At 66.2% G+C, this 111,916-nt stretch carries 115 protein-coding genes, 3 tRNA genes, 1 other RNA gene and 1 pseudogene (1 of these 120 cut by a window edge); 43 read left to right on the top strand and 77 right to left on the bottom strand.

Annotated features, from left to right (window positions below; translation table 11 throughout):
• The 7 genes from VHP37_20410 to ggt all read right to left on the bottom strand — a co-directional run.
• On the bottom strand, positions 1 to 560 hold a 560-nt coding region (locus VHP37_20410; protein ID HEX2828729.1), incomplete at its 3' end, for a helix-turn-helix domain-containing protein.
• Positions 557 to 1,345, bottom strand: a complete 789-nt coding sequence (pilW, locus tag VHP37_20415) for a type IV pilus biogenesis/stability protein PilW (GenBank protein ID HEX2828730.1) — start codon at positions 1,343 to 1,345, stop codon at positions 557 to 559. The genes pilW and VHP37_20410, both read right to left, overlap by 4 nt.
• Positions 1,342 to 2,502, bottom strand: coding sequence for a 23S rRNA (adenine(2503)-C(2))-methyltransferase RlmN (gene rlmN / locus VHP37_20420; protein ID HEX2828731.1), 1,161 nt, complete (start codon positions 2,500 to 2,502; stop codon positions 1,342 to 1,344). Before rlmN ends, pilW begins: the two co-directional genes overlap by 4 nt.
• 16 nt (positions 2,503 to 2,518) lie before the next feature.
• Complete coding sequence (ndk, locus tag VHP37_20425; GenBank protein HEX2828732.1) at positions 2,519 to 2,944, bottom strand: nucleoside-diphosphate kinase; 426 nt, start codon at positions 2,942 to 2,944, stop codon at positions 2,519 to 2,521.
• A gap of 110 nt (positions 2,945 to 3,054) precedes the next feature.
• Entirely contained in the window at positions 3,055 to 4,410 is a 1,356-nt protein-coding gene (tilS, locus tag VHP37_20430; GenBank protein HEX2828733.1) for a tRNA lysidine(34) synthetase TilS, read from the bottom strand.
• Positions 4,379 to 5,347 carry an acetyl-CoA carboxylase carboxyltransferase subunit alpha gene (locus VHP37_20435; protein HEX2828734.1) on the bottom strand — a complete coding sequence of 323 codons (969 nt, stop codon included), beginning with the start codon at positions 5,345 to 5,347 and terminating at the stop codon, positions 4,379 to 4,381. The genes tilS and VHP37_20435 overlap by 32 nt, the downstream gene beginning before the upstream one ends.
• 85 nt (positions 5,348 to 5,432) lie before the next feature.
• Complete coding sequence (gene ggt / locus VHP37_20440; protein HEX2828735.1) at positions 5,433 to 7,121, bottom strand: gamma-glutamyltransferase; 1,689 nt, start codon at positions 7,119 to 7,121, stop codon at positions 5,433 to 5,435.
• A 105-nt stretch (positions 7,122 to 7,226) separates the two neighbouring features.
• Here ggt and VHP37_20445 point away from each other — a divergent pair, with 105 nt between their 5' ends.
• Complete coding sequence (locus VHP37_20445) at positions 7,227 to 8,180, top strand: tripartite tricarboxylate transporter substrate binding protein (GenBank protein ID HEX2828736.1); 954 nt, start codon at positions 7,227 to 7,229, stop codon at positions 8,178 to 8,180.
• Positions 8,181 to 8,183: 3 nt separating this feature from the next.
• Here VHP37_20445 and VHP37_20450 read toward each other — a convergent pair whose 3' ends face one another.
• Entirely contained in the window at positions 8,184 to 9,347 is a 1,164-nt protein-coding gene (locus VHP37_20450) for an MFS transporter (GenBank protein HEX2828737.1), read from the bottom strand.
• Positions 9,348 to 9,456: 109 nt separating this feature from the next.
• On the opposite strand from VHP37_20450, the gene VHP37_20455 reads away from it, so the two are divergent.
• Positions 9,457 to 10,338: a DUF1932 domain-containing protein gene (locus VHP37_20455; protein ID HEX2828738.1), complete on the top strand. Its 882-nt coding sequence runs from the start codon at positions 9,457 to 9,459 to the stop codon at positions 10,336 to 10,338.
• Here the strand turns inward: VHP37_20455 and VHP37_20460 are convergent.
• Together VHP37_20460 and VHP37_20465 are read right to left on the bottom strand one after the other, a co-directional pair.
• Positions 10,335 to 11,249, bottom strand: a complete 915-nt coding sequence (locus VHP37_20460; protein HEX2828739.1) for an adenylate/guanylate cyclase domain-containing protein — start codon at positions 11,247 to 11,249, stop codon at positions 10,335 to 10,337. The two genes, VHP37_20455 and VHP37_20460, sit on opposite strands and share 4 nt — an antisense overlap.
• Before the next feature lie 41 nt (positions 11,250 to 11,290).
• Positions 11,291 to 11,977, bottom strand: a complete 687-nt coding sequence (locus VHP37_20465) for a protein-L-isoaspartate(D-aspartate) O-methyltransferase (protein ID HEX2828740.1) — start codon at positions 11,975 to 11,977, stop codon at positions 11,291 to 11,293.
• A 144-nt stretch (positions 11,978 to 12,121) separates the two neighbouring features.
• Here VHP37_20465 and VHP37_20470 point away from each other — a divergent pair.
• Both VHP37_20470 and VHP37_20475 read left to right on the top strand, forming a co-directional pair.
• A pseudogene (locus VHP37_20470) lies at positions 12,122 to 12,901 on the top strand (NYN domain-containing protein).
• Positions 12,902 to 12,936: 35 nt separating this feature from the next.
• Positions 12,937 to 13,185, top strand: coding sequence for a hypothetical protein (locus VHP37_20475; protein ID HEX2828741.1), 249 nt, complete (start codon positions 12,937 to 12,939; stop codon positions 13,183 to 13,185).
• Here VHP37_20475 and VHP37_20480 read toward each other — a convergent pair.
• Together VHP37_20480 and VHP37_20485 are read right to left on the bottom strand one after the other, a co-directional pair.
• Positions 13,182 to 13,505, bottom strand: coding sequence for a hypothetical protein (locus tag VHP37_20480; protein ID HEX2828742.1), 324 nt, complete (start codon positions 13,503 to 13,505; stop codon positions 13,182 to 13,184). The genes VHP37_20475 and VHP37_20480 overlap by 4 nt on opposite strands.
• Positions 13,505 to 13,915, bottom strand: coding sequence for a thioesterase family protein (locus tag VHP37_20485; protein ID HEX2828743.1), 411 nt, complete (start codon positions 13,913 to 13,915; stop codon positions 13,505 to 13,507). The genes VHP37_20480 and VHP37_20485 overlap by 1 nt, the downstream gene beginning before the upstream one ends.
• A gap of 421 nt (positions 13,916 to 14,336) precedes the next feature.
• Here VHP37_20485 and VHP37_20490 point away from each other — a divergent pair, with 421 nt between their 5' ends.
• The gene (locus tag VHP37_20490) at positions 14,337 to 14,546 is read left to right on the top strand and encodes a hypothetical protein (protein ID HEX2828744.1); all 210 of its coding nucleotides are present in this window, start codon (positions 14,337 to 14,339) and stop codon (positions 14,544 to 14,546) included.
• Between the two features lie 142 nt (positions 14,547 to 14,688).
• Here the strand turns inward: VHP37_20490 and VHP37_20495 are convergent, their stop codons facing one another.
• The 8 genes from VHP37_20495 to VHP37_20530 form a co-directional block, all read right to left on the bottom strand.
• Positions 14,689 to 15,435 (bottom strand): hypothetical protein, encoded by a 747-nt coding sequence (locus VHP37_20495; protein ID HEX2828745.1) that lies wholly within the window; start codon positions 15,433 to 15,435, stop codon positions 14,689 to 14,691.
• Between the two features lie 81 nt (positions 15,436 to 15,516).
• Positions 15,517 to 15,879, bottom strand: a complete 363-nt coding sequence (locus tag VHP37_20500; GenBank protein ID HEX2828746.1) for a hypothetical protein — start codon at positions 15,877 to 15,879, stop codon at positions 15,517 to 15,519.
• Positions 15,880 to 15,942: 63 nt separating this feature from the next.
• Positions 15,943 to 17,688: a tetratricopeptide repeat protein gene (locus tag VHP37_20505; GenBank protein ID HEX2828747.1), complete on the bottom strand. Its 1,746-nt coding sequence runs from the start codon at positions 17,686 to 17,688 to the stop codon at positions 15,943 to 15,945.
• A gap of 20 nt (positions 17,689 to 17,708) precedes the next feature.
• Positions 17,709 to 18,812 (bottom strand): Rieske 2Fe-2S domain-containing protein, encoded by a 1,104-nt coding sequence (locus VHP37_20510; protein ID HEX2828748.1) that lies wholly within the window; start codon positions 18,810 to 18,812, stop codon positions 17,709 to 17,711.
• Between the two features lie 9 nt (positions 18,813 to 18,821).
• Positions 18,822 to 19,847, bottom strand: coding sequence for a cytochrome c (locus VHP37_20515; protein ID HEX2828749.1), 1,026 nt, complete (start codon positions 19,845 to 19,847; stop codon positions 18,822 to 18,824).
• A 63-nt stretch (positions 19,848 to 19,910) separates the two neighbouring features.
• Positions 19,911 to 20,294 (bottom strand): hypothetical protein, encoded by a 384-nt coding sequence (locus tag VHP37_20520; GenBank protein HEX2828750.1) that lies wholly within the window; start codon positions 20,292 to 20,294, stop codon positions 19,911 to 19,913.
• Positions 20,295 to 20,421: 127 nt separating this feature from the next.
• Positions 20,422 to 21,138 (bottom strand): anti-sigma factor, encoded by a 717-nt coding sequence (locus tag VHP37_20525; GenBank protein HEX2828751.1) that lies wholly within the window; start codon positions 21,136 to 21,138, stop codon positions 20,422 to 20,424.
• Positions 21,135 to 21,692 (bottom strand): sigma-70 family RNA polymerase sigma factor, encoded by a 558-nt coding sequence (locus VHP37_20530; GenBank protein ID HEX2828752.1) that lies wholly within the window; start codon positions 21,690 to 21,692, stop codon positions 21,135 to 21,137. The genes VHP37_20525 and VHP37_20530 overlap by 4 nt, the downstream gene beginning before the upstream one ends.
• A gap of 404 nt (positions 21,693 to 22,096) precedes the next feature.
• On the opposite strand from VHP37_20530, the gene VHP37_20535 reads away from it, so the two are divergent.
• The gene (locus tag VHP37_20535; protein HEX2828753.1) at positions 22,097 to 22,738 is read left to right on the top strand and encodes a hypothetical protein; all 642 of its coding nucleotides are present in this window, start codon (positions 22,097 to 22,099) and stop codon (positions 22,736 to 22,738) included.
• A 28-nt stretch (positions 22,739 to 22,766) separates the two neighbouring features.
• On the top strand, positions 22,767 to 23,474 hold the full coding sequence (locus tag VHP37_20540) for a hypothetical protein (GenBank protein ID HEX2828754.1): 708 nt from the start codon (positions 22,767 to 22,769) through the stop codon (positions 23,472 to 23,474).
• Between the two features lie 61 nt (positions 23,475 to 23,535).
• Here the strand turns inward: VHP37_20540 and VHP37_20545 are convergent, their stop codons facing one another.
• The 5 genes from VHP37_20545 to VHP37_20565 all read right to left on the bottom strand — a co-directional run bounded on the left by VHP37_20545 (position 23,536) and on the right by VHP37_20565 (position 28,545).
• The gene (locus VHP37_20545) at positions 23,536 to 25,995 is read right to left on the bottom strand and encodes a S8 family peptidase (GenBank protein ID HEX2828755.1); all 2,460 of its coding nucleotides are present in this window, start codon (positions 25,993 to 25,995) and stop codon (positions 23,536 to 23,538) included.
• A gap of 66 nt (positions 25,996 to 26,061) precedes the next feature.
• Complete coding sequence (locus VHP37_20550; protein ID HEX2828756.1) at positions 26,062 to 27,054, bottom strand: ATP-binding protein; 993 nt, start codon at positions 27,052 to 27,054, stop codon at positions 26,062 to 26,064.
• A gap of 326 nt (positions 27,055 to 27,380) precedes the next feature.
• Entirely contained in the window at positions 27,381 to 27,998 is a 618-nt protein-coding gene (locus VHP37_20555; protein ID HEX2828757.1) for a DUF6088 family protein, read from the bottom strand.
• A gap of 89 nt (positions 27,999 to 28,087) precedes the next feature.
• Complete coding sequence (locus tag VHP37_20560) at positions 28,088 to 28,393, bottom strand: antitoxin Xre/MbcA/ParS toxin-binding domain-containing protein (protein HEX2828758.1); 306 nt, start codon at positions 28,391 to 28,393, stop codon at positions 28,088 to 28,090.
• On the bottom strand, positions 28,390 to 28,545 hold the full coding sequence (locus VHP37_20565; GenBank protein HEX2828759.1) for a hypothetical protein: 156 nt from the start codon (positions 28,543 to 28,545) through the stop codon (positions 28,390 to 28,392). The genes VHP37_20560 and VHP37_20565 overlap by 4 nt, the downstream gene beginning before the upstream one ends.
• Before the next feature lie 305 nt (positions 28,546 to 28,850).
• Between VHP37_20565 and VHP37_20570 the strand changes: the two genes are divergently transcribed.
• Both VHP37_20570 and VHP37_20575 read left to right on the top strand, forming a co-directional pair.
• Positions 28,851 to 29,225 carry a hypothetical protein gene (locus tag VHP37_20570; protein HEX2828760.1) on the top strand — a complete coding sequence of 125 codons (375 nt, stop codon included), beginning with the start codon at positions 28,851 to 28,853 and terminating at the stop codon, positions 29,223 to 29,225.
• Positions 29,226 to 29,970: 745 nt separating this feature from the next.
• The gene (locus VHP37_20575; GenBank protein ID HEX2828761.1) at positions 29,971 to 31,155 is read left to right on the top strand and encodes a tyrosine-type recombinase/integrase; all 1,185 of its coding nucleotides are present in this window, start codon (positions 29,971 to 29,973) and stop codon (positions 31,153 to 31,155) included.
• A 79-nt stretch (positions 31,156 to 31,234) separates the two neighbouring features.
• On the opposite strand, the gene VHP37_20580 is transcribed toward VHP37_20575, so the two are convergent.
• Positions 31,235 to 31,311 (bottom strand) — tRNA-Arg (locus tag VHP37_20580).
• Positions 31,312 to 31,345: 34 nt separating this feature from the next.
• On the bottom strand, positions 31,346 to 31,801 hold the full coding sequence (locus VHP37_20585) for a universal stress protein (protein ID HEX2828762.1): 456 nt from the start codon (positions 31,799 to 31,801) through the stop codon (positions 31,346 to 31,348).
• Between the two features lie 210 nt (positions 31,802 to 32,011).
• Here VHP37_20585 and VHP37_20590 point away from each other — a divergent pair, with 210 nt between their 5' ends.
• A complete protein-coding gene (locus VHP37_20590; GenBank protein HEX2828763.1) occupies positions 32,012 to 32,389 on the top strand; it encodes a VanZ family protein in 378 nt (125 codons plus the stop codon).
• A 154-nt stretch (positions 32,390 to 32,543) separates the two neighbouring features.
• Here the strand turns inward: VHP37_20590 and VHP37_20595 are convergent, their stop codons facing one another.
• The 3 genes from VHP37_20595 to VHP37_20605 are packed head-to-tail and all read right to left on the bottom strand — an operon-like array spanning position 32,544 to position 35,406.
• Positions 32,544 to 34,016, bottom strand: a complete 1,473-nt coding sequence (locus VHP37_20595) for an NAD-dependent succinate-semialdehyde dehydrogenase (GenBank protein HEX2828764.1) — start codon at positions 34,014 to 34,016, stop codon at positions 32,544 to 32,546.
• Between the two features lie 35 nt (positions 34,017 to 34,051).
• Positions 34,052 to 34,387: a cupin domain-containing protein gene (locus VHP37_20600; GenBank protein HEX2828765.1), complete on the bottom strand. Its 336-nt coding sequence runs from the start codon at positions 34,385 to 34,387 to the stop codon at positions 34,052 to 34,054.
• Positions 34,388 to 34,398: 11 nt separating this feature from the next.
• Entirely contained in the window at positions 34,399 to 35,406 is a 1,008-nt protein-coding gene (locus tag VHP37_20605) for a tripartite tricarboxylate transporter substrate binding protein (protein HEX2828766.1), read from the bottom strand.
• Between the two features lie 137 nt (positions 35,407 to 35,543).
• Here VHP37_20605 and VHP37_20610 point away from each other — a divergent pair, with 137 nt between their 5' ends.
• Positions 35,544 to 36,131 carry a helix-turn-helix domain-containing protein gene (locus VHP37_20610; protein HEX2828767.1) on the top strand — a complete coding sequence of 196 codons (588 nt, stop codon included), beginning with the start codon at positions 35,544 to 35,546 and terminating at the stop codon, positions 36,129 to 36,131.
• A gap of 120 nt (positions 36,132 to 36,251) precedes the next feature.
• On the opposite strand, the gene VHP37_20615 is transcribed toward VHP37_20610, so the two are convergent.
• On the bottom strand, positions 36,252 to 37,241 hold the full coding sequence (locus tag VHP37_20615) for a tripartite tricarboxylate transporter substrate binding protein (protein HEX2828768.1): 990 nt from the start codon (positions 37,239 to 37,241) through the stop codon (positions 36,252 to 36,254).
• A gap of 421 nt (positions 37,242 to 37,662) precedes the next feature.
• Between VHP37_20615 and VHP37_20620 the strand changes: the two genes are divergently transcribed.
• Positions 37,663 to 40,008, top strand: a complete 2,346-nt coding sequence (locus tag VHP37_20620) for a molybdopterin-dependent oxidoreductase (GenBank protein ID HEX2828769.1) — start codon at positions 37,663 to 37,665, stop codon at positions 40,006 to 40,008.
• 150 nt (positions 40,009 to 40,158) lie between these two features.
• Here the strand turns inward: VHP37_20620 and VHP37_20625 are convergent.
• Both VHP37_20625 and VHP37_20630 read right to left on the bottom strand, forming a co-directional pair.
• A tRNA-Ser gene (locus VHP37_20625) sits at positions 40,159 to 40,251 on the bottom strand.
• Between the two features lie 74 nt (positions 40,252 to 40,325).
• Entirely contained in the window at positions 40,326 to 41,552 is a 1,227-nt protein-coding gene (locus VHP37_20630) for an aspartate kinase (protein HEX2828770.1), read from the bottom strand.
• Between the two features lie 245 nt (positions 41,553 to 41,797).
• Between VHP37_20630 and VHP37_20635 the strand changes: the two genes are divergently transcribed.
• From VHP37_20635 to VHP37_20645, 3 genes are all read left to right on the top strand, one after another.
• Positions 41,798 to 42,151, top strand: a complete 354-nt coding sequence (locus VHP37_20635; GenBank protein ID HEX2828771.1) for a hypothetical protein — start codon at positions 41,798 to 41,800, stop codon at positions 42,149 to 42,151.
• A gap of 71 nt (positions 42,152 to 42,222) precedes the next feature.
• A complete protein-coding gene (locus VHP37_20640) occupies positions 42,223 to 42,672 on the top strand; it encodes a 6-carboxytetrahydropterin synthase (protein HEX2828772.1) in 450 nt (149 codons plus the stop codon).
• Positions 42,673 to 42,699: 27 nt separating this feature from the next.
• Positions 42,700 to 42,789: transfer RNA gene (locus tag VHP37_20645), tRNA-Ser, on the top strand.
• Positions 42,790 to 42,811: 22 nt separating this feature from the next.
• Here VHP37_20645 and VHP37_20650 read toward each other — a convergent pair.
• Positions 42,812 to 43,048, bottom strand: a complete 237-nt coding sequence (locus VHP37_20650; GenBank protein HEX2828773.1) for a hypothetical protein — start codon at positions 43,046 to 43,048, stop codon at positions 42,812 to 42,814.
• 178 nt (positions 43,049 to 43,226) lie between these two features.
• On the opposite strand from VHP37_20650, the gene VHP37_20655 reads away from it, so the two are divergent.
• Positions 43,227 to 43,460: a hypothetical protein gene (locus tag VHP37_20655; protein HEX2828774.1), complete on the top strand. Its 234-nt coding sequence runs from the start codon at positions 43,227 to 43,229 to the stop codon at positions 43,458 to 43,460.
• A 142-nt stretch (positions 43,461 to 43,602) separates the two neighbouring features.
• A complete protein-coding gene (locus VHP37_20660) occupies positions 43,603 to 44,298 on the top strand; it encodes a Bax inhibitor-1/YccA family protein (GenBank protein ID HEX2828775.1) in 696 nt (231 codons plus the stop codon).
• A gap of 92 nt (positions 44,299 to 44,390) precedes the next feature.
• Here VHP37_20660 and rlmD read toward each other — a convergent pair whose 3' ends face one another.
• From rlmD to gyrA, 21 genes are all read right to left on the bottom strand, one after another.
• Positions 44,391 to 45,716 (bottom strand): 23S rRNA (uracil(1939)-C(5))-methyltransferase RlmD, encoded by a 1,326-nt coding sequence (gene rlmD, locus VHP37_20665; protein ID HEX2828776.1) that lies wholly within the window; start codon positions 45,714 to 45,716, stop codon positions 44,391 to 44,393.
• Between the two features lie 39 nt (positions 45,717 to 45,755).
• Positions 45,756 to 46,526, bottom strand: a complete 771-nt coding sequence (locus VHP37_20670) for a 3'-5' exonuclease (GenBank protein HEX2828777.1) — start codon at positions 46,524 to 46,526, stop codon at positions 45,756 to 45,758.
• Positions 46,523 to 46,954 carry a YdbL family protein gene (locus VHP37_20675; GenBank protein HEX2828778.1) on the bottom strand — a complete coding sequence of 144 codons (432 nt, stop codon included), beginning with the start codon at positions 46,952 to 46,954 and terminating at the stop codon, positions 46,523 to 46,525. The genes VHP37_20670 and VHP37_20675 overlap by 4 nt, the downstream gene beginning before the upstream one ends.
• A gap of 13 nt (positions 46,955 to 46,967) precedes the next feature.
• Positions 46,968 to 47,162, bottom strand: coding sequence for a hypothetical protein (locus tag VHP37_20680; GenBank protein HEX2828779.1), 195 nt, complete (start codon positions 47,160 to 47,162; stop codon positions 46,968 to 46,970).
• A 17-nt stretch (positions 47,163 to 47,179) separates the two neighbouring features.
• Entirely contained in the window at positions 47,180 to 49,156 is a 1,977-nt protein-coding gene (locus VHP37_20685) for a hypothetical protein (protein ID HEX2828780.1), read from the bottom strand.
• Positions 49,157 to 49,162: 6 nt separating this feature from the next.
• Positions 49,163 to 50,047 (bottom strand): cysteine synthase CysM, encoded by an 885-nt coding sequence (cysM, locus tag VHP37_20690; protein HEX2828781.1) that lies wholly within the window; start codon positions 50,045 to 50,047, stop codon positions 49,163 to 49,165.
• Positions 50,044 to 51,048: an ADP-glyceromanno-heptose 6-epimerase gene (gene rfaD, locus VHP37_20695; GenBank protein HEX2828782.1), complete on the bottom strand. Its 1,005-nt coding sequence runs from the start codon at positions 51,046 to 51,048 to the stop codon at positions 50,044 to 50,046. The genes cysM and rfaD overlap by 4 nt, the downstream gene beginning before the upstream one ends.
• 5 nt (positions 51,049 to 51,053) lie before the next feature.
• On the bottom strand, positions 51,054 to 51,980 hold the full coding sequence (rfaE1, locus tag VHP37_20700) for a D-glycero-beta-D-manno-heptose-7-phosphate kinase (GenBank protein HEX2828783.1): 927 nt from the start codon (positions 51,978 to 51,980) through the stop codon (positions 51,054 to 51,056).
• Positions 51,977 to 52,678: an orotidine-5'-phosphate decarboxylase gene (gene pyrF / locus VHP37_20705; GenBank protein HEX2828784.1), complete on the bottom strand. Its 702-nt coding sequence runs from the start codon at positions 52,676 to 52,678 to the stop codon at positions 51,977 to 51,979. The genes rfaE1 and pyrF overlap by 4 nt, the downstream gene beginning before the upstream one ends.
• A 63-nt stretch (positions 52,679 to 52,741) precedes the next feature.
• Positions 52,742 to 53,917 carry a lipopolysaccharide assembly protein LapB gene (gene lapB / locus VHP37_20710; GenBank protein ID HEX2828785.1) on the bottom strand — a complete coding sequence of 392 codons (1,176 nt, stop codon included), beginning with the start codon at positions 53,915 to 53,917 and terminating at the stop codon, positions 52,742 to 52,744.
• Between the two features lie 23 nt (positions 53,918 to 53,940).
• Entirely contained in the window at positions 53,941 to 54,231 is a 291-nt protein-coding gene (locus VHP37_20715; protein HEX2828786.1) for a LapA family protein, read from the bottom strand.
• 206 nt (positions 54,232 to 54,437) lie between these two features.
• Positions 54,438 to 54,725 carry an integration host factor subunit beta gene (locus VHP37_20720; protein HEX2828787.1) on the bottom strand — a complete coding sequence of 96 codons (288 nt, stop codon included), beginning with the start codon at positions 54,723 to 54,725 and terminating at the stop codon, positions 54,438 to 54,440.
• Positions 54,726 to 54,743: 18 nt separating this feature from the next.
• Positions 54,744 to 56,483, bottom strand: a complete 1,740-nt coding sequence (gene rpsA, locus VHP37_20725) for a 30S ribosomal protein S1 (GenBank protein ID HEX2828788.1) — start codon at positions 56,481 to 56,483, stop codon at positions 54,744 to 54,746.
• 101 nt (positions 56,484 to 56,584) lie between these two features.
• Positions 56,585 to 57,247, bottom strand: a complete 663-nt coding sequence (gene cmk / locus VHP37_20730) for a (d)CMP kinase (protein ID HEX2828789.1) — start codon at positions 57,245 to 57,247, stop codon at positions 56,585 to 56,587.
• Positions 57,244 to 58,590 carry a 3-phosphoshikimate 1-carboxyvinyltransferase gene (gene aroA, locus VHP37_20735; GenBank protein ID HEX2828790.1) on the bottom strand — a complete coding sequence of 449 codons (1,347 nt, stop codon included), beginning with the start codon at positions 58,588 to 58,590 and terminating at the stop codon, positions 57,244 to 57,246. Before aroA ends, cmk begins: the two co-directional genes overlap by 4 nt.
• 2 nt (positions 58,591 to 58,592) lie before the next feature.
• Complete coding sequence (locus VHP37_20740; protein ID HEX2828791.1) at positions 58,593 to 59,501, bottom strand: prephenate dehydrogenase/arogenate dehydrogenase family protein; 909 nt, start codon at positions 59,499 to 59,501, stop codon at positions 58,593 to 58,595.
• On the bottom strand, positions 59,498 to 60,595 hold the full coding sequence (gene hisC, locus VHP37_20745) for a histidinol-phosphate transaminase (GenBank protein HEX2828792.1): 1,098 nt from the start codon (positions 60,593 to 60,595) through the stop codon (positions 59,498 to 59,500). The genes VHP37_20740 and hisC overlap by 4 nt, the downstream gene beginning before the upstream one ends.
• Positions 60,596 to 60,717: 122 nt before the next feature.
• On the bottom strand, positions 60,718 to 61,782 hold the full coding sequence (gene pheA / locus VHP37_20750; protein HEX2828793.1) for a prephenate dehydratase: 1,065 nt from the start codon (positions 61,780 to 61,782) through the stop codon (positions 60,718 to 60,720).
• The gene (locus VHP37_20755; protein HEX2828794.1) at positions 61,779 to 62,960 is read right to left on the bottom strand and encodes a phosphoglycerate dehydrogenase; all 1,182 of its coding nucleotides are present in this window, start codon (positions 62,958 to 62,960) and stop codon (positions 61,779 to 61,781) included. The genes pheA and VHP37_20755 overlap by 4 nt, the downstream gene beginning before the upstream one ends.
• A complete protein-coding gene (gene serC, locus VHP37_20760) occupies positions 62,953 to 64,035 on the bottom strand; it encodes a 3-phosphoserine/phosphohydroxythreonine transaminase (protein HEX2828795.1) in 1,083 nt (360 codons plus the stop codon). Before serC ends, VHP37_20755 begins: the two co-directional genes overlap by 8 nt.
• Positions 64,036 to 64,061: 26 nt before the next feature.
• Positions 64,062 to 66,749, bottom strand: a complete 2,688-nt coding sequence (gyrA, locus tag VHP37_20765; GenBank protein HEX2828796.1) for a DNA gyrase subunit A — start codon at positions 66,747 to 66,749, stop codon at positions 64,062 to 64,064.
• 560 nt (positions 66,750 to 67,309) lie between these two features.
• Between gyrA and VHP37_20770 the strand changes: the two genes are divergently transcribed.
• From VHP37_20770 to VHP37_20795, 6 genes are all read left to right on the top strand, one after another.
• A complete protein-coding gene (locus tag VHP37_20770) occupies positions 67,310 to 68,089 on the top strand; it encodes an OmpA family protein (protein ID HEX2828797.1) in 780 nt (259 codons plus the stop codon).
• A gap of 63 nt (positions 68,090 to 68,152) precedes the next feature.
• Complete coding sequence (locus VHP37_20775) at positions 68,153 to 69,466, top strand: TRZ/ATZ family hydrolase (GenBank protein ID HEX2828798.1); 1,314 nt, start codon at positions 68,153 to 68,155, stop codon at positions 69,464 to 69,466.
• A complete protein-coding gene (gene ubiG / locus VHP37_20780) occupies positions 69,442 to 70,164 on the top strand; it encodes a bifunctional 2-polyprenyl-6-hydroxyphenol methylase/3-demethylubiquinol 3-O-methyltransferase UbiG (protein ID HEX2828799.1) in 723 nt (240 codons plus the stop codon). Before VHP37_20775 ends, ubiG begins: the two co-directional genes overlap by 25 nt.
• Positions 70,161 to 70,814: an HAD-IA family hydrolase gene (locus VHP37_20785; GenBank protein HEX2828800.1), complete on the top strand. Its 654-nt coding sequence runs from the start codon at positions 70,161 to 70,163 to the stop codon at positions 70,812 to 70,814. Before ubiG ends, VHP37_20785 begins: the two co-directional genes overlap by 4 nt.
• A 122-nt stretch (positions 70,815 to 70,936) precedes the next feature.
• Positions 70,937 to 71,296, top strand: a transfer-messenger RNA (tmRNA) gene (gene ssrA / locus VHP37_20790).
• A 360-nt stretch (positions 71,297 to 71,656) separates the two neighbouring features.
• The gene (locus VHP37_20795; GenBank protein ID HEX2828801.1) at positions 71,657 to 72,100 is read left to right on the top strand and encodes an LAGLIDADG family homing endonuclease; all 444 of its coding nucleotides are present in this window, start codon (positions 71,657 to 71,659) and stop codon (positions 72,098 to 72,100) included.
• Positions 72,101 to 72,105: 5 nt separating this feature from the next.
• On the opposite strand, the gene VHP37_20800 is transcribed toward VHP37_20795, so the two are convergent.
• From VHP37_20800 to VHP37_20815, 4 genes are all read right to left on the bottom strand, one after another.
• The gene (locus VHP37_20800; protein HEX2828802.1) at positions 72,106 to 75,918 is read right to left on the bottom strand and encodes a DUF748 domain-containing protein; all 3,813 of its coding nucleotides are present in this window, start codon (positions 75,916 to 75,918) and stop codon (positions 72,106 to 72,108) included.
• A gap of 72 nt (positions 75,919 to 75,990) precedes the next feature.
• Positions 75,991 to 76,449 (bottom strand): acyl-CoA thioesterase, encoded by a 459-nt coding sequence (locus VHP37_20805; protein HEX2828803.1) that lies wholly within the window; start codon positions 76,447 to 76,449, stop codon positions 75,991 to 75,993.
• On the bottom strand, positions 76,449 to 78,119 hold the full coding sequence (locus tag VHP37_20810; GenBank protein ID HEX2828804.1) for an acyl-CoA dehydrogenase family protein: 1,671 nt from the start codon (positions 78,117 to 78,119) through the stop codon (positions 76,449 to 76,451). Before VHP37_20810 ends, VHP37_20805 begins: the two co-directional genes overlap by 1 nt.
• A 24-nt stretch (positions 78,120 to 78,143) precedes the next feature.
• A complete protein-coding gene (locus VHP37_20815) occupies positions 78,144 to 79,379 on the bottom strand; it encodes a CoA transferase (protein HEX2828805.1) in 1,236 nt (411 codons plus the stop codon).
• 125 nt (positions 79,380 to 79,504) lie between these two features.
• On the opposite strand from VHP37_20815, the gene VHP37_20820 reads away from it, so the two are divergent.
• Complete coding sequence (locus VHP37_20820) at positions 79,505 to 80,374, top strand: hypothetical protein (GenBank protein HEX2828806.1); 870 nt, start codon at positions 79,505 to 79,507, stop codon at positions 80,372 to 80,374.
• A gap of 72 nt (positions 80,375 to 80,446) precedes the next feature.
• Positions 80,447 to 80,929 carry a hypothetical protein gene (locus VHP37_20825; GenBank protein ID HEX2828807.1) on the top strand — a complete coding sequence of 161 codons (483 nt, stop codon included), beginning with the start codon at positions 80,447 to 80,449 and terminating at the stop codon, positions 80,927 to 80,929.
• A 64-nt stretch (positions 80,930 to 80,993) separates the two neighbouring features.
• Here VHP37_20825 and efp read toward each other — a convergent pair whose 3' ends face one another.
• Positions 80,994 to 81,554 (bottom strand): elongation factor P, encoded by a 561-nt coding sequence (efp, locus tag VHP37_20830; protein HEX2828808.1) that lies wholly within the window; start codon positions 81,552 to 81,554, stop codon positions 80,994 to 80,996.
• A 36-nt stretch (positions 81,555 to 81,590) separates the two neighbouring features.
• On the bottom strand, positions 81,591 to 82,724 hold the full coding sequence (earP, locus tag VHP37_20835; GenBank protein ID HEX2828809.1) for an elongation factor P maturation arginine rhamnosyltransferase EarP: 1,134 nt from the start codon (positions 82,722 to 82,724) through the stop codon (positions 81,591 to 81,593).
• Positions 82,725 to 82,763: 39 nt separating this feature from the next.
• Here earP and VHP37_20840 point away from each other — a divergent pair, with 39 nt between their 5' ends.
• The 3 genes from VHP37_20840 to VHP37_20850 are packed head-to-tail and all read left to right on the top strand — an operon-like array spanning position 82,764 to position 85,176.
• The gene (locus tag VHP37_20840; protein HEX2828810.1) at positions 82,764 to 83,534 is read left to right on the top strand and encodes a 5-oxoprolinase subunit PxpA; all 771 of its coding nucleotides are present in this window, start codon (positions 82,764 to 82,766) and stop codon (positions 83,532 to 83,534) included.
• Positions 83,534 to 84,220 (top strand): 5-oxoprolinase subunit PxpB, encoded by a 687-nt coding sequence (gene pxpB / locus VHP37_20845; protein HEX2828811.1) that lies wholly within the window; start codon positions 83,534 to 83,536, stop codon positions 84,218 to 84,220. The genes VHP37_20840 and pxpB overlap by 1 nt, the downstream gene beginning before the upstream one ends.
• The gene (locus tag VHP37_20850) at positions 84,217 to 85,176 is read left to right on the top strand and encodes a biotin-dependent carboxyltransferase family protein (protein HEX2828812.1); all 960 of its coding nucleotides are present in this window, start codon (positions 84,217 to 84,219) and stop codon (positions 85,174 to 85,176) included. The genes pxpB and VHP37_20850 overlap by 4 nt, the downstream gene beginning before the upstream one ends.
• Before the next feature lie 49 nt (positions 85,177 to 85,225).
• On the opposite strand, the gene VHP37_20855 is transcribed toward VHP37_20850, so the two are convergent.
• The 3 genes from VHP37_20855 to VHP37_20865 all read right to left on the bottom strand — a co-directional run bounded on the left by VHP37_20855 (position 85,226) and on the right by VHP37_20865 (position 87,529).
• A complete protein-coding gene (locus VHP37_20855) occupies positions 85,226 to 85,432 on the bottom strand; it encodes a cold-shock protein (protein ID HEX2828813.1) in 207 nt (68 codons plus the stop codon).
• Between the two features lie 240 nt (positions 85,433 to 85,672).
• Positions 85,673 to 86,281, bottom strand: a complete 609-nt coding sequence (locus VHP37_20860; GenBank protein HEX2828814.1) for a DUF2726 domain-containing protein — start codon at positions 86,279 to 86,281, stop codon at positions 85,673 to 85,675.
• Positions 86,282 to 86,287: 6 nt separating this feature from the next.
• Complete coding sequence (locus VHP37_20865; GenBank protein ID HEX2828815.1) at positions 86,288 to 87,529, bottom strand: alpha-hydroxy acid oxidase; 1,242 nt, start codon at positions 87,527 to 87,529, stop codon at positions 86,288 to 86,290.
• A 152-nt stretch (positions 87,530 to 87,681) separates the two neighbouring features.
• Here VHP37_20865 and VHP37_20870 point away from each other — a divergent pair, with 152 nt between their 5' ends.
• Positions 87,682 to 87,948: a hypothetical protein gene (locus VHP37_20870; protein ID HEX2828816.1), complete on the top strand. Its 267-nt coding sequence runs from the start codon at positions 87,682 to 87,684 to the stop codon at positions 87,946 to 87,948.
• Between the two features lies 1 nt (position 87,949).
• Here VHP37_20870 and VHP37_20875 read toward each other — a convergent pair whose 3' ends face one another.
• The 5 genes from VHP37_20875 to VHP37_20895 all read right to left on the bottom strand — a co-directional run bounded on the left by VHP37_20875 (position 87,950) and on the right by VHP37_20895 (position 93,566).
• Entirely contained in the window at positions 87,950 to 88,345 is a 396-nt protein-coding gene (locus tag VHP37_20875; GenBank protein HEX2828817.1) for a phage holin family protein, read from the bottom strand.
• Positions 88,346 to 88,355: 10 nt separating this feature from the next.
• Positions 88,356 to 88,673 (bottom strand): DUF883 family protein, encoded by a 318-nt coding sequence (locus VHP37_20880; GenBank protein HEX2828818.1) that lies wholly within the window; start codon positions 88,671 to 88,673, stop codon positions 88,356 to 88,358.
• Between the two features lie 90 nt (positions 88,674 to 88,763).
• Entirely contained in the window at positions 88,764 to 89,702 is a 939-nt protein-coding gene (locus VHP37_20885; protein HEX2828819.1) for a DmsC/YnfH family molybdoenzyme membrane anchor subunit, read from the bottom strand.
• A 9-nt stretch (positions 89,703 to 89,711) separates the two neighbouring features.
• Positions 89,712 to 90,443, bottom strand: coding sequence for a 4Fe-4S dicluster domain-containing protein (locus VHP37_20890; GenBank protein HEX2828820.1), 732 nt, complete (start codon positions 90,441 to 90,443; stop codon positions 89,712 to 89,714).
• A gap of 213 nt (positions 90,444 to 90,656) precedes the next feature.
• Positions 90,657 to 93,566, bottom strand: coding sequence for a molybdopterin oxidoreductase family protein (locus VHP37_20895; GenBank protein ID HEX2828821.1), 2,910 nt, complete (start codon positions 93,564 to 93,566; stop codon positions 90,657 to 90,659).
• A 132-nt stretch (positions 93,567 to 93,698) separates the two neighbouring features.
• Here VHP37_20895 and sat point away from each other — a divergent pair, with 132 nt between their 5' ends.
• Genes sat through VHP37_20940 form a run of 9 tightly spaced genes read left to right on the top strand, consistent with a single transcriptional unit; the run spans position 93,699 to position 100,974 of the window.
• Positions 93,699 to 94,934 (top strand): sulfate adenylyltransferase, encoded by a 1,236-nt coding sequence (gene sat, locus VHP37_20900; GenBank protein ID HEX2828822.1) that lies wholly within the window; start codon positions 93,699 to 93,701, stop codon positions 94,932 to 94,934.
• Positions 94,931 to 95,314, top strand: a complete 384-nt coding sequence (locus tag VHP37_20905; GenBank protein ID HEX2828823.1) for an HIT family protein — start codon at positions 94,931 to 94,933, stop codon at positions 95,312 to 95,314. The genes sat and VHP37_20905 overlap by 4 nt, the downstream gene beginning before the upstream one ends.
• Positions 95,315 to 95,372: 58 nt before the next feature.
• On the top strand, positions 95,373 to 96,191 hold the full coding sequence (locus VHP37_20910; protein ID HEX2828824.1) for a hypothetical protein: 819 nt from the start codon (positions 95,373 to 95,375) through the stop codon (positions 96,189 to 96,191).
• Positions 96,192 to 96,202: 11 nt separating this feature from the next.
• The gene (gene aprB / locus VHP37_20915) at positions 96,203 to 96,682 is read left to right on the top strand and encodes an adenylyl-sulfate reductase subunit beta (GenBank protein ID HEX2828825.1); all 480 of its coding nucleotides are present in this window, start codon (positions 96,203 to 96,205) and stop codon (positions 96,680 to 96,682) included.
• Positions 96,682 to 98,589 carry an adenylyl-sulfate reductase subunit alpha gene (gene aprA, locus VHP37_20920; protein ID HEX2828826.1) on the top strand — a complete coding sequence of 636 codons (1,908 nt, stop codon included), beginning with the start codon at positions 96,682 to 96,684 and terminating at the stop codon, positions 98,587 to 98,589. Before aprB ends, aprA begins: the two co-directional genes overlap by 1 nt.
• Complete coding sequence (locus VHP37_20925) at positions 98,576 to 98,926, top strand: hypothetical protein (GenBank protein HEX2828827.1); 351 nt, start codon at positions 98,576 to 98,578, stop codon at positions 98,924 to 98,926. Before aprA ends, VHP37_20925 begins: the two co-directional genes overlap by 14 nt.
• 5 nt (positions 98,927 to 98,931) lie before the next feature.
• Positions 98,932 to 99,441, top strand: coding sequence for a hypothetical protein (locus VHP37_20930; GenBank protein HEX2828828.1), 510 nt, complete (start codon positions 98,932 to 98,934; stop codon positions 99,439 to 99,441).
• A gap of 13 nt (positions 99,442 to 99,454) precedes the next feature.
• Positions 99,455 to 99,613, top strand: coding sequence for a hypothetical protein (locus VHP37_20935; protein HEX2828829.1), 159 nt, complete (start codon positions 99,455 to 99,457; stop codon positions 99,611 to 99,613).
• A gap of 2 nt (positions 99,614 to 99,615) precedes the next feature.
• Positions 99,616 to 100,974 carry a serine hydrolase gene (locus tag VHP37_20940; GenBank protein ID HEX2828830.1) on the top strand — a complete coding sequence of 453 codons (1,359 nt, stop codon included), beginning with the start codon at positions 99,616 to 99,618 and terminating at the stop codon, positions 100,972 to 100,974.
• Between the two features lie 169 nt (positions 100,975 to 101,143).
• On the opposite strand, the gene VHP37_20945 is transcribed toward VHP37_20940, so the two are convergent.
• From VHP37_20945 to VHP37_20965, 5 genes are read right to left on the bottom strand one after another with little or no spacing between them, the layout of a single operon-like run.
• On the bottom strand, positions 101,144 to 102,127 hold the full coding sequence (locus VHP37_20945) for a tripartite tricarboxylate transporter substrate binding protein (protein ID HEX2828831.1): 984 nt from the start codon (positions 102,125 to 102,127) through the stop codon (positions 101,144 to 101,146).
• Between the two features lie 2 nt (positions 102,128 to 102,129).
• Positions 102,130 to 103,089 carry a tripartite tricarboxylate transporter substrate binding protein gene (locus tag VHP37_20950; protein ID HEX2828832.1) on the bottom strand — a complete coding sequence of 320 codons (960 nt, stop codon included), beginning with the start codon at positions 103,087 to 103,089 and terminating at the stop codon, positions 102,130 to 102,132.
• Between the two features lie 8 nt (positions 103,090 to 103,097).
• Positions 103,098 to 103,706 carry a DUF1080 domain-containing protein gene (locus VHP37_20955; protein HEX2828833.1) on the bottom strand — a complete coding sequence of 203 codons (609 nt, stop codon included), beginning with the start codon at positions 103,704 to 103,706 and terminating at the stop codon, positions 103,098 to 103,100.
• A 22-nt stretch (positions 103,707 to 103,728) separates the two neighbouring features.
• Complete coding sequence (locus VHP37_20960; protein ID HEX2828834.1) at positions 103,729 to 104,697, bottom strand: tripartite tricarboxylate transporter substrate-binding protein; 969 nt, start codon at positions 104,695 to 104,697, stop codon at positions 103,729 to 103,731.
• Entirely contained in the window at positions 104,690 to 105,484 is a 795-nt protein-coding gene (locus VHP37_20965) for an endo alpha-1,4 polygalactosaminidase (GenBank protein HEX2828835.1), read from the bottom strand. The genes VHP37_20960 and VHP37_20965 overlap by 8 nt, the downstream gene beginning before the upstream one ends.
• Positions 105,485 to 105,574: 90 nt before the next feature.
• On the opposite strand from VHP37_20965, the gene VHP37_20970 reads away from it, so the two are divergent.
• From VHP37_20970 to VHP37_20990, 5 genes are read left to right on the top strand one after another with little or no spacing between them, the layout of a single operon-like run.
• Entirely contained in the window at positions 105,575 to 107,083 is a 1,509-nt protein-coding gene (locus VHP37_20970; GenBank protein ID HEX2828836.1) for a hypothetical protein, read from the top strand.
• A gap of 38 nt (positions 107,084 to 107,121) precedes the next feature.
• Entirely contained in the window at positions 107,122 to 107,697 is a 576-nt protein-coding gene (locus VHP37_20975) for a LemA family protein (protein ID HEX2828837.1), read from the top strand.
• A gap of 19 nt (positions 107,698 to 107,716) precedes the next feature.
• Positions 107,717 to 108,622 carry a hypothetical protein gene (locus VHP37_20980; protein ID HEX2828838.1) on the top strand — a complete coding sequence of 302 codons (906 nt, stop codon included), beginning with the start codon at positions 107,717 to 107,719 and terminating at the stop codon, positions 108,620 to 108,622.
• The gene (locus VHP37_20985; GenBank protein HEX2828839.1) at positions 108,619 to 109,479 is read left to right on the top strand and encodes an alpha/beta hydrolase; all 861 of its coding nucleotides are present in this window, start codon (positions 108,619 to 108,621) and stop codon (positions 109,477 to 109,479) included. Before VHP37_20980 ends, VHP37_20985 begins: the two co-directional genes overlap by 4 nt.
• Positions 109,476 to 110,051 carry a hypothetical protein gene (locus VHP37_20990; protein HEX2828840.1) on the top strand — a complete coding sequence of 192 codons (576 nt, stop codon included), beginning with the start codon at positions 109,476 to 109,478 and terminating at the stop codon, positions 110,049 to 110,051. The genes VHP37_20985 and VHP37_20990 overlap by 4 nt, the downstream gene beginning before the upstream one ends.
• Positions 110,052 to 110,057: 6 nt before the next feature.
• Here VHP37_20990 and VHP37_20995 read toward each other — a convergent pair whose 3' ends face one another.
• The 3 genes from VHP37_20995 to VHP37_21005 form a co-directional block, all read right to left on the bottom strand.
• Positions 110,058 to 110,333: a hypothetical protein gene (locus tag VHP37_20995; GenBank protein HEX2828841.1), complete on the bottom strand. Its 276-nt coding sequence runs from the start codon at positions 110,331 to 110,333 to the stop codon at positions 110,058 to 110,060.
• Positions 110,334 to 110,452: 119 nt separating this feature from the next.
• A complete protein-coding gene (locus VHP37_21000) occupies positions 110,453 to 111,046 on the bottom strand; it encodes a DsbA family oxidoreductase (GenBank protein ID HEX2828842.1) in 594 nt (197 codons plus the stop codon).
• Positions 111,047 to 111,099: 53 nt separating this feature from the next.
• On the bottom strand, positions 111,100 to 111,916 hold the 3' portion of the coding sequence (locus tag VHP37_21005) for a long-chain fatty acid--CoA ligase (GenBank protein HEX2828843.1). It continues 788 nt past the right edge of the window; only the last 817 of its 1,605 coding nucleotides appear in the window; its start codon lies off the right edge, out of view — the gene reads right to left on this strand; its stop codon occupies positions 111,100 to 111,102.

The following is a 111,916-nucleotide window of genomic DNA, read 5'->3' on the forward strand; positions in this document are numbered from 1 at the left end:
CGCGGCGGTATCGCCGGCGCGGGACCGGCGGACGAAGGCGCGGCGGTCTGCGTCCCCGGCTGCATGGGCGCGGCTTGCTGCGCGGCCGTGGCGTCGCCCTGAGGCGCGGGCGCGGCCGTCCCGGCGTCGGCGCTGGTGTCCTGCGGTGCGCGCACCGGCTCGTTGAACCCGAATTCGTACACCGCCAGCAGGCCCACGATGATGAGCGCGCCGAAGCCGACGTAGACCGGCCAGCGCGCGGACTCGCCGCGCGGAATGACGACCTCGGTCGACGGCGGCGCTTCCTCGACCGGCACCGGTTGCGGCATCTCGTGCTCGATCGTGCGCAGCAGCGGCTGGGGATCGATGCCGAGGAGCTTCGCGTAGTTGCGCAGGAAACCGCGCACGAACACGCGGCCGGGCAGCCGGTCGTACGCGCCCTCCTCGAGCGCTTCGACCTGCGCGGGGGAGAGCTTAAGGTGCCGCGCGACGTCGCTCACCGACAGGTTGAGCTCCTCGCGCGCGGCGGCGAGCATCGCGCCGGGCGAGCTCTCGTGCCTGCCGTAATAACTCTGGCTCATTCTTCGATTCCGGCTTGCAACGCCGCCGCCTCTTTCGATTGCGGGAAGTTGCGGGTGAGCTGGGTGCCGTAGCTGGCGGCGGCGAGCTGGTCTCCGAGCTTGCGCTCGATGCGCACCGCGAGCCACAGGAACTCCGGATTGACGGGCGAGACTCTTTCCAGCCTCAGCAGATACTGTTTCGCCTGCGGATAGGCACGGCGCGAGTACGCCATGTCGGCGAGCTGATACAGCGCCTGCGGCTGCGCCGCCTGAAGCTTCAGCGCGCGGTTGAAATAATCCTCGGCCCGCGCGATATCGCCGCGGCGGCGCAGGCACAGCCCCGCGTTCACGTAGGAACGCTCGGGTGTCTTGTACAGCGGGTTGCGCAAAGCGGCGGTGAAATAGCGGATCGCCTCGTCGACGCGCTGCCTGTCGCACAGGAAACGGCCGTAGTTGTTGTTGGTGTCCGAATCGAGCGGATCGATGCGCAGCGCCTGCTGGAAGTTTTCGACGGCGAGCTTGTCTTCCTTGAGCTCGGCGTACACGAGGCCCGCGACATTGTAGGCCGGGCCGTAATCGGTGTCGGCCTTGAGCGCCTCGCGCACTTCCTCCAGCGCCACCGCCATGTTGCCGAACTCGTAATAGCTCGCGGCGAGCTCGGTGTGTATGCGTGCGCGCTCGCGGGCCTTGTTGTCGATGTTGGTCGTCGTGACCTGAGGCTTGAACTCCGAATCGGTGGTGCTGCGCGTCGTCGACACGCACGCGGCGAGCGCGAGCAACGCCGCCGCCGCGGCAGCGCCCCTCATCGTGCGAGCTCCTCCGACCGCGTGGGCGCGCTGCCCTGCAAGGCCGCACGCTTCTCGCGGCGCGCCTGGCGGCGCGTGCGGTCCTGCACCTCGCCCGCGAGCTGTCCGCACGCCGCGTCGATGTCGTCGCCGCGGGTCTTGCGCACCGTGGTGGTGAGACCGGCGCCGATCAGCACGTCGCGAAAACGCGCGACCGCTTCGGGTTTCGAGCGTTCGTAGCCCGAATCGGGGAACGGATTGAACGGGATCAGGTTGAGCTTGCACGGGACGTCGGCCACGACCGCCGCGAGCTCGCGCGCGTGCGCGAGCGTGTCGTTGACGCCGTCGAGCATGACGTATTCGAAGGTGACGAAATCGCGCGGCGCTTTCTCGATGTAGCGCACGCACGCTGCGAGCAGCTCGCGAATCGGGTACTTGCGATTGATCGGCACGAGCACGTCGCGAAGCTCGTCGTTCGGCGCGTGCAGCGACACCGCGAGCGCGACCGGGCACGCGTCGCGCAGCCGGTCCATGAACGGGACCAGTCCCGAGGTGGAGAGCGTGACGCGGCGGCGCGACAGGCCGTACGCCGAGTCGTCGAGCATGAGCTGCATCGCCGCCACCACGTTGTCGAAGTTCGCGAGCGGCTCGCCCATGCCCATCATCACCACGTTGGTGACGGGACGCTCTTGCTCTTTGGCGCGCGACGCTTCATCGCGTTCGTGCTCTACACCTGTAGCGGCCTTGAGCTCGCGATTCGCGTGCCACAGCTGGCCGATGATCTCGCCCACCGAGAGATTGCGGTTGAAGCCCTGCCGTCCGGTGGAGCAGAACGAGCACTCGAGCGCGCAGCCCGCCTGCGACGAGACGCACAGGGTGCCGCGCGCGGTCTCGGGGATGAAGACGGTCTCGATCGCGTTGCTGGTGCCGACGTCGAGCAGCCATTTGCGCGTGCCGTCGGCGGCCGTCGTGTCGCGGCGTACGCGCGGCGCTTCGACGACGGCGGTCTTCGCGAGCGCTTCGCGGAACGCCTTCGAGATGTCGCTCATCGCGCCGAAGTCGGCAACAAAGGCCTGGTGGATCCAGCGCATCAACTGCTTCGCGCGAAACGGCTTCTCGCCGAGCGCGGCGCAAAACGCCTGCAGCTCGGTTATGGATAAGCCGAGTAGATTCACCATGACCGTGAAAGGCGGGTTACCGCGAGCAGATGTCGAGCGCGGGGAAGAAGTAGGCGATCTCCACGGCCGCATTCTCCGCCGAATCGGAGCCGTGCACCGCGTTCGCGTCGATGCTTTGAGCGAAGTCCGCGCGAATGGTGCCTTTCTCGGCTTTCTTGGGATCGGTCGCGCCCATCAGGTCGCGGTTCTTCTGCATCGCGTTCTCGCCTTCGAGCACCTGGATCATCACGGGACCCGACGTCATGAAATCGACGAGGTCCTTGAAGAAGGGACGCTCCTTGTGCACTGCGTAAAAGCCTTCGGCCTCGCTGCGCGAAAGCTGTTTCATGCGCGCTGCGATGATGCGCAAGCCCGCTTTTTCGAAGCGGGTGTAGATCTCGCCGATGACGTTTTTAGCCACGGCGTCGGGTTTGATGATGGACAGAGTCCGTTCGGCAGCCATTCAGGTTTTCCTTGGAGGTTCCGGGAGTGTTCAGACTAACCTGTAAGAATAACACGATAAGGCTTTGAATAAAAGCAGGATCGGGCTCAAAAGCGCGCGTTTTCAGAGGCTTAAGCGCGGACCGGAGACACCCGTCCGGCACGTCCCGGCCGCCACAGCGCATCGATCGATTCCTCGCCGGGCGCGGCGTGGAAGCGGTGATCGACCGCGATGCCCGGGATGCAGACCAGCGCGTCGCCGCTGTAGATGAACGGCAGGCGGTCGCGGTCCCACGCCGCGATCCGCGCTTCCTGCAGGAGGTTCTTCACCGTGCGCGTCGGGCGATCGGGCTCGGGCTGGAGCTTTTCCCCGCCGCGCCGGGCGCGGATGGTGACCGGCTGCGATTGCAGCCGGGCGAGACTCATCCCCTCGCCGCGGGTGCGGCGCATCGCGAGGACGCCGTCGAGCACCGCGATCTCGCCTTCGCCCTTCCACTCGACCGCCACATCCGGCGACCGCCGCCGGCGAGGCGGCGTGAGATGCAGCGCATCGCCGCGGCGCCGCAGCGTGCAGTCGCCCAGATCGACTTCGACCCGAGCATCGGCGCGCGCGGTGAGCGCCTGCCGCAGCGCTTCGTCGAGCCGCCCGGCTTCGGGCATCCGATGACCCTGCGTGGCGAGCGCGTGGCGCAGCACGTTGCGCGCGCGCGCCGGCGACAGCGTCTCTAGGCGTGCGACCGACAATGCCTCGCCCGCGGCGTCGATGCGTGCAAGCTCGTCGAGCAGCTCGCTGGTCTCGGCGAAGCGGCGCGCGGCCCGCGCGAGGATGGTGCGGTACGCCGGAACGCGCTCCGCGATGCGCGGCGAGATCTCGTGGCGCAGCCAGTTGCGCAGGTAAGCGCCCGAGAGATTGCTCTCGTCCTCGATCCATTCGAGCTTGCGGCGGCGCGCGTAGGCTTCGATGTCGGCCCGTGCAACATCCAGTAACGGCCGCACGATCGACGGCTGCCCGCGTCTCACCGAAGGCATCGCAGACAATCCTTTGACGCCCGCCCCACGCAGAAGCTGCAGCAGCACGGTCTCCGCCTGATCGTCGGCGTTGTGCGCCAGCGCGATGACGTCGGCGCGCGCGCTCGCCAGCGCCGCGTAGCGCGCTTCGCGCGCGGCGCGCTCGGTGCTGTTGCCGCGCTCGACTTCGACCCGCTTGACGGTACAGGCGATGCCCCGCTCGCGGCACAGCGCGCGGCAGTGGCGCGCCCACATCGCAGCGTTCGGTGAAAGCCGGTGATCGACGTGCAGCGCGCGCAGCTCGAAACGCAGGCGCGGCGCGAGCCGCGCGAGCAGGTCGAGGAGCACGACCGAGTCGACGCCGCCGCTGAGCGCCAGCACGACACGTGTCCCCCACCCGACGACGCCTTTGAGGTGCGCCGCTGTGTGCCCCGCGAGATCGAGCGGCTTACTTCGCTTCGGCTTCCCTGAACTTGCCATACGCCATCAGCTTCTCGTAGCGCGCGGACGTGAGCTCGGCGACGGGCTTCTCCCTGAGCTTGAGCCAGGTCTCCTGGAGGGCTTTTTTCAAGGCCTGCATCATCGCGTCGTGATCGCGGTGCGCGCCGCCGAGCGGCTCGTGCACGATGCGGTCGACCAGGCCGAGCGCTTTGAGACGCGTGGCGGTGATGCCGAGCGTCTCCGCGGCTTCGGGCGCGTGCTCGGCGCTCTTCCAGAGGATGGACGCGCAGCCTTCGGGCGAGATCACGGAGTACGTCGAGTACTGGAGCATGAGCGTCGCATCGCCGATGGCGATGGCGAGCGCGCCGCCGGAGCCGCCTTCGCCGATCACCGTGCAGACGACCGGGACTTCGAGCGCGGCCATCTCGTAGAGGTTGCGGCCGATCGCCTCCGACTGCCCGCGCTCTTCGGCGCCGACGCCCGGATACGCGCCCGGCGTGTCGATGAACGTGAAGACCGGCACGCCGAATTTCTCCGCGAGCTTCATCAGCCGCAGCGCCTTGCGATAGCCCTCGGGCTTGGGCATGCCGAAGTTGCGGTGGATCTTCTCCTTGGTGTCGCGGCCTTTCTGATGGCCGATCACCATGCACGTCTCGCCGTTGAAACGCGCGAGGCCGCCGACGATCGCAGGGTCGTCCGCGAACGCGCGGTCGCCGTGCAGCTCTTCGAAGCCTTCGAAGATGCCGTTCGCGTAGTCGAGGGTGTACGGACGTTGCGGGTGGCGCGCGACCTGCGCGATCTGCCACGCGCTCAGCTTGCCGTAGATGTCGCGCGTGAGCGTCTGGCTTTTCTTCTGGAGACGGCCGATTTCCTCGGAGATGTCGACGGCGGAATCGTCCTGGACGAAACGCAGCTCTTCGATCTTGGCTTCGAGCTCGGCGACCGGCTGCTCGAAATCGAGAAAGGTCGTTTTCATCGACCCGATTATAGCGATTAGGATTCAGGATTCGGAGAGCAGCGTTTTTGCTTTTGACCGAATCCTGAATCCTGTTAACCGAATCCTAGTACCACGCCACGCCTTCGCCGCGCGGATCGCTGGCGGCCTGGACCGCGCCGTTCTTCGCCCTGAACACCGCCTGCATGTTGCCCCAGCGCCGGCTCGAGATCGCGATCTCGTGGCCTTTCGCGCGCATCGCCGCGCGCCACTCGTTCGAGAAGCCCTGCGGCTCGACCTCCACGCGGTCCGGCCAGAACTGGTGGTGATAGCGCGGCAGCGCGACGATCCTCGCGAGGTCGACTTCGGGCGTGTCGAGATACGCGAGCGTGGCGAGCAGCACCTGGCTCACGATGCGCGAGCCGCCGGGCGCGCCCAGCACCAGCACGCCTTTCTCGTCCTCGACGAACGTCGGCGTCATGCTCGACAGCGGGCGCTTGCGCGGCTCGATCCGGTTGGCCGCGCCCCCGCGCAGCAGAAACGCGTTCGGCGCGTCGCCGAGCGTGAAATCGTCCATCTCGTTGTTGAGCAGCACGCCCGTACCCGGCGCGACGATGCCCGACCCGAACAGGAGGTTGATCGTCACCGTCGCCGCGACGCGATTGCCCTCGCCGTCGACGATCGAGAAATGGGTGGTGTTGGTGCTGTGCGCGCGCGCCGCCGGCTCGCGCCCGCCGAGCGCTGCGCTCGCCGTCGCGCGGTTCGGGTCGATGCCCGCCGCACGTTGCTGCGCGTAGGCGCCCGATACGAGGCGATCGAGCGGCGGGTGCGCGAACTCGGGATCGCCGAGATAGCGCTCGCGGTCCTGGAAAGCGCGGCGCAGCGCTTCGACGACGAGATGGTCCTCCGCCGGTTCACCGATAGGGCCCGGCTTGAAGTTCTCCAGTATCGCCAGCGACTGGGCGAGCGCGACACCGCCCGCCGAAGGCAGCGCCGCCGCGGTGATCCTGGCGCCGCGGTAGGTGAAGCGCACCGGCTGGCGTTCCTGGATGGCGTACTGCTCGAGGTCAGCCGCGCGCCAAGCGCCGCCGGCACGGTTTACCGCGTCCAGCATCGCGCGCGCCACCGGCCCCTGATAGAAACCTCGGGCACCCTCGCGCGCGAGCCGCGTCAGCGTCGCCGCGAGATCCGGCTGTTTCAGCAGGAAACCCGCCTCGGGCGCTTTGCCGCGATCGAGGAAGACGTCGGTGCCCGCGCCCGATTGCAGGAATTTCTCGCGCATTTTCGCGATCTGCACAAAACGCGGATCGACGTCGAAGCCGTCCGCGGCGAGGCGTATCGCCGGGGCGAGCGTGGCGGCCAGGGGAAGCCGCCCGTAGCGCAACGCCAGGTGCGCCAGCGCCGCCGGCGTGCCGGGAATCGCCGCGGCGGTGCCTCCGCGCGTGGTGGCGTTCGGCCTGGGGCGGCCCTGCTCGTCGAAATACTGCGAGCGCGTGACGCCGCTTGGCGCGGTCTCGCGGGCGTCGACCATCGTCTGATAACCGTCGGACGCGCGATGCAGCAAAAAGAATCCGCCGCCGCCCAGTCCCGAGGAATACGGCTCGACCACCGCGAGCGCCGCGGCGACCGCCACCGCGGCATCGAAGGCATTGCCGCCCTGCCCGAGGATCGTGCGGCCCGCGGCGGTCGCGAGCGGATGCGCCGATGCGATCGCCGCGTTCTGCGGGGCGGGCGCGGCAATCGCAGACGCGCAGCAGACGACGACGAGGACGAGCGCGGCGGCGTGGCGCCGGAGCTGGCAGTAGAGATCGAGCATCGAGCGTCGCAATATAGCGCACGTTCGCGGCCCGCATGTTGCACGCACATCCCGCACGATCGTGATCAGGTAATATCCGGCCCTTTTTTCGTGAGGAACGCAGGCATGAAACGGTATCTGCTCGCGCTCGCGGCGCTCGCCGCAGCGGGCGCCCACGCCCAGAACTACCCCACCAAACCGGTGCGCATCGTCGTCGGCTTCACGCCCGGCGGCGGCGTCGACATCAACGCGCGCCTGCTCGCGCCGGAGCTCACCAAGATCTACGGCCAGCAGTTCATCGTGGACAACCGTCCAGGCGCGGGCACCAACATCGCCAACGAGCTCGTCGCCCGATCGCCGGCCGACGGGTATACGCTGCTCATGAATACCGCGGCGATCGCGATCAACATGACCCTCTACCGCAAGGTCAACTTCGACGCGGTCAAGGATTTCGCGCCGATCTCGATCTTCTCGCAAAGCCCGAACATCCTCACCGTGCATCCGTCGCTGCCGGTGAAGAACGTCAAGGATCTCGTCGCGCTCGCCAGGGCGAAGCCGGGCTCGCTGAACTATTCGTCGGCGGGCAGCGGCACGACCCAGCACCTGACGGCCGAGCTCTTCAAGCTGCGCACCGGCACCGACATCGTGCACATCCCGTACAAAGGCAGCGCGCCTTCGCTCACCGCCCTGCTCTCCGGCGAAGTCTCGCTCACCTTCGCCAACATCCCTGCGATCTCGTCGCACGTCAAGGCGAAGCGCCTGCGCGCGCTCGCCAACGCCGGATTCAAGCGCGCGGACCAACTGCCGGACGTGCCGACGCTGAAAGAATCGGGCATCAAGGGCGTCGAGGTGGTCGTGTGGTACGGCGTCCTCGCGCCGGACGGCACGCCCAAGGAGATCGTCAACGGCCTTGGCGGCGCGATTGCCAAAGTCGCCAAGAGCGCCGACATGCGCCGTATCCTGCACCAGCAGGGCGCGGAGCCGGTCGGCAACTCGCCCGAAGAGTTCTCGAAGCTCTTGCGCGAGGAAGTCGCCCGCTGGGGCGAGGTCGTCAAGGTGTCGGGCGCGAAAGCCGATTGACGCCTATCCGGCGTCAGTCGGGCGCGAAAGCCGACTGGCCGCGTCGCGCGCCATCAGCCACGCGCCGACGGCGAGCATCGCGGCGTCTATCCAGAAGACCGGGCCCATCCCCAGCACGGTGCCGAGCGAGCCGAACACGATCGGCATCGTGACTTCGGTGATCTTGGCCACCGTTTGACGCACGCCGATCGCCTCGCCCGAGCGCCCGGGCGGCGAGCGGTTGTACGCGAGCACCAGCGAGAGCGGGCTGCAGCAGCCCAGGCCGAGGCCGAGCACGAAGGACGCGGCGAGCAACGAGGCGAACCCCGATGCAAATGGAAACACGAGGCACGTCGCGACCGCGAGCCAGAGCGAGCCGGAAAGCACGCGCTCCTCGCTCGAGTGCCGGACGAGCCGCGGCATCACGGTCCGCACTGCGAGCAGCGCCACGGCGAATCCGGCCATGACGAGCCCGATCAGCGAAGCGGACATGCCGAGCGATTTTGCGTAGATCGGCAGGAAGAAGTTGTAGAGCTCGAACCCCGTCTCGATGATGCCCGTGGTGATCAAGAGACGCCGCAGCGGCACGTCGCGCAACATGTCCATGAAATGCTGTTCGCCCCTGGCCTTGTGCTTCGCAGGCGGGGCGCGGACGAGACTCGGGAAGAAGACCAGCGCGGCGATCGTCGGCATCACGATGGCGCCGAGGAGGAGATAGGTCGCGCGGTGCCCGAGCGCATCGATGGCGAAGCCGGCGGTGGTCGGCCCCATCAGCGCGGTGAACCCCACGCCCAGGCTGAAAATGCTGTAATTCTTCGTCCGCGCAGCGCCCTCGCCCATCGAACCGATGAGGTGCTGCACCGAAACGGTGTAGAAGATGTAGCACGAACCGGCGAGCACCGCGGACGCGAAGAGCGTCGGCAGCGCGGGCAGCGCGAACGGCAGCAGCAGCCCGACCGCGAGCCCGCAGGCGCCGAAAAGCATGGGCGCGCGATAACCGTAGCGATCGGAGAGCTTGCCCGCCCAGACCGACAGCACCACCGGGAAGACCGAGTACATCGAGAACAGCACGCCGATCGTCAGCGGACTCGCGCCCAGGTCGATGGCGAAGAGCGCGATGAGCACCTTGCTGCCTTTGAAGCTGGTGTGCGTGAGCACGGTCACCAGCACGATCAGATAGATCGGCATCGGGCAGCGGCGGGAAAGAAAGCTTGTTGGGCGGAGGGTATGCCGTTATTTTAACGTTCGTCGGCGCCGCGTCCCCGCGCGCGTCTCTATCCAAAGGAAGGAGCATCGTATGCAGCTCAGCAAAGTCGGCGTATTGAGCCCCGGAGACATGGGTCAGGCGGTCGCGGGACGGATCAAGGCGACAGGACGCGAGGTTTACACCTCGCTCGCAGGTCGCAGCGAGCGCACCGCGGCGCTGGCGAAGGAAGCGGGGCTCACCGATGCGGGCTCGGTGCGCAAGGTGGTGGAGACGTGCGACGCGGTGCTGTCGGTGATGAACCCCGGCTCGGCGGTCGACGCCGCCCGCGAAGTCGCCCAGGCGATGCGCAAGACGAAGAAGAAGCTCGTCTACGTCGACTGCAACGCGATCGCGCCTCAGACGGTGAAGGAGATCGAGACGCTGATCTCCGAGGCAGGCGGCACCTTCATCGACGGCGGCATCATCGGCCCGCCCCCGCGCGGCAAGGCGAAGACCAAGCTCTACATCTCGGGTCCGAACGCTACGCTCCTCACCGAGATCGAGGACGAGCAGCTGCGCATCCGCGTGGTCGGGGAGCGCAACGGCGACGCCTCGGCGGTGAAGATGTGCTACGCATCGATGACCAAGGGCACGATGGCGCTCGGGATGGAGCTCCTCATCGCCGCGCGCAAGCTCGGGGTCGAAGAACAGGTCGTGGCGGAGATGCAGGACAGTCAGGGCGACATGCTCGAATGGGTGCTGTCGCGCTCGGTGTCGATGCCGCCGAAAGCGTATCGCTGGGTGCCCGAGATGAACGAGATCGCCAAGACCTTCGAAGGCGCCGGCCTCACTCCGCGCATCCTGCTGGGTGCCGCCGACATGTACGAGTTCATCGCCGCGACGCCGCTGGGCAAGGAATCGCCCGAAGACGCGCGCAAGGCGGGCCGCAGCGGCACCGACATCGTGCACGGCCTGGCGGACGGTACGTCCTAGATCCGGAACATCGAGCGCCGGTCGTAGTTGAAGGTGATGAGGCCTTCGCCGCGCCCGGCGACGGTGCGCCCGAGCGAGATCTCGCCCGACCCGTCGAGCACGAGATCTTCGCGCAGCACGTGCACCTCGTGGCCGTCGGCAAACCTCACGAACGTCCCGTTGATGCTGTGGTCGATGAGGTAGAAGCGCGTGCGCACCAGCTTGATCGTCAGGTGGCGGCGTGAGGCGTAGCGGTCGGGCACCACGAGGTCGCATTCCTGCGCGCGCCCGACCGAGATCGTCGGACGCCACTGGTCGATGCGCACGCGCTCCTCGTCGTGGGTGACGATGAGGCTGCCGGTGTCGCGCGGGATGACCTTCTGCGACTGCAGGTTGATCTCGGTAACCTCGCGCGCGTCGACCTTCCACAGCGCCTGGTAGACGACCGACTCGCTGGTCGCCCCTTTCAGCACCGCGCGGAACACTGCGCGGATGTTGTCCTTCTGCTCGGCCGACAGCGCTTTTTCGGTCGCCTCGGACGCGAGGATCTGCTCGGGTCCAGCGACCGCGGTGAGGTACGCCGACACGTTGACGGTGTCGCCGAAGACGTCGCCATTCTCGAGCAGGACCGAGCCGTGGGCGATGCCGACGTGGATCGCGACCGGATAGTTGCCGGGCCGGTCGTTGGCGACGCAGGCCTGCATCTGCATCGCGCACTGCAGCCCGGCGTCCGCGGTCGGGAACATGCACATGACCGCGTCGCCGATCGTCTTCACCAGCACGCCGCCGTACCTGGGCAGGAGGGCGGTGATCGCGGTCAGCGTCGATCCGATGATGTTGCGGGCCGCGGTGTCGCCGAGCTTCTGATAGAGGGCGCTGCTCTCGCTCACGTCGGCGAAGACCATGCAGCGCACTGCGGTTTCTCTTGGCATGGCGCGAAATCTACCGGTTACTCGCCATGTCGTGCAACCGGTTACGCAGCGCCCCCGATGGCGCCGGGCTCTTCGAGCTCCGAAAAACGCACCGGCAAGATGTCGCGTGTGGAGAGCTGTCCGCCGCGGCTGCGCTCGACGAGGGTCAGCGTCTGCTTCGACGGTATGCCGGTCGGTATCACCATGCGCCCGCCGGCCTTCAACTGCGCGAGCAGCGGCGGCGGGATGAGCTCGCATGCGGCGGTCACGACGATCGCGTCGTACGGCCCGTGCTCGGGCCAGCCGTAGTAACCGTTGCCGATGTGCACGTCGATGTTGACGTAGCCCAGGCGCTCGAGGCGCCGCTCGGCGCCGGCGGCGAGCTCCTCGATGATCTCCACGGTATAGACGCGCTTGGCGAGCTCGGCCGCGATCGCCGCCTGGTAACCCGCGCCGGCGCCGATCTCGAGCACGACGTGCTGCGGACCGAGATCGAGCAGATCGGTCATCAGCGCAACGATGTACGGCTGGGAGATCGTCTTCTCGAAGCCGATCGGCAGCGGGCGGTTGAGATAGGCGTAGGGCTGGAGCTCGACCGGCACGAACTCGTGGCGCGGCACGCGCCCGACGACTCTCATCACGTCGGGCCCGAAGACGGACCGGCCGGTGTGGGCCGCGGTCGCCGCGGCTTCCTCGGCGATCTCCTCCATCATCTGCTCGCGCAGGGTTTCGAATACGTCGCGTTCCATTCGGGTCTCTCGCCCTGAACCCAGGCGTGCGTGCAAACAGCAGGCCGCGCACCGGTCGCCATCGACAAGCCGCTTTCGAGCGGTCACAATCGCGCGCTGTCGACTCAAGACCGGACGGCCCTCCTGCCGCCGCCCCGCCCTCCAATGACCCAAGACACGCGCAACATGGCCGTATTCTGCGACTTCGAAAACGTCGCGCTCGGCGTCCGAGACGCCAAATACGCCGATTTCGACATCGACAAAGTCCTCGAGCGCCTGCTCCTCAAGGGCAGCATCGTCGTCAAGAAAGCATACTGCGACTGGGAGCGCTACCGCGACTTCAAAAAAGCGATGCACGAGGCCTCGTTCGAGCTGATCGAGATCCCCCACGTGCGCATGTCGGGCAAGAATTCCGCGGACATCCGCATGGTCGTCGACGCGCTCGACCTCTGCTACACCAAATCGCACGTCGACACCTTCGTGATCGTGAGCGGCGATTCCGATTTCTCCCCGCTGGTGTCCAAGCTGCGCGAGAACAACAAGGTGGTGATCGGCGTCGGCGTGAAGAAGTCCACCTCGGACCTGCTGATGGCGAACTGCGACGAGTTCATCCTCTACGACGACCTCGTCCGCGAGAAAGCGAAAAAGCAGAGCCGCGCGAAGAAGAAAGCGCCGGCCAAGGCCGCGGGAGCGGACCCGTCGACGCCGGCGCCTGAGACCGACAAGCGGCAGGAAGCGCTCGACCTCGCGATGGAAACGATCGAGGCGCTGTTCGCCGAACGCTCGTCCGAGGAAAAGATCTGGGGGTCGATGGTCAAGCAGGCACTCAAGCGCCGGAACCCCGGTTTCAACGAGTCGTACTACGGCTACCGCTCGTTCGGCAAGCTCCTCGACGAGGCGGAAGCGCGCGGGCTCATCACGCTGGAACCGGACGAGAAGTCGGGCGGCGTCATCATCAAGACCTACCACGCCGACTACTGATGATCGTTCGCTCGGGCGGCGGCTGGCTCGCGCGCGCCGCGTTCGCACTGCTCGGCCTCGCGATCGCCGCAGTCGCTTTCTTCGCCGTCACGATCGCGCTCGTGATCGGCGTCCTCGTCGCGCTCGTGATCGGCGCGCGCTGGTGGTGGCTCATGCGCCGCGTACGCAAGGCCGCCGCGGCGCAAGGCCCGATCGAAGGCGAGTACACCGTCGTCGAGCGCGAGCCGCTCGACGGTCCCAAACGCTAGCGCTGCGCGTCTTCGCGCCGGCGTAGCGCGCGCGTCGCGTCCCCGGGCGGTATCGCGACGTCTCGCGCGGCTCTCTCGCGGGCTTCGTGTTCGAGCTCTTCGCGAAGACGCTGCTGCCGGTCGCGGTCCTGCAGGCGCGACTGGAAATCGGCTGAATGATTCGACGGCGGAGCGATCGCCCGGCTCTGCTGTTGTTGCATGCGCAGGCCGAGCTCGAGCTGTTGCCGATCGCGCTGGAGCAACTGGCGCTGGACTTCGCTGTCCGCGGCGTAGACGGCCGGGGCGCACAGCAGTGCAGCGAAGAGCGCGCGCGTGCGCATCACGTTCGCCGCGGCGCTTTCTCCTGCGCCCGCGCATCGAAGCGCGCGACCTCCACGATGATGCGCTCGTGCGTGCCCTCCCCGATGCGGTCGCGCTCGTCGTCGGCCCAGATGCGAAAGGTGAGACGCCGTCCGTCGATCTTGATCAGCTCCGCGCGCGCGGTGACGTGCAGACCCACCGGCGTCGCCGCGACGTGGGTGATGTCGAGACGCGTGCCCACCGTCTGGTAGCCCGGCGGGAGCAGACCTTCGACCGCGTTCAGCGACGCTTCCTCCATGAGGCCGACCATCACCGGTGTCGCGAGCACCTTGATCTTGCCGCTGCCCACGTGCGGAGCAGTGTCGCGTGTGCCGACGACGATCTCGGTGGAGCCGACGAGGCCGGGCTTGAGCGTTTCGGGGAGGTTCATTGCGCAGTCTTCGTGTTGCGATCGGCCGAGTCTAACCCTGTAGAGCGGCTGGCTTCTGACCGCGGATACGCGGCCAAACCGGCGCCATGCGTCCACGATGTGGACATCGGCGCCCCGGGCTCCGGGGACCATGTTATAGTCGTGCCATCAATCCTCTAATCAATCCGCACTCCCCATGGACCGTCGGATTTCATCCGGTCCCGTTCACAATCTGATCGCAACCGCGCGTGCCCGTGCTGCCGGCAGTCCGCGCGTCTGCGTCGCAACATCGCCGGGCGGCCGCATCCGTCCCGGTGTGCCTATGCTAGGCGGGATTCGCCGGCTCGTGCCGGAAAGGAGTCTCGCGTAGCGATGTTCGGGCAGGGTCTCGCGCTCTGCCGATAACCAGCTCGTCCGGGGGACGAACGTTAGGAGGGTAGTGATGAGAGTGATCTGGCGCTTTTTCGTGGGCGAGGATGCACGCTGGCGGTGGCAGCAACTATCCGTCGATCGGAATGTTGTCGCCGAGTCGCGCACGTCCTACGAGAAATACGAGCGATGCCTCGCCGCGGCGCAAAGCAAAGGCTACGTGTTCGAAGCCGCGCAGCCCCGGCTGCCCCGCCCGGGCAACCGCATCTACTCCAGACAATAACTCGAACTGCCGGATTGGTAACGGGCCCGCATTTGCGGGCCCGTTTTGTTTTGAGCCGCCTGCAGCCGCTCAAAACAAACGGTGAACGCCTCGGAGGGAAATCAAGGTTTCGCTCCGAGACCTCCCTCCCTGTTTCAGTCACTCAGACGGTCGCGAGGACTTTTCCCCAGCGCGGGTCGGGTCGGTGGAGCATGCGATCGCCCGCGGCGACGAGGGCCGCCGCGGTGGTCGAGGTGATGTTGAGCAGCACCGGCTTGCCGAACTGCGCTTCGAGCAGCGGCACCGCGTGAATCGCAAACCACAGGCCGCCCGGCAGGAGCAACGCCTGCGCGTCGGGGGCGTCGCGCAGCGCTTCGGCGCCGAGCTCGACGGCGAGCTCGTGGTCCGCCGCGGCGCTGGAATACTTGTTCTCCTGCAGCGACCGCGCGCGCGAACGGCACACCCGCACTTCGATGCCGGCTTCGGCGAGATAGCGCGTGAGCGCGTCGGTCACCGCGGCCGGCCAGCGCGTCGCGAGCGCGATGCGCGTAGCGCCCAGGCGGTGCAGCGTCGCGATGTGCGCCTCGAGGTCGGTGTCGCACGGAATGCCGGTGCGCTGCTCGGCTTCGGCGAGGATCTCGCGCATGCGCTTGCGGCCGAGCGCCGAGGCGACGGGCACGCCGGAGAGCGAAAGACGGTCGACTTTTTTCGATGCGAGCAGGTCGAAGGCGCGCCACAGGCTGGGGAGCTCCTCCTCCACGGCCTTGATGCTGTATTCCTTGAGGTTGAGCCCGGTCGTGAGCAGCATCATCCCTTCGGGCGCGACGCGGTAGAACTGGTACGCGTCGAGATCGGTGTAGAGGTGCGGAATGACGTAACCGAGCTGGTACCACGGGGTGATGATGCTCATCGCGAACGTTTCCTCGACGTGTTGGCCGCGCCGATGGTACCACCGCTCGCGAGCGCCGCCCGACGGCGGCGCGGACGGAACCTAGCCGCCGTGGACGTGCTGCGGTTCCTCGTCGTACACCACGCCCTTGTGGGGCAGGTCGTCGATCTCCTCGACGCCTACCCTGCCCGCCTCGACCAGGGCCGCGACCTTCGCGCCTGCGCGCACCGACTGGTCGGCCGAGCGGTAGTGGCGCGCCGATTCGGGCGCGTCGGTCCACGAGGTGCCGTCGCCCGCTGCCCCGCCTCTGTAATAGAGGCGGCCGTCGTTGAACTCACGGATGATGCGGTAGAACATCGCGTTCTCTCCCATGACCGCGGCCCACGCCCCGCCGCGGGCGCGCGACCGCAATGCCGCGCCTATCCAAGTGTGACCGATGGTGCTGTTGCGCGTCTGCCGGGACATCGTGACGATCGGCAACCGTTACCCACCCCCTCGGCTAGCAATTTTGTGCCCCGGCCGCGCGAATCAGGCGCCGGGGAACGCGTCCTCGACGCTGAAGGGCTCCGGCGCACGCCCGGCGCGGCGGCGCTCGTCCATGCGCCCGTAGGCCGTTTCGAGGTTGCGGACGAAGCGGGGGGTGTCGAACAAGGCGGAAGCCGGGGCGACTGCACGCAGCTTCTGCGTGACGGCCGCGAGAGCCTGCCGGTCGGTTGCGTAGCGGATGGCCGTTTCGCGATAGGCGTGTAGATCGTGCACCGCGAGCTCGGGCAACCCGCACGCGTGGACCAGGCTCGCGGCCACCCGTGTGGCGAAGGTGCGTCCGGGCGCGGTCAGGACCGGCAGGCCCGCCCACAGCGCGTCGCTCGTGCCGGTGTGGGCGTTGTACGCGGGGGTGTCGAGGAAGAGATCGGCCAGACGATGCCGCGCGAGGTGCTCGGGTTTGGCGAGGTTGCCCGCGAACACGAGGCGCGTCCCGTCGACGCCGGCCGCGCCGGCCGCGCGGGCGAGATTGCGCTCGGCCTGCGCATCGCCGTGCAGCAGCCACAGCACGCTGCCGGGCACGGCGCGCAGGATATCCATCCACACCGAGAACACCCTGCGGTCGATCTTGCTCAGGCGGTTGAAGCTGCAATAGACGAAAGCATTTTCGGCCAGGCCTTCGTCCGCGCGCGTGCGCGCGGTCTTCGCGACCGGCTGCCGCGAGTCGTTCACCTGATAGCTGCCGGGCAGGCGCACGACGCGCTCGGTGAACTCGTGCTCGTGTCCCGGCGGAGTCGCCACCGCGTCGGAGATGAAATAGTCGATGAAGTCCGCGCCCATGGTGCCCGGATAGCCGAGCCAGCTCACCTGCAGCGCGGCCGGGCGCAGCGCGAAGATGTCCGGCCGCGAATGGGCCGTATAGCCTTTCATGTCGACCAGGATGTCGACGCGGTCCGCGGCGATGCGCCGCGCGGTCGCCTCCGCGTTTTCGTTGCGGATGTCGACGAAGCGGTCGCTCGTCTGCTCGATGTGCCGCCGATAGTGGCTGCCGTCGTCGGGACCGCTCGAGTACACGTACACCTCGAAGCGCTCGCGGTCGTGCGCCGCGTACAGACCGTACGTGAGGTGCGCCGTCGCGTGATCGTAGAGATCGGCGGAAACGTAGCCGACGCGTATGCGCGCGGTGTCGCGCGCATCCCGACGCGCGCCCGGCGCCCGATCCGCGACATTACCCGCCAGATCGAGCGCGCGCTGCTCGGCGACGTCCTTGGCGATCTCGCCCGGGAACAACGTCAGCGCGGTGAACGGCTCCACGCGCTGCGCCCACAGGGCGCGGGGCTGACGTGCGCGATATTCGAAGAACGCTTCGCGCCAGCGCTCGACCGCGTCCCAGTCGCAGCAGTCGAGATAGGCGTCGACGAGGCTCGCGTGCGCCTTGTGCATGCCGGGCTCGAGCGCGATCGCACGCTCGAAGCACGGTATCGCTTCGGCGTTTCGCCGCAGGCGGTTGTAGCAGACGCCTAGATCGTAGTGCGCGCCCGCCAGCCGCGGCTGCATCTCGATCACGCGCGCGAGGATCGGAACCGCGTCGGCGTAGCGCTGGAGGCGCAGCAGCGCGACCGCGAGATTCACCCACGCGGTCGGCTCGTCGGGCATGAGGCGCGCGACGTCGCGAAAGCAGCGCTCGGCGTTCTCGAAATCGCCGCGGCCGTAATGCGCGAGCCCTTGCGCGTGCACCGCGTCCACGTCGATGCGCGGTTTGAAGAATCCTGAAAGCAGTCTCAGAAGCACGGCGTCGAAATTACCACGCGTCAGCCGATCTCGACGTCCAGCCGGTGCGCCTTGCGCCCGCCGCGCGGCACGTCGGCGGGCAGGGTGACGTCGGCGAGCAGCGTGCGCGAGAACTCGACCGCGCGCTGCACGAGCGCCTGTGACGCCTCGCGCAGCTCGGCGCTCTGCTGCACCTGGGTCACGTTGCGCTCCATGTCCTCCGCCGACCAGCCGCGCGTGTGCGCGATGAACGGAAACGGCGGGAACGAGAAACCGAGCTCCGAGAAGAACGCCAGCATGCCGCCCGCGACGCCCTGCACGTTGTCCTGTCCGCCGGTGATGATGAACCCCGCGACCTTGTCGCGGATGAGCACCCGGTCGTGCGTCGTGATCTCGTTCTGCACGCAGTTCAGACGCTCGGCCATCTTGAAGTACAGCGCGCTCGCCACACCCCAGCGGATCGGCGTGGAGACGAGCACGACGTCGGCCCAGTGCACGACCGCCTCGTACACCTGCGCCATCTCGTCCTTGTCGTCCATCTGCGTGATCGAGCACGGCCACGTGCATGCCCGCGCGCTCTTCGAGTAATAGCCTTCGCAGTTGCGGAAGTCGAGCGAGCGCAGGCGGATGTGTTCGGTCTCGCACGCGAGGCCCTGCCGGGCATATTCGAGCGCGGCGTCGAGCAGCGCTTCGGAGGTCGAGTAGCGCGGGTTCGCCGCATCCATCACCGTCGTCGAGATGCCGACCACGCGCGTCGATCCGGGGACCCTTTCGACCGGACGCGCCAGCGGGTGCGGCGCGTGCGGCTTGCGGTTGCGGCGGGTCGCGTTGTCGGTGCGCACGTACAGCCGGCCGTCGCGCACCCGCACTTCGTAGGCGGGCACGCAGTCCTCCTCGAAACCCGGCTCGCCCTTGCCGGTGCTGCGATGGAATTTCCAGTTGTGCCACGGGCAGACGACGTAATCGCCGTCGAGCCGTCCCTGCCCCAACGGCCCGCCGACGTGATTGCAGCTGCCGCCGATCGCCCCGAGCTCGCCGTCGCGGCACGTGATCGCGATGCGCGTGCGACCGCACATCGCCTCGGACACCGGCGCCGCCAGGAACCGCGCGACGTCGCCCACGTCTTCCCACTTTTCTTCGGTCATGGCGTCTCCCTATTTGATGCTCTGACGCGCGCTTAGGAAGTAGACGATGCGCGCGAGCTCGTCCGGCGTGGCGACCAGACCGTTGCCGGCCATGCGCGAGACGATCGCTGTCATCTCGTCGCGCGTGCCGCTCACCTGCGGCAGCGGGTGGCATTGCACGCACTTCGCCTCGAACGTCTTCCTGGAGGCGTCGATGTCGAATTGCGCGTCGGCCGGGAGATTGCGCACCGCGTCTACGGACGCCTGATTCTCCATCTCCTGCCCGCGTTTGGCGACCAGCGCCTGCTGGAGATCGGGCGACATCGCGACGAGGTAGGCGGCAACGTGCCAGCGCTCCTCGGTGCCGATCGGCTTGCCGATGACCGCGCGGTCGGCCATGCGGTTGACCGTCTGGAACCACACGTCCGGCGGCTTGGGTTTGACGAGCACGGTGCGCAGATCGTGGCACTGCACGCACTTGCTCAGCAGCACGCGGCGTCCCATCTCCAGCCCCTGCGTCGAGGCGAGCGTCTCGACGTTGGCTTCCTTCGGAAAACCGGCGCGCGGCAGCAATGTCTTAAGGCGCTCGAGGTTCTCTTTCGACAGCACCGAGCCGAAGGCCTGCTGCGAGAGGTACTGCTCCTTGAAGACGAACGGCACCGACAGCCCGACGAGCAGCACGGTGCAGATCACCATCACGACGCCGAGAAACGGCACGAGCGCGCTTTCGAGGTGCTTGAAGAAGCGCACGATGCTGATCTTCACGATCAGGATGACGCCGATCGCCAGCCCGAGCGTGAGGTGCATCACGGTGCGCGGCGGCAGCTCGATCTGGTAATGCCAGATGCGCGGCAGCATCTGCGCCATGAGGAAGACATAGATCGCGAGGAACGCATAGCCGGTGTAGCGATGGATGCGCATGAGCCTCGGCGGCGCGGAGCTCTTGCCCGAGGCCTCGTCGAACGGATAGCCCCACAGATGGAACATGAGGAGCATGTTGACGATGCCCAGCGCGAGGAACGTCAGTCCGAGCAATACGTTGAGCCATGTATCCATCCGGTCCCCCGGCGAATGTGGGTCGGACCCCGGCTTTTTCGGGGTCAGGCCCCGGTTTGCTCGTCAGTAACTCCCGCCCGCGCTCGGCGCCTGCGCCGCCGCTTTCGCCCCGCCGCGCAGCGCGACGAACCACACGTTCTGCAGCTTGTCGCCTTTGGTGTCGCCGGGCTTGGCGTCGTTCACGTAGTAGTAGAGCGGCTTGCCCCCGTAGGTGAGCTGCTTGCTGCCGTCGTCGCGCGTGATCTCGCCGAACCCGTTGCCGCTCGCCTCACCCGGCCGCGCCGCGGGCCACACCGCGAGACAGCCGCCGGCGCACGCGCTCCTGCCGTTGGCATCGGGCGTGAAGGTGTAGAGCGTCATGCCGTTCTTGCCGGTGATGACGTCGGCGGCGCCGGCGCCGAGCGACAGGAGACCGAAGGCCAGGGCGAGCGGGAGATTGCGGTTCATGTGCATGGCGATCCTCTTTGAATGTCGTTGGCGAAAGGCGGGGCTCATCGCCCGCACCGACACGACATACGCGCGAAGGCGCGCGAAGGATTCACCGGCACGCCGCGCGTGCCGTACGTCGTAAGGCTTAGCCGCCCTTGAGATTGATGCAGAGGCCGGAGTAGATGAGCGGGGTCGTCGGCGCGCTCGGCGTCGCACCCGACGGTTCCACGCTGACCGCGAGCGACTGCGCGCCTCTCACGAGCTTCCAGGCCTCGTCCGAGAGCGCGACCTGGGCGGGCGCGTCGGCGCGCGCGACCGCGAGCGGACGTATCGCGCCGGTGTCTTTTTCGATCGCCCAGATCTGCAGCACCCGGCCCTCGGCCGGACGCGGCAGCACGATCGGCTCGGTCTTCAGATGAAAAGGCGCGCGGTAGCCGGTGACGACGAGCGCCGGCTGACCCGCCGGGTTCTGCAGGATCGCGACGTAGCTCGGTGCGACGCTCGGCGGCGCGCGCAATGCGAGCAGGCTCGTGAACACCGCGAGCACCGCGGCGATCGTCGCGGCTCCGAACGAGAACGTGCGCCAGAAGCCGAGACGGTTCCACAGCGACGGTCGGGCTTGCGGCGATCCGCCGCCTTCGATACGGCGCTCGATCGCGGCGAGGACGTGCGGCGCGGGCTCTACGGCGCGCGCCTCCTGCGCGAGCGGCGCGAGGTCTTCCTGCCATTCGCCGACGAGGCGCGACAGATCGGCGTCGGTACGCAGCATGCGCTCGAAGCGCGCGCGGGCGCGGCCATGCAGCGCGCCGAGGGCGTATTCGCCGGCGAGCATCTCACGCAGCTTCGGGTCCGCGAGCTTCATGGCCGCATGCACTCGCGCAAGGCGAGGAGACCGCGCCTCACCCACGACTTGACGGTGCCGAGCGGCAGTCCGCGCTCCTGCGCGACCTCGACCGGCGTATAGCCTTCGTGATGAACGAGCAGCACGGTCGAGCGTTGTTCGTCGGAGAGCCTCGCGAGGCAGCGGCGCAGCCGCGCGAGCTCGTCACTCACCAGCGCCGCGTCGTCCGGACGCAGCGCGTGATCGGGCGTTTCCTCGTCGACGGGCTCCGGATCGAGGTGCGCGCGATAGTCGGCACGCCGGACGACGTCCAGCGCGCCGTTACGCACGATATTGATCAGCCACGTCATCGCCGCCCCGCGCGACGCCTCGTAATCGCCCGCGTGCTGCCAGACTTTCACGTAGGCATCCTGCAGCACCTCCTCGGCCCACTGCCGGTTCTTCAATATACGCAGCGCGACGCCGTTCAGATTCGCGGAAGTGGCGTGGTAGAGCTCGACGAAAGCGGCGCGGTCGCGCAGGGCACAGCGCGCGAGCAGGTGCTGAAGCCTCGAGGCGGAGCGTTCTTCGGCCATCGTTCCCCTAACGTGCGCCGAAAAAACCAAAGCCGCCCGTAGGCGGCTTTGAGTCTGGAATGTGGCGCGCCCGGCAGGATTTGAACCCACGACCCCCTGGTTCGTAGTCCGAAATACAGGCGCAAGTCATTGATTGGTAAGTAATGTCGTTTAGGGATCCGTCCGTTGCTTTCCCTCTACGTGCTTCAACTTGGTGCGACGAAGTTTGGCAGAAGTCTAGCAGCGTTTCTCTGGGGGTCGATGATCTGGTGAGTCGCTCGGGTACTCAGCAACGCGTTGGGTCCGCTTCGCGCGACCATAGCCCCGCGGGACAAGCTGACGTGCGGAAGCTCGTCGACCGGACGATGCTAAGCTTCACGACAGCAGTAGGTTTCGCATAACAATGCGTACGGAGGAGCCCCTACGTGCCAAGTCTGATTGGTCGCGCCGCCGCGTTAGCGTTGCTTGCATGCGCTGTGTTCTCGGGGATCACCGCAGCGCAGGAGCCCGCGTTCCGACGGGTCCAGCTATCGCACGGAATCTCCCTAGAAATACCGAGCCACTGGACGGTTCTGTCATCGGAAACCCGGAAGAACTTGTCAGCGGTGGGGCAAGCTATCGCAGAAAATTCCGGCACCGAGCTACCAGCGGGCCGCAAGGAACCGCTGCTCGCGGTCAATGCAGTTCCAAGTCCCACCGGAGCCACGATTCGAGTCAGCGTTACATCGCCTCCGGATTACACTCAAGCGGACTTGGCTGCCACTAAGACCGCAGAACTCAAAGATCTCGAGAGTGAGATGCTTCGGACCTTCCGCAAGATGGAGGCGGCCGGCGGCCCCAAGATAATTCAGGCGCAGCCGTTTCGGATCGAGCGATTCAACAATCAGCTTACGCTTGTGATGCCATACGTACGCGCTGGCATCAACGGTCCATCGCCTTGGCAAGTGGTCCAGTACAAGATCCCACGACCGACTTACCTCCTCGAGCTTACGTTGTCGCATAGACAGTCGGATGCGGCGCTTTGGGCACCGATCCTTGAGCGAGTGAAACGCTCGATTCAGTTCTGAGTCTCCTGCCGAGCCCAGCCACATTCAAATGAGCGCGAGAGTCGAAAAAGGCAAGCGGTGGTTCAAATTCGTGTTGATGTTGTTGGCGGTGACCGCTGTTGTAAAGATCTTCTTTGCGCTCGGCTCACCGAACTCGGCTAACAAATTTGCTATTGCATTGGTTCAGTTCATCGGCGGTGTCATCGTTCTTGGGCTGCCGGCATTTCTACTCGGATGGGTAACGGGACCCAAGGATGAAAGGTCGCCGAACGAACCAGGCGGCCATGAATTAGCGCCCCTAGACACATCGTTTTCGGCGCCCGCTGCCGATGACAGGCCGCGCGATACATCAGCCCGCAGCACCTCCTCTGTGACGGATGCGTCGCCACCGGACGAAAAATTCTGGGCTGCCGCGCTCGCGGAGTTTGATAGCCCGCTCCGTCGGCCCGGCCTGTGGGCAAGCGCATTCGCCGAGACTGACGGCAACGAGTCGCGCGCAAAGGCAATCTACTTACGGCACCGAGCTCGCGAACTGCATCACGAACATCAGCGGCAACAGGCGGAGCTTAAACATCAAGCAGAACTGGCGCGGATGACTGAGGAGCAGCGCGCGTATGCCTCACTTCCGAAGGGCACCTGCGCCAATTGCGAAGCAGTTATTCCTATAGCGTCCGAACAATGCAGCAAGTGCGGAGCCGCCTTCGGTCCGGGCAGCACATGGCGCATTACGCCTCTCGCCGGCTCTAGTACACCGTAACGGAGAAGCTATGTTGCGGCGAATCGGACCGCGCGCAACGTCAGGTCTCGGGCAGAAAGTACTAGTGCTGGATGTCAATCGCGACGCCAACGCGGTTTGCAACTGCCGTATAGAGGTCAACGTCCACTCCCGGCGCGCGTATCGACACCAGAAGAGAATACGGTGCGGATTGGTTAAATCGCTCCAGCGCAGTACGGGTCTTCCACCATCCCAGTGCCGGGTAGATGGCGATTGCGCCCCGGCTTGCCAAGTCCGCGGCGCGGCCGCGCCACGTGTCGGAATGAATCGACCCTCTGTGGCGGCCGCTCTTGCCGATGTCCCACTGCGGATCATCGCCAGCGACGCGGGTGCCTTCTTCTTCATCGCGCGCTGCGGCATTGACGCGCTGCTGAAACTCCTCCACGGACTCAAGCGGGCGCTTCACGTCGAAGCGTAAACCGTGGGACTCATACCTGTACCGCGAACGCGGCCCGCGCTCTGAGGGATTTGGCTCGATGAAATACGACAACGTAACGCGCATCTCGACCTGCGTCTCACCGAGGGCTTCAAGCTCTCCAAGGGGCCACGGCAGCTCGTAGAAGTGCATATCCCTCATCTTCGGTTGGGCCGAGCCTTCGCGTTCGAATGGCTGCAAGCTTTCCTCGACGATTAAGGTGAGGGCGTTCGAAGCGCTCCATCGTGCTCGATCCAAATCCGGTACACCAAAACCACAATGCCGTACGAGGTTGACATAGTCTGCCTTCGACGGTGCCCGTCCTGCAGGGAAAAACATGCGGCGCATCTCATGCGTCCATTCTGCAGAGTGCACGACCATTCCGCGAATCGTCTCCGGCCGCAGGTCCGGATACTCCGCCATCAATTGTGCCGCCATTCGCGCAGCCAACGCCGTAGCCGCGCTCGTAGCATTCGCCGTGGTAAACAAGCGCTGCGCGGGCACATGATGCGTCGTCAGCAGGCTGAGACTTGCCGTCCAGACCGCACTGATATCGTCCTCTGCAGCGTTGCCCCCCTCGAACATCACGTCGGGTTTAAGGGGCCAGTATGTCTGCCACGTCGCCGACGTGGTGCTGAATGGACTCAGGCCTCCCCCTGCTGCAATCGGTTGATATCCGCCCATGTCAGGCTCGGTGATGTTGACGTAATTTGTGAACGCCCCAATGGTTAGTGCGTTCCAAGCCTGTGCGGGATCGTGGATCCCGTCAGTTGTATTGCTATCTGGATACAATGCCCACGCGTTAGAATCCGTAACGTTGCCTGCTGACACGACGATTAGTCGAGGCGTTGCACCTGCGCTCTCTGCATCTACGGCGAGCCGATCTATTGCGGCCGACCAGGCCGAAGGTCTACCGCGGTCGCGGTTGTCTCGCGCCGTTACCGCCATCTCGAACACGCGTGCCCGATCGGGTGCGGTGACTTCCGGTCTCGAGACCGCCTCGATGGTGATGTATCCATGATGTTTCGCATCACCGCCGTTGTAGCCATCGTGAGGTAGGAGCTTTACCGCCTCAAGTCGATGACGAACGATGACTGGGTCACGCGTCGCAAGTGCAGCGGTCAAGTCGCCGAGGAGCGCGAGTCCGGCCATGTTCGTGCCGTGACCGTCGTTATCATCTGTGCCCCACCCGGGCTCGACAGTGTGTTGATCGGCAGCAGCAAGTGCGTCAGTAAGCAAAGGATGCCCACTGTTAACCCCAGTATCGAGCACGCACACGTGCGGCACATCTTCTTCGGGATTAGGGATTCGTATTCTTGCCAGGAGGTCTTCTGCCCATTCCGGTTGCTCTTCGAGCGGCATCGAATCGAAAAACTCTGCCGTGTCCTTCGCCCGCCGCAACTCGCCGATGCTGTTGAGCGTCATCGCCGACAGCGTCATCTGCGCGGCAGAGGTATAAGCAAGTACGACCGTGCGCTCAGGGAACTCGAGTTCGCCAGCAGCCACAGGCACGTCCTGAAGCTGCATCAGTCGCCTGAAATCAGTGACTGAACGGCTGCGATCCCCGCGCACAGGCAACCACACCTCCCACCAGAATGTTTCATCCGGGTCTGCCGGGAAGACTGCCGGATCGTCGGTCCAAAGGTCCCTCAACCGTGCAGCGCGAATGGCGCGAATCGTGTTGATGAGCGACTTGTGGTCGCGAGCGCGCCCGGCGCTGTCACGCCTCTCTGAAAGGTACTCTTCGATCAGGCGTTCGAAATGTTCGAGCCGGCCTTCTGGAACGAAGACGTTGGCGTACGTCACCGTGTCTTCGTGCCGGACATTCATCAGCTCGATGCCAGAACGCACTCTGGCAAGACTTTCAAAAGCCAGTTCTATATCGGGAAAGCTTTCGAACGCCACCTGCAAGCCATAGCCCGCTTCGACTCCGACATCTCGCTGAGCCTCTACTGCAGCTGCGGCGGCAGGCCTTAACTCGTCAACTTGACGACGGAGTGTGTTGCCATGCTCCTGCCGATCCCGTTCCGGAATGGTTCGCCGCGGAATAATCTGCCGCGGCGACCGAAACGGTTGCGTCTGGGCCAAGTCCCTAAGGACCAGGTGTCGATATCTGCGCTCGTGCTGCTCCGCCATTTCGTATGGCGCGCCTTATTAAGTTTTTTTTAGTCTTCCCGCCACGTCCTGCCGTTCGAGGAGTTGCTGCTCAATGTCCGCTTCCCGTATGGACTCCTGCTGATGGATCAGCACTTCCTTGAGTACTTCCTCCGCGGCCCGAGTAATCTCCGCGTAGCTCAAGCCATGCGCAAACTCCGCGAGCCGCTTCCAAGACACCCCCTTCGCCACAAGCCGTCCAAGTCGGACGCGTAGCAAAGCTGCTATCTGCTGAACGTTGGGGAGCGAGTAGTGCAGGACATCATCAAAGCGTCGGAAAAGCGCGTGGTCGAGAATCTCTGGATGATTGGTCGCCGCGACGATAAGGCTGTGGGATCCGTCCTGCTCAATCATCTGCAGGAAACTGTTAAGAACGCGGCGAATCTCGCCGACATCGTTCGCCAGCCCCCGCTGGGAGCCAATCGCATCGAACTCATCGAAGAAGTACACGCCGCGCGTGTGATCGGTTGCATCGAAGATCAGTCGTAACTTCGCCGCCGTTTCCCCCATGAACTTGGTAATGAGCGCGTCGAGGCGTACTTGGAACAGTGGTATGCCAAGCTCGCCCGCGAGTACAGACGCTGAAAGGGTTTTCCCAGTTCCGGGCGGTCCAACCAGCAAGAGCTTGCGGCGGGGGGCCAAGCCGTGTTGGAGAATTCGCGCTGCATGTCGCTGTTCCCGAATGACCCGCTGCAGTTGCTTCGCGAGCGTGTCATCGAGAACGATGTCGGAAAACCGAGCCTTCGGGAAGGAAACGGCGAGAAGATTTGCCAGGTCGCCCTTCGGACGCCGAATCGGGATGGCCCCGTCTTGTGATCGATTGCCGTGACGCGTCTTCGCCTCATCAATGAGCGTGCGCAAGTCCTCAGCCACCTGCCCATGCCCAAGCTTCGCCTCCTGAGCGGCCACCTGCATCGCGACAGAAAAAAAGCGCTGATCGTCGCCCTCGATGTGCGACTTCAACAACGCTTTGATCTGTTCAGCGCTCGCCACGTTCTAGCTCTCTCGGAAGAGTCGTTTCGAAGCCGCTCGCGTAAGGTTCCAACAAGCCATGTGTGGCTCCACGCCAGGCGGGTACCACATCGTAGCGACGCTTCGGCTGTTTAGTCTCGGTGAAACATAGCACGCCGCTCGTCGGCATTGCGTCAGCCGAGATGAATTGGCACGACGCCACCAGTCGGCGGTTTTGAAACGAAAACATAGCCGGCCTTGTTTCAGAAGCGAGTGCGGCAGGCACTGGCAATAGGCTGCTTGTCGGCGCGCCTTGAACATGCTCGCGGCAGGCTGCTACCGCTCGTGGAGCCTTGAATTCGTACATGTCAGGCCGCGAGCTTTCGCATGATTTCTGCGACCCATGCCGGTGCGTAGCGCAAATCGCGCAGCAACTGCTTCTGGTCGTCGTCCGTCAGTTGTCGTTTGAGTATCGCCAGCGTCCTGTCGTTGACGTTGCGCTGTCCAATGTGTCGCAGCGCTTGTATGACGGTGCCGCTCTTGCGGCCAGCGGTGGCGACGTTTCGCGGGGTAGTGTGCTTCAGCACGATTTCCTGCTGGCCGTAATTCACTTTGCGGGACGGACCATTCGTGAGGAATACGATACGCGTTGGCACCTGCTCGGACAGGCCCAGGATGTTCGCTACATACGCGCCAGTCGGCTGAACCTTGCTGCCCTCGCGCGTCGCGAGGGCTTTGGCGACTGCGTCGGCCGACGGCGGGCCGTGACCGAACGTGGGATGGTCGATCGGATAGTCATATAGTCCGCGGGCGAGCTGGCGGATAAGGCCTTTACGTGAAAGGCGGGTCAACGCCATGCCGACGGCACGGGGGTCGCCTAAGGTAGCAAGGTCTTTCGGCGTGAATACCCAACCCCCCCGGTGCCCGAATATGATAGAACGGGCTTTCGGCTCAATAACTTGCGTATGTCTCTTGGCGGCTGTCATGTTGAAAAAAGCATATACTTTTTGCAACAAAAAGCAACCCAGGAGCTACAACGCAGCACGGACGCCCGAGGACTGTCAGCACTCGACAATTACGAAAAGACCCCGTGTTCGATGCAGCCCAGCGTGTCCAGAACGCTCTCGGCTCCGACGTCAACGTCCAGCAGGCTGAGAGGCGTTCGCCCACCAAGCGATGCATTCGGCGCTTTCAACCAGTCGATGCCAACTTCGGTGTTTTCGAAGACTTCATTCGCTCGGACCACGACCCGCGCCAAGCGCAGCAGCTTTGCCGATTCTTCGCTGTTCAGAACGCCCCCTCGCTTCCGCCGCGCCAGAGTGCGTTCCGGGATGCCAAGCGCGCGCACGAGATCCGTCTGCGAAAGCTGAGTCGCTTTCACGAGCGCGTGACCACGGCGGCCGGCAGACCAGCACGGATCGCCTCGACCCAATCGAACGCTGAGGTCGGCTGCGTCTTCAGAACCGATTTGCCGCCCAGCAGCGCCGCGAGAATGGAATCGGTGCTACTCGGGTTTCTGAGCGTCCTGAGCATGTGCGTGCGTCCAAGTGCTGCTTGCAGCGATTTTGCGCAAGTACCTTGAGGCACCGGCGCGGCGCGCCCTCGCGCCACTGGCACCCTCTGCCCCGATGACTAACAGACAGGGGCGGCAGTTTCAATAGCCGAAAAACAAGAAAACGACCATCGATTCGAACCCTGCGAATCTCTATTCTCCGACGGTCGTCTAGCGTACCTCGCAAATTTTTTCAACACCTGAAAACGCCGTTTTTAGGTATCGATCCGAACGCGGGACCTCCCTATGCTCGGCAAACACTGACCAGCTTAGGAGCGCGTTACAGGTGCGCAAGAACGTAACCATCGGTCTTTCCCCGGCCGAATTCATCCGGGTCCAGGGCGCCGCGGCAGTTGCGGGCATGCCGATCGCGACCTACCTCAAATGGCTGCTGCGCGGCGGCGCGCCACACGACGACACCGCGAAGGGCATTGGCTCGGTCCTCCAACGCCTCGACCAGATTGCAGTCTTGATAGCGCGGCTTCCACGCTGCTATCACGCGTCCGCGCGCCCGCTGGAGACAGTCACGCCGCCGGCGGCTATCGAAACGCCGCCCGTGTCACGGGAAGCAATCGAACGAAGCCTTCGCGAGCGCGGCATGCCGAGCTCCACGATTCGCCAATTGTTCGTAGTTCTCGACGAACACGGCGTGCTTCGCTGATCAGGGCTGCGCCAGCACGATGCAAGCAACAGACGTCTTCGGCTTCAGCACGTTAGGCCGCGCCTTGCAGTATGTGTGTAATCCGACTGCTTTCATCAATTCCCAATCGCAGCGCGGACTTAGCTGCACCCCGCAGGGTGCGTATGGTGTGATGCATTTTTCGCGAGTTAAAGACGAGCGAAGAGCGTCACAACTTGCCGACGCTTCAGCGTCGGCGGGCGGCACACCCGAAGACGCCGGGCAATGCGACCGGATCACTGGACAAAGGCTGGACATTTACTCGACAAACAGTGGACAGCTACTGGACACACCGTGTGTCGTAACCCGAGGCCGCGGAGAGCAAACAGGAAGCACTTCGATAGCACTTCGGGAGCAATCGGATAGCAACCCGGAAGCAGTCGGAGAGCAGTCCGATAGCAGTCGGGATGCAGTCGCGCTGCAGTCCAATTGCAGCCGAAACGCAGTCGCGCTGCAGTCCGATTGCAGTCTGCGCAGCGGAACCGGAAATGCCCCGCCGCGCTGACTTCCCCTGGGGCCGCTGGGTCCGCGTCTCGGAAGCGCACTACTACGCCTGCGGCGGCGATCGCCGCTACTTCGACGCGCACTTCAAGCCGCACCTCACCTCGATGCAGCTTTCCAAGCAGGGCCGCGCGTACGTGCGCGCGGAGATTGACGCGATTGCCGAGACCATCGAAACTCGTACGCGCAACGGGCGGGCCTGCGACGAGAAAGGAGTTACACACGCATGGCACGAACGAGAACGAGCGGCATCACGACCGATGCCGCAGGCAACAAAATCGTCTGCAAGCAAGTCGGCGGAGAAACGATCTTCGCGCGGCTCGGAAACGTCAGTCAGGAAACCGCGGAATCGTGGCTCGCGGACCGGATCCAGCGCATCACCCTCGCAAAAGCGCGTGGATCGCGTCCTCGAGTTACTTTCCGGGAAGCCGCTGCCAAGTACCTCCGAGACAACCGAGACCGTCTAGCCTCCATCAACGACGCAGCGTGGCACGTCGAGCTGCTGACTCCGTGGATCGGCGAAAGACCTCTGGACGAGGTGCATGACGGGACGCTGGAGCCGTTCGTGAAGCAGCGCCTGGAAGTCGAAAAGGTGAGCCTCACGACGGTAAACAGGAGCAAGGAAGTGGTGCGCCGGATCCTGAACCTCGCGGCGCGTAGCTGGCGGCACGAGAACGGTATGACGTGGCTGGAAACGTCGCCGCTCATCACCGTCGACGCGAAGCAGGCGAGGAAGAAAGCGCGCAAGCCCTACCCGCTCACGTGGGACGAGGAAGACCTGCTCTTCGCGGAGCTGCCGGAAGACCCGACGCGCCAGATGGCGCGGTTCAAGGTGAACACCGGGACCCGCGAACAGGAAGTCTGCCTTCTCCGGTGGGAGTGGGAGATCGCGGTGCCGGAGCTCAACACGTCGGTTTTCGTGGTGCCCGGGGCCTTCGTGAAGAACGGTGAGGACAGGCTGATCGTGCTCAACCAGGTGGCGCAGGAGGTGGTCGAGGAGCGCCGGGGCATCCACCCCGAGTTCGTCTTCACCTACCGAGGCCAGCGCGCCAGGAAATACGGCGGCGGCTACAAACCCGGATATGCCGGGAAGCCGGTCGAGTGCCTCAACAACAACGCGTGGCAGCACGCCCGGGAGCGGGCCGCAAAGCGCTACCTGGAGAAGTTCGGCCGGGAAGCGCCTTGGGGTTTTGCGCACGTCCGCGTGCACGATCTGAAGCATACGTTCGGCCGCAGGCTGCGCGCGGCGGGCGTGGGCGAAGAGACGCGGAAGGTCCTCCTCGGACACACGAACGGCGACATCACGACGCATTACAGCGCGGTAGAGATTGCCGAGCTGATTCGTGCGGTGAACCGGATCGACCGGAGCCTTGCAACGCCGGCGATCACGCTTCTGAGGGCTGCTGCATGAGCGCGCAAGCTGTAGGTCTTGCAAACTCTGGCAGAAAAAACTTAGGGCCGCTCGAAAGCAGCCCTAAGTCATTGATAGTTGGCGCGCCCGGCAGGATTTGAACCCACGACCCCCTGGTTCGTAGCCAGGTACTCTATCCAACTGAGCTACGGGCGCGTTGAGCCGGGAATTATATCAAAGATTTCGAGGCTTACGAAGACTTCTCGCGCACCGGCACGAGCAGCACCGGCACTTCCGCCCCGTGCAGCACCGCTTCGGCGTCGCTGCCGAGCACCGCGTGGCGCAGGCCGCCGGTGGCGTGGGTGCCCATCACGATGAGGTCCGCCGACCATTTGCGCGATTCGTCGACGATGAGGTCGGCGACCCTGCCCGTGAAATTCTCGTGCAGCACCGTCTCGGCATCCACGCCCTGACTCACCGCGAGGGTGCGCGCCTCCGTCAGGATCTCCTTGCCGCCTTCCGCGAAGTCCGCGACCAGCGGCGCGGCGGCGATGCCGGTCTCCGGATTGAGCGCCAGGGCGGAATCGTCGACGATGTGCACGAGCCGGAGTTGCGCGCCGACTTCCTTCGAAAGCTTCACCGCTTCCTCGAGGCCGCGCTTCGAGATGTCGCTGCCGTCGACCGGCACGAGAATTCGCTGATACATGATCCCTCCGCTTCTTTCCGAGCGTTGATGATGAGCGCATCGTAACGTCGCGTGCGCGGCGGCGCTACAGGAGAATGCGTGGAAACGTTGTCGAGCGGTGACATTTCGATGCAATGAATCGGGGCAGCGCGCACTCGACGAGTGCGACGGGAACTATCTGCGTTGCGAGCAACCAAAACCGCGGCTTCAAAATATCAAATGGATGATGAATTGAAATTCCGCCCTCTTTGGCTGGTCCTCGGCTGGTGCCTCGTCGCTGCTGTCGTCTATCTCTCCGTCAGTCACACCTCGGTCGCGCCGAACGTCGAGAACGGCGACAAGATCGGCCACTTCGTCGCCTACGGCACGCTGTCCCTCTGGTTCGTACAGCTCTTCCGGCGGCCGCCGCAGCGCTTCGGCGCATGCCTGGCGCTCGTCGCGCTCGGTGTCGCGCTCGAATGTGTGCAGGCGGTGTTGCCTTACCGATCGTTCGACCGGATGGACATGCTCGCGAACGCGTGCGGCGTGGTTTTAGGGTGGATCGCGGCCCCGCCGCGCCTGCCGAACCTGCTGGCGATGGTCGAGCGCGCGGTGCGCGCGCCCGCGTGAAGTCGCCGCCCAAACGAAAGGGCCTCGTAGCATCGGCCGCGACGCGTCCGAAAAGCCTCAGGGGGCCGCTTACCGCTTGACCCGGACGAACAGCCTCAGGTGGTCGGCGGGACAGTGTGAACCTCCGTACTCGCTTGCGCCGCGTGCGCCAGCGCTACAACCCGCCAAACGCCACGTATTTCACCTCCAGGAATCCGTCAATGCCGTACTTGGACCCCTCGCGGCCGATACCGGACTCCTTGAACCCGCCGAAGGGCGCCACCTCGTTGGAGAACAGTCCGGTGTTGACGCCGACAATGCCGTATTCGAGCGCTTCCGCCACGCGCCAGACGCGCCCGATGTCGCGGCTGTAGAAGTACGCCGCCAAGCCGTAAGGGGTGTCGTTCGCGAGCGCAACGACTTCTTCATCCGAGGAGAAGCGCATGAGCGCAGCGACCGGGCCAAAGGTCTCTTCCTGCACACAGACCATATGAGGCTTCACATCTCCTATCACCGTAGGGGAAAAATACGTTCCGCCGCGTTGATGAGGCTTGCCACCGGTCAGAATCCTCCCGCCTTTCGCTAGCGCGTCAGCGACGTGCGCCTGCACCTTCGCGAGCGCGGCCTGATCGATCAGCGGCCCTTGCATCGCGCCCGCCTCTCGACCATCGGCAACCTTGAGCGCAGCCACCTTCTCGGAAAACAGCCGCGCGAAGCGCTCATAGACGTGGTCATGGATGAGGAAGCGGTTTGTGCACACGCACGTTTGGCCGGTATTCCGATATTTCGAGATCAGTGCGCCCTCCACTGCCGCCTCGACGTCGGCATCGCTGAATACGATGAACGGAGCGTTGCCGCCCAGCTCGAGAGAAAGCTTCTTGATCGTCGGAGCGCATTGCTCCATGAGGAGGCGCCCCACTTCGGTCGAGCCCGTGAATGAGACCTTCCTGACCGTTTTGCTACGGGTGAGCGCGCGTCCGATCGCGACAGGATCGCCGGTGACGACGTTCAGCACCCCAGGAGGCACGCCGGCCTGCGCCGCCAGATGGGTCAGCGCCAGAGCCGTCAATGGCGTCTGTTCTGCAGGCTTCAAAACCACGGTACATCCGGCGGCGAGGGCGGGAGCCGCCTTTCGCGTGACCATCGCAGCCGGGAAATTCCATGGCGTGATACATGCGACCACGCCGATCGGCTGTTTCAGCACCACCAGCCGCTTGTCGTTCTGAGGGGTCGGGATGACGTCTCCGTATACCCGCTTGCCTTCTTCTGCAAACCATTCGACGAACGACGCCGCGTAGGCGATCTCCGCCTTCGCCTCGGTTAATGGCTTGCCCTGCTCCGCCGTTATGAGCTGCGCGAGATCGTCCGCCCGTTCGTTGATCAAGGCGAACCAGCGGCGAAGCACCGCCGATCGTTCCTTCGCCGTCGTTGCGGCCCATGTCTTGAACGCCCGAGCTGCAGCGTCGATGGCCTGGTCCGTTTCAGCTGCGCCCATGTCGGGCACGCTGGAGATGCGCGAACCGGTCGAAGGGTCCGACACATCGAAGGTGCTTCCGTCGTTCGCCCCGAGCCAACGCCCGTCGACATAAGCGAGGTTACGTACTAGTTCAGCGTTCTTGAGCAATTGAGAAACCGTGATTGAAGTCAGTCGATCCGAAAGTTACGCGTGCCGGAACGACGGGGTTAGACGAGAGGAACGAAATCGTATGTCCCGATGCCCTGCAACACCAGGAACGTCAGGACGGTATCTCCGCAGTTCGTGACGAGATGCGGCCGGCCCGGTTTGACCGAATACATCTCGCCGGGCTCCAGCACGATCTTCTCCTTCGGGTCGCGCATAAAGAGCTGAAGCCGTCCTTCGAGCACGAAGAACGCGTCCTGAACGTGATTGTGGTAGTGCCACGGGATCTTCTGGTCCGGAGCGATTTGAACCTCGTTGATCCGAAATCCCGGACGCTCTGCGTGCGTCGTGCGGCGCTGGACAGAGTAAAGATCGCTCCGCGTTTCCGTCGTTTCCAATGTCGTTCCTCTTAATCCAGACGAATGTTGGCCTTCGCCGCTACGCTCGTGTAAAGAGCCACGTCTCGTCGATAGAATTCCGCGAATTGATCCGACGAGCTGGCAACAACCTCCGCACCATTCTCCGCGATTCGCTTGACGAACTCGGGCCGCTGACATATCGCGGCGACCTGCTGATTAATCACCCGCACAACGTTCGCCGGCGTTGCGGCGGGAGCAAACAGGCCATACCACCCTTCGATCTCCAGGCCTTTGATGCCGAGCTCGAGCGTCGTGGGTATTTCCGGGGCAATCGCAGATCGACGCGATCCCAGCACCGCAAGCACTCGAACGCCACCCGTTTTTACATGCGGCAACAGCGAGGGCAGATCGAGAAAGGTGACCGGGACGCGGCCGCCCACGAGATCGACGACCGCAGGCCCACCTCCCTTGTATGGGACATGGATCAGAGCGGCGCCGGTGATGATCTGAAACAGGGCGCCCGAAAAATGAGTTTGCCCGCCATAGCCGGTAGACGCGAACGGAATGGTGCCTGGCGCCGCCTTGGCTTTCGCGATGAGTTGCTCCAACGACTGGATGCCCGATTGGACGCTCACCGCGATGGCTTGGGGAAAGCGGCAGAACTGCGTCACGGCCCTGAATGCCGTCTCCGGCTTGAACGACAGCGCCTTGTTCAAGACGACACTGGTCGAATAGCTGCCGGTCGCCATGAATAACGTGTAACCATCAGCCGGAGACGCCGCGACAGCGGCCGCCCCGATCGTGCTTCCACCGCCGGGCCGGTTCTCGACGATCACCGCTTGTCCGATGCTTTCGCTGAGGGATTGCGCCAGCAAACGCGTGTTGGTGTCGGTGCTCCCGCCGGGAGCCAGGCCGATGATGATTCGGATCGGCTTTGTCGGAAACGACTGCGCTGCGAAGGCTCGCGCAGGCAGCGCCAAACCGGCGATGCCTGCCGCCGCAAACTTGAGTATCGACCGTCGGTTGTGCATTGGCGCCTCTTCGATGTGAACGCGCATCCCTATCGGCTCGGGCGGAGTCGCGTGCGCGGCCTTTTGTTATGATTTTCGCAAACGGCAGAGATGCGATGTCATCCTATATGACATCGTGACACACTGTCTGCCACCGATAGGACTATCGCCCGAGGCCACGCCACATGTCAAGCAAAACTACAACGAGTGCGCACAAGCTCGCGCAGCTACATGCCGACCGGACGCAGCGCCTCATCCTCGAGGCCGCAGTGAGCATGCTCGAGGAAGCGCCTACAGCGCCGCTCACCATGCGGGAGGTGGCACGGCGCGCGCAAATATCGGAACGTACGATTTTTCGTTACTTCGCGACGCGCGAAGCATTGCTCGACGCCGTCGCGGTCGAGGTCGTCCGAGGCATGGCCCAGCCCCCCCATCCCCGATCGCTCGAAGAACTCCTCGCGGCGCCAAGAGCACTCTATTCGGCACTCGACGCAAATCCGACGCTGGTGAAGGTTGCGCTCGACTCTGAGGTCTACGATCGCATCCGCACGAGCCAGGCGAATCAGCGATGGATTGCGATTCGGAAAGTCATCGATCACGCGGCTCCTCGAGTCTCGGAGCGTCGCCGCCGATTCGCGGCAGCGAACATTCGTCTCTTTTTGAGCGCGACCGGCTGGCGCTATTACCGGTTCTATTTTCAGTTCAGTCTCGAGGACACCATCGAATGCGCCGAGATGGCAATCCGGCAATCGCTGAAGGCGATCGGAAAATGATGCGCAGGCAAGCGCCTGGCCTGCCTGCGGAGCGCCGGCCACACCCGCTGGCACGGGCCACGTGCGACGGCGGCGCTTGTTGTCACGCGGCTGCCCGGAGCAGCGGCGAGCGCGTGACCTTCAGTTCTCCAGCCGTCTCAGCTTTGCGTCTGCGACGACCCGGCCCCAGCGCGCAACGTCGCGCCGAAAGAACGCGTCGAATTCCTGGGGCGAGCTTCCGACCGGATCGTAGCCGAGCTGCAGAAAGCGTTCTTGCACCGCCTTGTCTTTCATCACGGCGCCGACGTCGCCCGCGACTTTCTTCGCAGCGGCGTCGGGAATCTTGCGCGGACCGAGAATGCCGAACCAGTCCACCGCTTCGAAGTCGCTCAGTCCCTGCTCTATCGCAGTGGGCACTTGCGGGAGCGCGGCGTTGCGCTTGGCGCTCGTTACGGCCAGCGCCTTCAGGCGTTTCGCGCGCACGTGCTCCGCAGAAGAGCCCGTCGTCGATATGGCAAGCGCGATGTTGCCGGCCATGGCGTCCACCATCGCCGGCGCTGCGCCCTTGTAGGGAACGTGATTGAGCTTGACGCCCATTTTCAGCGCGAGCAACTCCATCGTCAGGTGCTGAGTGGCGCCGTACCCGCCGCTGCCGTAAGTGAGCGCGCCCGGCTGCGCCTTCGCCAACGCCGACAGCTCCTTCAAACCGTTGGCCGGCAAGGAAGCGTTCGCGACGATCAGGTTGGCGGCGGTGTTCACGAGAGAGATCGGCGCGAAATCCGCGATCGCGTCGTACGGCAGGCGCGTATACATGCTCGAGTTCGCGGCCATCGCACCGTAGGTGCCGAGCAGCGTGTACCCGTCCGAGGGCGCCTTGGCCACCATGTCGGTGCCGAGCGTCGTGCCGGCGCCGGGGCGGTTGTCCACGACGACCTGCACTGTCCAGCGCTCGCCCAGTCGTTGTCCCACCAGTCTCATGACGGTGTCCAGGCCGGAGCCCGGCGCCGACGGAACGATGATGCGCACCGGTTTGCCCGGATAGTCCTGCGCCTGCGCGATCGCGCCCGACGTCAGCGTCAGGCACGCGACCGTCCCGATGACGCTCGCTCGTACGAAATGACTCTTGCTCATGATCCTCCTCGTTGGATAGGCCAGCGCGCGCGTTTGCGTGCTCCTCGACGCGCAAGGTGCGCGTCTGTTCCTGCTGCGGCTGGATGTGCGCGCCGCGCGGCGCTTGTTGTTTTGCTCGACCTTGTGCCGAGTGACCGCGGCGAGCCGCTCACGCGAGTCGTTGCGATTTCAGGCGGTGCTCATTGTATGCCCCGTCGCAACGGCGGCAAGCCATTCGCTTCTTTGGATGGTGGTATATTCATGAGCCGCGATCCGCGCGAAGAAGAATTCCAGTGCAGCGGCCGCGCTCTGTCGACATTCCGCCGATAACAAATAATCATCCCGCGGCGACCGCCGAGAGGTACTCGAGATTCCGATCCCGGAACTCGGCGCTGCGCTCGTGCGACTCTCGTTACGTCGAGACAGGAAGCAAGGGAAAGCCATGAAACTGTTGCGTCATCCGGCCGATGCCTCGGAGTGCATCCACGCCTCGCATTGGGGTTCCTTCTTCGTATCGCGACAGGGGGATCGGCTCAAGGTTCGTCCCACACCAACGGATCCGGATCCATCGCCGCTTCTCCGCAATATTCCTGATGCCGCGCGGCACGCCGCACGCATCGCGCAGCCCGTGGTTCGCCGCGGGTGGCTGGAACGCGGCCCCGGTCCGGACGAGCGTCGAGGTCGTGACGACTATGTGCCGGTGAGCTGGGCGAAAGCGCTGGACCTCGCGGCGACGGAGCTCGAGCGCGTCCGGGAGAAGCACGGCTGCGCCTCGATCTACGGCGGGTCGTATGGCTGGTCCAGCGCAGGCCGCTTCCATCATGCGCTGAGCCAGGTGCATCGGTTCCTCAACTCCATCGGCGGCTATACAGCCCACATCGGTTCCTACAGCTCCGGCGCCGCCGACATCATCCTTCCGCGTCTTTTTGCACCGGTGCTGACGCAACGCACGGCGGTGACGTGGCCCGACGTCGCGGCGCACACCGAGCTCCTGGTCGCCTTCGGCGGCCTGGCGGTCAAGAACGCAGAGGTGGGCGCAGGCGGCGTGGGCCGGCACGCGGTCAAGGATGCGCTGCATGCAGCCAAGGCCCGCGGAGCGCGATTCGTGCTGATGGGCCCGCTGCGAAACGATCTGCAGACCACGCTCGACGCCGAATGGGTCCCGCTGCGCCCCGCCACCGACGTGGCGTTCATGCTCGCCCTGGCGCATACGCTCGCGGTCGAGCGCCTGCACGACGTCGCGTTCCTCGAGCGCTGCTGTGTCGGCTATGACGCGTTCGAGAATTACCTGCTGGGCAAAGACGACGGCTGTCCCAAGAGCGCGTCCTGGGCGGAGCCGATCACCGGCATTCCCGCCGCGCAGATTCGCGAGCTCGCGCGGGCGATGGCGGCCAAGCACACGCTCATCACGATCAGCCACTCGCTGCAACGCGCCGAGCACGGCGAGCAACCGGTGTGGATGGGTCTCGCGCTGGCGGCGATGCTGGGCCGGATCGGCATGCCCGGCGCGGGTTACGGCTATTCGATGGGGACCACCGGAAACGTCGGGAAGCGGCCTCCGATCGTGCCCATGCCGTCGCTGCCGCAGGGACGCAACGGCGCGAACTCGGTCATTCCCGTCGCGCGTATCGCCGACATGCTGCTCAACCCGGGGGCGCCGTTCGACTTCAACGGCCAGCGCCGCAACTATCCCGACATCCGTCTCGTGTACTGGGCGGGCGGCAACCCGTTCCACCACCATCAGGACCTCAACCGCCTGCGCAAGGCCTTCAGCCGCCCGGAAACGATCATCGTCAACGAGCCGTTCTGGACTTCCACGGTCCTGCACGCGGACATCGTTTTCCCCAGCACCGTCACGCTCGAGCGCGACGACATCAGCGGCTCTTCCGAAGACAATTTCCTCACGCCGATGCGGCGCGTGATCGAGCCTTACGCGCAGTCGAGAGACGATTACGAGATCTTCTCGGAGCTCGCGGCGCGTCTCGGGACGTACGAGACGTTCACCGAAGGCCTGACAAGCGCCGAGTGGATCCGCCGCCTGTACGAGGATCTGCGCACGCAGCTCGCAACGAAGGGGCACGAAGCGCCGCCGTTCGACGAGTTCTGGAATTCGACCGAGCTGGAGCTTCCGACGCACGACGGTTTCGCGGGCCATTTGCGGCGCTTCCGGGAAGATCCGTCCGCAGCGCCCCTGCAGACGCCCAGCGGGAAGATCGAGATCTTCTCGGAGACCATCGCACGCTTCGGCTACGCCGACTGCGCAGGACACCCCCGGTGGTTCGAGCCGCACGAGTGGCTGGGATCACCGCGAGTCAGGGACTTCCCGCTCCAGCTCGTCTCGAATCAGCCGTCGTCGCGCCTTCACAGCCAGCTCGACTTCGCCACGTACAGCCAGGAGACGAAGGTCGACGGCCGCGAGATCATGCGGATCCATCCGGACGAAGCCGCCAGCCGCGGCATCGCCGACGGCGACGTCGTGAAAGTCTTCAACGATCGAGGCGCTTTCGTCGCGGTGGCCCGGCTGAGCAGCGACCTTCATCCCGGCATCGTTCAGGTTCCCACCGGCGCGTGGTGGGACCCGGTGGAGCTGCCGGGCGAGGCCGAAGGGCTCTGCGCCCACGGCAACGTGAACACCGTGACGCGGGACGTCGGAACCTCGCGGCTCGCGCAAGCGTGCACGGGACAGTTGTGCCTGGTGCAAGTCGAACGCTACCGCGGCGTGCCGCCGACCGGACGAGGCTACGGCCCGCCCGCGTTGGCGCAGTCGAGAACGTCGAGCGGCGAGTGAACGGTCGTTGGGATCGGGCCGAGCGGCGCGGTGATCGCCGATACGGCGCGATGCGTTCGCACTGAGGCGAAGGAGCGCGCCCGCGCTGCCGTTCGGGGAACGCGCGCCGAGCTTTCTACAACGCCGGCCGAAAGGCCAGTGCTCGATATTTGGCGGAGAGAGAGGGATTCGAACCCTCGATACGGGTTTTGCCCATATACGCCCTTAGCAGGGGCGCGCCTTCGACCACTCGGCCATCTCTCCGGATTCTGATTCGGTCGCGACCGTGCGTGCGCGACGAGCGCCGTAGTGTACCACAGCGCCCTCTTCGATCGCCGTTAAGCCGGCTGATCGAGATTGAAAACCTTGTGCAGCACGCGCACCGCGAGCTCGCTGTACTTCTCGTCGATCACGACCGACACCTTGATCTCGGAGGTCGAGATCATCTGGATGTTGATGCCCTCTTCGGCGAGCGCGCGGAAAGCGGTGCTCGCGATGCCGGCGTGCGAGCGCATGCCGACGCCGACCAGCGAGACCTTCGCGATGTTCGAGCCGCTGACGATCTCGCGCGCCTTGATGTGCTCGCGGATGGGCTCGAGGATCTTCAGCGTCTTCTGGTAATCGTTGCGGTGGACCGTGAAGGAGAAGTCGGTGAGGCCGTCGTAGCCGACGTTCTGCACGATCATGTCGACGTCGATATTGGCATCGCCGACCGGCCCGAGTATCTGGTAGGCGATGCCCGGGCGGTCGGGCACGCCGAGTATCGTGATCTTGGCCTCGTCCCGGTTCGACGCGATGCCCGAGATGATTGGCTGTTCCATGTTCTCGTCTTCCTCGAAAGTGATCAGCGTGCCCTCGCATTCTTCCTCGAACGAGGAGAGCACGCGCAGGCGCACCTTGTACTTGCCCGCGAATTCCACCGAACGGATCTGCAGGACCTTCGACCCGAGGCTGGCGAGCTCGAGCATCTCTTCGAAGGTGATCGTCTTCAGGCGGCGGGCCTCGGGGACCACGCGCGGGTCGGCGGTGTAAACGCCGTCGACATCGGTGTAAATCTGACACTCGTCGGCGCGCAGCGCCGCGGCGAGCGCGACGCCGGTGGTGTCCGAGCCGCCGCGGCCCAAAGTGGTGATATTTCCTGCTTCGTCGACACCCTGGAATCCGGCCACGACGACCACCCGGCCGGCGTCGAGGTCGCCGCGTATATTTTGCTCGTCGATGGCGAGTATGCGCGCCTTGGTGTGGGCGCTGTCGGTCAGGATTTTCACCTGCGCGCCGGTGTAGCTGCGCGCCTTCACGCCAAGCTCCATCAGCGCCATCGACAGCAGCGCGATCGTGACCTGCTCGCCGGTCGAGACCATCACGTCGAGTTCGCGCGGGTCGGGGTTGGCCTGCACCTCTTTTGCAAGCGCGATGAGGCGATTGGTTTCGCCCGACATGGCGGACACGACGACGATGACCTGATGGCCGCGCGCCCGCCAGTGGGCGACGCGCCGGGCGACGTTCTTGATGCGCTCGGCGCTGCCGACGGACGTGCCGCCGTATTTCTGGACGATGAGAGCCATGCGGGGGGTTTGCTGCGGGGAGTTGCGCGAAAAGGGCTAAATTTTAATCGATTTCGGCCGCCAGCACGAGCCGGCCATTTGTCGGCTCGAAAATTGCCATCGTTTTTTGTTCCGATATGCCAGCCGCATTGAGGAGCCGGGCCGCGACGCCGGGCGCCCCGGAAACGCCGCATGCTGCGCGTGAACCTATCGGATAGGGGCATGTCAATCGGGTAACGGTAACGCGAAAGGTCAGCGAGAGAGCAATGAAACCATTCGAGCGCATAAGCAACCCCCGGGAGATCCGTCGCAAGCTGCGCATGAACCAGCAGGAATTCTGGTCGCGCATAGGTGTTACCCAGAGCGGCGGTTCTCGTTATGAAAGCGGTCGCACCATGCCCAAGCCGGTGCGCGAATTGCTGAGGCTGGTACACATCGAAGGCATTCCGCTCGAGCGCGCGCGAGGCGAGGACTTCGAGGTCGTGTCGTACCTGAAGAAAGCGAATCCCAAGCTCTACACCAGCCTGCGCAAGGCCGCGACGGGCCGTACCGCGACCAGCGGCAGCGGCAGCGGCCGCTCGAGCGCGAACGCGTCAGGGCGCGCGAGCAGAAAGCGGTAGCCCGGCCGGGACCGCGAGAGGCGCTTTTATACCCTTGGTATAATTTCGCGCCTTCCGCGACCTGTCCCGCCATGCGCATCACCCGCCGGCTCGAGTTCGACTCGGGCCACCGCATCCCGAACCACCGCAGCCGCTGCCGTCATCTGCACGGCCATCGCTATGCGCTCGAAGTGACGCTGACCGGCCCGGTCGTCGCCACGCCCGGCGATCCGCGCGAAGGCATGGTGCTCGACTTCTCGGAGGTGAAGGCGATCGCCCGGCGCGTGGTGGTCGACGTGTGGGACCACGCGTTTCTCGCATGGCGGGAAGACCAGGCCGTGCTCGATTTCCTGGCGACGATCCCGGACCACCGCACGGTCGTCTTCGCCGCGCCGCCGACGGCGGAGCATCTCGCCGAAGCCGCGTTCCGCCTGCTCGAGCCGGCCTACCGCGCCGAATTCGGCAATGCGCTCACGCTGGAATGCGTGCGCCTCTACGAGACGCCCAACTGCTGGGCGGACGCGCTTCGGTCGGAGCTGTAAGAACTTATCGTAGAATCGCGGCGGACCGGAGGCGTGGCAGAGTGGTTGAATGCACTGGTCTTGAAAACCAGCAGAGCCGCAAGGTTCTCGTGGGTTCGAATCCTACCGCCTCCGCCAGAGTGACGCGGCGAACCCGCGGTCAGCGCGTAACCAGCCGATCGCCGCGACGATCGACGATCCACGCCAGCGCGTACGTGATCGCGAGCACGATGACCGATGCCGCGCCGAGCACGCCGAACACGGCGAGCGCGTTCTCGGCCTCGCTCAAAAAAGTGGCTACCGCGGCATAAGTAAAGATGAGACCCGCAACCGTCCAGCCTATCGACCTGATGATCGTCGCGACGCGGCGCAGCCGCATGCAGTCGACCCATGCCATTGCTCCCCCCTCGTGTCTCTGCTTATCGGCGAGTGCGACGCAACATGATCGCATAAAACCCCGCTTGCGAGAGGGGAAGAGATCACGGATTGCAAGCCCTGCCGCCGCCCGCCGCCTGCTCTGGCTGGCCGCCGCGGCGGCGGCCCTCGCAGGGTGCGCCAGTGTCCCCGGCGAGACGGTGGCCCCGATGAGTGTGCGCCGCGACGTGAGCGCGCGGGTGCTCGACCAGGCGGGCCGCGAGAAGCCCGAGTGCAAGCGACTCAAGCTCGTCGACACCGAAGTGCTGGAGGTCCACCCCGACGGCAAGGTCGCGGAGGAACGCTGGACGGTCGACCGCTGCGACGAGCGCGTCGGTTTCCGCGTGGGCTATCCGGCCAGGGCCGGAGCGGCCTCGGTCAAGCGCGAGCCCTGACCATTGCCATTCATAATGCCGTCGCGCCAGGGACTTACCGGCTGAACTTCGCACGGCGCCGCAACGCTTTCGTTGCAACTTTAGGCCGCTGCCGATAGTCTTACCGGCACTGCGACACACCACACGGAAGGGAGATCCTCGAATGCAACCCGAACTTCAGCCCCGCGGCGCATACTCCGGCGCGGTAGCGGTCGGCACCGAACAGCAGCGCGTCCTGCGCAACACCTACCTGATGCTTGCCGTCACGATGATCCCGACGGTCATCGGCGCGATGGTGGGCATGAGCACCGCCGGCCTCATTCTGCAGCACCCGATCGTCACCTCGCTCGTGATGCTCGCGGTCGTGATCGGGCTTCAGTTCGCGATCGCGGCCAACCGCAACAGCGGGATCGGCGTTGCGCTGCTCCTGCTGATGACTTTCATCCTGGGCTGGTGGCTGGGCCCCCTGCTCACCGTGGCCCTGTCGCTGCGTAACGGTCCTCAGCTCGTCGGCCTTGCCGCCGGCGGCACCGGCGTCATCATGTTCGCGATGGCGACCATCGCGACGACGACCAAGCGCGACTTCTCCTTCATGGGCAAGTTCCTGTTCATCGGCATGATCGTGCTGCTGGTCGCAATGCTCGCCAACATGTTCCTGCAGATCCCGGCGCTCGCGCTGACGATCTCGGCGCTGGTGATCGTGGTGTTCTCGCTGTTCCTGCTCCACGACGTGAGCCGCATCGTGAACGGCGGCGAGACCAACTACATCATGGCGACGACCGGCGTCTACATGAGCCTCTTCAACATCTTCGCCAACCTGCTGCAGCTCCTCATGGCGCTGATGGGCGAAAGAGACTGACCGTGTCTGCGTAACAAAAAGGGCGCTTCGGCGCCCTTTTTGTTTCCCTTCACGTTTCACGTTTCACCCTTCACCCTTCCCCGTTCACCCGTTCACGCTTTTTCAAAAAGCGCCATCGATTCGACGTGCGCCGTCTGCGGAAACATGTTCACCGCGCCGGCAGCCTTGAACTCGTAGCCTTTCACGCCGACCAGCACCGCCGCGTCGCGCGCCAGGGTCGCCGGGTTGCAGGAGACGTAGACGATGCGCTGCGGCGCGTCGTCGCCCAGCGCCTTGACGAGCTCCATCGCGCCGTCGCGCGGCGGGTCGATCAGCATGCGGTCGAAGCGTCCGAGCGCGGCCAGCCCCGCTTCGTCGATCTCGAAGAGATTCATCGCCGCGAAGTGCGTGCGCTCGGCGAGCCCGTTGCGCGCGGCGTTCGCGGCCGCTCGCGCGACCAGCGTCTCGCTGCCTTCGACGCCGACCACTTCGGCGCCCGAGCGCGCGATGGGCAGCGAGAAGTTGCCGAGGCCGCAGAACATGTCCGCGACGCGCTCACCCGGTCGGGGCGCGAGCAGCGACAGGGCACGGCGCACGAGCACGCGGTTGACCGCGTGATTCACCTGCGTGAAATCGGTCGGCTCGAAGTAGATGCGCACGTCGAACTCGGGCAGCGCGTAATGCAGGTCCGGGCCTTCAATCGGGTGGAAAGGCTTCGCGGTATGCGGCCCTCCGGGCTGGAGGTAGATGCAGACGCTGTGCTCGTCGGCGAAGGCGCGCAGCACCGCTTCGTCCGCGGGCGTCAGCGGCTCGAGCACGCGCAACACCAGCACGTCCGCGCCCTCGCCGATCGACAGCTCGATCTGCGGCAGGCGCTGGCGTATCGAGAGCTTGCCGACGAGCTCGCGCAAACGGGGCAACAGCGCCGAGATGCGCGCCGGCACCACCTCGCAGGAGAGCATGTCCGCGACGTAGCTGCTGCGCTTCTCGTGGAAGCCGACCAGCACGCCGCCTTTCTTGGGCACGTCACGCACGGTAAAGCGCGCGCGATGGCGGTATTGCCATGGATCGCCGCGTATGGGCGACAGGATCTGCTGCGGCCTCACCTTGCCGATGTGCCACAGCGCGTCCTCGAGCACGCGCTGCTTGACCGCGACCTGGGTCGCGAAATCCACGTGCTGCTGCGCGCAGCCGCCGCAGCGGCCGAAGTACGCGCAGCGCGGCGTCGTCCGCGCCGCAGACGGCTCGAGCACGTCCTGCACGTGTCCGATCTCGAACGACGGCTTCTTGCGGAAGATCGACGCGGTGACGAGCTCGCCCGGCAGCCCGCCTTCGACGAAGATGGTCTTGCCTTCACGGCGCGCGATGCCGCGCCCTTCCTGATCGAGCGATTCGATGCGCAGCGGCTGCGCGGCTTGCGGGGCTGGTGACTTGGGCACGGGAAGGGACGATCGAAGGCGCGGTGAAACGCGCGGCGGCTAGCTCTGCCAGTGAGACAGGAACTCCTGCCAATGGCGTTCCGGGCTGCGCGCCAGCGTCGCGCGCACCGCGTCCACCTGCGCGCTGTGCTGCTCCGCGGTCAGCGTGCCGCGCATCGCCTGGAAGCGCAGGAAGACGAGGTAGGTGTTGACGACGTCGGTCTCGCAGTAGTTGCGGACATCCTGGATGCGCCCCTGCTCGAACGCTTCCCACACCTGCGAGCCGTCCATCCCGAGCTTGCCGGGCAGCCCGAGAAGCTGCGCGATCTCGTCGAGCGGCGCCACCGCCCTCCCCTGGTACAGCGAGAGCAGGTCCATCACGTCGCAGTGGCGCATGTGATAGCGGCTGATGTAGTTGTTGTACCGGAACTCGCGGTCGTCGTCGCCGGTGTCCCAGTAGCGCGGCGCGCGCACCGAATGGATGAGGCCGCGGTAGTGCAGCACCGGCAGGTCGAAGCCCGCGCCGTTCCACGACACGAGCTGCGGGGTGTATTTCTCGATGCCGTCGAAAAAGCGCTGGATGATCTCGCCTTCGCTCTCCCCGCCCAGCGACCACACGCGAAAAGCGTCGCGATCGGACAGCGCGCACGAGATGGCGACCACGCGATGCAGGTGCAGCGGCAGGAAGTCGTGGCCGACCGCCTGCCGGCGAAGCTGGAACGCCATCGCCGCCACCTGCGCGTCGGGCACGTCCGGCGCGACGCCGTGCAGCTTGCGCACGCCCGCGACGTCCGGGACGGTCTCGATGTCGAAGACGAGGACCGGGCTCACTGCTTCCTGACCCACTCTCCGTTCGCGCCCTGGTACCACCAGCCGGGCTTCGCGCGATCGATCCAGCGCTGCGCGAACGTCGCGCGGATCTCGTTCTCCCATTCGGGGTGGCCGTTGGCGCGCGCGATCTCGCGATAGAGCGCCGACAGGTCCTGGTTGCTTTCGGCAACGAGCGCATTGACTTGCGCGCGTTGCGCGAGCGGGACGAGAGCGGCGTCGCGCAGGGCGACGTTGCCGTCGCGCGTGAGGCCGATCGCGCCGTTCGCGTACAGCGGCGCGAGCTGCTGCTGGTAGCGTTCGCGCATGCTCTTGCGCAGGCTGGCGATCGCCGGCGTGTCGATCTGCAGGTTGGCCTGCGCATAAACCGCGCCGGACAGCGCGAGCAGGACCGCGAGCAGCACGGCGTTGCGTCGGTTGAACGGGATCATCGGTCGTCGTCCTCTACTGCGCGGCGGGCTTGGCGGGCGCGGGCTTCACGTTCGGCTTCGAGCCGTCGGGCTGCAGCTGCCACACTTCGTCGATGATGCGGTCGGCCGCGCGCTCCGCGGCCGCTGCGGGGAAATAGATGTTGATGGTGACGCACGCGGCGAGCGCCGTTGCGGCTACGATGGCTGCGGATGTCGCGACGCGGCGCATGCGAACGGTTCTCAGAGTTAACGAACGATGGGTTTGACGTTGTCCTGCGTGATGCGCTTCAGGCGATCGACGAGCTCACGCCAATTGACGGCGCGATTGTAGCCGATGACCGAAATCGCCGGAATGCCGCCGCCCTTGACGATCACGTAGCCCTGCGGCGCGCGCTCGATGCCGTCCATCTCGCAGACCCCGTTGCGCAACCGGCACGACAGTCCCAGCCGCTCGTAGCCGAACTGGTCGAAGAAGCGCAGGAGGCTCCGCTGTATCGCGGCGGCGGCGCCCGCGCCGCCGAGGGCGGAGATATTCTGCACGGCGCGCTGGCTGATCTTCCGCGGGTAATCGCCGGGGCTGCTCGACAGCGTCGCGTCGAACCGCACCGGCTGCCAGCTCGAAAGCTCCAGTCCCGCGACCCGCGCGTCGATGCGGCCGGTGATGGTGCCGAAGTCGAACGTGCGCGTGAGCAGCTCGAGGTCGAGCGCTTTCATCTCGATGTCGGCGCCGAGCCGCGGCGCGCGGCCGAAAGGCTCGACCAGCTCGAGCCTGGAGACCGCGATGTCGCCGTCGAACGCCTCGATCTTCAGCGTGCCGTCCATCGACAGCGCGTGGCGCCGATAGCGCACCTCGGGGATCGAGCCCGCGAGCGTGCCGTACATCGTCGGCAGCTGAAGCGCCTGCGACAGCCGATCCATGGAGATCGGCTGCAGCTCTCCCGCGAAGCGCCAGCGCCATCCCTCGGGCGTGGTGCCGGCGACGAAATCGCGAAGCTCCAGCGCGCCGTCGAGCAGCGGCACGCGCACCGCGGCGATGACGATGCTGTTGGTGCGCACCCGCAGCGGGATGCGCATCGCGCCGATGGGCAGCTTGAACACCTCGGCGCCTTTCACGGTCACCTCGACAGTGCTCTGCTCGCCGCGGCGCCAGGGGACGCGGCCACTGACCCCGAAGACGCCGAAGCGCCGCTCGCGCTTGTCCTCGAACGAGACGCCGAAGAGCTCGGCATCGACCGCCCGCACCTCGCCGCCGGAGATCGCCACGCTCGCCGTGATCTCCCCTTCGGCGCGCAGGTCCGACAGCGCCGTGCCTTCGAGCAGCGGTTTGAGGATGCGATCGTAGATCGCGCCGGCCTTGAGCCTCGCACCGCTCGCGTGCGCTTCGACGAGCGCGCCCCTGGTGTGATCCCAGCGGGCGTCGAGCTTCACCTGTCCGATTCCCGGAAGGTCGAGCGTGCCCGAGCGCACCTCGGTGCGGCCGGCGGCCGTGGCGCCGGCGAGCGCGAGGCGCTGGCCGCTGCCGCTGACAAAAAACGGCGTCCAGAACACGTCCCCGGCGCGCCACTCAACGGTGGCCGTCCACGTCCACGCATCGTTCCTGCGCGACGCATCGAGATCGAGGGCGGCGGCGATCTTCTCGCCTGCATGCAGCCCGCTGGCGTCGGCGAAACCGACGCCGTCGAGGGTCACGCGCCCCTTCGCGCGAGAGCCGCGAAGCTGCAGCGTGCCGGTCGCACGGCCGGCGGTCAGCTTCGGCGCATCCTTCGGCAGGAACGCGGCGAAGCGCCCGAGGCTCGCGTTTTCGACCTTCGCGTCGATGGTCGTATCGGCGCCCTTCAGCGTGCCTGCGGCGTGCCAGGTCTCGCCGCGCTCGAATTTCGCTTCGAGGGTGAAATCGCGCGTCGCGGTGACGTAGGAAAAGCTGATCGGTATCCTGCCGCCCGCGTCGAGCACGCCCTTCGTGCACGCGAGGCGGCCGCGCGCGGCGGCGAAATCGGCGCAGGTGAGCTTCACGTTGCGCCATTCGCGTCCCGCTGCCGTGAGGCGGTCGACGGACAGCGCGAGCTCGCGCCAGCCTTTGCCTGCAAGGCGAGCGCGCACGCCGCGCGCGCTCAAGCCGGGAGATTCGAGATCGGCGATGGACAGCGTGAGCTCAGCCGAATGCGCGATCCACGCGGCGGTGAGCGCCGCGGCCGCGGACGCAAGGACGATGACCCTGCGCACGCGGCGTCACGCCGGGAACACGCCCGTCGAGAGATAGCGGTCGCCGCGATCGCACACGATGAACACGATCACCGCGTTCTCGACTTCCTTCGACACCTGGAGCGCGGTCCACAACGCGCCGCCCGACGAGATGCCGGCGAAGATGCCTTCCTCGCGCGCGAGCCGCCGCGCCATCTCCTCCGCGTCGTACTGCGAGACTTCGACCATGCGGTCGATGCGCTTCCAGTCGCAGATCGACGGCACGTAGGCTTCGGGCCACTTGCGGATGCCGGGGATGTTGGAGCCTTCGGACGGCTCGCAGCCGACGACCTGGATCTCCGGGTTCTGTTCCTTCAGGTAGTGCGACACCCCCATGATCGTGCCGGTCGTGCCCATGCTGCTCACGAAATGGGTGATCTTGCCCTCGGTGTCGCGCCAGATCTCGGGTCCCGTGCCTTCGTAGTGCGACAGCGGGTTGTCGGCGTTGGCGAACTGGTCGAGGATCACGCCCTTGCCTTCGTCGCGCATCTTCTCGGCGATGTCGCGCGCCATCTCCATGCCGCCTTCCTTGGGTGTCAGCACGAACTGCGCGCCGAACGCGCCCATGGTCTGGCGGCGCTCGATGGAGAGGTGCTCGGGCATGACGAGGATCATCCTGTAGCCCATCATCGCAGCGCACATCGCCAGCGCGATGCCGGTATTGCCGCTCGTCGGCTCGATCAGCGTGTCGCCGGGCTTGATGTCGCCGCGCTCCTGCGCGCGCTTGATCATCGACAGCGCCGGGCGGTCCTTCACCGATCCCGCGGGGTTGTTGCCTTCGAGCTTGGCGAGGACGACGTTGCTCGTCTCTCCGGGCATGCGTTTGAGGCGCACGAGCGGCGTGTTGCCGACGAAATCTTCGAGGGTGTTCATTGAGCCGCACGCTCCAGAAGTTGGTCGCAGTAGCGTTGTACGCCCTGCTCTACCGTGAGAAAGGAATTGGCATACCCGGCGGCTCTCAGGCCTCCTATATCGGCCTGGGTGAAGCTCTGGTAGCGGCCCTTCAGGTCTTCGGGGAACGGGATGTAGTGGATGATGCCCTGCAACTGCATCTCGCGTAAGGCGAGCGGCGCATCGCCGGCGGCCGCGCGGCACGCGTTCACGGTGGCCACCGCCACGTCGTTGAAGCTTTGCGCCGCGCCGGTCCCGGCGTTGTAGATGCCGGCGACGTCGGGGTGGTCGAGGAAGAAGAGATTGATCTTCACGATGTCCTCGACCGACACGAAGTCGCGCCGCTGCTCGCCCTCGCCGTAGCCGCCGCTGCCTTCGAAGAGCTGAACAAAGCCGTTGGCGCGGTACTGGTTGAAGAAGTGACAGGCGACCGAAGACATGCGGCCCTTGTGCTGCTCGCGGTCGCCGTAGACGTTGAAGTAGCGCAGTCCCACGACCTGCGCGCTGTGCTCGCCGGCGCTGCGGCGCACGTACTGGTCGAACAGCAGCTTCGAATAGCCGTAGACGTTGAGCGGCACTTCGGCCTCGGGCGTTTCGCGGAAGATGGTGCGCGCGCCGTAGACCGCCGCCGACGACGCGTAGATGAACGGCGCCGATTCCTCGATACAGTAGTGCAGCAGCGCCTTGGAGTACTCGTAGTTGGTGCGCATCATCAGGCGCCCGTCGCGCTCGGTGGTGTCCGAGATCGCGCCTTCGTGCAGCACCGCATCGACCGCGTCCTGGAACTTGCCCTGCTGCACCGCCTCGATGAACTCGTCCTTGTCGACGTAATCGGCGATCTCGAGGTCCGCGAGATTGACGAACTTGTCGCCGTGCGTGAGATCGTCGACCGCGATGATGTCCGAGATGCCGCGCTCGTTGAGACCCTTGACGATGTTGGAGCCGATGAAACCGGCGGCGCCGGTGACCACGTAATACGCCACTTCTCTTACCTCTGCTCGAATAGCTCGTGCGGATGGACCACCGCGGTGCCGAACTTGCCGACGACGATGCCCGCGGCGCGGTTCGCGAGTTCGACCGCCGCTTCCATGCTTTCGCCGCGCCCCAATGCGAATGCGACCGTGGCGATGACGGTATCGCCGGCGCCGCTCACGTCGAAGACTTCCCGCGCCTGCGCTGCGACGTGCAGCCGTGCGCGGCCGTTGTAGAGCGTCATGCCTTCCTCGCTGCGGGTGACGAGCAGCGCGCCGAGCCTGAGCTTCTTGATGAGGCCGCGCGCCTTGCGCGTGAGGTCGGCCTCGGTCTTCCAGCTTCCGGCGACCTCGCGGAGCTCGGCGCGATTCGGCGTGACGATGGAAGCAAAGCGATAGCGCGTGTAATCGTCGCCCTTGGGATCGACGAGCACCGGCTTCCGCGCCTCGCGCGCGAGCCGGATCATGCTCGTGATGTGCGCGAGGCCGCCTTTGCCGTAATCCGAGAGTATCACCGCGTCGGCCGAAGGCAGGAGGCGCTGGAAGTCGCGCATCTTGGAGGCGAGCGCCTCGTGTCCGGGCGTGGTCTCGAAATCGATGCGCACGAGCTGCTGGCGGCGGCCGATGACGCGCAGCTTGATCGTGGTCTGCACCCCGCGATCGGTCTGGAGCTGCGCCGACACGCCGTCGGTCTTCAGGAGCTTGCGCAAGGTCGCGCCCGCCTCGTCGGGCCCCACGACCGAGAGCAGGATCGCCTCGGCGCCGAGCGCCGCGACGTTGCGCGCGACGTTCGCGGCGCCGCCCGGACGCTCTTCGGTGCGGTCGACCTTGACCACCGGCACCGGCGCTTCGGGCGAGATGCGCCCTACTTCCCCGAACCAGTAGCGGTCGAGCATGACGTCGCCGACGATGAGCACGCGCGGCTTGCGGGCGGCGCGCTTCATCGGGCGCTCTCGATCTCCGCGTTGATCGCAGCGAGCGCGGCGAGCGGATCGGCCGCGCGCGTGATCGGTCGGCCGATGACCAGATACGACGAGCCCGCGTGTATCGCGTCGGCCGGGGTCATCACGCGCTGCTGATCGTCGGCGGCGGCGCTCGCGGGACGGATGCCGGGTGTGACGAGGACGAAGCCGGGGCGGCAGCTCTCGCGCAGCACCACCGTCTCGCGCGCGGAGCACACCACGCCGTCGAGACCACAGGCGTCGGTCAGCGAGGCGAGCCGCAGCACCGCGTCCTCGGCGGTGCCGCTCATACCGATCTCGGCGAGGTCGGCGTCGCTCATGCTGGTCAGCACGGTCACCGCGATGAGCTTCGGAGCGTCCGCCTCCATGGGTATCGCCGCGCGCGCGGCTTCGAGCATCGCGCGACCGCCGGAGGCGTGGACGTTCACCATCCACACCCCGAGGCTCGCAGCGGCGCGGCACGCGGCGCCGACGGTGTTCGGGATGTCGTGGAACTTCAGATCGAGGAACACGCCGAAACCGCGCTTCACGAGCGCTTCGACGAAAGCCGGCCCCGCGGCCGTGAAGAGCTCCTTGCCGACCTTGACGCGGCATTGCGCGGGGTCCAGCCGCGCGACCAGCTCGAGCGCAGGCTCCGCATCGGCGTAGTCCAGCGCAACAATGATTCTGGGATCCGTCACTCCGTCACCGCCTTACCCGTCACCGCTTCATCCGTCACCGCTACACCCGTCACTTTTTCTCTCTCACGCCGGCACGCCTTTCTCTTCAGTGCGTCGCGGCGAGTACGTCTCCCACGCCGCGCACGCCGGACAATGCCAGTAATACTGCCGCGCGCGGAAACCGCAGTTGTCGCACTTGTACATCGCTAGGTTGCGCGTGTGCTCGTTGAGCAGCCCTCTGACCAGCTCGAGGTCGCGGCGGCGCTCGAGCGACGCGTCGACGAGCTGGGCTTCGATCAGCTTGTCGAGTCCGAGCAGCATCGGGGTACGCCGCAGCTCGTCGCGAACGAGCTTGTATGCGGGCTCCGGCCCCTGGCGCTCGAGGCTCGCCTGGAACACCACGTTGAGCGCGTCGAGCGACGGGTATTTCTCGAGATAACCCTTCAAAAGGTTGAGCCCTTCCTCGGCCCGGCCAAGCGCTTTGTAGGCTTCGTAAATGCGCTCGGCGACCAGCGCGAGGTACGCCGGGTTCTGGCTCTCGATGCGCTTCCACGCGTCGATCGCCGCCTCGGTGTTGCCGAGCTGGAGCTCTAGATCGCCGCGCAGCACGTTGGCGCGCACGCACAGCCGATGATGCGCGAGCGCCTCGTCGAGGTGCGGCCGCGCGGCGTCGTGGCGCGTATGCATGATCTCGCGGCTCGCGAGCTCGCAGTGGAAGTTCGCGATCTCCTTCTGGTGCGAGCGGCCGGTGACCGACGTCAGCTTCTGGGCGACGTCGATCGCTTTCTGCCAGTCCTTCTCCTGCTGGTAGATCTCCAGCAGGAACTTCAGCGCGGGCTCGGCGTGGGCGGTGCCGTCGAGCCTGAGGAAGAGCTCCTCGGCGCGGTCGAGGAGGCCCGCCTTGAGATAGTCCTGCGCGAGCTCGAACAGCGCGGCGCGCTTCTGGTCGTCGCGGATGTCCGGGCGCTCGACGAGGTTCTGGTGCATGCGGATCGCGCGCTCGATCTCGCCGCGCCGCCTGAAGAGGCTGCCGAGCGCGAAGTGCAGCTCGATCGTCTGCGGGTCGACCTTGACCGCTTCGATGAACGCCTCGATCGCCTTGTCAGGCTGCTCGTTGAGCAGGAAGTTCAGCCCGCGGAAGTACGAAGCCGGCAGGGTGCGCGACTCCGACACCACGTGGCGTATGTCGATGCGCGCGGCCATCCAGCCGAGCGCGAAGAAGAGCGGCAGCGCGAGCAGCCACCAGTACTCGAGATCCATTCGACCTCAGCCGTTGCGCGGCTTCACACGCCCGCCACGTCGGGCGGCGGCGCAGGCGGCGTGGCGACGCCGCGTCCCTGGATCTCGCGCGTAAGCCGGGAGATCTCGCGCCGCTGCCGCATGATCTGCACCAGCGCGGCGGACAGACCCAGCGCGGCCCCGAGGCAGAAGAAGACGAGCAACACGAAGATGAGCGGCGCGCGCCATTCCTGCCCGAGGAAATAGCGCACCGAGACCGGGTCGGTGTTCTTGATCGCGAACGTCAGCGCCACCACGAAAAGCAGCAGCTTGACGACCCAGAGGACGTAACGCATGGGGCCGCAGGATAACGCGAGTAAGGCGGCTATGCCACAGGTGCTGATAACGCATAAAGAAAATGTAGCGCCGCCAGGCGCTCTAAGCGCGCAGTTCGCGCGGCGAGGCGCAGCGCAGCTGCGCCGAAGCAGCGGTGTAGACCTTTCCGCGAAAAAAAGCGGCAGGATCGTTGACCCTGCCGCTTCAGCGCTTCAGTGGTAAGCACCTATTCTTTTTTCAGATCGACCCGTTCCCGCAGCTCCTTGCCCGCCTTGAAGTGCGGGACGTATTTCGCGGGAACCTGCACCTTCTCTCCCGACTTGGGATTGCGTCCGGTGCGGGGTGGCCGATAGTTCAAGCCGAAGCTGCCGAATCCTCTGATCTCGATGCGTTGTCCGTCCGCGAGGCTCTTGGCCATCGCGTCCAGGATCATCTTGACCGCGAGCTCGGCGTCCTTGGCGACGAGCTGCGGATAGCGGGCCGCGAGCTTCGCGATCAGCTCCGACTTGGTCATGGTCCTCCCTCGACTCTCTTATTGTTGGCTGTTGGCCGTGTCCAGCTTCGCCTTGAGCAGCGCTCCCAGGTTGGTCGTGCCCGCGCTGCTCTTGTCCGCGGCGTGCTTCTGGATCGCCTCGGCCTCCTCCGCCAGGTCTTTCGCCTTGATCGAGAGATTGATCGTACGGTTCTTGCGGTCGACGTTGATGATCATCGCGGTGACCGAATCGCCTTCCTTCAGCTTGGTGCGGATGTCTTCCACGCGGTCGCGCGAGACTTCCGACGCCCGCAGGTAGCCTTCCATGTCGCCGTCGAGGGCGATGACCGCGCCCTTGGCGTCGATCGCCTTCACGGTGCCGGTGACGATCGAGTTCTTCTCGTGCGAGGACACGTAGTTGTTGTACGGGTCGCCTTCGAGCTGCTTGATGCCGAGCGAGATGCGCTCGCGCTCGACGTCGATCGACAGGACCGTCGCGTCGACTTCCTCGCTCTTCTTGTAGTTGCGCACGGCTTCCTCGCCGGGCGTCGACCACGAGAGGTCGGAGAGGTGAACCAGGCCGTCGATGCCGCCGGGCAGGCCGATGAAGATGCCGAAGTCGGTGATCGACTTGATCTGGCCGCGGACGCGATCGCCTTTCTTGTGGTTCATGGCGAACTCTTCCCACGGGTTCGGCATGCACTGCTTCATGCCGAGCGAGATGCGGCGGCGGTCTTCGTCGATCTCGAGGACCATGACTTCCACTTCGTCGCCGAGCTGGACCACTTTGGACGGATGCACGTTCTTGTTGGTCCAGTCCATCTCGGACACGTGCACCAGGCCTTCGATGCCCGACTCGATCTCGACGAACGCACCGTAGTCGGTGAGGTTCGAGACCTTGCCGAACAGGCGCGTGCCGGGCGGGTAACGGCGCGAGAGGCCGACCCACGGGTCCTCGCCGAGCTGCTTCATGCCGAGCGAGACGCGGTTCTTCTCCTGGTCGAACTTCAGGACCTTGGCCTGCACTTCGTCGCCGACCGACAGGATCTCGGACGGGTGCTTGACGCGGCGCCACGCGAGGTCGGTGATGTGCAGCAGGCCGTCGATGCCGCCGAGGTCGACGAACGCACCGTAGTCGGTGATGTTCTTGACGATGCCCTTGACGACGGCGCCTTCCTGCAGCGTCTCGAGGAGCTTCTGGCGCTCTTCACCCTGGTTGGCTTCGAGCACCGCGCGGCGCGACACGACCACGTTGTTGCGCTTGCGGTCGAGCTTGATGACCTTGAAGTCCATCTGCTTGTTTTCGTACGGCGTGGTGTCCTTGACCGGGCGGATGTCCACGAGGGAGCCCGGGAGGAAGGCGCGGATGCCGTTCACCATGACGGTGAGGCCGCCTTTGACCTTGCCGTTGATCGTGCCCTGCACGACGTTGCCCTTCTCGAGGGCTTCCTCGAGCTCGTGCCAGGCGGCAAGGCGCTTCGCCTTGTCGCGCGAGAGCCGCGTCTCGCCGTGGCCGTCTTCGAGGGATTCGATCGCGACGCTGATGAAGTCGCCGGGCTGGACTTCGATCTCGCCGCGGTCGTTACGGAATTCGTCGACCGGAATGTAGCTTTCGGACTTGAGCCCGGCGTTGACCACGACGAAGTTGTCGTCCGCGCGGATCACCTCCGCGGTGATGACTTCGCCTATGCGCATTTCCTTGCGCGCGAGACTTTCTTCGAAAAGGGCCGCGAAGCTTTCGGGATCCAGCGCGGGAGCAGGAGCGGACGTGGTCGGAGAGGCCGGGGTAGAGGTTTTCATCATTAGGGGTTTGGGAGTTTGGTCGCCGCCGGTGGTCGGCGGGTCAGTTGAAAAAACCACGAACCGAGGGGGTCCATGGCGCCTGTTGTTGCCCTCCTGCGCTACCTGGTCTTACCGCGATGCAGCTCCAGCACTTTCGCCACCGAGGCCTCGATCGAGAGGGCTGTCGTATCGAGCTCGACGGCGTCCGGGGCCTTCAAAAGCGGGGCCGCGGCGCGTTGAGTATCGCGCGCGTCCCGCGCCCGGATATCCTGCAAAAGGGCGTCCATGTTAGCACTCATTCCTTTGTCGATCAACTGCTTATAGCGCCTTCTGGCCCTTTCCACGGCGTCCGCGGTCAGGAAGATTTTGAGGCCCGCGTCGGGGAAAACGACCGTGCCCATGTCGCGGCCGTCGGCGACCAGCCCGGGCGGCTGCCGGAACGCGCGCTGGCGCTCCAGCAGGGCGTCGCGCACCGGCTGCAGGGCCGCCACGCGCGAGGCGGCGGCACCCACGTCCTCGGCCCGGATGGCGTCGGTGACGTCGCCGCCCTCCAGCGCGATGCGGGCTCCGGTGAAACGGCAGTCGAGGTCGACGGCGATCTGCGCGAGCGCGGGCACGTCGTCCAGGCCGATGCCGCGCCGTAGCGCCGCGAGTCCCACGAGCCGGTAAAGGGCGCCGCTGTCGAGAAAATGGAAGCCCAGCGCGTCGGCGACCTTGGCGGCGACGGTCCCCTTGCCCGAAGCGGACGGTCCGTCGATGGCGATCACGGGGGCAAGGCTCAAGGCTGACTCTCGGAAATGGAAGCGAGCACGTCGAAATATTCGGGAAAGGTCTTGCCGACGCAGCCGGGGTCGTTGATGCGCACCGGCACACCGCCCAGCGCGACGAGCGAAAAGCACATCGCCATGCGGTGGTCGTCGTAGGTGGCTATGGAAGCGCCGGGCCTGAGTCCGAAGGCGTGAGGCGTGAGGGGTGAGGCGGGAGGCGTGATTTTCAGGTAATCGGCGCCCTCTTCCACGTCCGCGCCGACCTTGCGCAGCTCCGTCGCCATCGCCGAAATCCGGTCGGTCTCTTTCACGCGCCAGCTTCCGATGTTGCGCAAGGTGCTGGGGCCGTCGGCGAAGAGCGCGAGCACTGCCGCGGTCATGGCGGCGTCGGGGATGTGGTTCAGGTCCGCGTCGAGCGCGCGGAGCTTGCCTGTGCGCTTTACGTCGTCGGCCGCGGTCGCCTCGATCCAGTTATCGCCCATCGTGATGTGCGCGCCCATGCGCTCGAGCACTTCGGTGAAACGCACGTCACCCTGGATACTCGATCGCCCGACCCCTTCGACGCGCACCGCTGCGCCGCCCGTCAGCCCGCTGATCAGGCCCGCCGCGAGGAAGTAGGACGCCGACGACGCATCGCCTTCGACGTAGATCTCGCCGGGGCTCGCGTACCCGTTCGTCGCGGGAATGTCGAAGCGAGACCACTCCGTGCGTTTCACCTCGACGCCGAAGCGCTTCAGCGTGTTGACCGTGATCTCGACGTACGGCTTGGAGATGAGCTCCCCGACGATCTCGATGCCGCACGCGCGTCGGGTGAGCGGCAACGCCATCAGCAGTCCGGTGAGGAACTGGCTCGACACGTTGCCGCGAATCTTCAGCGGCCGCGACACGTCGAGCGCCGCGGCACGGATCTGCAGCGGCGGATAGCCCTGCTGCCCGAGGTAATCGATCGCAGCACCGGCCGCGGCGAGCGCTTCGACGAGGTCGCCGATCGGCCGCTCGTGCATGCGCGGCACGCCGGAGAGCCGGTACTCGCCGCCGAGCACGCCGAGCACGGCCGTCAGCGGACGGAACGCGGTGCCCGCATTGCCGAGGAAGAGATCGGCCTGCTTCACCGGAAACGCGCCGCCGGCGCCGTGCACGCGCACCGTGCGGTTCGCCACGGCGTCGCAGCGCACGCCGAGCGCGCGCAGCGCATCCAGCATGTAGCGTGTGTCGTCGGACTCGAGCACGTCGCGTACGAGCGTCTCGCCGTGCGCGAGCGCGGCGAGGAGCAGCGTGCGGTTCGAGATGCTCTTCGATCCCGGCAGCCGCACGCTGCCGCTCACGCGGCGTATGGGAGCGAGGTCGAGATGTTCCACGGTCAGGCGGGTTTCCTGATGAGCCAGCGGCTGCGCGCGTCGCGCGCGCGCTCGAACATGCGGGTGAGCGCGGCCGCGTCGCAATTCTCGATCGCGCCGCGCGCGATCTCGAGCTCTTCGACGTAATTATCGAGCAGCGCCACCAGCGCTTCCCTGTTCGCCACGCAAATGTCGCGCCACATCTCCGGCGAGCTGCCGGCGATGCGCACGGTGTCGCGCAGGCCGCCGCCGGAGTAGCCGAGCAGCGTGGGCGCGTCCTTGCGCTTGGCGAGCATGCTGACGAGCGCGAACGCGACGACATGCGGCAGGTGGCTCACCGCCGCGAAGATCTCGTCGTGGCGCCTCGGATCGAGCCGCACGATCTTCGCGCCGGTCGCGAGCCACGCGTCGCGCACGAGCTTCGAGGCGGAGGTTTTCGTTTCCGGCTGCGGTGCGAGGATCACGTTGCGGTCGCGAAAGAGCTCGGGAAATGCAGCAGTCGCGCCGCTCTTTTCGGTGCCCGCGATCGGATGCGAAGGCACGAAGCGCTCGAAGTGGTCACCCAGGAAGCGCTTCGCGTACGCGATCACGTCCTGCTTGGTGCTGCCGCCGTCGGTGATCACGGTCTTGTCGCCGAGCGCCGGGGCGATCTGCGCCATGACTTCGGGCATCTGCCCGACCGGCGTTCCCAGGAACACCAGATCGGCGTCGCGCACCGCTTTGGCGGCGTCTCGGCTCGCTTCGTCGATGACGCCGAGCTTCAGCGCGGCGTCGAGGTTCTTCTTCGTGCGGCCGACGCCGACGACGTGCCTGACGAGCTTCGCCCTCTTCAGCGCGAGCGCGAACGAGCCGCCGATCAGGCCGACGCCGATGACGACGAGCTTGCCGATCTTCGGTTTGCCGGCGGCCGTTTTCTTACGCGCCGCGCTCACTGAATCGCCGCCTTCAGGCTTTCCAGGAAGCGCGCGTTCTCGCTTTCCAGTCCGATCGAGACGCGCAGGTGGTTCGGCATGCCGTAGCTCGCGATCGGCCGCACGATCACGCCCGCGCGCAGCAGGCGCTGGAACACGCCGGCGGCGTCCTTCACTTCGAAGGTCACGAAGTTGCCGTACGAGGGGATGTAGGCGAGCCCCATCGCCGTGAGCCCCGCGGCGATCTGCTTCATGCCCGCAAGGTTCAGGTCGTGGCTCTGCTTCACGAACGCCTCGTCCGCCAGCGCGGCAGCCGCCGCGGCGAGCGCGACGCTGTTCACGTTGAACGGCTCGCGCACGCGGTTCATGAGATCGGCTACGGCTGCGTTGGCGAGCGAGTAACCCACGCGCAGTCCCGCGAGACCGTAGACCTTGGAAAACGTGCGGCTGATGACGAGGTTCGGGTGCTTCGCCAGCCACGCGACGGTCTCGACGCGCACCTCGCGCGGCAGGTATTCGTTGTACGCCTCGTCGAGCACGACGAGCACGTGATCGGGGAGCTTGCCGATGAAGCGCTCCAGCGCGTCGGCGGCGATGTAGGTGCCGGTGGGATTGTTCGGGTTCGCGATGAAGACGATGCGCGTCTTGCGCGTGACCGCTTTCGCCATCGCGTCGAGGTCGTGGCCGTAATCGCGCGCCGGCACTTCGATGCCTTTCGCACCGATCGCCTGGATCGCGAGCGGATACACCGCAAACGCATGCTGAGAGTAGATTGCCTCGTCTTCCGGCGTGAGGAACGCGCGCGCAGCGAGATCGAGCACGTCGTTGGAGCCGTTGCCGAGCACGATCTGATCGGCGGCGACGCCGTAGCGCTTGCACAGCGCCTGCTTCAGCTCGAAGCCGTTGCCGTCGGGATAGCGGCCGAGGTCCGCCAGGACTTTGGCGATCGCTTCCTGCGCGCGCGGGCTCACGCCGAGCGGATTCTCGTTCGACGCGAGCTTGATGATGCTCGCCTCCTCGAGGTTCAGCTCGCGCGCGAGTTCGGAGATCGGCTTGCCGGGCTGATACGGCGCGATGGCGCGGATGTACGAAGGGGCGAAATCGGAAACGCTCATAAGATCAGTGTTGAGTGTTGAGTGTTGAGTGTTGAGTGTTGAGTTGGGCGTTGGTCGGTCTTGAGCCTCGGGTGCTTAGCGAACACGGTTTTCACTAAACACTCAACACTCAACACTTGACACTAGATTGCGGCAGGATACGAGCCGAGGTTTTTGTACATCGACGCCGTGCGCTCGAGCTCACCCAGCGCCGCGGCGACGTTGCGGTCGTGCGCGTGGCCTTCGATGTCGACGTAGAACACGTACTCCCAGCGGCCGGTGCGCGCCGGGCGCGACTCGAGCTTGCTCATGCTCACGCGGTTCGCGGCCAGAGGCGTCAGCAATTCGTGGATCGCGCCGGGCACGTTGCGCGTCGCGAGGATCAGCGAGGTCTTGTCCTTGCCCGAAGGCGGCGCGTCGCTCTCGGCGATCACGAGAAAGCGCGTGGTGTTGGTCGCTTCGTCCTCGATGTTGCGCGCGAGGAGGTTCAGGCCGTAGAGCTCCGCCGCGGTCTTGCTCGCGATCGCGCCGGTCCCGCGCTCGGCCGCGGCCATGCGCGCGGCTTCGGCATTACTCACGACGGCGACTGTCTCAGCCTGAGGCAGGTTGCGTGCGAGCCAGCGCTGGCATTGCGCGAGGCTCTGGGTGTGCGAGTACACCTTGCGCACCGCCGACAGCGATTTCGCCTTGCTCATGAAGCACTGCCGGATGGGCAGCATCACTTCGCCGCACACGCGCGCGGGCGTCGTGAGGAGCAGGTCGAGCGTGCGGCCGACCGCGCCTTCGGTGGAATTCTCGACGGGCACGACGGCATGCCCCGCGGTCCCGGTCTCCACCTGCCTGAACACTTCGTCGATGGAAGCGCACGGCAGCGTCGGCACCACCCCGCCGAAGTGCTTCATCGCGGCTTCCTGGCTGTAGGTGCCGGCCGGGCCGAGGTATGCGACGACCATGCGGTCTTCGAGCGCCCGGCATGCGGACATGATCTCGGTGAAGACGCGCTGCAACGCCGCGTCGGGCAGCGGCCCGTTGTTGAGCTCGGCGACGCGGCGCAGGACCTGCGCCTCGCGCTCGGGGCGATAGACCGCGACGCCTTTCTTGAAGCGGCCGACCTGCTCCACCACGCGCGCGCGCTGCGCCAGCAGCTTGACGAGCTTTTGGTCGACTGCGTCGATCTTGTCGCGCAGGTTCTTGAGCGTGTCGCTCATTCCTCGGGCAGGAAACGCACCGAGAGCACGCCGCGGATGGCGGCGAGCTCGGCGAGCAGCGACGCCGGCAAGGCGCTGTCGACGTCGACGAGCGTATACGCCATGTCGCCCTTCGACTTGTTCAGCATGGTGTGTATGTTCAGGCCCGCCCGCGCCATCGCCGTGGAGATCTGGCCGACCATGTTGGGCACGTTCGCGTTGGCGATCCCGACGCGGTAAGGCGCCTCGCGCGCCATCACGACGTCCGGAAAGTTCACGGCGTTCATGATGTTACCGTGCTCGAGGAAGTCGCGCACCTGATCGACCACCATCACCGCGCAGTTGTCCTCCGCCTCGCGGGTCGACGCGCCGAGATGCGGCAGGGCGACGGCGCGCGGGTGCCCCTGCAGCGCCTGCATCGGAAAGTCGCACATGTAGTAGCGCAGCCGCTTGCCGTCGAGCGCCTCCAGCACCGCGCGCTCGTCGACCAGCCCGTCGCGCGCGAAGTTGAGCAGGATCGCGCTGTGCTTCATGCATTTCAGGCGTTCGGCGTCGATCATGTTGCGCGTGACGTCGAGCAGCGGCGCGTGCAGCGTGACGAAGTCGCCCGCCTTCAGCACTTCCTCGATCGAGTGCGCTTTCTTCACCTGCGACGGCAGGCTCCACGCGGCGTCGACGGTGATGTGCGGGTCGAAGCCGATCACGTTCATGCCGAGCTTGATCGCGGCGTCGGCGACGAGGCTGCCGATCTTGCCCAGGCCGATGATCCCGAGCGTGTGGCGCGGAAGCTCCGAGCCTACGAACTGCTTCTTGCCGTCTTCGACCGCTTTGTGCAGCGTCTTGTCGTCGCCCTCGAGGTCGCGGGTGAAGTCGAGCGCCGGCACGAGGTTGCGCGCGGCGATCAGCATCGCGGCGATCACCAGCTCCTTCACCGCGTTGGCGTTCGCACCGGGCGCGTTGAAGACCGGAACGCCGCGCTCGCTCATGGCCTTCACCGGGATGTTGTTGGTCCCCGCGCCCGCACGGCCGATCGCCTTCACCTCGCGCGGGATGTCCATCGAGTGCATGTCGTGCGAGCGCACGAGGATCGCGTCCGGCGAGTCGACATGGTTGCCGACGGTGAACCTGCCGGCGGGCAGGCGCTTCAGCCCGAGCTGCGAGATCGAATTGAGTGTGAGGACGCGAAAGGACTCACCCATGCTTGCGCTCGAATTCACGCATGAACTCGACGAGCGCCTGCACGCCCTCCATCGGCATCGCGTTGTAGATCGAAGCGCGCATGCCGCCGACCGAGCGATGGCCCTTGAGCTGCAGCAGCCCGCGCTTGTCCGCTTCCTTGAGGAAATCCTTGTCGAGCGAGTCGCTCTTCAGCGTGAACGGGATGTTCATGCGCGAGCGGTCGTCCTTCGCCACGGGCGAGCCGTAGAACTCGGTCGCGTCGAGGTAATCGTAGAGGAGCTTCGACTTGGCGATGTTGAGCTCTTCCATCTTTTTCAGGCCGCCCAGCTTCTTCAGCCACTGGAACACCAGCCCCGCCATGTAGATGCCGTACGTCGGCGGGGTGTTGTACATCGAATCGGCTTCGGCCTGGGTCTTGAAGTCGAAGACCGTCGGCGTTTCACGCGCGGCGTGGCCGATGAGGTCGTCGCGCACGATCACGATGGTGAGGCCCGCGGGGCCGATGTTCTTCTGCGCGCCGGCATAGATGAGCCCGTAACGCGACACGTCGATCGGGCGCGACAGGATGTGCGACGAGGCGTCGGCGGCCAGCGGCACCTCGCCGGTGTCGGGCGTCCAGTGGAACTCGACGCCGCCGATCGTCTCGTTGGTCGTGACGTGCACGTAGGCGGCGTTCGGATCGAGCTTCCACTCCGACTGCTTCGGCACGCAGGTGAAGTTCGCCGCTTCGGACGAGGCCGCGACGTTCACCTTGCAGTACTTCTTGGCGTCGCCGATCGCTTTCTTCGACCACTGCCCCGTGTTGACGTAATCCGCGCTCGCCTTGCCGCGCAGGATGTTGAGCGGAATCATCGCGAACATCGCCGCGGCGCCGCCCTGCAGGAAGAGCACCTTGTAGTTCTTGGGGATGTTCAGCAGCTCGCGCAGATCTGCTTCCGCGTTGGCGTGGATCGAGATGAACTCGCCGCCGCGGTGGCTCATCTCCATGACCGACATGCCGCTGCCGTGCCAGTCGAGCATCTCCTGCGCGGCCTGCGCGAGCACGGGCTCCGGCAGCACCGCCGGTCCCGCGCTGAAGTTGAATACACGTGCCATCGATGGTCTCGCTTTCCGCTTTTACTTTATTGAGCCGGCTCTGCGGGGCCGCTCGTCTCGGCGCCGGGCTCCGAATCCCCGCCGCCGTTCGTTTCACCGTTGCCGCTGCCGTGACCGTTGCCGTTGCCGTTGCCGTTGCCGTTGCCGTTGCCGCTGCCGTGACCGTTGCCGTTGCCGTCATCCTCCGGCTCCTGGATCTTCTCCACGCCCGCGAGCGCTTCGTTGTCGCCGAGGTTGATGAGCCGCACGCCCTGCGTCGAGCGCCCGAGCTCGCGGATCTCGGCGACGCGCATGCGGATCAGCACGCCGCCGGTCGTGATCAGCATGATCTCGTCCTCGGGGCTCACGAGCTGCGCACCGACGAGCTTGCCGTTCCTCTCGCTGCACTGGATCCCGATCATGCCCTGCGTGCCGCGGCCGTGGCGCGTGTAATCGAGAACCGCGGTGCGCTTGCCGTAACCGTTCTGCGTCGCGGTCAGCACCGACAGCGTCTCGTCGGCGACCGCGATGAGCGAGATCACGTGCTGCCCGTCGCCGAGCTTCATCCCGCGCACGCCGCCCGCGTTGCGTCCCATGGCGCGAACTTCGGACTCGTCGAAGCGCACCGCCTTGCCCGCGTCGGAGAACAGCATGATGTCGTGCTTGCCGTCGGTGAGCGCGACGCCGATGAGGTAGTCGCCGTCGTCGAGCGTGACCGCGATGATGCCTTTGGCCATCGGGCGCGAGAACGCGGACAGCGCGGTCTTTTTCACCGTGCCGTTGGCCGTCGCCATGAAGACGTAGTGATCCTCGTCGAACTCCTTCACCGGCAGCACCGCGGTGATCTTCTCGTCTTCCATCAGCGGAACGAGATTGACGATCGGCTTGCCGCGCGAGGTGCGGCTGCCCTGGGGCACCTCGTACACCTTGAGCCAGTACACGCGCCCGCGGCTCGAGAAGCACAGGATGTAGTCGTGCGTGTTGGCGATGAAGAGCTTCTCGACGAAATCGTCTTCCTTCGTCGTGGTCGCCTGACGCCCGCGGCCGCCGCGCTTCTGTGCGCGGTAGTCGGCGACCGGCTGCGACTTGAGATATCCGCCGTGCGAGATCGTGACGACCACGTCCTCGGGCGTGATCAGGTCCTCGGTGGCGAGATCCTGCGTCGTCGCGACGATTTCGCTGCGGCGCTCGTCGCCGTATTGCGCCTTGATCGCTTCGAGCTCTTCCGAGATGATCTTCGTCACGCGCGCCGGCTTCGACAGGATGTCCAGCAGATCGGCGATCTTCGCCATGGTGTCGCGATACTCCGCGACGATCTTGTCCTGCTCCAGCGCGGTGAGGTTCTGCAGGCGCATCTCCAGGATGCGCTGGGCCTGTACGTCCGAGAGCTTGTAGCCTTGCGCGTGCAGCCCGTATTCCGGCGAGAGCCCTTCCGGCTTGGACAGCGCGCCTTCGCTGCGCGCGAGCATTTCCTCGACCAGCGCGGAGCGCCAGTAGCGCGCCATGAGCTGGACCTTCGCTTCGGCAGGGCTCGCCGCGGCCTTGATCAGCGCGATGATCTCGTCGACGTTCGACAGCGCGACCGCCAGACCTTCGAGGATGTGACCACGTTCCCGCGCTTTCCTCAGCTCGAACACCGTGCGGCGCGTGACGACTTCGCGGCGGTGGCGCAGGAACGCTTCGAGGAACTGCTTGAGGTTCAGGAGGCGCGGCTGGCCGTCGACCAGCGCGACCATGTTCATCCCGAACGTGTCCTGGAGCTGCGTCTCTTTCCAGAGGCGGTTCAGGATGATGTCCGGCACCTCCCCGCGCTTGAGCTCGATGACCGCGCGCATGCCGCGCTTGTCCGACTCGTCGCGGATGTCGGAGATGCCTTCGAGCTTCTTCTCGCGAACGAGCTCGCCGATGCGCATGAGCAGGTTCGCCTTGTTGACCTGGTACGGCAGCTCGTCGATGACGATCGAGACGCGGCCCGCCTTCTCCGACTCCTCGAAGTGCGTGCGCGCGCGCATCACGATGCGGCCGCGGCCGGTGCGATACCCTTCGCGCACGCCCGCGACACCGTAGATGATCCCGCGCGTCGGGAAATCGGGCGCCGGCACGATGTCGATCAGGTCGTCCACCGACATCTGCGGGTTCTCGAGCAGCGCCTGACAGGCGTCGACCACTTCGCCGAGATTGTGCGGCGGGATGTTGGTCGCCATGCCGACCGCGATGCCGGACGAGCCGTTCACCAGCAGGTTGGGCACGCGGGTGGGCAGCGTGACCGGCTCGCGCTCCTTGCCGTCGTAGTTCGGGACGAAATCGACCGTTTCCATGTCGATGTCCGCGAGCATGTCCGACGTGATCCGCTCGAGACGGCACTCGGTGTAGCGGTAGGCCGCCGCGGAGTCGCCGTCGATCGAGCCGAAGTTGCCCTGCCCGTCGATCAGCGTATAGCGCATGGAGAAGTCCTGCGCCATGCGCACAAGTGCCTCGTAGGTCGCCGCGTCGCCGTGGGGATGGTATTTACCGAGCACGTCACCGACGACGCGCGCGCATTTCACGTAGGGCCGGTTCCAGACGTTGTTGGCTTCGTGCATGGCGAAGAGGATGCGGCGATGCACCGGCTTGAGGCCGTCGCGCACGTCGGGGAGCGCACGCCCGACGATCACGCTCATGGCGTAATCGAGGTAGGAGCGGCGCATCTCCTCTTCGAGACTGATGGGGAGGGTTTCTTTGGCGACTTGATCCATTCGGCTGGCGGGAAAAACCGCTGTACGACGAGCTAAAAAGTGTCAATTTTACCATGCGGGACAGACGCTTCGCATCGTTTCGAACGCCCCGAAAAGATCGACTGCGACAGCACATACTCGCGCCGCATCGACTCGCAAGCCGCGCGCCGCGAACACGGGCGCAGTAGTTGCTCGGTGCATGCGGCAACAAAAGGGGATTCAGCCAGGGCGTTTCGGAAACGCGCGTCGGGATTGCGGCGCGAACCTCGATCGGCGGAATCGGATCGGTCGACGGCGCGCGCCGTCGGCGACCAGGCATGCCGTTCGCATGTTGGGCGCCGACGTGTAACGGAGCAAGGGGAGTGTCAAGCGAAGTTACGCAAAATCGAGCCGGGAAGCGAGCCGGGCGTTTCATTTACGCAACAAGCCGATACCTTTTTTTTCTCTAAACCATGTTATGATTTCGGCATGTTTGCTTTGGCATTTTCTCTGTGCTATTAAGTGAACCCTGGGGAGATTCTCTTTTAGGTTCCGACGCTTGGCGGGGCCTGACTTCATCGTAAATCAGGAGGAACAAGAACATGAGTGCAGCTTTTCGGATTTCTCTCGCGACCGCGGCCGTATGCGCGGCGCTCCTCCCCCAGGTCGGCTCAGCCGCGACCGGGGAAAGGAAGGACGGCTATCTCACCGACGTGCAGGGGAACGTAGTGCGCGCGCTCGGTGCCGGTGTGTGCGTCCGCACCAGCCAGTGGACGCCCGCCCTGGCCGTCGCCGAGTGCGATCCGGATCTGGTCCCGAAACCCGCTCCGAAACCGGCGCCGAAACCCGAAGCCAAGCCCGAAGCGAAACCGGCTCCGAAGCCCGAAGCCAAGCCGAAACCCAAGCCCAAGCCCGAGATGATGAACGTGGAGCGCAAGATCGAGCTCCAGGGCATGCCGTTCGACAAGGCCGAGATGACGCCGGACAACGTCAAAGAGCTCGACAAGTTCATGGCCGATCTCAAGCCCGTGACCCTCGGCGCGATGATCGTCACCGGCCACACCGACCGTATCGGCTCGCTGAAGTACAACCAGCGCCTGTCCGAGCGTCGCGCGGTCGTGGTCAAGGACTACATCGTCAGCAAGGGCATCGATCCGAAGCTGATCTTCTGGGAAGGCAAGGCGTTCAAGCAGCCGATACCGGTCACCAAGTTCTGCTCGAACAAGATGAAGCGCAAGCAGCTCATCGAGTGTCTGGCTCCGAACCGTCGCGTGACCGTCGAAGCGGTGGGCCGTATGCCGAAGCCGCCCGCGAAGAAACCGGAAGCCAAGCCGGAAGCCGCCAAGCCGGAAGCGAAACCGGAAGCCAAGCCGAAGCCTTAAGCTTCGACTGCGTCAAATCAAAAGCCCCGCTTCGGCGGGGCTTTTTTTGTGTCTAATCATGGGATGAAAGCTGCCGATACCCTGATCACCGCACGCTGGATCGTGCCGATAGAGCCTGCAGGCGTGGTGCTCGAGAATCACGCCGTCGCGATCCTCGACGGCGAGATCGCCGCGATCGGTCCGACCCCGAAGCTGGAAAGCGAGTACGAAGTCCGCGAGCGCGTCGCGCTCGCCGATCATGCGCTTCTGCCCGGCCTGGTGAACCTGCACACCCACGCGGCGATGTCGCTCATGCGCGGGCTCGCCGACGACACCGCGCTGATGGACTGGCTCGCGAACCATATCTGGCCGGTCGAGGCGCGCGTGGTGTCGCCGCAGTTCGTGCACGACGGCACCCTCCTCGCCTGCGCCGAGATGCTGCGCGCAGGCGTCACGTGCTTCTCCGACATGTACTTCTTCGGCGAGGACGCCGCCAACGCCGCGGTGCGCGCCGGCATGCGCGCGGTGATCGGCATGATCGCCCTCGAGTTTCCCAGCGCCTACGCCTCGGACGCGCGCGACTATCTGGCGAAGGGACTCGCGATGCGCGATGCGCTGCGCGACGAGCCGCTGCTTTCCTTCGCGCTCGCGCCGCACGCGCCGTACACGGTCTCCGACACGACGCTGCAGACGATCGCGACGTATGCGGCCGAGCTCGACGTCCCGGTGCACGTGCACCTGCACGAGACCCGCGACGAGATCACCGAGAGCCTGAAGGCTCACGGCGTGCGGCCGCTCGAGCGCATCTCGCAGCTCGGGCTGCTGGGCCCGGGACTGATCGCGGTGCACGCGGTGCATCTGGAAGCGAACGAGATCGAGACGCTCGCGCGCCACGGGTGCAGCGTCGCGCACTGTCCGTCGTCGAACCTGAAGCTCGCCAGCGGCATCGCGAAAGTCGCTGCGATGCTGGAGCGCGGCGTCAATGTCGGCATCGGCACCGACAGCGCGGCGAGCAACAACCGCCTCGACGTGCTCGGCGAGACGCGGCTCGCGGCGCTCCTCGCCAAGGGCAGCGCAGGCAGCGCGACGGCCGTTCCGGCGCACACCGCGCTCCATATGGCGACGCTGGGCGGTGCCCGGGCGCTCGGGCTCGACGCGAAGGTCGGCTCGATCGTCGAAGGCAAGCGCGCCGACCTCGCGGCGATCGATCTCTCGTCGATCGAGCTCGCGCCCTGTTACGATGCCGCCTCGCAGCTCGTCTACGCCGCGGGCCCGCAGCACGTCACGCACGTGTGGGTCGACGGCAAGGCGCGGGTGCGCGACCGCAAGCTCGTCGACATCGACGAGCGCGAGCTACAGTTGAAGGCACTGCATTGGAAAGACAGGATCAAGAGCTGACCTCGAACGTCGATCCGCTCGAGCTGGAGAAATTCAGCCAGCTCGCGCATCGCTGGTGGGACCCCCAGAGCGAGTTCAAGCCGCTGCACGAGATCAATCCGCTGCGCCTGGGCTATATCGAGACGATCGCCGGCGGGCTGCAAGGCAAACGCGTCCTCGACGTCGGGTGCGGCGGCGGCATCCTCTCCGAAGCGATGGCGGCGCGCGGCGCGATCGTCACCGGCATCGACCTCGCCGACAAGCCGCTCAAGGTCGCGAAGCTGCACCTTTTCGAATCGGGACTGAAGGTCGATTACCGCAGGATCGCGGCCGAGGAGCTCGCGCGCGACCCCGGGGAGCGCTACGACGTCGTCACCTGCATGGAGATGCTCGAGCACGTCCCCGATCCGGCGCAGACCGTGCGCGCCTGCGGCGAGCTCGTGAAGCCCGGCGGGCACGTCTTCTTCGCGACGATCAACCGCAACCTGAAGGCGTACGCTTTCGCGATCGTCGGCGCCGAATACGTGCTGCGGCTGCTGCCGCGCGGCACGCACGATTACGAGAAGTTCATCAAACCCTCCGAGCTCGCGCGCATGTGCCGCGACGCGGACCTCACCGTGACCGGAACGATCGGCATGACCTACAACCCGCTCACGCGCGTCTACGCCCTCGGCCGCGACACCGACGTGAACTACATCCTGCACGGCGCCAGGAATTGAGCGCCGCGACCCAAGCGGTCTTCTTCGACCTCGACGGCACCTTTGCCGACACCGCACCCGACCTCACTTACGCGCTCAACGTGATGCGCGAAGCGCGCGGGCTGCCGCCCTGCCCGATCGAGCTCACGCGGCCGGTCACCTCGACCGGCGGGCGCGGGATGATGCGCGTCGGCTTTGGTCTCACGCCGGAGCACCCGGAGTACGTCGCGATGCGCGGCGAGTTCCTCGAGATCTACGCGAGCAACCTGTGCCGTGAGACCACGCTGTTCCCCGGCATGGACGAGCTCATCGGCGGCCTGGAAGCGCGCGGCGTGCGCTGGGGCATCGTGACCAACAAGGCGGAAGGCCTCGCCAAGCCCCTCATCGCCCGGCTCGGCCTGAACGGCCGCTGCGCGTGCGTGGTGGGCGGCGACACCGCCCCGCGCATGAAGCCGCATCCCGATCCGCTCTACGCCGCCGCGGCGCTCGTCGACGTGCGTCCGAGCACCTGCATCTACGTCGGCGACGACGCCCGCGACGTCGCGGCAGGACGCGCCGCAGGGATGCGGACGCTCGCGGTGCGCTACGGCTATCTCAACGGCGGCGATCCGGACACGTGGGAGGCCGACGCGGTGGTCGACTGCCCGCAGGACGTGCTGGCGCACCTGTAGAAAGCGGGAACCATTCCGGCGCATCCCGCTCCAATCCCTTCGCGCTTGAAAACGGGGCGGCGGACACCATATGCGATAATGTTCGCTGTCGCGCATTCGAGCGGCGACGATACCGGGGGCGACCTGGTTTCGACGTGGGTTACGAAGCAGCACAGGGCATGCCAAGGTCGAGTCACCTTGTTAAACAGCTCGAAACTTCATACACGCCAACGACGAGCGTTTCGCTCTAGCCGCCTAACACCGGCTAGACGCTGCACTGATCTGCTGATGGGTCAGGCCTGGAAGTAGCCGCAAGGCTATCGAAGGGTGCAGCGTCATTTACATCAGCCTCTCTACACGGTCTGGCCGCTTGGCCGTGCGGATCCGTCGAAGCGGCTGGCCGAGCGTGAGCCTGCCGATGGGCGCACGCAAGGCGAGACCCAAATCATCAGGCTAAGCATGTAGTCCTGACTGTAGAGGGCTTGCGGACGCGGGTTCGATCAATGGTCGCGTCTGTCCGTGAGGGCAGAATGAAAACGGAGCTCACATCGGTGAAACCTAAACCGGCCTCGCCAGGCCGGCAGGGCAACGCCGAGGGGTAGGAAGAGGGCCAACCTCAGGCCTGCCCTGTAGAGACTCATAGACTCGCCGACCGGCTGCACAGCCGGCGGGTGGGCACTAGGATTCGCCGTTCGGCGAATAACACGCTCCGCATCCTGGGCAACCAGGATGAAGGCATAGTCCAGCCCGTTCCGAAAGGAGCGGACCAGCTGTCCCGCCGCCTCCACCAATGGCGAAGCCCCCGACCGCGCGAGCGGTCCGGGGGCTTATTATTTGCGCCATCGGGTAACTCGGAGTTGCCAATGTCGATCTCCCGGAAGATCGCAGCCCTCGCTGCCGTCGATGCCGCGTATATCGCCGGCCTGGTCGACGGAGAAGGCACGGCCACACTCACCCGCCGCCATCGAGCCGACGAACGTCAGCTCGTAGTGTCGATCAGCAGTACTGAGCGCGATTTGCTGGAACACGTGAAGCGCGTTGCCGGCGCCGGCCGCATCACGTCGAAACGCACCTACCGCACCGAGCATACCCCGAGCTTCACGTTTGCTATCTGCAATCGCCAGGCGCTCGATCTGCTCGCCGGGATCGCGCCTTACATGCGCGGATACAAGCGCGAGCGGGCTCGACTGGTCCTGGACAAATACGTGGCGCTCACCCCGCGCAACGGCCGTTACACCGACCGCGCCCGGCAGGAACGCGAAGCCTTTATACAGCGATTCTTCAGCGTCACGGCGAGGACTTCATAGATGGGTCACAACGCCTCCAGCGCAAGCTCGGTGACGACGCGCTTCTCCGAGTCCGCTTTCACCTGGGTGACACCCCCGGACGAGACCTGTCCGCTGTCGATGCCGCCTTTGGCGAGGGCGTCGAGGATGGCGCGTGTGCGCCTCGCGGCAAGCTCCTGCATCGCGCCCTCGGGCAGCGGCTCGGCCTGCGCGAGGCGCTCGAAGACGGCCTCGTAGAACTCGGTGTCCTTGCTGCCGCGCCCGATGAGGCCCAGGACGGGGTTGACGCGGTCGGGCTCGCGGCCGGTGCGCTTGGCGTAGCTCTTTTCGAGCTCGGCCAGCGCGTTGGGTCCCGCGCGCAGCGCGAGCAGCCTTTCGAGCGCCCTCTGCGTGTCGGCATTGCCGTAGGCAATCAATCCCGGCGGCTCGCCCGGTTGCAGCTTGGCGCCCAGCGCGCCCGCGAGCTCGAGCCGCGCCTGACGGCGTTTCAGCGCCTTCGCGTCTTCCCCACTGTCGTACGGGCCTTTGACCACGAGCTTGAGCTGCGGCCGCGATTTCAGCGCCTTGGCGAGCGCGTCGAGCTGCTCGCGCTGCGACGGCGCGATGGCGTCGCTGCCCGGCGCGAAGCCGACCCTGCGCACCGCATCCGAGTCGCCTTTTCCGAAGAGTCCCGCGAGCGCGCGGAACGGCGCGGTCACGATGCGGGTGAGCACGTTCGCGATCGCGCTCCAGATGACTTTGCTGTACTCGAACTTCGGGTCGCCGACGTTGCCCCGGACCGGGACGTCGAGATTGATCCGGCCCTCGCTGTCCTTGAGCAACGCGATCGCGAGGTCGAGCGGCAGGTTGGTCGCGCCCGGCGAGTCGACGCGCTCACCCAGCTTGAAGTTGTTCAGAACGACGCGATTCTCGCCCGCGAGCTGCGAGTTCACGATCTTGTATTCGAGCACCAGCGAGAGCCGGCCCTCGGCGATCTTGCGCCCGGCGAACGTGGCCGAATACGGCGAGAACGACCCCACGTCGATGTTGTTGAAGCGCGCGGTGATGTCCATGAACTTGTTCGTATCGCGCGGGATGAGCGTCCCGTCCGCGCGCGCTTCGCCGTACTTGTCGACTTGTCCGGCGAGCTTGATCTGCGCTTTGGCCTGCGGATCCGACGAGATGCCGACGATCGCGCCGTCGAGCTCGTGCACTTGCGTAGCGAAGGGCAGCACGAGCGAGAGGTCGGCGAAATCGAGCGTGCCCTTGCTGATGCGGACGGTCTCGATCTCGTACGGAAACGCCGGCGCTTCGGCCCCGGACGAAGTCGGCTGCTGCGGCGGCGCCGGCGAAGCGTCCGTCTTCACGACCTTCGTCAGGTTCACCGTGCGATCCTTGGCGATGATGATCTTGCCGCCCGGCTCGATCACCCGGACCTCCCGGATCGCGAGCCTGTCCGGCGCGAGGCTCAGGTCGGCGCCGTCGACCGCGAGCGTCTTCCACGACGCGAAGCGCTCGTTCGTGCCCGCTTCATTGATCAGCACGTCGCTCAACGCGACCTCGCCTCGCGCGGTGAGCTCGGGCTGGCGCCCGCGGCGATACGCCACGCGCGCTTTCGCCGAGAGCTGGCCCGATTTGAGATCGAGCGTCGCGTGCCTGGTCAGCAGCGGCTCCAGCGGTTCGAGCGCGATGCGCGCAAGGTCCACCTGCGCGCCCGCGCCGGCGAAGTCCTGCTGCAGCGTCCCCGTTCCGCTCAGCGTCCCGTCCTTGCCCACGCGCAGCGCGGCCGTGAAGGCGATCGGCTTCCTGCTCGCGCTGTCGATGTGGCTGGCGGTGACCGAGGCCGCTTCGAGGTCGTAAGCGACCGCCGGTTTGTACGATTGGTCCGCGAGCGCGGCTTTGAAGGACTTGAGCGAGACCGAATCGACGCGGTATCGCCACGCGCCGGATGCGGGCGTGCCGCTCGACGCTCGCGCCGGCGGCTGCGCCGGCTTCGGAACGAGGGCGTCGACGAGGTCGATGCGGCCGTCGGCCCCGCGTATCAGCCGCACGCCGCCGCCGCTCAACGCGAGGTTCTTCACCGTGGCGGTGCGCTCGGCGGTGTCGATGCGCCCGCCGGTCAGCCGCACTGACTCCAGTGAGGCGTGCGGCGCGGTCGCCCCCGGTGCAGCGAGCTTTACGCGATCGATCGCGACTTGCAGATCCGTGGCGATCGTGCTGCCCGCCGCGCCGGCGTTCAGGCCGAACGACGCATTCAGTTCCTCGGCCCTTGCGGAGTAGCCCGGCTTGCGGCTGGTGTCGTCGTACTGGAGCGCGATCTTTTCGAGGGCGACCTTGTCGACCTGCACGCGCCACGGCTCGCCGGCTTCCTTGGAGGCCGGCTGCACAGGCGCGGGCGCCGACAGCGCCTTCAGCAGTCCCTCGGGGCCGTTCGGGCCCACGGCGAGCGCGAGATTGCCGCGCTTGAGCTCGACGAGCTTGGCGGCGATCGCGTGTTGCTTGCTGTCGATGCGGCCGCCGGCGATCGTGAGCCCCTCGAGCGCCGCCAGACGCGTCGCCGCGGTCGGTCCGCTCGCGGCCGTGTCCTCGAGCGCGACTTCGAGGTCGCCGACGACGAACTGCGCGGGCCCCGCGCCGGTGCTCACCTCGACGTTCAGACCGGCGGTCAGCCCGGTGCGAATCGCGAGCGCGGGCGATGCGCTCTGGTCGACGTAATTCAGCGCGACGTTCTCGACGGCGACGCCGAGCAACCGGATCCGCCAAGGCTGGGCGGCGGCCGGAGCAGCGGCGGGCTGCGCCGGGACGGCGGGGGCGGCATTCGGCGGGTCCATGAGACGCTGCCAGTTCATCGCGCGGTTCGCGCCGACGATCGTGTTGACCGCGCCGTCGGCAACCACCAGCTTCTTGACCGTGAGCTCGCCTTTGGGAAAGGCGAAGCTCGCGTCTTCGATCGCGACCTTCTTCAGCGCGAGCAGCGGTTCTTTCTCGCCTTCGAGCGCGAACAGCAGGCCGTTGGCTTGCGCCTGCATGCCGTTCAGCAGCAGCGTCGCGTGGCCTTCCTGGTAGCGAAAGTCGTAATGCCCCGCGATCGACAGATCGCCGTCGGGCCGCGCGAGATTCAGGCCGGGCCGGCGGAATCGCCACAGGCTTTCGAGCTTGGCGCCCTTGATCGAAAGCTCGCCCGCGGAGGCGATCGGCTCGAGCGACAGACGGCCTTTCCACGCGAGCGATCCGCCGGCGGGCAGCCGCGCGTTCAGCGTATAACGCCCTTCGCTGTCCGGAAGCGTGCTGAGATTGTCGAGCTCCAGATTGATCGGTGCGAAAGCGGCTTCCGCGCGGAGCTCTCCCGACAGATCGGTGATCCCGACCCGCGTGTCCCTGACGACGAGGCGATCGATGAGCACGCGCGCGGTCGGCTCGTCGGGCTCGGGCTCCTTGAACAGCCGGCGCAGCACTTCGAGCAGGTTCAGGCGCGCATTACGGTCGATCTCGAGTCCGAGGTCCGCGCTTTCGAGCGTGATCTCGCCGAATCGCCACGCGCGCGCGAAAAGGCTGGACATCTCGAAATTGACGAACAGCCGCTTGAACGCGAGCAGCGCCTTGTCGCCTTTGTCCTCCAGGCGGAATCCGGAAGCTTCGAACGTCAGTGCGTAAGGATTGATCCGGACTTTCTCGATCGAAGCGCGGCGGCCGAGACGCTCCTGCGCGAAGGACGGCAGATAGCGCTCGATCAGATACGGCGCCAGCAGGAAACCGACGAACGTATACACGACCAGCACCGCCGCGAACGACCATAGCAGCTTGCTGCGCAGGAGGCGCCGCCGGTCGAACGACGGCCACCGGAGCTTTGGTAAAGACATTTTGACGTCCCGGCTCAAGGTATCACGCGCCGCGCGGCCCCTCATTGGACCTTGGTCCAATGAGTCGGTGTGTTACGTGCCCGCCTGCTCCGCCCTTTTGTGCTTACGAACTTGTGCCGCTTTGAAACGCCGCTGCTCGTCCGGCGTCGACGGCACGAGCGGCGGCACCGGCACCGGCTTGCGGTCGTCGTCGACCGCGACCATGGTGAAGAAGCAGCTGTTGACGTGCCGCTCGTCCCGGGTGCGGATGTTCTGCGCGAGCACCTTGATCCCGATCTCCATCGACGAGGTGCCGGTGTAGTTCACGCTCGCGAGGAAGGTGACGAGCTCGCCGACGTAGATCGGCTGGCGGAACGTCACCTGGTCGACCGAGAGCGTGACGACATAGCGCCCCGCGTAGCGGCTCGCGCAGGCGTAGGCGACCTGGTCGAGCAGCTTGAGGATCGTGCCGCCGTGGACGTTGCCGGCGAAGTTCGCCGTGTCCGGCGTCATCAGCACCGTCATCGAGAGCTGGTGCGTCGGAAGGTCGATCACGACGTCCTCTCGCCGCGCGCCAGCGCCTCTTCGAACAGGCTCTTCGCCACCACCTTGAGCGCAAGGGTCTCTTCCGCGCCTTCGAAGATCGACAGCACGCGCGCGTCGACGAAATAGCGGCTCACCGGCGTCTCCTCGGCGTAACCCATGCCGCCGTGGATCTGCTGTGCTTCGCGCGTGACGAGCTCGGCCGAGCGGCACGCGAGCAGCTTGACCAGGCTCGCTTCCATGCGCCCCGCGCCGGTATCGAGCCGCCGCCCGATCGCATACGCGAGCTGCCGGCACGCCGCGAAGCGCGCCGCCATCTGCGCGATCTTGATCTGCGTCAGCGGATACTCCACGAGCGGCGCGTCGAAGACATGTCGGTCTTTCGCGTAGCGGATCGCGGCGTTGAGCGCCGCGCGCATGACGCCGAGCGCGCGCCCCGCGGTCTGCATGCGGCCGCCGACCATGCCCGCCATCGTGAGATAAAAGCCTTTGCCGAGCCCGCCTTCACCGCCGACGACGTTGGCGTCGGGCACGAAGAAGTTCTCGAACGCGAGATCGAACGAATGCATGCCGCGATACCCGATCGTCGGGATCGCGCGGCCGGTGAGCTTGCCGCCGCTCGGCTGCACGTAGCCGAACTCGTGGCCTTCGTACGAAGGCTTCTCGACGAGGAGCAGGCTCAGGCCGCGATGGCCGAGCGAGCGGTCGGGATGGGTGCGTGTCACCACCATGAGCACGCCCGCCTTCCCCGCGAACGTGCACCACGTCTTGGCGCCGTTCAGGAGCCATCCGCCTGCGGTGCGCGAGCCCTGCAGCGCGAGGCTCGCGACGTCCGAACCGTAGTTGGGCTCGGTGATCGCGATCGCGCACAGCGGCTCGCCCGACGCGAGCTTCGGCAGCCAGTGTGCCTTCTGCGCCTCGGTGCCGCCCGCCATCAGCGCGCGCGCGAGGATCTCCGGGCGCGTGATGAGGCTGCCCGCCGCGGCGAGAGACGCTTCGGACAACGCTTCGGTCACCGCGATCATCATCGGCGTGTTCTCGCGCCCGCCCTGCGAGCTGCCGCCGTATTCCTCGGGGATCGACAGCCCGAACACGCCCATCTCGCGCATCGGCTGCAGCATCGATTCGGGCACGGTGAGGTCGTGGCGATGGATCTTCTCGGCCTGAGGCGCGACGACGTCGCGGGCGAAGCGCCGGAACGCGTCGCGCGCCATCAAGGCCTGCTCGTCGAGCGCGACGTCGCCGATCTCGCGATCGGTGTCGGCGACGGCCTTGCCGAGCTTGGCGAGCGCCGCTGCGCTCGCGGCCTGCCGGCGCAGCTCCGCGAAATCGGCGCCGCTCGCGATGTCGTGAAGCTCGCGCGCGTCGAGGCCGCATTCGAGATACACCCCTTCGAGCCGGCCGACGACGTTGCCGATCGCCTCCGACGCGAACGCCAGCGCGAGGCCGGCGTCGATCTCGTTCGCGTCCACAGAGACGCCGGTCTTCGCGGCGAGCAGATCGGCGCTCGCCAGCGCGAGCTCGTACGAGATCCACTGCGCAGCATCGAGCCGCGGGTTGTCGAGCTTGCCGTCACGCGAGGCGAGCTGCGCCGCTCGCTGCACACCGGCGTCGAAGGCGGCTTGCAGCCGCTCGAGCAGCGTGCGAGCGAGGGAGAGTGCAGGAAGATTGTTCGCCATCGGGAAGCCCAGTCGTCGTTTGGTTCAGCGCGCCTTGCCCACGATCGCCGCAGAGGCGAGGCTCGCGTAGCGCGCGTCGTCGATGCCGAGAACCTCGCGCATCACTTCGGGACCGTGCTGTCCGAGCCTCGGCGCGACGCCCGGCGCCACGCGCTCGGCCGCGCTGAACGCGAGCGGCGTCGTCGCGGTAAGAAACTCGCCGACGCCGGGATGAGCCACGCGCCTGAACATCGGGTTCCATTCGGACGCGCGCTTGTCTTCGGCGAGCATCTGCCGGAACGTGCGATAAGGCGCCCACAGGATCGTCGGGTCGCTGAACGCCGCTTCCACTTCGGCGAGCGTGCGGCGCCGGACCCACGGCTTGAAGAACGCGGAGATGAGCGCCCGCGCTTCGTAACGCCCGCCTTCGTCTTCGAGGCTGTAGCCGAGCGAGCGCGCGGCCTGGCCGAGCGCTTCTTCCATGCCCGTCGCGCGTACGAGCGCCTGCCACTGGCGGCGGCTGATCGCGACGACCATGACGTGACGCCCGTCCGCGGTCTCGAAGGCGTCGCCGTATGCGCCGTAGAGAAAGTTGCCGTCGGGCTGGCGGTCGGCGTCGTTCACCTCGACTTCGGCGATGTAGCCGAGGTTGCTCACGGTCGCCATCGCGACGTCGGAGAGCGCGAGGCGGATGAACTGCCCTTCTCCGGTCTCGCGCCGCCAGCGCTCGGCGGCGAGCACCGCGAGCGCGATGTTCAGACCCGCCGCGACGTCCCACATCGGCACGACGTGGTTGACCGGGACCGATCGCGCGTCGCCGGTCACCAGCGGAAAACCGGCGACCGAGTTGACGGTGTAGTCGAGCGCGTTCGCGCCGTCGGGCGAGCCGACGAGCTGCACCATGATCACGTCCGGCCGCACGGCTTTCAGCGATGCGTACGACAGCTCGCCGTCGACCGGCAGATTGGTGAGGAAGATCCCTCCGCCTTCGCCGGCGGCGGTGACGAGATCGCGCACCAGGCGCTTGCCTTCGGGATTGCGCACGTCGATCTCGACCGAGCGCTTGCCGCGGTTGAGCGACGCCCAGTACAGGCTGCGCCCGTCGGCGTTGAGCGGCCAGCGCGTGATGTCCATGTTGCCGCCGATCGGATCGATGCGGATGACATCGGCGCCGAGCTGCGCGAGGGTGAGGCCGCCCAGGGGTGCTGCGACGAAGGCGGGGAATTCGACGATGCGCAGGCCTTTCAGGACCGGGGCGCCGGCGGGTGCAGCGACAGGCATGGATTTTTCAGACATGGATTATTGCGAAAGGAAATCGGATCGAAACGCGAGCGGGGGTGCTCGATTGTACCGACTCGCCGCGCGCACGGCGAAGACAACCGCGCGCTCGCTCGCGCGTTGAGGCCATGGTAACTTCCCGACTCGTGACGATGCCCAGGCACTTCATCCATCGCAGCTCCGCCCTTGCCGCGCTCGCGTGCGCGCTGGCATTCAGCCCGCTCGCGCAAGCGAACACGTCGCGCTCGGCTGATCGCGCCGTCGCATCGAAGACGAGCGCGAAAGTCGCTCGCGCGCCTGCGCGCGCGCCGGCCGCCGCCCGGGCGTCCTCGCCGGACTTTCCGGTGGTGACCGTGCAGGGCACCGGCCCCGGGCAGGCCGGCTACGTCCATTACTTCCTGATCACCGGTCCCGACGGGCAGCCGATCCATCATGTCGCGGTGGAGATCGACGGCCAGCGCATCGTCTCTTCGTTTCCCGACGACGGCGTGTCGATCACGCCTTTCGTCAGGAACGGCGCCGTCACGACCTCCGCCGGCAAGGTCTACGAGGTCGAGCATCTATACGGCATCCGCCCGTTCGCCGACGATGCCGCGATGCGCACGCTCCAGCGGCAGCTCGATACCCGCGTCCAGGCGTGGCTGGGCGTGCCGTACTGCGACGAGCTCACGCCCGCGCGCGAATTGTGCGTGAGCTGTCTCTCGCTCGCGATGGGCGTGCTCTATCCCGAGCGCCTGCCCGCGAACTTCAAGGGCGCGCAGAAGAACGTCTACACGACCGAGGATCTGCTCATGTATCTCGTCGGCGTGCCGGTCGATGCGCCGCGCGAAACGCGGGCGAAACGCATCGCCGCGCTCGGCGGCCCCGCTTCGTTGCGCGACGATCTGGTGCGCATCTCCGGTGACCTCGTCGATACGCCCCGCGCGGCCGAAGCCGCGCCTACGCCCCGCCGCACCGTCGACCTGCCCAAACGCGTCGTTTCCCGCCGCCGCTCCTGACAGCCGTCTTTCCCGGGCGAGGCATGGCCCTTGCAGCGAAGACCTCCCGAGCATTCAAACCGGAGGCATTCGATGCAGCTTCGTAAACTGGCAACGATCCTGGGTATTTGCGCCCTTTCCGCACCCGCTTTCGCGCAGGTGTCTTCCAGCGCGAGCGGCAGCGCTTCCACCACGATCGGTGCGACCGGCGTGAACGAGACGGCGGGTCAGTCGAGCGCCGGCGTGAAGGCGCAGGGCAGCGGCAGCGCGGAGATCAACGCGAATCGTCCGGGCATGCCGGATCGCGCGACGGGCGTGGATCGAGCGGATCAGCGCAGAGCCGACCGCGCGAAGGAACGCCATCGTTCGCACGCGCGCCGTGACCGCACCGCCGACACGATCCCGACGCGGCCCTATCCGGGCGGGCGTGACGCGAACGGCTCGCTCATCGGCGGCATCGGCGCCACGACCGGCGCAGGCGTGGGTGTCGGCGTTGGCGGCGTCGGCGTCGGAGTCGGTGCGAACGCGGGGGGCAGCGTACACGGCAACCCCGGAGACGCGACGGGCACCAAGTAAGGCCTCTAAACCGCAAAAGGAAAGGGCACCCTCGGGTGCCCTTCTCTTTGGGTGCAGGCGGCGATCAGCCCTTGGTGCGGCTGCGGTACTCGCCGGTGCGGGTGTCGATCTCGATCTTGTCGCCGGTCGAGCAGAACAGCGGCACCGGGATCTCGAAACCGGTCTTCAGGCGCGCGGGCTTCAGGACCTTGCCCGAGGTGTCGCCGCGGACCGCGGGCTCGGTGTACTCGATCTCGCGCACGACGGTCTGCGGGATCTCGACCGAGATCGGGCGGCCGTTGTAGATCACGACCCCGACCTGCCAGCCGTCCTCGAGGTAGTTCAGCGCGTCGCCCATGTTCTCCTTGTCGACTTCGTACTGGTTGAACTCCTCGTCCATGAAGACGTAGGCGGGATCCGCGAAATACGAATAGGTGACGTCCTTGCGCTCGAGCTGGACGACGTCGAACTTCTCGTCCGCGCGATAGACCGTCTCCGACGCGCTGCCCGAAAGCAGGTTCCGGAGCTTCATCTTGACCACCGATGCGTTGCGGCCCGACTTGCTGAACTCCGCCTTGAGGACCACGAGCGGGTCTTTGCCCACCATGATCACGTTCCCTGCTCTGACTTCCTGCGCCGTTTTCATGACTGCCCCAAAAGATAGGTCGTTGAAGTAAAACCGCTATTTTAGCTTGTCCGCGCTGAACAACGCCAGTTTGGCGGCAAGCTCGCCGGCTTGGACGAGGCGTTCCGACCATTCCCGGCCGTGCCGTTCCAGGACGGGCAACAGGCGTGCATAGGCTGCCCACGCGGAACCGACTGAGACCCGGCCGCCGTCGAGGTGGTTCCACGCCAGCATGAGATCGCGCACCGCGGCTGCGGCGGCGGGCTCCAGGCCCGCGCAATAGGCGTCGACGAAGGCTTCGAGCTTGCGCCGATGGGCCTGCTCTTCCTGCGCGTAGATGTGCCAGACGAACGGGCGCGCGGCCCACTGCGCCCGCACGATGCTGTCCTCGCCCCGAACGAAGAGCACGTCGCACGACCACAGAAGCTCGTCGAAGCGCGCCTGCGGAACGAAGGGCACGAAACGCACCTCCAGCGCGCCGCGGGTGAGCGTGCGGTCCTGCGGCGGCCCGGTCGCGCCGAAAAAGCGCAGCGCCTCGGCCGCCAGCGCGCTGTCGGGGATCGCGGCGACGACGCGATCGGGGCCATCCGCCCACGCCGCGAGAAGCTCGGACAACGGCGCGAACGGATAGGCGAAGACGAGGACCGTGGTGGCCGAAGGCGCCGGCGGCGCAAACCCCAGCTCTCGCCAGCAAGCTGCCCCCGCCTCGGCACCGAACGCGTCGCGGCGCGCCAGCAGATCGCGCTCACGCAGCAACCCTCCGGTGCGCGGCGTGAAACCGGGGAAGAAGAACCAGCGCTCGATCGGCAGCCGCGGATGCGGCGACGGGAGGCCGTGGTGCTCCGGGACCCACGCTTCGGCGCTCAGGTATTCGAGGACGATCCACAGCGGCCGCGTGCCCTGGCGTGCGGCGTCCTCGAGATAGGCGTCGGGCACGCCGCAGCCGAACGCTTCGACGATGACCGTCACGCCGTCGGCCGGGATGTCACCTTCCCGCCCCCAGCACACGACTTCCAGCCCCTCGGTCGCCTGCGGCTGCAGCCGTGCGAGCGTGGCGACGTCGTCGATGCACACGCGCACGTCGAAGCCGTGCTCGGCGGCGAGGATGCGCGCCAGCCGCCAGCACACGCCGGCATCGCCGAAGTTGTCGACGACCCGGCAGAAGATGTCCCAACGCTCTGTGTTACGCATCACCGTAGAATGACGACGGACACTGCGGACGGACGAGACATGACGGTACTCAATCTCAACGGCGACATGGGCGAGAGCTTCGGCCGTTACTCGCTCGGCGACGACGCCACGCTCATAAAAGTGGTGAAGTCTGCATCAATCGCGTGCGGTTTTCATGCCGGCGATCCGAACGTCATGGCGCAGTCGGTGAAGCTCGCCAGGGACAACGGCGCGTCGGTCGGCGCGCACCCGAGCTACCCCGACCTCCAGGGGTTCGGACGGCGCGCCATGCGGCTGTCGGCGCGCGAGGTCGAAAACGCGATCGCCTATCAGATCGGCGCGCTGCAAGGCGTCGCCGCCGGCTGCGGTATGCGGGTCACGCACGTCAAGCCGCACGGCGCCCTCAACAACGTCGCGCACGAGGATCGCGACTGCGCCGACGCGATCGCGCGCGCGATACGGGCGGTCGACCGCGACCTCATCTTCGTCGCGAACGCGTGCTCGCAGATGGTCGCGGCGGGCGAAGCCGCGGGCCTCAAGGTCGCGCACGAAGCGTACGCCGACCGCACCTACGACGATGCGGGCCGTCTCACCTCGCGCCAGGTCGCCGGCGCGCTGATCACCGATCCCGAGCTTGCCGTGAAGCAGGTACTGTCGTTCATCGACGCGGGCGGGCTCGTCACCGGCAGCGGCAAGCGCATCGCGACGCGCATCGACACGGTCTGCGCGCACGGCGACGAGCCCAGCGGCGTCGCGGTCATGAGTGCGGTGCGGCGCGCGCTCGAAGCGCGAGGCGTGACGATCGTGCCGCTGCCGCAGATGTCGCTCTAGTGCGTTTCGCGAGCTGCGGCGATGCCGCGCTGACGGTCGAGCTCGGCGCAACGCCCAACCTGCTGCTCACGCGCAGCCTCGCGGGACTGCACGACCTGCTGCGCCGCGCGCCGCCGCCCGGCTTCATCGAAAGCGTGCCGGGGCTGACCTCGCTCACCCTCCTGTTCGATCCGGACGTGACGAGCCGCGCGGCGCTCGAGCAGGACGTGCGGCGCCGCATCGCGGGATCGAACGCCTCGTCCGCGCGTGCGCGCGAGTGGCATTTCCCGGTGTGCTACGAGGGCGAGCTCGCGCCGGACCTCGCGGAGGTCGCGCGAGCGTGCGGCCTCACCGAACGACAGGCGATCGCGGCGCATACCTCGCGCAGCTACGTCGTGTACCTGCTCGGCTTCAGCCCCGGATTTCCCTATCTCGGCGACATCGACGCGGCGCTGGCGCTGCCGCGGCGCGCCGTGCCCCGCCCGCGGGTGCCCGCGGGATCGGTGGCGATCGCGACGCGCTACACCGCGATCTATCCGCAGGAGACGCCCGGCGGCTGGCACATCATCGGCCGGACGCCCGTGCGCTTGTTCGATCTCGATGCGAATCCGCCGGCGCTCATTGCGCCGGGGGACACCGTGCGCTTCTACGCGGTCGCTGCGAGCGAGTACGAGCGCGCGAGCACGACGCCGCGCCCGGCCGCATGACCCGTTTGCGCGTGATCAAGGCGGGCATCTGCTCCACCGTTCAGGACTTCGGACGCACCGGCTACCGGGTGTACGGCGTGCCGCAGTCGGGCGCGCTCGATCGCGTTTCGCTCGAGCTTGCGAATCGGCTCGTCGGCAACTCCGCCTTCGTGGCGGCGATCGAGATGATGTACTCCGGCGTGGCCCTGCGCGCCGAAGGCGGCAGCGTGCGTGTCGCGCTCGCCGGCGCCCATGCGCGCATCGAGCGTGATGGCGAAACGACGCCGCTCGGCGCTTTCCACAGCGCGACGCTCGCCGCCGGCGATACGCTGCGGGTGGCGACGATCGCGAAAGCGGCCACCGCTTACCTCGCGATCGAAGGCGGCCTCGACGTACCGCGCGTGCTCGACAGTGCATCGACGTATCTGCGCGGCGCGCTGGGCGGTTACCAGGGCAGGCCGCTACGCGCGGGTGACGTGCTCACGGCGAAGCTCGAGCGGCCGGCCGATCGGGCCGAACGCCGTTATGCGAGCGCGCCGATGCTCGATACGCCGTCGGCGTTGCGCATCATGAGGGGTCCGCAGAGCGCGCGCTTCGACGACGCATCGCGGCAGCGTCTGCTCGCGGCGGCCTATACCGTTTCGACCAGCTCCGACCGCTCGGGTCTGAGGCTCGAAGGCGAGGCGCTCTCGCACGTCGGCGGATTCGATCTCGTATCGGAAGGCGTGGCGCCGGGATCGATACAGGTGCCGGGATCGGGTTTGCCGGTGATCCTGATCGGCGACCATCCCACGGTCGGCGGTTACCCGAAGATCGCGACGATCGTCAGCGCCGACCTGGCTGCCGCGGGCCGGCTGCGCATCGGCTCGCGCGTGTCGTTCCGGGAAGTCGACGAAGAGGAAGCGCGCTCGGCGCGCTCCGAGCTGAGGCGCGAGATCGAAGCCGCGGTCGCGAGCGTTCAGGACGTACGTACGTAAAAAAGCCGGACAGTTTCGAGTCCGGCCGATTCAATGGAGAAGGTCGAGGCTAGATTGCCTGGATGTTGCTCGCCTGCTTCTTGCCTTTGTTGCCCTGGGTGACTTCGAAAGAGACCTTCTGGCCTTCTTTCAGCGTCTTGAAGCCGGGCATGTTGATCGCGGAGAAATGTGCGAAGAGGTCTTCGCCACCGCCGTCGGGCGTTATGAAACCGAAACCCTTGGAATCATTGAACCACTTCACGGTGCCAGTTGCCATCTGGTGCTTCCTCAAAAAAGAAATTAAACGAGGGGTTCCCCCAACCGATGTTTAATTTCCAAGCGCCGAAGAACCAACACCAGGCAACGAAGGAGTCGACATTCTCTAGTACTCAGAACTAAACACGACTTCACGGTATACCGCTTTTCCGCCGTCCGTCAAGAAAAATCAGGCGAGCCGCGGACGCCCGTCAAAAGGCGTGTCGCGCAAAGGATTTGGCTCCCACGCAGGGCGTTTGCGTCAGGTCGTTACGCTCGCCGCTTCGGCGCCCAGCACGAGCGCGCGCACCGCTTCTTTTCGCGGCAGTTGCGCGGCGTCGAGCTCGATGTAGCGCAGGCCGACGGTGGTGAGCCACGCCTTCATCTGCGACGCGGCGCCGCGCGCCGGATCCGCCGGGCCGCCCATCACCACCGCAGCGACCGGCCGCGTGCTCTTGTCGAGTATGGCGAAGTCGACCGTGTGGCGCGCGAAGGTGCGTGCCTGCTCTTCACGCGCGTAGGCCGCGAGATTGGGCGCGGGATCGAGCAGCGAGGCGACCGGCACCTGAGCGACGACGAGGTAATCGGGAAGTCCGGTCTTGAGCAGATAGTAGAGCAGCGTCTGCGGCGGTGAGAGAAAGCGCTCGCGGAGCACGAAGGTCACCGGAGGCGGCGCCGGCTCGCGCGGCGTCGGGGCGAGGCTCGGCTCGATCGCGCCGCCGCGCGCGGCCTGCTGCGCGATGCCGAGCAGCTCCTCCATGCGGCCCGCGCTCATCGCCTCGCGCTGCGCGGCTTTGCGCTTGTGGTCCCAGACGATGTAACCGACTGCCGCGATCGGCAGCAGCGCCAGTACTATGTAGATCAGGACCAAGACGCCCTAGCCTTCGGCCGCGGCTGCACGTGCGGTATCGAGCAGCTTCAGGTCGGCGCGCTGCAGCGGACGCCGGAAGGTGTTGTCGGTGAAGTGCAGGAGCTCCGGGCCGAGCTCTTCGATCGTGTTGACGCCGAGCAGCGCCATCACGCGGCCGATCTCTTCGCGCAACAGGTCGATCGCGCGCGTCGCCCCGTCGTAACCGCCGGCCGCGACGCCGTAGAGCGTGGCGCGTCCGATCAGCACCGCGCTCGCGCCGAGCGCGAGCGCCTTGACGACGTCCGAGCCGCGGCGAAAGCCGCTGTCGACGATCACCGGAATGCGGCCCTTGATCGCCTCCACCACGTCGGGCAGCGCTTCGAGCGGCGCCATCGACCCGTCGAGGTTGCGCCCGCCGTGGTTCGACACCACGACGCCGTCGGCGCCGCAGTCGGCCGCCATCACCGCGTCGTGCGGATGGGCGAGGCCTTTGACGATCAGCGTGCCCGGCCACATCTTGCGCAGCACCTTCAGGTCTTCCCAGTTGAGCGAGTCGTTCTTCATCTGCGAGCGCCCCATCGGCGCCGCGGTGACCTTGTACTTGATCTCGCTCGGGTAGTTCTCGTAGCGCGGCATGCCGGTCGTCATCATGTACTTCGCCAGCACGCCCAACAGCCAGCGCGGGTGCATCAGCACGTCGGTGATGTTCTTGCGCGTGAACGTGAAGGGAATCGTAAAACCGTTGCGCAGGTTGTATTCGCGGTTGGGCGACACCGCGCCGTCGACGGTGACGATGAGCGCCTCGTAGCCCGCGGCCCGCGCGCGCTCGACGAGCGCGTGCGACATCGATTTGTCGGGCCACATGTAGAGCTGGAACCACAGGCGCCCGCCGGCTTCCTGGGCGACGCGCTCCATCGAGGTCATCGAGCCCGTCGCGAGCGTGAACGGGATGCCCGCTTCCTTCGCGGCGCGCGCCAGCGCGATCTCGCCCTCGTGCCACATCAACCCCGCGGTGCCGGTCGGCGCGATGCAGATCGGCATCTTCTGCTTCTGGCCGAGGAGCGTGATCTCCTGGCTGCGCCTGGAGACGTCGACGAGCGTGCGCGGCTTGAACTTGATCTTCTCGAACACCGCGCGGTTGTTGCGCAGCGAGACCTCGTCCTCGGTGCCGCGGTCGACGAACTCGAAGAGTCCCTTCGGCACGCGCGACAGCGCCTGGTCGCGAAGATCGAAGATGTTGTACGCACCCAGTGTGTTCCTGCCCGCCATCGCGCTCTCCCTTCTCGTGCCCGGCGCCTCGCCGGGCGCGTTTAAGTGTTTATTTTAGCGAGTTTTGAAAGAGGCGCAGTGGGCACTGGATCACACGCGGCACCACGCTTGCTGGAACGGCGTACCGCAAAAACGGAACGGGAACGAGGACCATGGCCGACACGAAGCGAAGCTCGAAATCGACGTGGATCATCATCGCGGTGGTCGCGATCGTCATATTGCTGTTCGCGGGCTTGCTGCCTCTGCCCGGTCAAAAAGACAACACCACGCCGAACGTGCAGCCGTCGGCGCCCGGGACGCAGCCCTCGGTCGAAGCGCCGAAGGGCCCGCCGCCCAGCCTGCCCGCCGATGCGTCCGCGAGCGCGACGCAGCCGCCGCCCGGCGGCACGCCGGGTTCGGCGGCGGGAGGCGCGAAATGAGCTAGCGGTGGAAGTGCTCGCGGTCCTTCTTCAGTTCCGCGAGCGTCGAAGCGAAGGGCCGGGCCACGCGCCCGGCCTCGCCTTTGGCGGACAGCGCCAGCGCGACCGCGACGGCGAGGTAGACCAGCGTGATCCCGCCGATCGCCTCCAGCCGGTGCGTATCCCAGAACATCACGATGACGAACAGCGTCAGCGTGAGCATGCCGAGGGCGAAGAAGAACAGCGCCATCACGCCCTTGATCAGCAGGCGCGTCGCGAGGATGCGCTCGCGCTGAAGCTCGCGCGTGAACAGCTCGAAGCGGGAGTGGAGCAGCGCCGCGAGCGCGGAGCCCGCGCGACGCAGCGAGACGAGCAGCCCCGGGGAAGCGGGCTGCGGCGTCTTCGCGTTGAGCGCCATTATCGAAGCGCTACTTGCGGCTGAGGATCAGTCCGAGGACGAGCCCTATACCGGCGGCGATGCCGATCGCGCGCCACGGGTTCTCGCGGACGTATTCGTCGGTGTATTGCGCAGCCTGGCGGGCGCGCTCCCTCACGAGCGCGTCTGCGTCGGCGAGCTTGGCGCGCGCCATGTCGAGGCTGTCCTGGATGCGCGCGCGAGCCATCATCACGGTCTCGCCGGTCTGCGCGGTGGCTGCGCGCATGAGGTCCTGTGCGGCGTTCGACAGCACGGAGCGCACGTCGGAGACTTCTGAATCGCGTTCGGCCGGGGCGGGATTTTCGCTCATGATGGTTCCTCGTTGCGGGGTGGGAAAGTTAGGCTACCGAGTTTCACCCCCACTATCAACCGCCGTGCCCATCGGCATGACAGCGGACTGCTACGAGATGACCTGGTAATAGAGATTCTGCGGATGGCGCGCCTGCGCGAAGAAGAACCAGCGCTCGGCGAGCAGCCCCGCATACTGCACGACGAACGCGGCGGCCATGAGGACGGAAGAGCCGGACGCGATGGCTGCGGCAAGCAGCGCGGCGGGCACCGGGAACGCGCACAGCAGGAAGCCCCACTTCACTGCGCGCACGACCGCCGCCGCCCTGCCGTGAAAAAACTCCCGGGTGTTGAAAGAACCGCCCATGAAACCCTGGGATTTCTGCTGGATCTTCGGGTGCTTCACGCCGATCGCGGTTTGTAATGTCGACTTCGGCTTGAGCCTCGCGTTGCGCACCAGGGTCGCGACGCGGTTGAGCAGCCCCAGCGCGGTGAAAGCGATCGCCGCCTGTGCGAGAGGCGCGGCGAGCGCGGGCGCGGCGAGCACCGCGTAAGCGGCCGCGAACGTGAATCCGGAGGCGAGCCCGAGCAGGGTGAAGCTCACGATCGTGAGCGATGTCGCCCATTCCTGCAGGAACTTGATGCACGCGTAAATCATGCCGGTGCAGATGAAGAGCGCTGCGCACAGCACCAGCCCGGCGCAGCCGACCGCGAGCGTCGCGTCGAGCGCCGCGGCGTGCATCAGCCCGTAGGCCAGCACCGCCGCCATGAACGCCGGCAGCACGATCACCTCGCGCGACAGCCACGACGTGCGCCACATCGCCGCCGCGCGCCATGCGCGCTCGGGACGGCCCAGGTGGAAGAACGACGCGACGAGACCGCCGGCGAGGAATGCGAGCGCGATGAAGCTGCCGTTCGAATAGAACTGCGGCGCAGGTTGCGCGATCCACCCGATGCGCGCGGCCCCTTCGGCCGCGAACAGCGCGACGAACAGGCCCTGGCCGACGCCGATCAGGGTGGTGAGGAAGATGACGGAAAAAGCCGGATGCATGTTACGACTTCACCACGACGTCACGTCCTCGATCGACGCGTCGCTCACTCTCGGCTTGGGCAGCAGCCCGTCGATCTTCAGCGGGTTGTCCGCGCGCTCGAGCTCTTCTTGGTCGATGCGGATCTCGGTCTTGCGGCGCGGCAGGTAGTGGTTCGCGGGATGCGTGCCCCACTCCGGCATGAGCTGGTAGCCGCCGTTCTCGCGGATCGCCTTGGACACGACCGACTCGGGATCGTGGATGTCGCCGAAGAGCCGCGCGTTGGTCGGGCACGCGAGGACGCACGCGGGCTTCCGGTCCGCCTCGGGCAGCGCGGTGTCGTCGATGCGGTCGACGCACAGGGTGCACTTGCCCATGACCTTGCGCTGCTCGTCGAGCTCGCGCACGCCGTAGGGGCACGCCCAAGCGCAGTACTTGCAGCCGATGCACTTGTCGTAGTCGACGAGCACCAGCCCGTCCGACTCGCGCTTGAACGAGGCGCCCGTCGGGCACACCGGCACGCACGGCGGGTCTTCGCAGTGCAGGCACGACTTCGGGAAATGCACCGTCTGCGTGTTCGGGAACTCGCCGACCTCGAAGGTCTGCACGCGGTTGAAGAAGGTGCCGGTCGGATCGCGGTCGTACGGACGCTCGTCGACGAGCGAGCCCGCCTGCCCCGAGGTGTTCCATTCCTTGCAGCTCGTCACGCACGCGTGACAGCCGACGCAGACGTTGAGGTCGATGACTAGGGCGAGTTGAGTCATTGTCTTGAAAAGCGTGAACGGGTGAACGCGTGAACGGGTGAACGGGTGAAACCCACCCCCACCCTAACCCTCCCCCTGAGGGGGAGGGAACGGTTATTTGAAATATTCATCGCAGTTGTGTCATAGACAAAAGGAAAGGAGGTTCAAGGAGGGAAACCTTGGTTTCCCTCCTTGGCGTTTATCCGCGCGAAGCGCAGCAGGTGAAGCGCAGCTTCACCTGCTGCGCCATTCACCCGTGCCGGCGAAGAAGGCCTGCCAGAGCTTGCGCACCGGGTTCATGCCGGGCGCGACCGGCTGCGCGTCGAACTGCGGCCAGCTTTCCTTCGGCTCGTCCTCGCCGGCCTTGTAGATGCGCACGCGCACGTCGTACCAGCCGGCCTGGCCGGTGACCGGGTCGGAGTTGGACATGCGAGCGCCGGCGCCGTCGGTCGCGGGGAGCTCTTCCGAGATCAGGTGGTTGAGCAGGAAGCCGTTGCGCGACTCGTTGGCCTCGGGCGTCAGCGCCCATGCGCCGCGCGCCTTGCCGATGGCGTTCCACGTCCATACCGTGCCGGGCTCGACCGCTTCGCTGTAGCGGCACATGCAGCGCACCTTGCCGTGCATCGACTCGACCCAGATCCAGTCGCCGTCGGCTATGCCCAGAGCCGAAGCCATCTTCGGATTGACGTAGAGATAGTTGTGGGTGTGGATCTGGCGCAGCCAGGCGTTCTGCGAATCCCACGAGTGATACATCGCCATCGGCCGCTGCGTGACGGCGGCGAGCGGGTAGCGCGTGGTGTCGGTCGCCTGCATCTCGAGCGGCGGCGAGTAGAACGGCAGCGGGTCGAAGTGCTGCTCGATGCGCGCGGCCAGCTCCGGCGGCGGACGCTTGGGCGAATGCCCTTTGCCCTGCGCGGCGAGACGGAATTTCTGCAGCACCTCCGAATACAGCCGCAGCACGATCGGGTCCGGGAAACGCCGCAGCCGCGTGCGCGCCGCCCATTCGTGATAGCCCTTGTTCCAGTTCCTCATGTACTGGTACGAGCGCGGCAACCGGTAGTGGAACGCGCAGTTGTTCTGCGCGTACATCTCCCACTGCTTCGGATTGGGCTCGCCGCGCATCGACTTCTCGCCGCCCTTCCCGCGCCATCCCGAGAGAAAGCCGATGCCCGAGCCGGGCTCGGTCTCGAAGTTGACGATGAAATCGGGATAGTCGCGATACTTGCGCTCGCCTTCCTTGGTCAGGAACGCCGGCAGCTTCAGGCGCGTGCCGAGCTCGATCAGCACTTCCTGGAAAGGCTTGCACTCGCCCTTGGGCGGCACCACCGGGATGCGCACCGAGTCGCACGGCCCGTCGAACTCGGAGATCGGCCGGTCCAGCATCGACATCACGTCGTGGCGCTCGAGGTAGGTCGTGTCGGGCAGGATGAGATCGGCGTACGCCGTCATCTCGGACTGGAACGCGTCGCACACCACGATGAACGGGATGCGGTACTCGCCGTTCTCGTGCTTGTCGTTCAGCATGCGGCGCGTCCCGGTGGTGTTCATCGCCGAGTTCCACGCCATGTTGGCCATGAAGATCATCAGCGTGTCGATGGGGTACGGATCGCCGCGCCACGCGTTGGTGATGACGTTGTGCATCATCCCGTGCACCGCGAGCGGGTACTCCCACGAGAACGCCTTGTCGATGCGGACCGGCTTGCCTTCGGCGTCGACGAAGAGATCTTCCGGACCCGCGGGCCAGCCGAGCACCAGGCCGCCGAGCGGTGTGTCGGGCTTCACCGCTTCGGGTCCGGCGGGCGGTTTGGCGGTCGGCGGGATCGCGCGCGGGAACGGCGCCTTGTGGCGGAATCCGCCGGGACGGTCGATGGTGCCGAGGATCGACATCAGGATCGCGAGCGCACGGATCGTCTGGAAGCCGTTGGAATGCGCCGCGAGACCGCGCATGGCGTGGAACGCGACCGGATTGCCCGTCACGGTTTCGTGCTCGACGCCCCAGCTGTCGGTCCACGGCACCGGCAGCTCGATCTTCTCGTCGCGCGCGGTGATGCCGATCTCGTGCGCAAGCCTGCGGATCGTTTCGGCCGGTATGCCCGTGATCTCGGCGGCCCATTCCGGCGTGTACTGCTTCACGCGGTCCATGAGGAGCTGGAACGCGGGTTTGACCGGCCGGTCGCTGCCCGGCATCGCGAACTCGCCCGCGAGCGCCGGATCGGTGTCGGGCGTGTGATTCACGACCGGGATGTTGCGGGTGCGGTCCCACCACATCTCGTCGTGCTCGAAATACGGATTGCCGTGACGGGGATCCTCGCCGCTGCGCACCGGCAGGCCGAAGCGCTCGCTGTCGGGATCCATGTCGATGAGATAGCCGGCGTTGGTGTAGCGCGCGAGGAACGGCCGGTCGTAGAGCCCGGTGTTGATGATCTCGTGCGTGAGCGCGAGGATGAGCGCGCCGTCGGTGCCCGGCCGGATCGGCACCCATTCGTCGGCGATCGCGGAATAACCGGTGCGCACCGGGTTGATCGAGACGAAACGCCCGCCGCGGCGCTTGAACTTCGAGATCGCGATCTTCAGCGGGTTGGAGTGATGGTCCTCGGCGGTGCCGATCATCACGAAGAGCTTGGCGCGGTCGAGGTCGGGACCGCCGAACTCCCAGAACGAGCCCCCGATCGTGTAAATCATGCCGGCGGCCATGTTCACCGAACAGAAGCCGCCGTGCGCGGCGTAGTTCGGCGTGCCGAACTGGCGCGCGAACAAACCGGTCAGCGCCTGCATCTGGTCGCGGCCGGTGAAGAACGCGAACTTCTTGGGATCGGTGGAACGGATTTTCGCGAGACGCTCGGCGAGCGTAGTGAAGGCTTCTTCCCACGAGATCGGCTCGAACTCGCCCGCGCCGCGCTCCGCGCCGGCTTTGCGCTTCAGCGGCCGCGTGAGCCGGGCCGGGGAATACTGTTTCATGATCCCCGAAGCCCCTTTGGCGCAGATCACCCCTTTGTTGATCGGGTGGTCGGGATTGCCGTCGATGTAACGCACCTCGCCGCCGCGCAGATGCACGCGGATGCCGCAACGGCACGCGCACATGTAGCACGTGGTGGTCTTGATCTCCTGCGGTTCTTTGAGGATTGCGGCTTCGGATTCAGGCACTTGGAGGGGGGCGGCGCGGACAAAGGCGGCGATTTTACGGGGCACGCGGGCCCGGGTCGAATCAGTGTGACTTATCGCACGATCAGAAAATCCCTCTTGCGCCCAGCGGCCGGAGCCCGGTTTACTCGGGGCATGCCTGCTCTCGTAAGACCCCACGGCGGAACCGACCTCAAACCCCTGCTCCTCAGCGGCGCCGCCCATGCCGCCGAGCTCGACCGCGCGCGCTCGCTGCCCAGGCTGCGCGTCAGCTCACGCGAGCGCGGCGACATCATCATGATGGGAATCGGCGGGTTCACGCCGCTTCCCGGATTCATGGGCCACGCCGATTGGCGCGTCGTGTGCGACGCGTACCACATCGCCGACGGAACGTTCTGGCCGATCCCGATCACCCTGTCGGCGAGCGATGCGGACGCCAGGCGTATCGAGCCCGGCGGCGACATCGCGCTGGTCGATCCGGAGACCGACGACATCCTGGCGACGATGGCGGTCACCGAAAAGTACCGCATCGACAAGGCGCACGAGTGTCTCAACGTCTTCCGCACCACCGATCCCGCGCACCCCGGCGTGAAAATGGTGCTCGCGCAGGGCGACATCAACATCGCGGGGCCGCTCAAGGTGTTGTCCGACGGCGGTTTCAAGGCGAAATACGGCAGGCTCTTCAAGACGCCCGCCGAGACCCGCGCCGAGTTCGAGCGCCTCGGCTGGTCGAAAGTCGCGGCTTTCCAGACGCGCAACCCGATGCATCGCTCGCACGAATATCTCGCGAAGATCGCGATCGAAACGTGCGACGGCGTGCTCGTGCATTCGCTGCTCGGCGCGGTGAAGCCCGGCGACATCCCGGCCGAAGTGCGCACCGAGGCGATCGCCGCGCTGATAGACAAGTACTTCGTCAAAGGCACCGTGGTGCAGGCGGGCTATCCGCTCGACATGCGCTACGCCGGTCCGCGTGAAGCCCTGCTCCACGCGGTATTCCGGCAGAACTACGGCTGCTCGCATCTGATCGTAGGAAGGGACCACGCGGGCGTGGGCAGCTTTTACGGCCCGTTCGATTCGCAGCACATCTTCGACGAGATTCCGCGCGGCTCGCTCGAGACGCAGCCGATCAAGCTCGGGGTGACGTTCTACTGCTATGCGTGCGGCGGCATGGCCTCGGACCGCACGTGTCCCCACGGCCCCGAGCAACAGCTGCAGGTTTCCGGCACGCAGCTCCGCAAATGGTTATCGGAAGGAACGAAGGTGCCGTCGGAGTTCAGCCGGCCCGAAGTGCTCGAGATCCTGCGGAAGTACTATGCGTCGCTCGAAGCGGGTAAGCGCGCGGACGTGGAAGCGACCGAGCGTTCGGCGCGCGAGGAAATCGCGCGGCCGTGAAGCGCGACTGCCCTTTCTGTCCCGCCAAGGACCGCGAGATCATCGCCTCTCACGCCCTCGCGGTCGCCGTCACGGACAGCTTTCCGCTCACCAAAGGCCATGCGCTGATCGTCCCGCGACGTCACGTCGCGTCGTTCTTCGAGCTCACGTCCGACGAGCGGGTCGCGATGCTCGGGCTGATCGATGAAGCCAAGGCGGCGCTCGATCGCGAGCACGCGCCCGACGGCTACAACATCGGGATCAACGACGGCGCTGCGGCGGGCCAGACCGTCATGCACGTGCACGTCCACCTGATCCCGCGTTACCGGGGCGACACCGACGATCCGCGAGGCGGCGTGCGCTGGATCTTTCCGCGGAAAGCCGAGTACTGGAAAAACTAGACCCGACAACGCCCGACTGCCTCCATACAATCGGGCGCAAGAGGAGGAGGAGCATGAAATGCTGAGCATCAATCCGTTCGCCGTGGTGGGCACGTCGCTGCCCGACGGCTTCCTGCAGGGCTTCCTGGTGGTGATGGCCGTGGCCGTGGTGGCCGGGACGCTTTTCGACATCATCCACAAGGGCAGCGCCCGCTACTTCTTCGACAACATGACGAAGGCGCGCGCCAAGGGCCGCGAGGTCGGCGGCGGCGAGCTCGTGTCGATCGCGGTGCAGACCGCGGTGGTCGACGTGCTCGCCTCGGGTGAATTCTGCAATCAGAAGCGCCGTATCGCGCACCTGCTCGGCATGTACGGCTTCATCCTCTACATCCTCGCCACCGCGGTGATGGTGTTCGCCTATCCCGCGACGACCGCGGCGGGCGTATGGCCGGTCGTGTGGTGGATCGGCGCCGCGATGGTGCTGGTCGGCGGCTACTGGTTCTGGTTCTTCATCCGCGTCGACGTCGCGGCCGAGGGCCGCTCGCCTTTGCGCATCGTGCGCGCGGACCTGTTCGTCCTGTCGCTGCTCGCGAGCGTCACGCTCGGCGTCATCTGGGCCTGGCTGGGCGCCCGCAACGGCGTGCTCTTCTGGCTCTACCTCCTCGCCACCGCGGTGCTCTTCTTCGGGGTGCCGTGGTCGAAGTTCGCCCACATGTTCTTCAAGCCCGCGGCGGCCTTCGACAAGCGGGTCTCCAGGGCCAACGGCACGGCCGAGAACCTGCCGCTGCAGACGCGTGACGATCCCGAGCAGCAAAAACGCCACTCCATGGAGCTCCTGCAGAACGCTCCGATGGACATGGGCCTCGGCATCAAGCGCGAAGCGCCCCGCCACTACTAGGAGGAGGACTCATGCCTACCTTTGTCTACATGACGAGGTGCGACGGATGCGGACACTGCGTCGACATCTGTCCCTCGGACATCATGCACATCGACGAGACCTATCGTCGCGCCTACAACATCGAGCCGAACATGTGCTGGGAGTGCTACTCCTGCGTGAAGGCGTGTCCCCAGCATGCGATCGACGTGCGCGGCTATGCCGATTTCGCCCCGCTCGGCCACAGCGTTCGCGTCGACCGCGACGAGCAGAAAGGCACGATCGCCTGGCGGATCAAGTTCCGCGACGGCACCGAAAAGAACTTCCTCTCGCCCATCACCACGAAGCCCTGGGGCACGGCGATCCCCAAGCTCGCGGAGGTCCCCGCGCCCAGTAACGAACAACGCGACAGCCAACTGCTCTACAACGAGCCGAAATGGATCCGCATGGACGACGGGGCCTTGCGCACGCTCAAGGACGCGGGCCTCAAGCTGAAGAAAGGCGTGTACTACTGATGGGCACTAAAACGATCGTCGAAGAGGGCATCGATGTACTGGTCGTCGGTGCAGGGCTTGGCGGCACCGGCGCCGCATGGGAGGCCCGGTTCTGGGGCCAGAAGAAAAAGATCGTCATCGCCGAGAAGGCGAACATCGACCGCTCCGGCGCGGTCGCCCAGGGGCTGTACGCCATCAACTGCTACATGGGCACCCGCTGGGGCGAGAACAATCCCGAAGATCATGTCCAGTACGCCCGCATCGACCTGATGGGGCTGGTGCGCGAAGACCTGCTGTTCGACATGGCCCGCCACGTCGACTCCACCGTGCACCAGTTCGAGGAGTGGGGCCTGCCCATCATGAAGGACCCGAAAACCGGGCGCTATCTGCGCGAAGGGCGATGGCAGATCATGATCCACGGCGAGTCCTACAAGCCCATCGTGGCCGAGGCCGCCAAGAAATCGGCGGACAAGGTCTTCAACCGCATCTGCGTCACGCACCTGCTGATGGATGAGAGCAAGCCCAACAGGGTGGCGGGCGCGGTCGGCTTCAACGTGCGCACCGGCAACTATCACGTCTTCAAGTCCAAGGCCGTGATCTGCGGCGCGGGCGGCGCGTCCAACATCTTCAAGCCGCGCTCGACGGGCGAAGGCGCAGGCCGCACCTGGTACGCGCCGTGGTCGTCCGCGTCGGCCTACGGGCTGATGATCAACGCCGGCGCCAAGATGACGCAGATGGAAAACCGGATCGTGCTGGCGCGCTTCAAGGACGGTTACGGGCCGGTCGGCGCGTACTTCCTGCACCTGAAGACCTATACGCAGAACGCGCTGGGCGAAGAGTACGAATCGAAGTGGTTCCCCGCGCTGCAGAAGATGGTCGGCAAGGAGTATCTCGACCCCGAAGTCTCGCACCTCACCCATCGACCCATCCCGACGTGCCTGCGTAACCATTGCATCATCCAGGAAGTCGCCGCCGGCCGCGGCCCCATCCACATGGTCACCATGCACGCGTTCCAGGACCCGCACCTGGAAGAGGTCGGCTGGGAGAACTTCCTCGGCATGACCGTCGGCCAGGCGGTCCTGTGGGCCGCCACCGACGTGGATCCCAAGAACGAGAATCCCGAGCTGACCACGTCCGAGCCGTACGTCATGGGCTCCCACGCGACGTGCTCCGGCGCGTGGTGCTCGGGCCCCGAGGACGTCTCCCCGCCCGAGTATTTCTGGGGCTACAACCGCATGACGACGATCGAAGGCCTGTTCGGCGCCGGCGACGCGGTCGGCGGCACGCCGCACGCCTTTTCGTCCGGCTCGTTCACCGAAGGCCGCCTCGCCGCGAAGGCCGCGTGCAAATACATCGACGACGGCAAGGCCGAAGGCATCGTCGTATCCGCCGCGCAGATCGAGCGCCGCCGGAAGGAGATCTACAAGCCCCTCGAGCATTACCGGATCTACCGCAACGCGGTCGTGGCGGGCAGCGTCAACCCGCACTACATCAATCCGCAACAGGGCCTCGACCGCCTGCAGAAGCTCATGGACGAGTATTGCGGCGGCTACACCGTCGGCTACATGACCAACGAGAAGCTCCTCAACATCTGCCTGAAGAAGCTCAAGATCATGGAGGAGGATCTCGAAAGCGTGGCCGCCAAGGACCTGCACGAGCTGCTGCGTGCATGGGAGCTCAAGCACCGCCACCGCGCCGCGGAGTGCGTCACGCAGCACACGCTGTTCCGCAAGGAGACGCGCTGGCCGGGTTACTACTATCGCGGGGACGTCATGAAAGTGGACGACGAGAACTGGCACGTGCTGACCGTGTCGCGCCGCGATCCTGAAACCGGCGAGTACACCATGGAGAAGGCGCCGTGCTATCACCTGGTCGCCGACACCGAAGTCACAGAGCCGAAGGCAGAAGCTCGCGTTGAACATCATTGAAAAGACCGACGAGGAGATCCGCGCCCTGGCCGATCCGCTGTGGCGCGATCTCCTCAAGTTCTCCAACGAAGGCCAGTACGACGCGTTCGTCCAGAAGTTCGCGAGGTCGCTCGCGCTCGCCATGAACCAGGTCACGGTGAATCACCAGTTCGCGAACAGCGAGCTCGCGAGGAACCTGTCGGAAGAAGCCGACTTTCTCGGCATCATCCGCCGCGGCGAGCACGTGACGGTTCTCTATCGGCAGCGCAGCACCCGCAAACCGGGCGAATGGCTCGGCAGGCTCGTCCTCGGTTACGAAGAGGGCGAGGTCAGGATCTTCGGGGCGTCGATCTTCTGACCGGCATGAGTACAGCCATCTGCGACGGCAAGTTCGTCGAGCTCACCTACACGGTGACCGACCGCAAATCCGGGCACGTCCTCACCGGGGTGGAATTCCCGCTGGGCTACGTTCACGGATACAACGAAGTGCTTGCGCCTTCGGTCCATCGGGAGCTGGAGGGCAAATGCGCCGGCGACGTCATCGAGGTGCCCATCGACGGCAATCGCATCTTCGGCCCGCGGGACGAGTCGCTCGTCTTTACCGATGCGCTGGAGAACGTCCCCGAGGCGTATCGGCAGGTCGGCACCGCCATCCTCATGGAGAACGACAAGGGCCAGACCCGCAGCTTCATCGTGACGCGGATGGACGACGAGACGCTGACCGTCGACGGCAACAACCCGCTGTGCGGGAGGGAAGTCGTCTTCAGGCTCGAGATCCTGACCGTGCGCTTTGCTACCGACGAAGAGATGAAAGCCGGTGGAGCTTCGGCCGCACCACCGGACATCGATCCGTCGACGATGAGACCGCTTTGAAGAGGAGTGACCGATGAGCGAGCAAAAGCCTACACCCAAGGTTCCTGACGGCCAGACGCGCTTCTATACGACGCGTCAGAAGGCGCCGAACGAAAAGGGGTTCGTCGGCTACGAGACCGTCTGGAAGCCGTTCCACAAGGAAGTCGAGTACAAGACCCCGAAGAAACCCTGACCGTGCGGCGCGCCGCGCTCGGCGGCGCCGCCGTTCTCTTCGCGCTCCTTGCGTTCGCCGGATGGTATGGGAGCCGTGCGCTGCCCGCCGCCGTCGGCCACAAGGCGAAGACGCTGTGCTCGGGCGTCTTCGCGTCCCATCTCACGCCCGAGTCGATAGCCGCCGATCTCGAGACCGGCGATTTCGCGGTGCTGAGGCACGTCGACGCGCACATCGATGCGGCGGCGAAATCGGTCGCGGCCGATTTCCTCGGCGTGAAGCGCGAAGCGGTCTATCGCGAAGGCCTCGGCTGCACGCTCGTGCTCGGCGGTTTGACGCCGCCTGCCCTGCCCGTCGCGGCGGCGCCGCCGAAACCCGCGTCGCCGCTGCCCTCGAGCGACTCGCCGCGTCCGCCGCTCGACGCCGTCGTCGCGCGCGCTTTCGAAGAGCCCGACCCTTCGCATCCACGGCGCACGCTCGCGGTCGTCGTGATGCGCGGCGGCCGCGTCGTCGCCGAACGCTACGCGGCGGGCATCTCGCGAGACACGCCGCTGCCCGGCTGGTCGATGGCCAAGAGCGTGACCAATGCGCTCGTCGGCATCCTCGTGCGCGAAGGGCGGCTCACCCTCGCGGCGCCGGTATCCGCGCCCGAATGGCGCGAGCGCGACGATCCGCGCGCCGCGATCACGCTCGATCACCTGCTGCGCATGGAGAGCGGGCTACGCGTCGACGAAGGCGTGACGAGCGTCGACTCGGACGTGATGCGCATGCTCTTCGGATCGGGCGACGTCGCGGCCTTCGCCGCGAGCCGCAAGCTCGAAGCGCCGCCGGGGACCGTGTACCGCTACTCGAACGCCACGACGAACCTCATCGCGCGCACGCTGCGCAGCGCGATGCGCGACGACGCGGAATACCTCTCGTTCCCGCGGCGCGCGCTGTTCGATCGTGTCGGCATGGCGAGCGCGGTCATGGAGACCGACGCCGCAGGCAACTTCGTGGGATCGTCGTACCTGCTCGCGACCGCGCGCGACTGGGCGCGCTTCGGCCAACTTTATCTTCAGGACGGCGTGTGGAACGGCGAGCGCATCCTGCCCGAAGGCTGGGTCGCCTACACGACGACGCCGGCGCCGGCCGATCCGCAGCGGCATTTCGGCGCGCACTTCTGGCTCGCCGTGCCGGACCACTATGCCGGGACGAATCGCGAGCTGCCCGCGAACGCTTTCCACGCCGTCGGCCACGAAGGCCAGTTCGTCACCATCGTGCCCGCGCGCGATACGGTGATCGTCCGACTCGGCCGCACGCGCCACCGCGGCGCGTGGGATCACGCAGCGTTCGTGCGCGACGTGCTTGCTGCGCTGGAAGTAACGCAGCGCGGGAACTGACCACCCGTCATTCCCGCGTAGGTGACGCGCAGCGTCATCCCCGCGAAGGCGGGGACCCATTTTGACGTGATTCAAAATGGCTCCCGGATCGCGTCCGCTGCCGCGGACAGGTCCGGGACGACGCGACAATGTCGCGTCGGCAGCGCGCGGTCGGGAATGACGGTCGTAATCAGTCGACCTTCACCCCGATCGCCTGCACCACCGGCGTCCACAGCGCGACGTCGGCGGCGAGCACTTTCCTGAAGTGCTCGGGATTGGAATCGAGCGCGGCCTCCATGCCCGCTTCGGACAGCATCTGCTGCCACGCGCGCTCGGCGAGCGCCGCGCGGCTCGCCTGCGCGACGCGATCGATCACGCCTTGCGGCGTGCCCGCGGGCGCGAGCAATCCGATCCAGCCCCTCACATTGAGCTTGGGAAAACCGAGCTCCGCCGCGGTCGGGAGATCAGGCACCGCGGCAAGCCGCTTGGGGCTCGTCAGCGCGAGCACGCGCATGCGTCCCGCGCGATGGAGCTCGATCACCTGCCCGGTCAGCCCGAGTATCGCCACGGGGATCTGGCCGCCGATGAGGTCGGTGATCGCCGGACCGGTGCCTCGATACGGCACCTGCACAATCGCCTGCGTGCCCGCGAGCGACTTGAAGAGCTCCCCGGTGAGGTGCTGGATCGAGCCCAGCCCCGCGTGTCCGTACGAGAGCTTGCCCGGATTCGCTTTCGCGTAAGCGACGAGCTCTTTCAGATTGCGCATCGGCAGCGAAGGATGCACCGCGATCGCGAGCGGATACGCCGCGACCGCGACGATCGGATCGAGGTCCTTCACCGGGTCGTACAGCGGTTTCGTCTTCAGCAGCGCCTCGTTGACGTGGGTCTGCGTCCCGCCGAGGAGCAGGGTGTAGCCGTCGGGCTTCGCGCGCGCCGCGGCCGACGCGCCGATCGACGAGCCGCCGCCTCCGATGTTCTCGACGACGATCGTGCCGAGGTGCTGTTTCACGCGATCCGCCCACGGCCGACCGACCGCGTCGAAAGCGCCGCCGGGCGGAAACGGAATGACGAGGCGCACCGGCCGCGTGGGATACGCCTGCGCATGCGCAAGCCCGGCGCTTGCGGTCAGCGCGATCGCGCTCGCCTTCAGGAATCGGCGTCGGGTGAAGCGCATCGTCACTCCATCGGGATCTTGGCTTCGAGGATGACCCGCTTCCACGCGGCGAGCTGCTCCCGGTTGTAACGGTCCATCTCGGCCGCGGTCGACGACTGCACTTCGAAGCCCTGGCGTCCGAGCTGCTCGCGGATGTCGGCGCGCGAGAGGACAGCCGAGAGATCGTGCGACAGCCGCTCGACGATGCGCGGCGGCAGCTTCGCCGGGCCGAAGAGACCCGCCCACGGCGTGAGCGACACGCCCGGCATGCCCGCTTCGGCGATCGTCGGCACGTCCGGCGCGACCGCGCTGCGCTTGGGCAGCAGCACCGCGAGCACGCGCAGCCGGCCTTCCTTCACTTGCGCGAAACCCGGCACCAGGGTCATGAACGCCATGTGCACCGTGCCGCCGAGCATGTCCGCGGTCGTCGGCGCGTCGCCTTTGTACGGGATGTGCTGGACGTCGATGCCGGCGAGGCTTTTGAACTGCGCGCTCGCCACGATCGCGGTCGTGTTGCCGGTGCCGTAGTTGAGCTTGCCGGGGTTGGCTTTCGCGTAATCGATCAGCTCTTTCAGCGTCTTCGCCGGCAGGCTCGCCGGAACGAAGAGGAAGAACGTGAAGCGGCCGATGAGCCCGACCGGCGTGAAGTCGGCGAGCGAATCGTACGGCGGCTTGCGATGCAGCGCCGGCACCGCCGACATCGGGCTGTTGGTGCCGAAGAAGATCGTGTGCCCGTCGGGCGCCGATTTGGTCACGATCTGTCCCGCGACCGCGCCGTCGCCGCCGGGACGGTTGTCGACGAGCACCTGCTGCCCGAGCGACTGCGTGAGGCCCGGTGCGACCATGCGCGCCACGTAATCGGCGGTGCCGCCCGGCGGGAACGGCACGACGAAGCGCACCGGGCGGCTGGGATACTGCTGTGCGGCCGCCGTCGCCGCGGCCAGCGCGGCGACGGCGAGGATGACTCGCGGGCAGCGAACCATCGCCGCGCTTACAGCTCTTTGATGAGCATCTTGCTGACCTTGATCGGTCCCCCGTTGAACTGGATGCCGATGCGGCCTTCGGGCGACTTGCTGTTGACGGTGTGCACCGTGACCTGCCCGTTGAGCCTCACGGTGATGTTCGGACCTTCCGCGAAGATCTCGAACTTGTTCCAGCGGCCCCCGGCCTTGTAGATCGGCTGCACCTGGGCGACGTTCACGAGACTGCCGGTGCTGTACGCGGGATTCGGGTTCTTGTCCCAGATCTGCACTTCGTACGCGCCGCTCGCGGTGTTCACCTGTTTCGGGTTCGGCGCGCGGATGTAGATGCCGCTGTTGGTGTCGTGGCCGGCGTAGAACTCGACGTGCAGCTCGAAGTTCTTGTAGCTCTTCTTGGTGACGAGCACGCTCGCGCCGCCCTTGGGCGCCGCGCCGTCGGCCCAGATCGCGCCGTCGGTCGCCTGCCACTTCGCGGGGCTGCCCGAGAGCTCGAAGTTCTCCATGCCCGAGGTGCCGTCGATCAGCGTGACCCAGCCCTGGGCGGGCAGGTAGTGGTAATGCGTGCAGCCCGCGACGATCCCCGCGGCGATCAGCAACAACGTGCAAGCGATCTTTTTCATGCGACCTCCCCTGGTGAGATGTTTACTCGATCTTGTAACCGCTCTCCTTCACCACCCTGGCCCACTTCTCTTTTTCGGTTGCGAGCCACTTGCCCGTCTCCTGCGGCGTCTTCACCTGCGGCCGCGAGCCGAGCGACGTGAGCTTCTCCGAAACCTCCGGCAGCGCGACGACGCGCTTCACCTCGTTGTAGATCCTGTTGACGATCTCCGGCGAGAGCTTCGCGGGTGCGATGATGCCCTGCCACGAGCCCGCGCTGTAGCCTTCGAGCCCCGGCGTCTCGCCGACGGTCGGCACGTTCGGGAACATCGGATCGCGCTGCTCGCTCGACACCGCGATCAGCTTCAACTTGCCGCTCTTCACGTGCACCCACGTCTGGACGACGCCCATCAGCAGGAAATCGCCGTCGCCGGTCATCACCGACACCACCGAGCTCTGGCCGCCCTTGGTCGGGATGTACTCCCACTTGGTGCCGACGCGCTGCTGCATGTGGAGCGTCGACATGTGGATCGCGCTGCCGAGGCCGACGGGCACATTGAGCTTGCCGGGATTCTTCTTCGCCAGCGCGATCAGCTCCGCGACGGTCTTCACCGGCACGCTCGGATGCGTGGTCAGCAGATACGGCGAGTACGTGACGGTGCAGACCGTCGCCACGTCGCGGATGACGTCGAACGGGAGCCTGGTGTACATGCTCGGGCTGATGGCGAGGTTGCCGATGTCCATCAGCATCAGCGTGTAGCCGTCGGCCGGCGCGCGCACCAGCATCTCGACCGCGATGTTGCCGTTGGCGCCGGGACGCGGATCGGAGATCACCTGCTGCCCCCATGTCTCGGCGAGCTTGCCGCCGACGAGCCGCACCAGGATGTCCGAGGTGCCGCCCGCGGGCGCGCCGACCAGCGTGCGGATCGGTTTCGCAGGCCACTGTACGGGCGTTTGCGCCTGCGCGTGAGTCGCGCAGCACAGCGCCGCGCAGATCAGCGCGAGATCACGCATAGCTCTGCCACGTCGGCTCGAGCGTGTCGAGCTGCTGGCGCGCCATGTAGGGGACGTAGCCCCAGGCGCGCGCCTTGGCGCAGGCCGCCTGCCGCGGGGCCTGCGCCGCGAGGTATTCGATGAGCAGGACCGGCTTGCCGGCTTCGGTGACGCGGTTGAGATACTTGATCGCCCAATCGCTCTCGCCTTCCGGGCGCGGCATACCGTCCTTGAAGAACACCGATTCGGCGAGCTGCGCGCTGATCGACGCCAGGTAGTCCTCGTCGACGACGAGCGGGTAACCCGAGTTGGGAATGCCGACGTAGTCGGGCTTTCTGGACCGGCCGTAGTCCATGAGCTGCATGACGAGCTGCTTCATGAGGTCGGGCGCGCCGCCGACCGTGCCCCAGTGTCCGAACGCGTCGACCGCGTCGTACACCACGCCGTCATAGCCTGCGTCGAGGATGCGGCCTATGCCCTGCTGGAGGATGGCGAGCCACTCGGGCTCCCAGTAGCGCACCTCGTAGGCGCCGGCCCAGTGCGCGTTCCTGGGACCGAGCCAGCCCGGCGCGCGTCCGGCGACCGGATCGCCGTTGCCGTCGACCCAGCTCTTGTCCCAATACCAGCGGACGTTCGACGCCTGGCCGACCGACAGATAGGAGAGGACCGTCTTTTTCGCCGCGATCTCGGCGACCTGCGCGGGCGTGAATCGCGAGTCGTCGATGTCGACGATGACGAGATCGGCCTGGGAGTCGAGGATCGGCTGGAAACGCTCTTTCTGGAGCTGATACTGAAAGCTCTCGAACATACGTCCCCCTTCTTTTTGCGCCATCTTAACCCCGAATCGTCCGTGCCTGCGTTTGAGCCTTTCGGAACGTCATCATTCGAGGAGCTTTCGATGCAGCACCGCAAAACCGCGCTCGCTCTCGCCCTGACCGCAGCGCTGACCGCCGCCGGCGCCCACGCCCAGACGAACGCGCTCACCATCTACAGCAGCGCGCGCCCCGGCTCGATCCCGCCCGAGACGTACCGCAACTCGATCCCCGGCCAGAACGTGCCCGGCTACGCGCTGGTGCGAGTCGATCGCCCGTTCGCGCTCGAGCGCGGGCGAAACACGGTGCGCGTCACCGACGTCGCCGCCCTGATCGACCCGACGACGGTCGCGTTCGAATCGCTCACCGATCCCGCCGGGACGCGGGTCGTCGAACAGAGCTTCCAGTTCGATCTCGTCAACAGCGCCAAGCTGCTCCAGAAATACGTCGACCGCACGATCCAGGTCGACCAGGTTCGGGGCAACGCGGTCGAGTCGTTCTCGGGCACCCTGCTCTCGACCGCCGGCGGGCTGGTGCTCAGGCGGCCCGACGGCACGATCCAGATGCTGCCGAACAACGCCGGCGTCACCCTGCCCGACCTGCCCGGCGGCCTCATCACGCGCCCGACCCTGGTGTGGGACGTCGCCGCCGAGCGCGCGGCGACGCACGCGACGCGCGTGTCGTACCAGACGAACGGCATCGCGTGGTGGGCGGACTACAACCTCACCTACAGCGACGGCGCGAATGCGAACGCGTGCCGGCTCGACGTGTCCGCCTGGGTGAGCATCCTCAACCAGTCGGGGGCGAGCTATCCCGATGCCAAGGTGAAGCTCGTCGCGGGCGACGTGCACCGCGCGCCCAGACCGGTCCCGGCGCCGCGCATGATGGATCTCGCGCGCGCCGAAGCGGTGGCTTCGCAGAAGGCCGCGGGCTTCGAGGAAAAATCGTTCTTCGAGTACCACCTCTACACGCTCGGGCGCACGACCGGCATCCCCGACAACTCGACCAAGCAGATCGAGCTTTTTCCCACCGCGCGCGGCGTCCCGTGCGAGAAGACGCTGGTCTACCAGGGCGGTCCGGGGTGGTACCAATCGGGCTCGGCGATCACCGACCGCGGCTACGGCATCGAGAGCAACCGCAAGGTCGACACCTACCTCAACTTCCGCAACGCGCAGGAGAACAACCTCGGCATGCCGCTGCCCGCGGGCCGCATGCGCGTGGCCAAGCTCGATTCGGCGGACAAGACGCTGGAGTTCATCGGCGAGGACGCGATCGATCACACGCCGCGCAATGAGAAGGTGCGCATCAAGCTCGGCTCGGCGTTCGACGTGGTCGGCGAGCGCCGCCAGGTCAACTTCAACGTCGACACCTCGCGCAAGTCGATGACCGAGGAGATCGAGGTCAAGGTGCGCAACCAGAAGAAGGAAGCGGTCACGGTGATGGTGAAGGAAAGCCTCTATCGGTGGGTCAACTGGACCATCACCCAGAAGACCCACGAGCACGAAAAGCTCGACGCGCGCACCGTGCAGTTCCCGGTGAAGATCGAGCCGGGCAAGGAAGCGGTCGTGCGTTACAGCGTGAACTACACCTGGTGAGCTAGAATCCGCGGCAATCGAACTGTCGCGGAGGTCCGATGGAGCTCACGAGCATCATCCTGATCGCAGTGCTGGTCGTCGCCCTGGTGTATCTGGTCATGATTTACAACCAGCTGGTGCAGATCAAGCACAACGTGTCGAAGGCGTGGGCGAACATCGACGTGCTGCTGAAGCAGCGTCACGACGAGCTGCCGAAGCTGGTCGAGACCTGCAAGCAGTACATGAAGTTCGAGCAGGACACGCTCACCCGCGTGATGCAGGCGCGGGCGCAGGTTTCGGACGCCCGCACGCAGCAGGACATCGGGGCGCTGGGCGCGGCCGAAGGCGAGCTGCGCGGCGCCGTCGGCCGCCTGTTCGCGGTCGCGGAAGCGTATCCCGAGCTCAAGTCCGACGAGACCTTTCGCCACCTCCAGGAGCGCATCTCGTCGCTCGAGAACGCCATCGCCGACCGCCGCGAGTTCTACAACGAGTCGGTGAACGTCAACAACGTGCGCATCGAACAGTTACCCGACTCGATCGTCGCTTCGATGCTCGGGTTCAAGCCTTTCGAACTCCTGAAATTCCCGGAGCAGGAAAAGAGCGACGTCGACGTAAAGCAGCTCTTCCAGGCGTAGAGGCGCTCGCACCAGGTCGATGCGGCTCGCGCTGAGGAGTCTGCGCGCCAACTGGCTGAGCGGCGGCGCTCACGCGGTGATCGTGGTCGTCGCGGCGCAGGCGGACTCCGCGGATGTCTGGCCTTACGCCCTCGTCCTGATGGCGATCGTGAGCTTCTTCGCGTGGATGGCGAACTACCGCCGCTTCCGCCTGGTGCACGACGTGCCGACCTCGAAAGTGGCGTCCGCCGCGCAAGGGTACATCGAGCTCCTCGGAAAATCGGCGCAAATCGCGAACCAGCCGCTGGTGAGCCCGCTCAAGTCGGTGCCGTGCTGCTGGTACCGCTACTGCGTCGCCCGCCGGACCAGCGACGACAAGTGGCAGACCGAGGACGAAGGCGAGAGCGCCGCCCACTTCCTGCTCGTCGACGAGACCGGCGAGTGCGTCATCGCGCCCGACGGCGCGGAGATCCTCTATCCGCGCTCCGAGACCTGGACGGTCGGAAACCGCCGCTACACCGAAGAGCTCCTGCTGCCGGGCGGTATCCTGTACGCTCTCGGTGAATTCTCGACCCACGCGACCGCCGCGCTCGATCTCGACAGCCGCAAGGCGGTCTCGGAACTGCTCGCCGAATGGAAAAAGGACGTGAAATCGCTCGTGCTGCGCTTCGACGCCAACCGTGACGGCAAGGTCGACCTCCAGGAGTGGGAAGCCGCGCGGCTCGAGGCTCATCGCGAGGTCGCGAAGCGCAATGCCGACGCGCTCGGCGGCACCGGCCTGCACCGCCTGTCCAACCCGCGCGACGGCCGGTGCTTCATCATCGCCGCGGCGCTGCCCGCGATGATCGGCCGGCGCTACGCGATGTGGAGCTGGGCGCATCTCGCGTTCTTCTTCGCCGCCGGCGCGGCTTCGTACCTGCTGTTCGTCGGGGGGCAGGCCTCTTGAAACGCGAAACCGTGCGCTGCCTCGACAGCAGGGGCTTTCACCGGCTGCGCTATTACGAGTGGGGGGATCCCGCGAACGAGCGCATCGTCGTCTGCGTGCACGGCCTCACGCGCACCGGCCGCGACTTCGATTTCGTGGCGCAGTCGCTGTCGCGCGATTTCCGCGTGATCTGTCCCGACATGCCGGGACGCGGCGAGAGCGACCGGCTTGCCGCTGCGAGCGACTACGCCTATCCGCTCTATCTCGCCGACCTCACCACGCTCATCGCGCGCGTGACGGCGCACGGCGAGGCGAAAGTCGCGTGGGTGGGCACGTCGATGGGCGCGCTGGCGGGCATCATGCTGGCGGCGCTCGCCGACAACCCGGTCGCCAAGCTCGTCGCCAATGACGCCGGCATGATCGTGCCGAAAGCTGCGCTGGAGCGCATCGCGACGTACGTCGGGCGCGCATGGAAGTTCGAAAGCCTGGACGCCCTCGAAGCGCACGTGCGGCGCGCCTACGCGCCGTTCGGGCCGCTCACCGACGCCCAGTGGCGGCACCTCACCGAGACCAGTGCGATCCGGGACGCCGACGGCCAGTGGATGCAGGCCTACGACCCGGCGATCGGCGACGCGTTCCGGGGCGACCTCGCCGACGTCGATCTCACGCCGTTGTGGGACGCGATCCGCTGCCCGACGCTGCTCCTGCGCGGCGCCGAGTCCGACGTGCTCACGCGCGAGACCGCGGTCGCGATGACGCACCGCGGGCCGAAAGCGCGCCTCGTCGAGCTCGACGGCATCGGCCACGCGCCGATGCTGCTCGACGATGCACAGGTCGAGATCGTGCGCGCCTTCCTGCTCGAACCGGAAAACGAATGAAATCCTCGATACGACTGCTGTTCGTCATTGCGCTTTCCCTGCTGTCGCTGTCGTGCGGGCAGTCCGAATGGCGTCCGATGGAAGTGAGCGAAGGCGGCTTTCGCGTCCTCATGCGCGGCCAGCCGAACGTGACGAGGCAGCAGTTCGACACGCCCGCGGGAAAGATGACGGCGTTTCTCTACAGCTCCGACCGGCCGCTGTCGTACTACGCGGTGGGCTATACCGACTATCCGCTCGCGCTCGTCGTCGGCAAGGATCCGTACGAAGTGTTCGAGGGCGTGCGCAACACGTGGGTGCGCCGCATCGGCGGACGCCGTGTCGGCAGCGACGGCAAGCTCACGCTCTCAGGCAAATATCAGGGCCTGGAGTTCACCGCCGAAGGCGACAGCAAAGGCACCGAAGCGGTGATGCAGGCGCGCCTCTTCCTCGTCGATCAGCGGCTCTACCAGGTGATCGCGATGGGCCGCAAGAACGCGGTGCCGCAGGGCGAGATCAACCGCTTCCTCAATTCCTTCGCGCTCGTGCCGACGAGCGAAGTCGGCACGCTGCAGATCACACCGCCGGCGAAGTAGGTCCTTTCAATCGTGCGGGCGGATGCTCATGCCGCGCGTCCAGTAGGTACGAATCGGCTCGGCCTTGGGAAAATCGCGGCACAGGGTACGCCGCTCGCCGCCGAGCGCGGCGATATCCGTCTCTGCGATCTCGCCGCCGCGCGCGGCGAGCGCCTCGGTTTCCTCTTCGGTGAGCGGCGTCAACGTCCAGTACTGCGGGTCCTCGCCGTCGGCCCAGTCGATGGTCTCGCAGAACACCGACAGAAAGCGCTGGCGGCAGTGCGCGCAGGCGAGCAGCATCACGTGGAAGTGCGATTCATCGATGAGCTCTCCGGCGCGCTGCAGGTAGGCTCGCGCATCCCATGCCGCATCGGCGGCTGCCGGCCAGCAGCGGTCGCAGCCGAAATCCGGGTCGGCGCGAATCAGCCGGACCTCGCCTGCTCCATCGCCGACAGCAGCACGTCCTCGCCCTGCGCGCCCGAGACGCCGATCTTGCGGTCGAAGATGAAGAACGGCACGCCGCCGATGCCCGCGTTGCGCGCTTCGAGGTCGGCGCTCTGCACGAGGTCGCGATCGGCGTCGCTGGTGAGATACGCCAGCGCCGCAGCGCGATCGAGGCCGCCGCGCGCCGCGACGTCGGCGAGCGTCGCGGCATCGGTGAGATCGAGCCCTTCGACGAAATAGGCCTTGAAGAGCTCCTCGGCCACTTCGTCCTGGCGTCCCTGGCCGCCGGCGTGATGCAGCAGCCGGTGAGCGTCGAGCGTGTTGGGCTGGACCTGGATGTTCTCGAAGGCGAGCGGCAGCCCGACTTCGCGGCCGACGCCCACGATGCGCGCGTAGACTTCGGGGCCGCGGCCCGCGCCCCACTTGCGCTCGATGTATTCCTTGCGCGGCATGCCGCTCGAAGGCAGGTCCGGATTCAGCTGAAAAGGCAGCCAGCGCACGGCCGGCACGGGCTCATCGGGATGCTTCTCGCTATAGAGACGCAGCGCGGCTTCGAGCCTGCGCTTCCCGATGTAGCACCAGGGTCAAACGACGTCGGAAACGATGTCGATCCTCAGAGGCTCGCTCATGTCCAGCTCCAGTCCTTGTAAGTCTCGCGCAGTTTAGCTTTCATCATCTTGCCCGTCGACGTGCGCGGGATCTCGTCGACGAACACGTAAGCCTCCGGCCGCTGGTACGACGCGAAGCTCGTCAGATGCGCGTGCAGCGTTTCGCGCGACGGCTTCGTCCCCGCCTTGGGCACGATCACCGCGAGCGGACGCTCGCCCCACTTCGGATGCGCGACCGCGATCACCGCGGCTTCCTGCACGTCGGGATGCGAGACGAGCGCGTTCTCGAGGTCGATCGAGCTGATCCATTCGCCGCCCGACTTGACCAGGTCCTTGATGCGGTCGGTGATCTTCACGTAGCCGTGCTCGTCGATCGTCGCGATGTCGCCGGTGCGGAACCAGCCGTCCTCGGTCCATTGCTGCGCGCTGCCGGGCTCCTCGTGATAGGCGCCTGCAACCCATGGGCCGCGCACTTCGAGCTCGCCCATGGTCGACCCGTCGGCGGGTGTCTCGCGGCCGTCGGCGATCGTGCGCACTTCGAAGAACGGGAGCGCGACACCCGCTTTCGCGCGCCTCGCGTAGCCCGCGTCACCTTCGTTCGGCGCCCCGCGCTTGTCGAAGTTGAAGACGCCCACCGGCGAAGTCTCGGTCATGCCCCAGCCGTGCACGACGCGCACGCCGTGGCGGTCGAGGCCGCGGAACAGCGATTCGGGGCACGCCGCCCCGCCGACGATCATGCGCAAGCCCGGCTCGAGCTTCCAGCGTTGCGGTTCCTGCTCCAGGGCCTGGAGGATGCCGTGCCACAGCGTCGGCACGCCCGCGGTGACGGTCACG

The sequence above is a fragment of the Burkholderiales bacterium genome (assembly GCA_036262035.1).
In the GTDB taxonomy this organism is placed as follows: domain Bacteria; phylum Pseudomonadota; class Gammaproteobacteria; order Burkholderiales; family SG8-41; genus JAQGMV01.

Bases quoted from the DNA above. Each gene is read 5' to 3' on its own strand.
- pilW (HEX2828730.1), bottom strand. From the start codon at position 1,345: ATGAGGGGCGCTGCCGCGGCGGCGGCGTTGCTCGCGCTCGCCGCGTGC.
- rlmN (HEX2828731.1), bottom strand. From the start codon at position 2,502: ATGGTGAATCTACTCGGCTTATCCATAACCGAGCTGCAGGCGTTTTGC.
- ndk (HEX2828732.1), bottom strand. From the start codon at position 2,944: ATGGCTGCCGAACGGACTCTGTCCATCATCAAACCCGACGCCGTGGCT.
- tilS (HEX2828733.1), bottom strand. From the start codon at position 4,410: ATGGCAAGTTCAGGGAAGCCGAAGCGAAGTAAGCCGCTCGATCTCGCG.
- VHP37_20435 (HEX2828734.1), bottom strand. From the start codon at position 5,347: ATGAAAACGACCTTTCTCGATTTCGAGCAGCCGGTCGCCGAGCTCGAA.
- ggt (HEX2828735.1), bottom strand. From the start codon at position 7,121: ATGCTCGATCTCTACTGCCAGCTCCGGCGCCACGCCGCCGCGCTCGTC.
- VHP37_20445 (HEX2828736.1), top strand. From the start codon at position 7,227: ATGAAACGGTATCTGCTCGCGCTCGCGGCGCTCGCCGCAGCGGGCGCC.
- VHP37_20450 (HEX2828737.1), bottom strand. From the start codon at position 9,347: ATGCCGATCTATCTGATCGTGCTGGTGACCGTGCTCACGCACACCAGC.
- VHP37_20455 (HEX2828738.1), top strand. From the start codon at position 9,457: ATGCAGCTCAGCAAAGTCGGCGTATTGAGCCCCGGAGACATGGGTCAG.
- VHP37_20460 (HEX2828739.1), bottom strand. From the start codon at position 11,249: ATGCCAAGAGAAACCGCAGTGCGCTGCATGGTCTTCGCCGACGTGAGC.
- VHP37_20465 (HEX2828740.1), bottom strand. From the start codon at position 11,977: ATGGAACGCGACGTATTCGAAACCCTGCGCGAGCAGATGATGGAGGAG.
- VHP37_20475 (HEX2828741.1), top strand. From the start codon at position 12,937: ATGATCGTTCGCTCGGGCGGCGGCTGGCTCGCGCGCGCCGCGTTCGCA.
- VHP37_20480 (HEX2828742.1), bottom strand. From the start codon at position 13,505: ATGCGCACGCGCGCGCTCTTCGCTGCACTGCTGTGCGCCCCGGCCGTC.
- VHP37_20485 (HEX2828743.1), bottom strand. From the start codon at position 13,915: ATGAACCTCCCCGAAACGCTCAAGCCCGGCCTCGTCGGCTCCACCGAG.
- VHP37_20490 (HEX2828744.1), top strand. From the start codon at position 14,337: ATGAGAGTGATCTGGCGCTTTTTCGTGGGCGAGGATGCACGCTGGCGG.
- VHP37_20495 (HEX2828745.1), bottom strand. From the start codon at position 15,435: ATGAGCATCATCACCCCGTGGTACCAGCTCGGTTACGTCATTCCGCAC.
- VHP37_20500 (HEX2828746.1), bottom strand. From the start codon at position 15,879: ATGTCCCGGCAGACGCGCAACAGCACCATCGGTCACACTTGGATAGGC.
- VHP37_20510 (HEX2828748.1), bottom strand. From the start codon at position 18,812: ATGACCGAAGAAAAGTGGGAAGACGTGGGCGACGTCGCGCGGTTCCTG.
- VHP37_20515 (HEX2828749.1), bottom strand. From the start codon at position 19,847: ATGGATACATGGCTCAACGTATTGCTCGGACTGACGTTCCTCGCGCTG.
- VHP37_20520 (HEX2828750.1), bottom strand. From the start codon at position 20,294: ATGAACCGCAATCTCCCGCTCGCCCTGGCCTTCGGTCTCCTGTCGCTC.
- VHP37_20525 (HEX2828751.1), bottom strand. From the start codon at position 21,138: ATGAAGCTCGCGGACCCGAAGCTGCGTGAGATGCTCGCCGGCGAATAC.
- VHP37_20530 (HEX2828752.1), bottom strand. From the start codon at position 21,692: ATGGCCGAAGAACGCTCCGCCTCGAGGCTTCAGCACCTGCTCGCGCGC.
- VHP37_20540 (HEX2828754.1), top strand. From the start codon at position 22,767: ATGAGCGCGAGAGTCGAAAAAGGCAAGCGGTGGTTCAAATTCGTGTTG.
- VHP37_20555 (HEX2828757.1), bottom strand. From the start codon at position 27,998: ATGACAGCCGCCAAGAGACATACGCAAGTTATTGAGCCGAAAGCCCGT.
- VHP37_20565 (HEX2828759.1), bottom strand. From the start codon at position 28,545: ATGCTCAGGACGCTCAGAAACCCGAGTAGCACCGATTCCATTCTCGCG.
- VHP37_20575 (HEX2828761.1), top strand. From the start codon at position 29,971: ATGGCACGAACGAGAACGAGCGGCATCACGACCGATGCCGCAGGCAAC.
- VHP37_20585 (HEX2828762.1), bottom strand. From the start codon at position 31,801: ATGTATCAGCGAATTCTCGTGCCGGTCGACGGCAGCGACATCTCGAAG.
- VHP37_20605 (HEX2828766.1), bottom strand. From the start codon at position 35,406: ATGCGCGTTCACATCGAAGAGGCGCCAATGCACAACCGACGGTCGATA.
- VHP37_20610 (HEX2828767.1), top strand. From the start codon at position 35,544: ATGTCAAGCAAAACTACAACGAGTGCGCACAAGCTCGCGCAGCTACAT.
- VHP37_20615 (HEX2828768.1), bottom strand. From the start codon at position 37,241: ATGAGCAAGAGTCATTTCGTACGAGCGAGCGTCATCGGGACGGTCGCG.
- VHP37_20620 (HEX2828769.1), top strand. From the start codon at position 37,663: ATGAAACTGTTGCGTCATCCGGCCGATGCCTCGGAGTGCATCCACGCC.
- VHP37_20630 (HEX2828770.1), bottom strand. From the start codon at position 41,552: ATGGCTCTCATCGTCCAGAAATACGGCGGCACGTCCGTCGGCAGCGCC.
- VHP37_20635 (HEX2828771.1), top strand. From the start codon at position 41,798: ATGAAACCATTCGAGCGCATAAGCAACCCCCGGGAGATCCGTCGCAAG.
- VHP37_20640 (HEX2828772.1), top strand. From the start codon at position 42,223: ATGCGCATCACCCGCCGGCTCGAGTTCGACTCGGGCCACCGCATCCCG.
- VHP37_20650 (HEX2828773.1), bottom strand. From the start codon at position 43,048: ATGGCATGGGTCGACTGCATGCGGCTGCGCCGCGTCGCGACGATCATC.
- VHP37_20660 (HEX2828775.1), top strand. From the start codon at position 43,603: ATGCAACCCGAACTTCAGCCCCGCGGCGCATACTCCGGCGCGGTAGCG.
- VHP37_20675 (HEX2828778.1), bottom strand. From the start codon at position 46,954: ATGATCCCGTTCAACCGACGCAACGCCGTGCTGCTCGCGGTCCTGCTC.
- VHP37_20680 (HEX2828779.1), bottom strand. From the start codon at position 47,162: ATGCGCCGCGTCGCGACATCCGCAGCCATCGTAGCCGCAACGGCGCTC.
- cysM (HEX2828781.1), bottom strand. From the start codon at position 50,047: ATGAACACCCTCGAAGATTTCGTCGGCAACACGCCGCTCGTGCGCCTC.
- rfaE1 (HEX2828783.1), bottom strand. From the start codon at position 51,980: ATGAAGCGCGCCGCCCGCAAGCCGCGCGTGCTCATCGTCGGCGACGTC.
- lapB (HEX2828785.1), bottom strand. From the start codon at position 53,917: ATGGATCTCGAGTACTGGTGGCTGCTCGCGCTGCCGCTCTTCTTCGCG.
- VHP37_20715 (HEX2828786.1), bottom strand. From the start codon at position 54,231: ATGCGTTACGTCCTCTGGGTCGTCAAGCTGCTGCTTTTCGTGGTGGCG.
- VHP37_20720 (HEX2828787.1), bottom strand. From the start codon at position 54,725: ATGACCAAGTCGGAGCTGATCGCGAAGCTCGCGGCCCGCTATCCGCAG.
- rpsA (HEX2828788.1), bottom strand. From the start codon at position 56,483: ATGAAAACCTCTACCCCGGCCTCTCCGACCACGTCCGCTCCTGCTCCC.
- hisC (HEX2828792.1), bottom strand. From the start codon at position 60,595: ATGAGCGTTTCCGATTTCGCCCCTTCGTACATCCGCGCCATCGCGCCG.
- pheA (HEX2828793.1), bottom strand. From the start codon at position 61,782: ATGAGCGACACGCTCAAGAACCTGCGCGACAAGATCGACGCAGTCGAC.
- VHP37_20755 (HEX2828794.1), bottom strand. From the start codon at position 62,960: ATGGGTGAGTCCTTTCGCGTCCTCACACTCAATTCGATCTCGCAGCTC.
- serC (HEX2828795.1), bottom strand. From the start codon at position 64,035: ATGGCACGTGTATTCAACTTCAGCGCGGGACCGGCGGTGCTGCCGGAG.
- gyrA (HEX2828796.1), bottom strand. From the start codon at position 66,749: ATGGATCAAGTCGCCAAAGAAACCCTCCCCATCAGTCTCGAAGAGGAG.
- VHP37_20770 (HEX2828797.1), top strand. From the start codon at position 67,310: ATGAGTGCAGCTTTTCGGATTTCTCTCGCGACCGCGGCCGTATGCGCG.
- VHP37_20775 (HEX2828798.1), top strand. From the start codon at position 68,153: ATGAAAGCTGCCGATACCCTGATCACCGCACGCTGGATCGTGCCGATA.
- VHP37_20795 (HEX2828801.1), top strand. From the start codon at position 71,657: ATGTCGATCTCCCGGAAGATCGCAGCCCTCGCTGCCGTCGATGCCGCG.
- VHP37_20800 (HEX2828802.1), bottom strand. From the start codon at position 75,918: ATGTCTTTACCAAAGCTCCGGTGGCCGTCGTTCGACCGGCGGCGCCTC.
- VHP37_20810 (HEX2828804.1), bottom strand. From the start codon at position 78,119: ATGGCGAACAATCTTCCTGCACTCTCCCTCGCTCGCACGCTGCTCGAG.
- VHP37_20815 (HEX2828805.1), bottom strand. From the start codon at position 79,379: ATGCCTGTCGCTGCACCCGCCGGCGCCCCGGTCCTGAAAGGCCTGCGC.
- VHP37_20820 (HEX2828806.1), top strand. From the start codon at position 79,505: ATGGTAACTTCCCGACTCGTGACGATGCCCAGGCACTTCATCCATCGC.
- VHP37_20825 (HEX2828807.1), top strand. From the start codon at position 80,447: ATGCAGCTTCGTAAACTGGCAACGATCCTGGGTATTTGCGCCCTTTCC.
- efp (HEX2828808.1), bottom strand. From the start codon at position 81,554: ATGAAAACGGCGCAGGAAGTCAGAGCAGGGAACGTGATCATGGTGGGC.
- earP (HEX2828809.1), bottom strand. From the start codon at position 82,724: ATGCGTAACACAGAGCGTTGGGACATCTTCTGCCGGGTCGTCGACAAC.
- VHP37_20840 (HEX2828810.1), top strand. From the start codon at position 82,764: ATGACGGTACTCAATCTCAACGGCGACATGGGCGAGAGCTTCGGCCGT.
- VHP37_20850 (HEX2828812.1), top strand. From the start codon at position 84,217: ATGACCCGTTTGCGCGTGATCAAGGCGGGCATCTGCTCCACCGTTCAG.
- VHP37_20855 (HEX2828813.1), bottom strand. From the start codon at position 85,432: ATGGCAACTGGCACCGTGAAGTGGTTCAATGATTCCAAGGGTTTCGGT.
- VHP37_20865 (HEX2828815.1), bottom strand. From the start codon at position 87,529: ATGGCGGGCAGGAACACACTGGGTGCGTACAACATCTTCGATCTTCGC.
- VHP37_20870 (HEX2828816.1), top strand. From the start codon at position 87,682: ATGGCCGACACGAAGCGAAGCTCGAAATCGACGTGGATCATCATCGCG.
- VHP37_20875 (HEX2828817.1), bottom strand. From the start codon at position 88,345: ATGGCGCTCAACGCGAAGACGCCGCAGCCCGCTTCCCCGGGGCTGCTC.
- VHP37_20880 (HEX2828818.1), bottom strand. From the start codon at position 88,673: ATGAGCGAAAATCCCGCCCCGGCCGAACGCGATTCAGAAGTCTCCGAC.
- VHP37_20885 (HEX2828819.1), bottom strand. From the start codon at position 89,702: ATGCATCCGGCTTTTTCCGTCATCTTCCTCACCACCCTGATCGGCGTC.
- VHP37_20890 (HEX2828820.1), bottom strand. From the start codon at position 90,443: ATGACTCAACTCGCCCTAGTCATCGACCTCAACGTCTGCGTCGGCTGT.
- sat (HEX2828822.1), top strand. From the start codon at position 93,699: ATGCCTGCTCTCGTAAGACCCCACGGCGGAACCGACCTCAAACCCCTG.
- VHP37_20910 (HEX2828824.1), top strand. From the start codon at position 95,373: ATGCTGAGCATCAATCCGTTCGCCGTGGTGGGCACGTCGCTGCCCGAC.
- aprB (HEX2828825.1), top strand. From the start codon at position 96,203: ATGCCTACCTTTGTCTACATGACGAGGTGCGACGGATGCGGACACTGC.
- aprA (HEX2828826.1), top strand. From the start codon at position 96,682: ATGGGCACTAAAACGATCGTCGAAGAGGGCATCGATGTACTGGTCGTC.
- VHP37_20930 (HEX2828828.1), top strand. From the start codon at position 98,932: ATGAGTACAGCCATCTGCGACGGCAAGTTCGTCGAGCTCACCTACACG.
- VHP37_20935 (HEX2828829.1), top strand. From the start codon at position 99,455: ATGAGCGAGCAAAAGCCTACACCCAAGGTTCCTGACGGCCAGACGCGC.
- VHP37_20945 (HEX2828831.1), bottom strand. From the start codon at position 102,127: ATGCGCTTCACCCGACGCCGATTCCTGAAGGCGAGCGCGATCGCGCTG.
- VHP37_20950 (HEX2828832.1), bottom strand. From the start codon at position 103,089: ATGGTTCGCTGCCCGCGAGTCATCCTCGCCGTCGCCGCGCTGGCCGCG.
- VHP37_20955 (HEX2828833.1), bottom strand. From the start codon at position 103,706: ATGAAAAAGATCGCTTGCACGTTGTTGCTGATCGCCGCGGGGATCGTC.
- VHP37_20960 (HEX2828834.1), bottom strand. From the start codon at position 104,697: ATGCGTGATCTCGCGCTGATCTGCGCGGCGCTGTGCTGCGCGACTCAC.
- VHP37_20965 (HEX2828835.1), bottom strand. From the start codon at position 105,484: ATGTTCGAGAGCTTTCAGTATCAGCTCCAGAAAGAGCGTTTCCAGCCG.
- VHP37_20970 (HEX2828836.1), top strand. From the start codon at position 105,575: ATGCAGCACCGCAAAACCGCGCTCGCTCTCGCCCTGACCGCAGCGCTG.
- VHP37_20975 (HEX2828837.1), top strand. From the start codon at position 107,122: ATGGAGCTCACGAGCATCATCCTGATCGCAGTGCTGGTCGTCGCCCTG.
- VHP37_20980 (HEX2828838.1), top strand. From the start codon at position 107,717: ATGCGGCTCGCGCTGAGGAGTCTGCGCGCCAACTGGCTGAGCGGCGGC.
- VHP37_20990 (HEX2828840.1), top strand. From the start codon at position 109,476: ATGAAATCCTCGATACGACTGCTGTTCGTCATTGCGCTTTCCCTGCTG.